The sequence below is a fragment of the Psychromonas arctica DSM 14288 genome, assembly GCF_000482725.1.
GTDB lineage: Bacteria > Pseudomonadota > Gammaproteobacteria > Enterobacterales > Psychromonadaceae > Psychromonas > Psychromonas arctica.
Map to the genome: position 1 here is coordinate 1 of NZ_KI519482.1, position 115,343 is coordinate 115,343.

Genomic DNA, 115,343 nt, shown 5'->3' on the forward strand with positions numbered 1-115,343 from the left:
TGGTAATAAGGGGTATCAGCAAGCGATACTTGAGATTGTCGAGATTGAGTCATAATAAACTACCTCCGAGCATGTAAAACTGCATCACTGAAAGATAGGTTGATTATGAATATTGGTCAAAGCTTATGGCCATTGGTTTTCACATTGGTTTTCACTTGTTTGTTCCGCGTCATAGTTTATGGCTATTTACTAATTTACTAGTTTCCTTCCTAATTTATCTACACTAATTTCATGTGTCGAAATGAGATCCTCTGACAATGTAAACCATTTTTAAAAGATATGGAGATGCCATTATTTTGCTTCATCGAATGTTAATAATTAGAAAACTACAATTATCTTCATTCTTAATTCGCTTGGTGAATTAATTAAAATGTCTCGTAAAAATAAATTAAATCATGGTAAATAGCTTTATTTTAGTGGTATGTCACGTTTATTTTAAAGTTCACGTCTTGTTGTCAGAGGTTTGAGTGATATTATATTTTTGTTTTAAAAGATAATTCACGGTGCGAAATAATAGAAATTTTGAAGGTCCCATTATAGGAAGGTAATAGATATGAAAAAAAATATAATTGCTATAGCGCTAACAGGTGCATTAGCTTTATCGATGTCTCCAGTTGTATTCGCCAAGCAAGAGGTTGCTGTACAAGCCCAAGTTTCTCCTGCTGATTTTATGACGAAGCGGCAGGTTGTTGATCAGTTGTTAGGAGAAGCTTTAAAAGTCTTTGAATCTCCTGCCCGTATCTCACATGCTGGCTTCACCGCGAAAATGCCGAGTAATATGGCAACTATTACTGAACGATTATTATCTGCTTATGCACTAGAACCATATAGAACTGATCTGCTGATTTCTGCTGCTAATGCACAGGTCTACAATAAAAATATAGATTATGCTATAGAGCTCTTTGAGCAAGCCCTTTCTGTTGCACCAGATGATGTGGATTTGAATTCTTATCTTGCGGTATGGCAAAAATTCAAGGGTAATGAAGCTGTTTCACAAAAATATATGGCTAGAATAGCAGAGTTAGATTCCGGTCAAGAAGCGGATCTTAAGCGTATATTTAAAACAATAGACCGTGTAGTAGAGACCCCATTAAAAGATAAACCAGGGAAACCACTCGCAGGAAATACCGCTATTGTTACTCTAGGTTATGCATTGAATCCCGACGGTTCAATGGATGAGATATTAATTAAGCGTTTACAAACAACACTTGAAATGGCAAAAAAACAGCCTGAATCTCTTATCGTTCTTACTGGTGGTGTACCAAAAAATCATAAAACCGAAGGCAAGCTTATGGCTGACTGGTTGATTAATAAAGGTGTTGATAAAAGTAGAATCATTGAAGAAAACTATGCGACAAGTACCGTTGATAACGCGTTACTTAGTAGTTATGCTCTTGCTCGACATAACATTGACCATGCAACAATTATTAGCTCAGCTAGTCATGTAAGGCGTGGACAATCTTTATTTGAAATTGCTAGTTGGCAAACGGGCCCTAAAGGGATTACTTTTGATACTGTAGCTTTCCCTGATAAGCCCCTTTCTAATCTAAAAGTTCCTAGCGATAAAGAACTTTTAGGCATTTACCGAGATGCTTTACGCACCTATGGTATGTGGAGCTACCGTTCTAAACCACTACTTGCACGATAGTGGAAATGGAAAAAATCAGGAAAGATAACAAAGTACTGGGCACCCATTACTTTGACTGATGATTGTTCACAAACTGCCTTTTAAAGGTGCATACTTTGCACTTGGAGGTAGTTTGTTATGACCCAATCTTGCGAATCAATCGTTCCCCTGTTACAGAATGACCATACCGAAAACACTCAAGGCTAAAAATTTAATTAGATAATTTGAAAAGTATATTATCAGGATTGAGATCGCTAAAGTTAATTTAAGACAATGTTAATAGTTAATTGAATTATTGTTTTCCTGTAAAGGTTAAATATAATGACTCACCTAATCAATTCAAATTGAAGCGAATAATATGATACCCATGGGAAGTGTTGTTACTGCGTGTATGCTCGCAGGTTTAATTGTGGCCGTACCGCCAATGGCAAAAGGTTGTCCTCGACCTATTCGCCTTAGTGTTGGTGTTATTTTACTCGCCGCGGGGTTGTGGAATATCTTTTGGTACGCGAGCCAACACTTTAGAGAGTTTTGGGGGCTGGCAGCCTTTTGTTCCGGTGTATTAATGGTACTGACTTCAATCTACATTATTAAATCAAGCTGGCTACCATTGTTTTTGCGTCGTGCAAAACCTGTTGTGTTATTAATGTTATTAGGCTTTGCTGCACTCTATGCAATAACAATATACCGGCTGTAAGCTATTGTTTTTAAATTAGTTAAATCTAGGGTGAAAACAATGAATCTCTGGGACAAAGTCCTGCGTTTTGCATCAAAAATACAAAGTGCTGTTATATGAACGCCATAATATTAATTCGCGAACGATTAAACCGAATTTCAATATGGCTACATCAACTTCCCATTTTTCTGAATTAATCACCGTCGTTAGCAAGCCTTTAGGTCGAGAGCTATTTATGCGAGAGCTAAGCTCTGTACTGGGATGTGGCATATAAACGGTGCGTCTAAGAAGGCTGTTATTTATTCAGATGAAGAAACGATATGGGCTATTTTTTAGTGATGTTGCTTGGGCTTATTGTGTTGAGTTATTGTTATAGATTGTTGGTTTGGGTTATCGGTATCCGTTGTTGATATTCGTTGTTGGTATTCGTTATTGGTATAATGCAGTTCAATACATATAAAAAAGTGGATGTCCTATTTTTATCGTTGTTGGCATATTCTTCTGAACACATGTTGTGGGTATTTTGTACATGGTACCGTCCATATTTCTAGACTCTTTGCCTTGGTAAGATACACTGCGTTTAATTCGTGAAAACATACATTAATGAGATGTTATTAAATAGGTAGACTCAATGAGCTCAGCGTTAAAAGAACAGCAAGATATAATTTTACAATACTTAGATACCACCCATTATATCGATACTAATGCGCCAACAGCGCAAGATAAACAAGAAGCAAAGTATAAAATCGGTAAAGCCTGTAACAAGGTAAGAGAAATTCTCTGTAGTGATGAAGTTTTTCTTGATTGGGTTTGGGCAAACGTTATCGATGAATGTCCAATTGATATTGAAGAGGTGACGCCTAATACGCTGAACGCTTGGCGCATGCTGCCTAAATTCGGCACTTTAGAGCAATGTGAAATCGTGGGGTTCACACATATTGCTAAGTTATTACTTGAAAAAAATGCAACCATGAAAGCAGAAGTATTAACGATTATTGAGAATAATGATCCGGATACTGCGAAGAAATTGATCAAAGCGGTATTGAAACCCGTCGTTGACTTCACGCCTATTGTTGCTAATAAAAAGGATCTGGCTGAGACCGTTGCTAAAGCTGATAAGTTATCAAAAGAAGCACTGGTTGCCTTAGTAAAAGCCATGCATCAAAAAATGATTAAGTAGCTGCTAGGTAAACAATTTCAAGTAAATAATTGCTTGGCAAACATTTACTTGATAAATAAGCCACACTAAGTTGCAGATACACATTTTTAATCTTAACCATCTCAATGCGTGAAGCATTAAACTTCACTCAGTGTGTCTGCAATTTTCTCCGCCTTGAACTTTCCTCATTGATGAATTGGAGCAGATAGTTCAACGGTGTTAGTCTTTTTCCTTTCTCAGAATATCTGGGTTCTTCTACCTAAGAAAAAGGGAAGTCGCGGATAGGTGAAATCCCCGTATTAAATAATCAGCAATGACTGTAGGAGCCCATCTCAAAAAGCAGCCTCAAACAAGCTTAGCTCTAAACTCTAAGTCCTAAACCCTAAATCCTAAACTCATGCATTGGTATTAATACAAAAGACTACTTGGGTAAGTTATCTAATGCATTCGCCATTGTAATCAATCGACTGAGAATTTTTTCACCTTCAACCCCAATACCATTGTGTTCATATTCATTCGTGATCCAAACGTTAGACATCGGAATGTTGGCCAAAGTCTCGCGTGTATAATCAAACTCAACAAACATATCATCCGCATACGCTACACATGCTAGTGGTACTTTGTTTTGGCTTAATACATTCGTGTCGTACAACTTACTCCAATCGTATTTTTCCGCTAACAAGTTTGCAGCTTCAGATAATGGCTTTAAGGTTGCTAACTGCTCAAACATCCACGGGTAAACCATCTCTCCAGTAAACATAAAGGCCTTACCAGTTTGATAATTAAACTGTGGATATTGTTCACGTACACGATGTGCAGACCAATTTGAAGCAGTGCCTTGGCAATAAATAGATTCATGTAAAATGGCATACAGGGGGTTAGTGAGATAGCCTTGCTCTTGCTGCATCTGATTCAAGAAATTGTAACTCAGTTGTTTGCATCCATTAACGGTTATAAATGCACTTTCTAGTTGATAATAAAGAGCTAAATTTGCATTACAGCGACCCAAATTAATGCCGATTAATTGAAGTTGTTCAACGGTAAATGGCTGCCCGTTAGGTAAAAATACCTCATTATTTGATAGATATTCTGCGATATCACAGCACATCTGTTGTGCCGCTGGAAACTGTGCAAAGAACGCATTATTTTTATCTGTTGTACGCTTATAGGTCGCCTGATAAACATCATCAGCAGGTCGAGTAGTCGACGGGATCCCTCCTGTTACATAGCAACGTGATAGGCTTTGTGGGAATAATGACAGGTAAGTTAATATACAAAAACCACCAAAGCTCTGCCCGAAGGTTGCCCATTGTATGATATTTAATTTAACGCGAATCGCTTCAGCATCACGCACAATACTATCTGCTCTAAAGTGTGCCAGATACGCCGCTTGTTCAGTTGCAGAGAGGTGCGCTAAGGTGTCTTGGCTGATTTCTGTGCTTTGACCTGTACCACGTTGGTCTAAGAGCAATACACGATACTCTTGTAGTAAACGCTTTAACCATCCAGATTCACCGCTTACACGTGGTGATTGGAAACCTGGACCACCTTGAAAGAATACCAACCAGGGTAAGTCATGTTTATCTTTTGTTACATCTACCAATTCACGCGCAAAAACAGCAATTTTCTGTCCATTAGGGTTGTTATGATCGAGCGGTAATTTAAAGTGGTGTTGACGATATAAGGTTGTTCCATCAATAAAACTTGTTTGCAAAGTACGATCCTTTTTATGAATTTTTTATTCACGGTGCCTAACAATAGCCATTTGCTATTAATACATGTATCAACACCCGCCATCAATCTTTCGCTAGCCATGATACTTCAAGATCAAAAAGTCGCAAACAGTCGTTATTTGCTTTTGATGTGAATTTAAGCCAGATGGTAGATGCAAAATTTAACAATGATAGATGTTATTTGCTGGCCTTACTTACCTTACGGTCTTCGGGAAAACCTTCAGTTTAAGTGGTCTAGCTTATACTTTAAAAAGCATCTTGAAATAACATGGAAAAGTTACCTTGAGTAAGGTTGTTTGCTTTACATTTTTATTATACTTTACAGATCAAATGGGTAGTAAATAATTAGTCGTCATTGACATTAGGAGGCGTAAGTTAAATGTTAAATTTAGAGAACCTAGGCGTGTTGAATTATGCGACCTATTTTGTGGGGACGTTATTTATTGTGCTATTACCTGGCCCTAATTCACTTTATGTTCTGGCACTTTCTGCTCGACAAGGAGCACGCCTAGGTTGGTCTGCATTATTGGGCATTTTAGTTGGTGACTCATTACTGATGCTAGCAACCGCACTTGGTGCTGTATCTATTCTGGTGACTTATCCGGCTTTATTTATGGTCATTAAATACGCCGGAGCAGCTTACCTTATCTATATCGGCTATAACTTAATTAAAGATGCCATTACAACGTGGCGCAAAGTCGATACCAGTGATTTACAAAGTTCAATCACTGAGAAGCGGACTACGGGAGCAAAAGCGTTTAAAAAGTCGTTATTAGTGAGTTTATTAAACCCTAAAGCTATTTTGTTTTTCCTATCATTCTTTGCACAGTTTGTTGACCCTAGCTACCCACAACCCGCAATCCCATTTTTGATATTAGCGCTGACTCTGCAAACATTGAGCCTCACTTATTTAGTGATTTTAGTTTATGCAGGTCAAAAATTGGCAGAAGGGTTTAGAAAACGTCAAAAAGTAAGTTCAATTTCTGCTGGTGGTGTTGGTGTTGGTTTTGTTGGCTTTGCAATTAAGTTGGCATTAGCGAGTGCGAGTTAGTTATATAAAGTTAATTTGAGCTTATTAATTTGGAATAGACAATTGTGAGGTTATTGATTCTTTAATTTTTCAATATGTTAGCTAGCTTGAATTTTGCTAGTTTGTGAATTAGTTATTTATGGCTGCTTCCCCTTGATATAAATCTTTAAATGAAGTCTGTTAATGAATGTTGAGTTACATTAACAGACTTTTAATATTGCATTAATAGGCGTAATTACAAGCCATTAGTATCATTACTTGAATGCAAGGTATAGTTACTGAAGTTACTTAGCATAATTAATTACAATAGCTACTTAGCGTAATACTTATTAATTAACAAAGAAGATGCAGTATTTGATTGCTCTACAATGTTACTGGTTGTTATTTTTTTACTTTCATTAGTATTTATTAATGATCTCGTTGATCGCATAGAAATCGACGATAGTTGAGCAGTTGGTGCTTGCTGTAAACTATTTTCATCATTAGATTCAAACTCTTCTTCAAACTCTTCTTCAAACTCTTCTTCATCATCTGTTTCTTCAGGCGCGGTGTTTGACCATTCATTAACTGTTGTAACTGTTTTTGTGCCATCTTCAAATACTTCAACTTCGAAAACATGCCACCAACGTTTAGCTTCGCCTGCAGGTGGAACAAAAAGAGTTCTTTGCTCATCAAGAATAAGTTCTACTCGTGTTTCTGATGGCTTAATTGCTGTTTCGTTTGAGAAATTATAAATAGCATATTTATATATCCCGGGTAAGCTGTATTGAGGTACGGTAATTATTTCTGGTCCGTAACTATCGGTATCATCTACATCGAGATAAATATTTGATCCATTCACTACTACTGTTTGATTATAATAAGCAATATGAAAACGACTATTTTCATCGCTTGGACCGAAGAAATGACTATCTAGATCATCAGGGTTTAAACCCCATTTAAGCTCTATTTTAGAGGTCGCGTTATCTAGTATTAAACACTCATCGATCGTGGTATTTTGATCCTCAGTGTTAATCGTCAGTGTTCTACTTTGTTGACCTGTATTTGCAGATACAAATACTTGGCTATCCATTTTTGCTGGAATTGAAAAGTAACCATCGGCATCTGAATAAGCAGATGAACGACCATTATAATCTTGCCCTTCGGTGCTAATACGTGCACTACTTATAGCTTCACCTTCCGTGTCAACAACACAACCTCCAATCATAATTGTTTCGTATACTCTATCGGCATTCCAAGTTGTAAAGTGTGATACGGTACCAACATAATAATAAACTGAGTCCATGTCCGTTAATGTCGCTACTCCTTCCTCTACCCAGATCCCATTAATATTATCGTAATAATACAAAGGCATTGTTTCCGGAAGTGGCGAGCCTGAAGCTGGAATGCGTACTTCCGCTGTTTTTCCGTCTGCTAATCTTACTGCTTCACCTGAATCATCGGTGAAGGTTGCTGTGATTGCGCCAAATGATTCAATTGGCACTTCTGCTGAAGGATCTGTTGCACTGGCTGTGACCATTTCACCTGGCATTAAATCGATATCATTGGTTGGGTCTATAATAAATAGTTCGGATGTAATATTGCCGGTAACAGTCTCACCATTAGCATTAACAAAACTGTCTGCCTCGATCTTCACTAAAGTATTACCATCCACTTGAAGTTCACTGCTTTCAGAAGCTGAAAATACTACTTGAGCATGTATTGGGGGTAAATATAGATTGTTTTCTAAATCAATTTCTGTGCTAGCCACTCTTTTTGATACTTCCGTATAACCCTCTGCATCGGAAGAAAGGATGGCATTATCAAAGATTAAGGTATCTAAAAATTGTAGCTCGAATGAGCCATCATCATTACTCATTGTGCTATCAACTACGACTCCGTTAATAGAAAGTTGTACTGATTTTTGAGCGATAGCTGCATTCGTATAGTAATCTTTTAAATTACCGGTCACGGATGATTTTCCCTCTTCCTGCTGCACTATCTCTTGATTATTAGATGTATCATTACAGGCAACTAAAGTACTAGATAGTGCCAACAACATAGCGACTTTTGAGTATTTAAACTTCATGTATTTTAAATTCCTTTTTTAATTTATTGTTGTATTTTAATGAAGGTACTATTTTTTGATTTGGCATTATATTGTAAATTAAATGTATTTAATATATTGAGGGTCATGTTTTTGTCATGCTTTTTGATTCTAAGTGCATTATTTAGAAAGAAAAAAAATTATTGTATAAATACTTTTTTTTGACTGTAATGTGTCGTATGTTTTTACATATAAAAATATAAGTAAAGAATATGTAAAATTAGTGAATGTAATTATTGCTGTTAGCTTTATATTAAGTGATGCAATGCCAACGCTATATTTTCAGTTTAAAATAAACTTCTGGTAACAAAAAAGGTATAACTTCAATTTTCTAGCTGTGATCCAGCAAAGATCAATATTGAGGTGTGATATTATTTGGTTTGATTTAATCATTTATCTCAGACCGCAAAAACTAATATCATATGGGGAACAAATATGGATGTCATTGCACCTTCAAGTTGGAATTCTGAGGTTAAAAAACATTGTAAAAAACATCCTTATTTAACCTTAATTCTCATTACCTCTATTATCTTTATTACCTTGATGATATTGAATTCGGTCTACTCGGATCAGCAAGTATTTATTAAGTATGCCTTAATAGGCGGAACTGCTGGTTTTTTAGCGACGGCAATAGGTACTTTACCTGCTTTGTTTATCAAAGAGATCCCAAGAAAACTATCAGACGCTATGTTAGGTTTTGCAGCGGGGATGATGTTAGCTGCTGCTGCTTTTTCATTATTATTACCGGGTATTGAAGCAGCCATTGATATTTCTGGAAGTGCTTTCTTGGGAGGAATGATTGTGCTGTTTGGCATGATCATGGGTGTTGCTTTGATGATTGGTTTAGATGAATTTGTACCTCATGAACATATGGATTCAGGTCCATGTGGTGCAGGACATGAAGCCTATAGTCGAGCATGGCTTTTTGTCTTTGCGATTGCATTACATAATTTTCCTGAAGGCATGGCGATTGGTGTTGGTTATGCGCAAGGTGATTTATCGGTTGGTATCCCATTAACGACCGCTATTGCTTTACAAGATATTCCAGAAGGTTTAGCGGTGGCGGTGACACTTCGTGCAACGGGATTTCAACCGGGATTTTCGGTATTAATTGCAGCAGCAACCGGGTTACTTGAGCCACTGGGTGCATTACTGGGAGTGAGTCTGGCTGGCGGTTATCTTGTTGCTTATCCGATCGGTTTAGGTTTAGCCGGTGCAGCGATGTTATTTGTAGTGTCTCATGAAGTGATCCCTGAAACCCATAGTAATGGTAATAAGACGGTAGCCACCATTGGTTTGATGATTGGCTTTGCTCTGATGATGTTATTGGATACGACTCTAGGATAAATACTAACGGTGCTTATTGACGGTTTATAACTAATAAGGCTTTGTATTCGTTTTACACTTTATAGGAAACCAGACCATTGGTGATCCAAGTGTAGTTGTAGTGGTACAAGTGACTATCTATGCGGGCTAGCGAGCAGGTTAGGGGATCACAGAGCAGGAAAGATGATGAATACTGACTGAATGGTTGTGCTAAAAAGCGTTCTTAATACTATTCAGAACGCTTTTAGTTTAAACAAAAAATAACGCTGTAATTATAAGCTTTCAGTGAAAGTACGCGTTAATACATCTTGTTGTTGTTCTGGTGTTAATGAGTTAAAACGTACTGCATATCCTGATACTCGAATGGTTAATTGCGGGTATTTTTCAGGGTGTTTAACTGCATCTTCTAATGTTTCACGACGTAGCACATTTACATTTAAGTGCTGTCCGCCTTCCTGTGCAGCAGGTGCTTGAACAGGGATTTCTTTATATTCAATATCACCCAACTCAGCTAAAGAAATCACTTGATCTTCAGCGTATGCATTGTCCTTTACACATAAACAACGTGCTTGAGCGTTTTTTTGATCTAATAACCAGAAAGAATTTAATAATGCTGCGTTATCTGATTTAGTAATCTGGATGCCTAAAGCCATGATATTTCCTTAATATTGGTTGAAATACTTAATGTTAATTAAAACGATTAATAGTTATCTTATTTCGTAATAAAATTACGATACTGTATATAAACTATATTTAATATAACGTTTTAATGAATCTACGTCAGATTATATGACTGGATTAGATTGATGTAAATCAATATTCACTTAATTTTTGTATGGTTTAATTGTGTTAAAATTGATCGATATCAAGGTGATTTTATAACTTGCTGTTTTTAATGAGATCTTAAATGAAATATTATTGGTGTTTCTTTTCAATCTTAATTGTTAAATAAATGTGATTTAAAAGTTAATATTTAACAATTACTTATGTGTTATTGTGTATTGAAAGTCTTAAAGGGAGGATGCCATGTGCTGGCAAATGTTTATAAAGCAAGAGCAACAAAAAGCGTATTTTAAGAAACTGCAACAATTTATCGATAATGAAGCTGCATTGGGTAAAAGTATCTACCCAGCAGAAAAAGATCGTTTTAATGCTTTTTCATTAACTGATTTAAAAAATACGAAAGTGGTTATTTTAGGTCAAGATCCTTACCACGGAGAAGGGCAAGCTCATGGCTTAAGTTTTTCTGTGCCCAAAGGTATTAAATTACCTCCTTCCTTACGCAATATATATAAAGAATTAGCTGATGATTTATCGTGGTCCACTGTGCCTGAAAATGGTGATTTGACTAACTGGGCGAAACAAGGTGTATTATTGATTAATGCCGTTTTAACCGTTGAAAAGAGTAACGCGGGCAGCCATGCAAAACAAGGTTGGGAACAATTTACGAATAATGTAATTCAATATATTAATGACAATAAAGAAGGGGTTGTATTTCTATTGTGGGGCAGTTATGCAATTAAAAAATCGACTTTGATAGATTCAAATAAACATCATATTTTAAGTGCCGTACATCCTTCTCCATTATCCGCTTATCGAGGATTTTTTGGCTGCCAGCACTTTTCTAAAGCGAATAATTTATTGATTGCGCAAAATAAAACACCGATAGATTGGAAAGTGGAATAATCATGGGAACTTATAGATATTAAGTGGTTTCTTGATTTACTACAGGTATTTAAATTGTCACTTTGATTATAATTTGACCTTGTTATGAGTGATTAAATACCATCCATATGTTGTTCTATTACATTCGAGGCTTAACAAATGATTGCAAAAATTCAACAAGATCACCGCAATATGATGCAGTTATTGCAGGTTCTAGAGGCTAAAGTCAATTTGTTAAAAGAAGACAAAGAAATTGACTATCGACTTATTAAATCCATTATCAGTTATCTGAAAAATTATGCGGACAAGTACCATCATCCGATGGAAGATCTTATTTATGCTTACTATTTAAAATATCGCGTAGTAAAAGACCAAGTTGCTAATCGTTTAGCTGATGATCATCAATATTTAAAAGTGCTGACATGTGAGTTAGATGATATGTTAGATATGATTTTGTTAGATGCAATTATTCCTAAAGCGCTTTTCACTGAAAAGTTGGCTCAATTCGTCAGTAATCAAAAGTCGCATTTGAATTATGAAGAGCAAGATATTCTACCTGCTATCAAAAAAAGTTTAACGACCGATGATTGGATCCACCTCAGTTTAGAATGGAAGCACAAAGAATATGTTGATCCACTATTCGGGGCTAATATTAGCGATGAGTTTAAATCCTTAGCGACACGTATTAACTTGGCTTAACTTAGAGGGACCATTCTTTTAAGGCTAATTCTTTTAAACCGCTATCTGTAACACTACAATCTTAAGCTAATGGCTAAACATAGATATAAATGTTAGCTTAGATTTAAATGGTAAGTGCTTAGATAACGGTTTTTTACCTCAATTTTATATTTTTCCAATTTCCATCTTAGATGCGCATAATAAAGCTTTTCTTCTGATATAAAACTGGCACTATGCGCTCCCGTTACAAGTGGTTAAAGGGCAGTCAATAATTGCCTAATTGCCTAATAGCTTCATGGAAAAGGTGATTTATCGCCCCATTTAATGGGGTAAATGCCCTACAACTTATATATTCGTTACTTTTTAGTTAATTTATTATCCATTCATATTTATATTAAGGCCACTACTTTGCTAGCAGCAAAAAAGATTAGAGAAATCGGCGGAAATAAAATAATTGATGAATCTTTATTTGCATTGATTGCAAAAGATATTCATCAACAAGGTTACAGTATTAGGCCAACAGCTTTGCCTGAACACTTAACTGAAACCCTATTTATGCATCAACAAGCAATGGAAGCCGATAAGTTTAAAAATGCTGGTATTGGTAGGGGTAAAGAATATTTGAAAAATGAGTTTGTTAGAACCGATGCCATTAGTTGGATAACGGGTGAAAGCCAAGCTGGAAAGGAATGGCTTGAATGGACGGCTAGCTTTCAACGTTATTTAAATCGACGTTTATTCTTAGGATTATTTTCATTCGAAAGTCATTTTGCTCATTACGGCCCTGGCGATTATTACAAACGTCATTACGATGCTTTTAAAGGTGAATCGAATCGTATATTGTCGCTAGTGGTTTATTTTAATAGTCATTGGTTACCAACGGATGGTGGTGAATTAGTATTATATAAAAATGATCATGATAGAGAAGGCATTAAGGTTGTGCCATTAATGGGCACTGTAGTGGCTTTTTTGAGTGAAGAGTTTCCACATGAAGTATTAGCAGCAAACCGAGATCGTTATTCTATTGCAGGATGGTTTAGGGTTAATACATCCGTCACTGATCGCGTTGACCCACCACGCTAACGTTTATTATTCAACGACGTACTGATAACGCTACTTATTCTTAATATTTAACAGCTTAAGTGAGTTAAGGTGTTGTTTTATTTGTTCTCATTTTTGTCTGAATAATATATTTATCTCACTAACTTTGACTCATTGAGGCAGTGAGATAAATAAAGAACATGAACAAAACATAACCTTAAAATGGCGCATAATTATCGATTGCTGATGTTGGTTGTGTCCAACGTTGCTGTGCATCAATCTGCGTCGATTTAATGTCTTGCGGTGGCAATTGTCCTTGATTACCAAACAACCAAAATACAAAGTTAGTACGTTGGCCACTGGTGATCGGTTGCGCAGCATGTATCACGTTACCACGATGCAGCATTGCGCTACCTGGTTTAAAAGTAAGTCCTTTCATTTTTCCTGTACCCGAGTTTAAAAAATCAACTGTTGAACCGGTAAATTCCTCACCGGGCAAGTTTAAATTGATATTCAAGGTGACTGCCGATGCATCCGTGTGTGGGCGGATTGAATTGTCTGTATTTGCTTGGTAATGAATTGAAAAAGCAAATGATTGCGTATCGTACCCCATGACTTCTGGGAAAACGAGACGAGCGATAGGGCGCATATAAGCATTAATTAATTCTTTGTAAAAAGCTTGGAAGCTGGCGCTGCAAGGTATCCCTCAGAACGACTATCTAACATTGCTCCTCGACGATTAAGTACGATTCCGTAGGGTGGGCGCAATGGGATTTTTGCATTCCAAGCACCTTCTAAGTAATCACGTAAAACTGATAAACGCTCTGGATTGAAAAACTGTAACTGGTAAACACCTGGTCCCACTTCTTCTAACAAATCATGGATTGCTAACTCTTTTGTTGGATCTTGCCATGCTTCCATTATCGCTTTGTGTAAACGTTTATCCAGTAATGAACTGTCCAGAGGAGACGTATTAGCTTGCACGTTATTATCCCACTCTTGCCATGCATTACTCAGTAAGTCGATATTGTTGTTCCAAAATTGTTGTACCGATGGACTACGGTAAAGCATTGCCTCTCGCGAAGGGAGCGTTAAGGCTTGTGCTTGTTGTAATTGATTAAGTGCCATTGTGTTATTTACTCCAAATATATTACTAAATAATCGCACTTACCTTGGCGAAAAATGCATTCTATTACACCTGTTTTACTAAATAAACGGCACTAATAAGGAAACAGAATCAAGTTTTTGTAGATAATCAATAACGGTTAATTATTCATTCGTCATCTCAGGTTTTATAATGTAAATAACATTGCTTGCTATAATGGCACTACCGGCGCTAATGGCATTATTAACGTTAATAATCAAACGGGAAAAATACTTAAGAGAGCGGTGGCACTTATCATTACTCAAATAATGTCACGGCTGATCATACTTCTAGTAACTCTGTTGTTTTAAATTGGTATAAAAAATAAACAAATCATTGATAATTTACTTATTTATTCATCTACTGCTTGTCATTGCTGGCTTTTCGATAAAAGCCCCTCTACAATTCGCGCCAATTTCTGTCCTTATTGATCGGCTTTGTTAGCTATTACCAAGGCTTTCACGATTTGAGCAACGATCAACAATCATAAGTAGATAATTCATGACCAATATATCGACCCTATCTAAAAAACGCATTCGCCATGCAAAAGGCCCTTTTGCTATGACCGTTGTTTATGGCTTTACCGGTGCCTCTATATTGGCATCAATCATCTTTTCCTTATTATTGTTTTTATCAATTGATAATGGATTGTGGATGCAGTTTTTATTTGGCTTATTGGCAGTCATCTTTGAACTAGGAAAGTTTTTTGCTTGGTATGAGTTTGGGGAACGTTTAGCAAGGCATAATATTAGTGGCGCATTTTCAGCGTTTATTTTTTACAGTATTTTAGCCATTATTTCCGTTGGTGGCAGTATCGGTGGTATTAATAGTGCAACCAACACCGCACAGAGCCATCTTGATCTACAAAATAATAAAAAAGCTGCATTTGATTTTCAAATCGCCGCCATTGATAAACAGATTGCACTTAATAATGTTGCCGCAGAAAAGTATATAGAATTGAATCGTATTGTTACGGGTGTCGCACGTCTTCAAAAAGAGAACACTGAATTACGTCAACAACAGTTAGCGCTTGCGATTGAACGCGATAAACAACCTGTTGCAAGTCAAGGTTCGGTATTAGGGTTAATCGGCAGTGTAGCGACAGCATTGAATATAGAAACTAAGACGGCACAATTATCATTGGTCATTTTTCTGTCGGTATTATTAGATTTATTTGCAGCTTTCTTTGTGGGATTAATTGGCGAAGAGTTACGTTTTACTCGCACCTTAAAATTACAGCAAGTTGAGCAAGATAAGCACTCGTCACCTGCTCCCCATTTACTTGATAATGGTCCTAACCAGAAAGCGAGCAACTTGTCCCGCAGTGAAGAGTTATTACAACAAGCCATTCCATTATTAAGTTCTGGTAGTATCCGCTGTTCTAAAAAGGCATTATCCGACAAGCTAACATTGAATGTTGAAGATACGGATCAAGTGTTTAGTGTTCTATTAGCAAAGGGATTGATTAGACAAAAACCGAATCGTCATTTCATTTGGCAAGGTGAAGGTGAGCAAAATAATAATAAACCAAGCGTATCTGACAAACTGTCATCGATGCTTGAGCAGGCAGCCTAATCGATAGCGTGGTTTTAAATAAAAGCCGGTGAGGCTTGCTCAATGATGCATAAAGTTAGGTTGATCCTTGGCTCGAATACTTTCTTTGCTGGTGGTAAGCAATACCACTAGTGAATTTGAGTGGTATTTTGCATGACTAAAAGGCCTGCGTACTCTAAGACTAATGAGATGGTTTGGTTTGTTTTGTTTATGTTTAAAAGAAAACTTCCTTTCTGCGCCTAAACGAATTAATGCAATCGCAGCGTTCTTCTTTAAGTCTTTTTCTGCATCATTATGTCAAGTCATCCCTTCGCTGCCAACGTGATGTAATACCAATCTAAGTAATTATCTAGTCATTTGTGCTTGTTAAAATGAATCCTAGCTGCGTTGTTTATTTTGTAATGAGAATACTCTTTTTGCAAAATGTTTAACGCGGAAATAGTTCCTTTTAACCAGTAAGACTGTTCGGTTAGTTATCGGAGTTGGTATTATTACTCATTTTGATGATAGCGATATTAGATCACCTTTATCCTATTTAATTTAGAATAAAGGTTTTTTTATTTTGCTTAATTGTTTAGCCTATATCTTTTGCAATGCTGCAATAATATCTGCAGGCTCAGAACGAATGCGGTAATCAACATCCACAAATCGCCATGTCACTTCACCGTCACTGTTAAGGATAAAAGTGGCGGGAATTGGAATGATATTAGTATTGCCATTATTAATGGCCTCTAGGTCTAGTTGGCGGTCAGTACGCATATGATCCAGCAAAAACTCTGGCACCTGCCATGCTACGCCATATTGAGCTGCCACTTGTGCATCTTGATCCGACAACACAGTAAAGTCCATATTATGTATTTCATCGGCAGTTAACGACCCATCGGGTACCTGTGGGCTAATTGCGACTAAGGTTGCCCCTAATGCTTGAATATCTGCTAATCGTGCCTGCAATGCTTTTAGTTGTAAATTACAGTAAGGGCACCAACTGCCTCGATAAAAAGTGATCACGACAGGCCCTTTTGTTAGTAAATCTGCTAGTGAAGTGGACTTACCCTGTGCATCAGGAAGTTCAAAATGAGGCGCATTTTTACCCACTTCGAGTGCATCGTTACCTTGTTGAAAAGATTTTGCTTGAGCAATAACCTGATCGACACCTGCCATAAAATCAGGATTTCCTTTACGTCCAGCTTCTACCTTTGCTTCGGTTTGTTGTTTTAAAGTTGTCATATTTGATTCCTGAGTAGTAGATATTTGGCTGTGGTATTATCAATTACATTAAGGTTGTTGTATAGAGATCTTAAGGTAATAGGCTGTAAGTGATCATGAATAACTGGTTAGTATTTGGATAGATTTTTTGGATTAAATCTTTAAGCGGTTGTAATTCCATGGCTTCTTGTTGAGCATGAAATTCATTAATATCCTCAAACTTTAATGGTGTCACTGATTCAATTTGTATATTACATACCTTTTGATCTGTTTCTAAGGTAAAAACTTCTACTTCAGAGCCAACGATATAGTGACTCTCAGATTTGTCTCGAATGGTAATAGTTTTTTCACCCGATGCGACAGATGGCGTTAAAAACTCAAAAAACGTAATTTTATTTGTTATCGGGATTGTCATTATATATATCCAGTTTTGCTACGCCTATTGTAAGGGCTGACATTGGTTGTTTTAATTAGCGTGTAAACAGTTTTCTTATTTGCGACCAACGGCTAATGAGCATTGCCATAAAAATGAGGAAACACCCAAAAATTTGCCCTAATGTCATCACTTCTCCAAACCATAACACAGCAAAAATAGCAGCCCATACTGGCTCTAAATTCATGATCACTGCCGCATGACTAACGGGCGTTAAACTCATGGCGTACATCTGAAGTAGGTAGCGCAAACTGGTTGCGATTAAAGTACTGGCTAGAAACCAAAGGGTAATACTAAAGGTAATGCCCTGAGGCATTGCTTCAGTGAATAATGACATGATTAATAATAAGATACCTGCACTAGTTAATTGAATACTGGTGATCACTAAAGCATGCATACGCATTAAAAAACGAGATAGTAGATTCAGTTGGAATGCCACACCGATGGCAGTTCCTAAGAAATATAAGTGTGCAATTTCAAAACTCATACCATTACTCAGAGCTAAAAAAATTAAACCTGTTACAGCAATGGGGAGCGCAACCCAAATGCTGGTGGCGGGCCTATCACCAAACATAAAGCGCCCAATAATAGGAACAAATACAACTCCAAGGCAGGTAATGAATGCGCCAACACCAAGATTAGAGGCTTGATCTAATCCTAATACCCAGCACATCATCGCTAACCCCATAACGCCACCAATTAATATAATGGGTTTAACATCACCCCATTTTAGGTTTCGAAAATAGCGGGGGCCAATTAAAAATAATACAACGCCACCCACTAGAAAACGCATGGAAACAAAAAATAAAGGTGTCATTCCAGCTAAGGACTCTTTAGAAAAAATCCAGCCAAGGCCCGCTAAAATAGTCACCAGTATTAAAATTAGTTCTGCTCTGAATGCAAATTTTTGTTGCAAAATATACCCTTACTTTTAAGGTTAGACAGTGTTTGAGTATTGATAAGGAAGCACAGTAGAGTAAACTATTTTTTGCAATAATTCAGTAATAAAAACACGGTTTTATTTTTTTAATTTAATAATGTTAATTATGGTAATGGAAGGTCTGTTGCCAATTAAATCATTTCGTTAATTGAGCCCATAACCACTCAATATGCATTATTCAGTCATTAACTGGATTTCAAAGCAAGGTGTAAGATAACCATCATCGACCCTGCTTACCTCACTGCTTGCTGATTTTATCTATTGAATAATAGGAGTTATATGCCACATCAATCGCATCAATTCAGTTGAGTAATAACCAGCATAATAAAGAAAGTAATAACAGAGTGAGGCATTGCAGAGGCTTTGATGAGTTGGTCGTTACAGGTGCAAGTAAGGAAATAAAGGGTTGTCACATTAAAAATGAAAACCCTTTACATTTTAAATGAAGTTATTTTTCTAATAACAATTTTACGGCTAATCCAATTAACACCACACCAGTTAAACGTTCCATTATTACTTGTGTTTTACCACCATCAAATCGTTTTTGTGCGGTGACAATCATGCGGCTGATGAATGCTTGCCAACACATTGCAATTGCGAAGTGAATGGTTGCCATCAACAATGATTGCATAAATGCAGAATATTCAGGATTGATGAATTGTGGTAAAAAAGCCAGATAAAAGATAGCCGTTTTAGGGTTTAAAACATTTGAGAGTAAACCTTCTCTAAAACTTTTTGTGAATTTAAAATTACCTTGTGCTGATAGCTTGGCTGGGCCTTTAGTTGAAGCGAAGAAACTGTGTCTTAGCCCTTGAACCCCTAAATATAAAATATACAGTGCACCAATCATTTTGACTGCTTGGAACAACTGCGGTGATTGTGACAACAACAGAGAGATACCTACTGCAGATAAAGAGGCATGGAAAAACAACCCTGTACATATGCCCAGGCTAGTAATGAAACCATCTTTTTCGCCGCCACGACTAGTATTTCGAATCACTAAGGTAGTATCTAAGCCTGGTGTCATGGTTAAAATAGTAATCGCAATCAAAAATGCTTCAATGTGTAAAATAGGCATCAGTAGTCCGTTAATTGTTGTTGGTTATAAAGGCTTACATCTAATGTGACTTGATGTGTTTCAGCAAGCTCATTAAGTTTATTTTCAAGATGAGTTAAGTGATTTATGGTTAGTGTATTATTGTCTAATTGCCAAAGCTGGCGAGAACCTGCGTAACTGAAATGTAAAATTTGCATCGCAATGGGCTCGCCTTGCTGCGCAGCTGATTCTATTTTTTTCATGCGTCGATTAATTTTATTTAAGGCTTGCTTTAAATTCCAAACATAACTGACTTCGTGGAAATAGGCATGGCTTTTAAGTTTATTTAATATAAATAGAAGTGTCGCAGCGATAACAATGACACCCAATAAATTCCAGTGGAAATGACTACCATCGGGTGAAGGCATTAGTAAAATAAGCAATTGACTAATGCCTAAACTGCCAACAGTAAGTATACCAATGCAAGCAAAAATAACTTTGTTTAAGCGTTTACGATAGCGCTCTGGATCTATTTCAATAAGTTGCATTCTGGTTATTTATTCCTTTAACAAAATGGGCAAACATGGCTATCGAATGTTAATCCTAATGTGATGAGGGGATTGACATCGATTATCGACATAGATTACTAGCATAGGTTATTCATAGTGTGAATAATCGCTCATAGATTATGTAATGTAAATAATTGATAGTCTTTTATCGACAACGACTTATAAGTAATTATTAATTGTTAGCCAGTGATTGCGTTTTATTTATTGCTATTTATTGATTGTTATTTATTCATTCATTGCTATTTATTAATAGTAGCTTTCCATCCAGCTCTCTAAAATAAGGGCAGCAGAAACACTATCCACTTTTCCTTTTTCAAGTGCTTTAAATCCACCGCGTTCAAAAATAAATTCTTTCGCACTTGCTGTTGTTAAGCGTTCGTCTTGAAAAGCTACTTTTACGCCAAAACGGCCGTTTAAACGATTACCAAATTTTTTCGCTCTTTGTGTGATGGCTTGCTCAGTGCCATCCATATTTAATGGCAATCCTACGACGACTAAATCCGGGGCCCACTCTTTAATGACAGCGGCAACCGTATCCCAATTAGGAATACCATCATTTGCTTTAATAGCTGCTAATGGCTGCGCAGTCGCGGTGATCATTTGCCCTGTTGCAACACCAATACTTTTTGTACCAAAGTCAAAACCTAATAAAGTACTTGGCGCTTTAGACTCGTTTGATGAAGTCTTCTTTTCTTGTTCTGAATCGTTTTCTGATGTCATTATGCGTGGCCTACGTCGCTACTTAATTGTGATGGGTCGACGCCTAAGCGTTGTAATGAAGTATTCCAACGTTGTTCGACCGGTGTGTTAAAAATAATGTCATTTTCACAATGAATGATTAACCATTGATTCTGGTTTATCTCTTCTTCTAACTGCCCAGAATCCCAACTTGAATAGCCCAAGGCAACCATATAGTGCTCAGGTGCATTATCTGTCCCTAAGCTGGATAGGATTTTATTCGAGTTAGACATCATTAGCTGTTCATTAAGCATGGTACTTTGTGAAATGTCAGGGGTGGGGCTGTGTAATACAAACCCTCTGTCCATGTCTAATGGGCCACCTAAAAAGACGGGGTCAATCAAAGGTGGACTAGGTTCATGGTCAATGCTTTCTGCATTTTCTAATAACTCTTGTAGTGTTAACTTAACTGGGTAGTTAATAATAAAGCCCATCGCACCTTGATCATCGTGCTCACATAAATAAACAACAGATTTTTTAAAGTATGGGTCTGTTAATGAAGGCATCGCGATTAAAAAATGATTCTTTAATGAACTCACTACTTCAGCTTGAGTATTCATTTCCGATGCTTTTTCTTGAACTGTTGATAGAGGAACTGAACGTTCATCGCTAATATCAGAATCAGCAAAAGGGTTTTTAGTTTTATCTATTGTCATTTGATTCTCCATTAGGAATGAATATGTAACGTCACTATTTAAGAGGCAAAAACAGTAAGCCAAGAAGTGAATAGACTTTAGGTATTAAGACTTGTATTTACACCTACCGATACAGGATTAACCTATTAAACCGCTCAAAAGGTCATCATGTTAAATCTTATCTTGATTCGTCAGGTTTATATTACCCGCGATGATTGCGGGTAATATATTCAATCAAATAGCATTCAGTTTTGTTGCTCTTAAATACAATATCTTTTAAGCGCCTTTGATACGTTTTTCAATTGCATCCATTAATTTTCCGCTGATATTAGTACCATAAGCATTATCAATTTCTTGGATGCAAGTTGGGCTAGTCACATTGATTTCTGTAACCTTGTCACCAATAACATCTAAGCCAACAAAAATCAGGCCCTTTTCTTTTAACTTTGGACCTATGGTATTAGCAATATGCCAATCAGACTCAGAAAGAGGTTGAGCAACACCTGTGCCGCCAGCCGCTAGATTACCACGTGTTTCACCTTTTGCAGGAATACGGGCTAATGCATAAGGCATTGGCTCTCCATCCACAATCAGAATACGCTTATCACCGTCTTTAATTTCTGGGATAAAAGCTTGTGCCATGCAGTAACGTTGCTGATGCTCTGTTAATGTTTCAATGATCACACCAACATTGCTGTCATTTTCTTTAATACGGAAGATAGATGCGCCGCCCATGCCGTCTAATGGTTTTAAAATCACATCTTTATGTTGTTGATGGAAAGCACGAATTTTTTCTGCGCTTCTTGTTACTAAGGTGATAGGAGTGAATTCACTAAACCAAGCTGTGAATAGTTTTTCATTTGCATCACGTAAACTTTGTGGTTTATTAACGATTAAACAACCTTCGTCTTCAGCCCGCTCTAATAGATAAGTGGCGTAGATATATTCTGTGTCAAAAGGGGGATCTTTACGCATTAATACCGCATCAAGGTCTGAAAGAGGGTGATCAACTGCATCTTCTAATTGATAAAAATTGCCTGCTTCGCGTTGTACGGTTAATTTTTTGCTGGTTGCAAAACAACGACCATTTTCTAGATATAAATCTTTCATTTCTAAATAATAAAGTTCCCAACCACGAGATTGAGCTTCTAATAACATTGCAAAGCTTGAGTCTTTTTTAATGTTGATGTCTGCGATGGGATCCATCACGATGCCAATTTTTATGGTCATATCTATTCCTGTCATTAATCTATTAAGTAATAAAAGTTATGCTAAATCGCCAAAGCGACATTGCAATGCAGTGATTGCAGTTAATGCTGCTGTTTCTGTGCGTAATACGCGAGGGCCTAATAATGTTTCAGTAAAGTCCAAGTTTTCAGTGAGGCTGATTTCATCATCGCTTAAGCCTCCTTCCGGACCAATTAATAAACGCACATGCTTGATATCGTTGGGTAATGTATTAATTGAATATTTTGCGCGAGGATGCAAGGTTAATTTACAGCAATCAACCTCATATTCACACCATTGTGTTAAAGCTTGTGTTGTATGTATTGTTGGTACAATATTTCTACCCGATTGCTCACAGGCTGCAATGGCTATTTTTTGCCACTGTTGTTGCTTTTTTGCCATCCGTTCAGCATTTAGTTTTACACCACAACGCTCACTGATCAAGGGAGTAATTTCATTCACACCTAATTCGACTGCTTTTTGGATCACAAATTCCATGCGATCACCACGTGAAATAACTTGCCCTAAATGTAAATGAAGCGGGCTTTCATTGTCCGTTTCTTGGAATGAAAGAATATTCGCTTGGCAAGTTCTTTTTTGAACTTCATTCAATTGTGCTAAATACTGCCCACCTTGACCATTAAATAAGGTAATACTATCGCCTACATTTAAACGTAACACGCGAATATGCTGAGTAGCGTCGTCTGATAACGTGATACAGGTGTTTTCGGTCAATAATTGCGGTTCATAAAAACGAGGATTACGCATAAGGTTACTTTTGATTGAAAATAAAAGCTTAGTATAACGCGAAAATTTTTAATATCACTATTGCTAAAGATTGAATTATTACACTGAGTTAGCATAACTTATGTTAATCCGTGAACATTGATAGCCTTGAAGGGTAACGGGTATAAAGTATCGCTAAAGGATATATTGAATTATTGCTTCCTTAATACCAATTAAGCCCAACATATGGGATAATTGTTGCTTTTATTTTTTGTGTGATGTTTCAGGAATTTAATATGTACAGTTCTAAGTTAAAAAGTATAACTACCGACGCTAAGCGTGGCGTTTATTTCATTGGTACCACGCCTCCAAAACATGACACCGATCTTGAACTTGTTTCCGGTATTGCCGATAAATTAGTAGGGCGATTAGAAGAAATTGATTATGACGGTTTTATCGTTTATGACATTCAAGATGAAACCTCTCGTATTGATAAGCCGCGTCCTTTTCCATTTAGATATACTCATGATTCACGCTTATACTCAAAAATATTACACGATAAAGTCGGTAAGCCGGTGATCACTTATAAAAGTGTTTCACAACGGGATGAAGCTGATTTTTCTCGTTGGTTGTCTGATGCTTGGCATCAGTTTTCAGTACGAGATATAGTGTTGGTAGGCTCGCCATCATCGGAAGGTGAAATTAAACTCTCACTCTCTGACGCTTATAAAAGCTTAGCGGCACACCCTCAAGATTTTTATCTAGGCGGAGTGACAATTGCAGAGCGGCATGTTGCTAAGGGGGATGAACATATCCGTTTACGTGCTAAGCAGGATCAGGGCTGTGAATATTTTATTACGCAAGCTGTTTATAATGCACAGGCCACTATTGATTTATTAACTCGCTATGCCAGTGAATGTCGACAACAGGGTATACAACCTAAGCGGGTGATTTTAACTTTTTCTCCATGTGGTAGTGCGAAAACATTAGAATTTATTGAGTGGTTGGGGATTTCTGTTCCGGAAGCGACATCGTTGCGTATTCTTGAGTCTGAAAACCCACTGAAAGAGTCTTTGCAAATTAGTCGAAATAACTTCGAACAGATTTTGCTAGCTGTATTACCGCTAAATATTCCATTAGGTTTAAATATAGAAAGTTTAACCAATCGCAAAGAAGAGATAGATGCTGCTATATTATTATTTAAACTCCTTAAAGCCACGTTGGATTTAAAACTGGCTGAATCACAACTATAAGTCGATGAAATAATGATCTTGTCAAAGGAACAACAAACAGAAATTACACGGATAGCAGTATTTGCTGGGCAAATTTTACATCAACATGGTGCTGAAAGTCGTTTAGTAGAGCAAACAACACAGCGTTTAGGGATTGCACTAGGGGCTGACAACATAGAACTAGCAATCAGCCCCGATGCGATGGTGATCACCAGTTTAGTGAACGGTCACTGTGTTACCACTACTAGACGTTGTCATGACCGCGGCATTAATATGCAAATGGTCTGCGAAGTGCAGCGTATCTGTGTGATGTTGGAAAAAAAACTACTTGACGCTAAAGATGTTAAAAAGCGCTTACAGCGATTAAAACCCTATAAATATAACCGTTGGTTGGTGGTGCTAATGATTGGTTTTGCCTGTGCCAGTTTCAGTCACTTTTTTGGCGGCGATAGAGCGGTGTATTGGACGACTTTTGTTGCTTCTAGTTTAACCATGATCGTACGACAAGAATTAGGGCATCGTCAGCACAATCCGTTTGTGAATTTTGCCATCGCTGCTTTTGTCGCTACAACTATAACCAGTATCGGCGCAATTCTTGAGATTGGGGAAAACCCACAAATAGCAATGGCGGCCAGTGTGTTGTTACTGGTACCGGGTTTTCCGTTAATTAATGCGGTGTCAGATATGCTTAAAGGATACGTCAATATGGGGATCGCACGTTGGGTATTTGCAACGTTACTTGCGGTCAGTGTGTCAATTGGGATTGTAGCAGCCATTAAGGTCACTGGCGTATCAGGGTGGGCAATCTAATGAGCGCATTTTTTGATTTATTAGGCTTGTTAATTATCGATGCATGGTTTGCGTGGATACCAGCAGTTGGTTTTGCCATGGTATTTAATGTGCCGCGTAAAATGTTGATTTATTGTGCTGCGGGCGGTGCATTTGCTCACAGCTTACGATTTTTGCTAATGCATTTTGATTTACCCATTGAATGGGCAACCTTAATTGCTTCAGCAAGTATGGGTTTTTTAGGTTTATATTGGTCTCGTAAACATTTGATTCCGCGTCCTGTTTTTACCGTCGCATCAGTAATACCTATGATCCCTGGTAGTTATGCCTTTTCTGCAATGATTGGATTGGTTGAGATTAATACGACAGGTTATAGCTTAGCGTTAATGCAGGTGGTCATGGAAAATGGTTTGCGCACTTTATTTATTTTAACGGCATTAAGTTTTGGATTAGCGATACCGTCAATTTTAATTTATCGTGGCCGTCCGATTGTTTGATCGTAATTTAATACTAACAGTGAGCATATAATTAGATAGATTAGTTTAATCACACTGTGTAGGTAAGTGGAACAGCGAATATTACGCTAGATTGGTCTAAGGAATACTGTACACTGTGCGAAAAATGCTAAGTACAATAAGTGTGCAGAACAAAGTGTGTGGAATAAAAAAGGTCCAATATGTCAGATAAATTTTTCTTTAAAGGTAAAAAAGAGAAAAAACCAAAACATTCAAGTTATGGTTTTAATACAAAGCGTGCAGTAAAAATTGGTACTGAAGAGCTACCTTTACAGGTTGTTGTTAATACCGATGCCCGTGCTGAAGCAGTACAAACATTAGCTGAAGAACATAACTTAGTTATCGCTATTACCGTTGATGCTGAACAAGCTGAGAATACTACCGAATTAGATGTGTTGATTAATAAACCAGTCACTACTCGTTTTGAAAAAATGCCTGCTCGTAACGAACCTTGTGTTTGTGGTAGTGGTAAAAAATATAAAAAGTGCTGTGGTTAATTCGTACTATTAATTTTTAATAGAACAAGAGTAGAGCACACATTAAAAAGCCCCGAAAATAAATATTTATCGGGGCTTTTTTGTGCCTGATATTTTTGTATTGTTTATTTTAATAAGCGTAACCTTACTCAATCATCACTTATTTTAACCTTGTTCTAATAAACGCCTTAAATCAATCAGGGCTGCATTGGCTCGAGAAACGTAGTTTGCCATCACCAAGGAATGGTTTGCTAAGAAACCAAAGCCATTACCATTTAATACCATTGGGCTCCATACTGCTTGTTGTGTTGCTTCTAAATCACGAATAATTTGTTTTAAACTAACTTGTGCATTTTTCTTTTCGAGCACATCTTGAAAGTCAATTTCTACTGCTTTTAAAAAATGTAGAATAGCCCATGTTGAACCACGGCTTTGATAAAAAACATCATCAATCTTAAACCAATTTGTTTTGATCTCAATTTCGTCAGCGCTGGCCGTTGATTGTTTTGCTGAAGTATCACCTGCTAGGTTCGTATCAAATATATCATTACCGACACTGGCGCTTAAGTTTTGTGAAATAGAGCCTAATCGTTTTTCAATCTCACGTAACCAATCACTTAGATTATCCGCACGCGTATAAAATTGTGCTTCTGTTTGGTCTGTTGCAGAGAGACGAGCACGATAGCGTTTGAATGCTTTAATTGCATCTTTATATTCACTTTCTGCACTAGGCAAAACCCAGTTAGTATGCGAAATATTCATTTTATTCTGTGCTATTTCTAAGTCTTTATCACCCGTCGATTGTGATTGTGAACGGCTGAAGTCTAAACGCATCACTAAAGCTAAATCTCTTACTTGCTCTAATACACCGTATTCAAAGGCAGGCATATTATCCATAAAAAATCCTGGTGGAGTGACATCGTTAGATAAGAAGCCCCCGCGTTTATCTACTAACCAACTAGTTACGTCAATAAGCGTTGTTGTGGTTGCATAACCAGGTACTATTTCACTATTGGATGCAGTTGCTGCTTCTTGTGTTTTTGCTTTCACATCAAATGTTGATGGCATCCAGCCAGACCAAATTGACATTATCCATAATAAGAAAACAATGATCAGCAGTATGGGGATGATGCTTTTTTTAGGTAAAGTAGCCATGATCTGTTCCTTAATATCATGTTGAATGGGTATCAACTTTACCATAACCCTGTTTATTATTTCACCTCAATTGTCGTTAATGGAGGTGTAAAATCATAAAGTTATAAATATTATTCTATTTCACTATATTTCATGGTGGTAGGTGCGTTTAGTTGTGTAAATTGTAAAGAAAATATTGTCGTTACTGCTCGACTACAAATAACGAACACTTATTACGTGGTTAAGATTAAGCGTTAACGGGTTAAAGGTTTAAAAAACGTCATTACAAAATCTACAAATATAGCGCTATCTACTTGATTGCCCATCAATAGGGGCATTTCAGGAGAAGGTAGTAATTAAATAGATGAATTTTAAAACGTAATTGATAAACTTATGCTCATTATATAAAAATTTGGAAAATAAATGAAAATTTCAATGATAGTAGCCATGGCAAATCATCGTGTAATTGGTTTAGAAAACAAAATGCCATGGCATTTGCCAGCAGATTTGCAATATTTTAAAAAGACAACACTAGGTAAACCAGTGATCATGGGCCGTAAAACCTATGACTCAATTGGTAGAGCATTACCAGGACGTTTAAATATTGTAGTTTCTCGCGATCCTAATTTAAACATGGCAGGTGTTACTTGTGTGACCTCCGTTGAGCAAGCATTACAAGCTGCTGCGGGGGTTGAGGAAGTGATGATTATCGGCGGAGCCACTATTTATGAACATTTTTTACCTGTTGCTAATCGCCTGTATTTAACATTCATTGATTTGGAAACTAAAGGCGATACGCACTTTCCTGATTATCTTACTCAAGGAAAATGGGAAAAAGTAAGTAGTGAGCATTATTTAGCAGATGAAAAAAATGTGCACAATTTAGAGTTTTTGACCTTAGATAGAGTGAGTTAAGCGCTAGTTATACCAATCTAAATAATTATCTAGCCATTTATGTTTGTTAAAATGAGTCCTAGCTTCGTTGTTGATTTTGTAATGAAAATAACTAGTTACTGCAATCAACGCCTTGCTACCATGCATTTTCCCTAACGTCTAAATAGACCATTTATTTATCCAGATTGGTTTTAACCGTATGCGGGGCAAGATAATGAAAATAGTTTCTTATCTTGCCAACGTATCATGGTAAGACTGTTTCCCCAGACGCAGCCCGTATCTAATGCATATAAGTTTGGTTGATTTGTTTGGCCTAATAATGCAGCCCAGTGACCAAATAAGATAGGTTGAGTATGATCTCTTGGCGTTATTTCGAACCAAGGTTTTAATACATTGCTATCTGTTTCTGCTGGCGATAGTTTGTTATAAAACTCCAACTCGCCATTTAAAGTGCAATAACGCATACGTGTGAACACATTGATAATGTAGCGTATTCGTTCAATGCCTGAAAGTGAAGGGTGCCATTTAGTCGGGTGGTTACCGTACATGTTTTTAAGCAGTGATTGGTAATCTTCCCCATGCAATTGTTGTTCAACTTCTTTGGCGAATTGTTTTGCTTGTGGAATTGTCCAAGAAGGTAATATACCTGCATGCACCATAATAAACTTATGTTCAGGATGCTCTAATAACAAAGGCTGATTACGTAACCATGTTAGAAGCTGCTGACTGTCATCCGCTTCTAAAATAGGGGATATTTTGTCTTTTTCTTTGGGTTTATGAATGCCCAAAGCCGTCGCTAATAAGTGCAAATCATGATTACCTAGAATCACTTTTGCCTTTAACTTTTTAAGGTAGCGTAATGTTTGCAATGATTTAGGGCCACGAGCGACTAAATCGCCAGCAACCCATAACTCATCATTTTTTGGATCAAAATTGGCCAAAGATAGAAGCTGTATCAATTCGTCATAACAACCTTGAATGTCACCAACTATATAAGTTGCCATCGTTATTTGATCCTATTAAAAATTGTTATTGAGCTCTAAACTTCTTTTTGTAGGCGGTCATAAACATAGTTTGCAACACGCACATACTCTTCAACAGAGATGTTTTCTGCGCGGTGGCCAATATTAATACCAAGGTCAGTTAATTCTTCAGCAGTTAATAGATCTCTCCAACCATTACGAACTGTTTTACGGCGTTGGTTAAAGGCCATCGAACAAACTTGGTTTAATACTTTCATGCTCTTAGCAACAAAAGGTGGTGTATCGTAAGGCTCTAACCTTACTACTGCAGAATCAACTTTAGGTGCGGGTTTAAAAGCCGTAGGCGGCACTTCTAATACAGGAATAACATTACAGTAGTATTGTGCCATTACACTTAAACGTCCGTAAGCTTTACAATCTGGACCTGCACATAAACGGTTAACTACTTCTTTTTGCAGCATGAAGTGCATGTCAGAAATTTTGTCTGCAAACTCAAATAGGTGGAACATTAAAGGCGTTGATATGTTGTACGGTAAGTTACCAAACACTCGTAATTGTTTGTCACCTTGCACTAATTGTCCAAAGTCAAAACGCATGGCATCAGCTTGGGTTATTTTTAATTTATCACGTAACGTAGGGTGCTGTTCTAAACGCGCTGCTAAATCACGGTCTAATTCCACTACATTTAAGCAGTTTACTTTACGTGCCACAGGCTCTGTTAATGCGCCTAAACCGGGACCAATTTCTACAATGTTATCGTCAGGTTGTGGCGCTATTGCTGCCACAATTGAATCGATAATGTAATCGTCGTGTAAGAAATTTTGTCCAAATCGTTTACGAGCGGTATGGCCTAGGTGGGTTTTATCATTCATTTTATTCATTAACCTTGTTGATGTTACTTTGGACCATGGTAATAGCTTCGTTGACTGCACATAATAAACTACCTGAGTCAGCTTTGCCTGTTCCTGCTAGATCTAATGCGGTGCCATGGTCAACCGATGTGCGTATAAATGGTAAGCCTAATGTGATATTAACGGAGCGACCAAAACCTTTATATTTTAAAACAGGTAGACCTTGGTCGTGATACATGGCTAATACCGCATCGGCATGTTGTAAGTATTTATCTTGAAATAAAGTGTCAGCAGGCAGTGGGCCCACTAACTGAATACCTTGTGCGCGAAGGTTGTCTAGTGCAGGTTCAATGGTATCTATTTCTTCTCTGCCCATATGACCTCCTTCCCCTGCGTGTGGGTTTAAGCCACACACATAGATAGTCGGCTGTTTAATACCGTATTTTTCTTTTAATTCAGCATTTAAAATTGTAATAATATTCGCTAATAAGGGTTCTGTTATTGCGCTGGGCACGGCAGAAAGTGGTAAATGCGTGGTTGCTAAGGCAACACGTAAACCCGTTGTTGCAAGCATCATTACTACTAAATCAACGTTAGCTTGCTCAGCAAAAAATTCAGTATGGCCGCTAAAGGTAACACCGGCGTCATTGATAATGCCTTTATGTACTGGTGCTGTAACCACCGCAGAAAACTCACCATTTAAACAACCTTGGCTTGCAAAACGTAAGGTTTCTAAAACGTATTCACCATTGCGAGCATCAAGTTGTCCCATTTTCACGGGGACGTCAGTCGCAATATGAGCTACGGTTAATTGACCTAAGAGCGGTTCCGCTTGAGGCTTTTCGACATCATATTCAATAAAAGTAATATTTTTATTTAAATGCTGTGCTCGCTCTTTTAATAGTATTAAGTCTGCACAAATAACCAGTTCAGCGGGCCAAGTCTGTTCCGCTAATTGTAAAACTAAATCAGGACCAATTCCGCTCGGTTCACCAGCGGTGACAATAATACGAGGTAACATTATTCTTCCTCAATAATATAAGCAGGGTTATTAATCTTGATATACGCTTCTTGGCGTATCTCATTTAACCAAGCGTAAGCCTCAGCAGGAAAGCGTTGTCTAAATAACATACTGTAAGCTTTTTGCTTAGTGGCATTTTCAGTCGTATCAGATTCGCGTTTATCAAGTACTTGAAGAATATGCCAGCCATGCATTGTATGGAAGGGTTGACTGATTTCACCGATTGCTTGTTCTTGTGCTAAATCACGAAATTCAGGCACATACATGTTTGGATCAGCCCAACCTAGTTCACCACCTTTTACGGCAGAACCAGGATCTTGAGAATACTCTTTGGCTAATTCATCAAAGGTTTTTGTGCCTGATAATATTTGCTGACGTAAAGTTGTTAACAATAACTTGGCTTTTTCATCACTCAAAATGATAGTGGGTTTAACCAGAATATGACGTGCATTCACTTCTTCTGTGATCACGTTATCATTCCCTTTTTTATCTAGCACTTGAATGATATGTACTCCCATTCTGGTATTGAAAGGGCCAATGATATCGCCTTTTTTATTGCTCTCTTGTAAATTTTCTACAAATAAACTTGGAATTGAATCTAGCTTACGCCATCCCCAATCGCCGCCTTCTAAGGCCTTTGGGCCTTCAGAATTGGCAATCGCTAGCTGTTTGATATCAGCACCATTCTCTATTTTTTGTACTAACGAGTTCGCTTCATTGGTTACCGCAGTTCGTTTCTCTTCAGACGCTTCCGGTGATAACTTAAGTAAAATATGTGCAAAATGAAACTCAGTCGTTTGCTCACCTTGCTCTTTAATACGATCAACAACTTGTTGAACTTCTTGATCAGAGATATTGATACGGCGGCGAACCTGCACTTGACGCACTTCATTAATAGTCAATTCATCACGAATGTTAGCAACGAATGCCTTATAATTGATGCCCGATGCCTCTATATCGGCACGTAATTCGTTTAATGTTTTATTTTGCTTTTTCGCCATTTCGGTAATGGTTTGATCAAGTTGTGCATCACTGATGCGCAAGCCTATACGTTCTGCAATTTGTAACTGTAATTTATCACTGATTAATTTATCAAGAATTTGCTTATCAATATTTTTTGGATCCGGCAGCGTTTGACCACTCTCTTGATAGCGAGTAATTAAGTCACGCTTAAGGTTACTCATATCACTGCTTAAGATTAGTTCTTTGTTTACTACTGCTTCAATCTTATCTAGTTGTACTTCCGCAGCCGTTGCCAATTGAGGTAAAGTACTCGCTAAGATTAATACACTTAAAAATTGTTTTGTTAATTTCATTTTTTACCCATTACTTTAAATAAAATGGACGACCGTAGTCGAATAAACCATCTTCACTATCTGAATAACCGACACCACCTAACCCCATTAATTCAATCGTTAAGTTAATGCTATTTTCTGTTTCCATATCATCGTTAAAATCAGACTCTGTTCCATAATAAGACTGCATATGTTTATCGTAACTTAAACCAAGAGCCCAACAACAAGACTGGTATTTAATACCGATGATACTTTCATAACTATTTTCAAATTCAAGGTCATAATAATAACTCGCATAGGCTGACCATTGCGTGTTGATTGACCAGTTTACTTTACTACCAAGTTGGTTAACAATTTCATCCCATTCTGCATCTTCATCTTCTTTATAATAACGGTAGCTTAACTGCATAAATGTATTGTAAGCCCAACGTTTCTCAAACGTAGTATTCGCACGTTTAAGGAGGTTTTCATCACTGTCCCACTCTACACCTGCATGCAGGAAATAATCATTTTCAAAGTTAACATCAAACTCAGCAATAATTGAAGAACGGCTGACAGATTGACTGTCATCATCGTCATCGGTTGGTAATACGGTACGAGATTTCGATAAATAATAATTTTGCCCAATAGCAAAACGTAATTTTTCTTCACCTTGTTCATTTAAGAAGCTACTTGAAACCCCCACTGTGATTTGATTCGCTTCGGCAATGCGGTCATACCCAGAATAACGATTATCTCGAAATAAGCCGTAATAATCTTGTTGTAATGTTGTTGTATCGTATAAACCAATATCTGATTGATTTTGGTATGGCACATATAAATACTGCATTTGCGGTACTAATGTTTGTCGGTAATCATTACCAAATACTGAAAAATCGCGTTCTAAGTTGATACCTGAATGTATTTTAAATGACGGAAGGTATCGCACAACAGACTCATCTAACTCATCATACCAACTGTACTTTGTTGCGTTTTCTAGATCCTGTTGATAGACGCTAAGCATGTATTTTAGTTCAGTATTGATAAATAGAGAATCGTAATAAAGGGGTAAAGATAGCTTTGGTTCAGCATGGATACGCGTACCGGTATACACCTCACTATCACTGTGTTCAAAACGCGTGACTTCTGAATACCAATCAAACTGTAGACTTTTCCAGTTAAGCGGCTGGTATGCATTTATGGCTAATTTAGGTAATACAATATGTGGGGTATCGTCATCGCCTAATATTTGAAAGTCGCGTACTTCCAGCTCACTATTCCAATTACTTTTTGTATAACTTAATTTAGCGGTTTGTAATAATTGGTTATCTGTACTGGTACCGTATTCGGTATCAATATCGGTGAAATAATAATCATCACTGACTTTGTTGTAATCTGCCTCAAAAGCCCAGTCTTGTGAAAAATTAACTTGATGTTCAAAATGAAATAAATAGCGTTTTCCAATTAAATCGCCATCATCGTCTTCGCGTATTCGATCATCCGCAAGATATTCAGTTTGAATTTGACCTGAACCAATATCAAACAAATAACGATATTCAGTCGCTACTAATAGACCCCGGTTTTCCATATAAGTCGGTGTGATGGTTGCATCTTGATTGGATGTTAAATTTAGGTACAGAGGTTGGCTGTAAGAAAATCCATTCACTGATGAAAACTCATATTTTGGAAATAAAAGTCCGGTTTTTCGCGTGTCGGATAAAGGGTAGCTGATATAAGGGAAGTAAAATACTGGCACATCCTTTATTCTTAATACTGCATTGTAAGCTGTCCCCATATCATTTTCTTTGTCAATGTATAAGGTCGAAGAATCGATGCTCCAAGTAATATCACCCGGTGGGCACGCCGTGTAACTAGAAGAATTTAACTCATAAAAACCTTGACCATTATCATACACGCGATCTGCATTACCACGACCAGACTGACCGTGAAACTGATACTGCGTCTGTAACAACGATGCTTCATCGGTTTTTAAATTAGTATCTATTTGGTCGGCTAAAAGGGTGATTTGTCCATCAACATAGCGCGCATTGCCGATTGCATTTGCTTGTTCAGTATTGCGGTTATAAATTAATCGGTCTGCATCGAGGCTCTTTTCACCTTGAACCACATTGACATCACCTTGATAAATTATCTCGCCATTAACACCGCGTAATGAATTGGCATTGATGCTGATTGGAATTTGGTTTTTATCTAGATTATTATTACGTGTCGTGACGGGAGGGACTTGGCTATAGCACTGCCTAAAGAACACTTGTACGTCACGTGGCGCTGATTTTTCTTCTAAGCTGGCAATCTTAGTTATTGCATCGCTCTTGGTGCTAGCACTACTATCAGTATTACTTTGCGTTGCAGAGGTGTTTTTATTTTCAATTTCCTGTGCAACGGCACTAGCAACTGGAGATAAGACAAATAATAAGGGGATTAGTTTTAACATTAATAACTCACTACAAGGGCTTAGAAAGAAAAAGGAAACGCTAAGCAGAAACAACAATATAACCCCTTATAATAAAGTAATCTTTTGCTGTCTCCAATCTTTGATTGGCTAATACACGAGTATTTTGGCTATTTATTACAAATAATTGGTAAATCTTCACATAGTTAGTCAAAATAATAGAAAAATTCAATATTTTCTTAATTTAAAGGTAATGATTAATTATGCGCATATGGGGCAAGTTATTAGGTGGTTTTTTTGGATTTATGTTTGGTCACTTCTTTGGCCTGCTGTTAGGCGTTTGGTTAGGGCATCGTTTTGATGTGGCCGTCGGACGTAACTTTAATATGCGCGATGGCATGTTAGGTGGACGAACCAACAGTGCGGATAAACAAAAAGCGTTTTTTGAAACCGCTTTTTCGGTGATGGGACACGTTGCCAAAGCAAAGGGACAAGTCACTCAAACCGATATTCAAGTCGCCAATGCATATATGGACCAAATGAATTTGCACGGTGATGCAAGATCGCAAGCTCAGCATGCCTTCACCAGTGGTAAAAGTGCTGACTTTGCACTAGTAGAAACATTGCAAGAATTTGTACGTAAATTGCACGGTGAACGTAACGTCCTGCAAATGTTTTTAGCGATTCAAGTACAAGTTGCTTATTCAGATGGTGTGATTGATGATAACGAAAAAGCCTTGTTGTACACCATTGCCGAAAATCTAAATTTTTCACGTTTCGAATTAGACCGTTTGATTCAAATGATTCAAGGGCAGCAACACTTCCATCAGGGTAAGCAGGGTGGTCAGCAATATAATAAAGCTGAAGTTGAAGATGATGCTTATCAAGTACTAGGGGTTGAAAGTACAGCCACGGACAAAGAAGTGAAACGAGCCTATCGCAAGTTAATGAGTCAAAACCATCCTGATAAACTAGCTTCCAAGGGGCTACCGGAAGAGATGATGGAATTAGCTAAAGAGAAAACGCAAGATATTCAAAAAGCCTATGAAGTACTGCGAAGCAGCCGAGGTTTTAAATAACATGCTATCGGTAATAAAACGTTATAGTTTACAGCTAGTATTTACTATTAGCTTACTATTAGGTTTACAGTTACCGAACTTTTTACAACAATATGAATTGCGTTTGCAGGGGCATTTTGTTGAAGCGCAACAGCATTTAGCTGAATTTCAATCGCTTGCAGATAAATATTTTGCTGGTGATTTGAACGCACTCATTACAAAACATAAAAGTAGTAAAGATAGCTTGTACCGTGAAGAAGCATTGGTTATAGAAAATACTTATTCACGAGTGCAATTTTTACAACAAAAAATAGATAATTTAAATCAGCCTATTTGGTATCGATTAGGGGAATTAACGCAACAAATCAAAGACCCTATTGTTAACGAAACGTGGACAGGTTACCAAGCTAATGTGTTACTTAATCAACAGGCTATTTTAGTAGGGGTTGTTGCTGCGGTGTCAATGATGTTGTTATTAGAAATATTATTATCCTTCAGTAAATATGGTTGTTATCGTGCTTTTTCTTATTGTAAAAGAAAGCGTAAAAAACAAACCAGAAAAATAGGTTTATAAACTTTTCTTTTCATTTAATGGCTTTTTTGCTTTATGTCATGAAAGCTAATGAATGAAAAGGCACTCGGCTATTTGATTTTAGAAGTCGTCGTTATAAAGGTATAAATGGTGATGAAAATGATCACTCTCATAACCGATAAACAACACAACCCTTCTTTTTAGCGAATATTATACTTTGAATGGATTAATGAATCTTGAAAAAGCAACCTATGTATACCCGTTACCATTCAAGATGCAAAGTTCAGCAAGTTGTGAGGTGAGTAGCTTCTAGGCAGGAAGTTGAAGATCTAACTAGTTCAATCAATACTTTCTAACAACGAAGATGCTTGCCTCACAACTTGCCCTGTGGGTCGTTAGCTCGAAAAGCAATTCAGCGTTGCAACATTCGATAAGGACTAGGCATTGTCATCATGTTACGCCTTGCCTTGCTGTCCAAGCTAACGACTGAATAAAGCATCTCGATTGATAACGGGTATAGATATAACTTCGTTTCTCTATCGTGACTAGACTAATTAATTCGCTCTTATAACATTTTAGTTTTGCATCTATCGTAGTGCTTCTCTATTATTGGCTATTTATCATTTTAGTAATCAATTACGGTGTTTCACCGAATAGACCTTAAATCGGAGCTTAATACATGTCTACATTTTCACTTGCGTTTGGTACAGCGACTAAAAACCGTGACCAAAAAATCATCGAAGCATTTTTTCCAAACCCAATTTTAAATCCAAACGAAGATCTAGTTGCAACTATTGGTGCAATTGCTGGATATGAAGGTGGCAATCAAGTTATCGAAATTAAACCCGCTATTGCAGAACAACTGGCTGCGGCTTTTAATGGTGAAGACGATGCAGATAATGCAGATTTTGCAGTTGCAGCAGCTAAATCAAAACAAACATTAGTGTTAGTTATTTTAGCCACTGACGAAGCACCACAGAGTGTCGCTGAAGGTTATTTGAAACTGCAACTTATCTCTCATCGTTTAGTTAAACCACACGGCGTAGTGTTAGACGGTATCTTTGGTTTATTGCACAATATCGCATGGACAAACAAGGGTGCTATCGACTTACCTGAGCTTAAAGATCGTCAAATGAAAGCACGTTTAAAAGGGAAAACTATCATTGTAGATTGTGTTGATAAATTCCCTAAAATGGTTGATTACGTAGTTCCAGCTGGTGTGCGTATTGCTGACACTTCACGCGTACGTTTAGGCGCTCACGTTGGTGAAGGTACAACAGTGATGCATGAAGGTTTCATTAACTTTAATGCAGGTACAGCGGGTGTTAGCATGGTTGAAGGTCGTATTTCAGCGGGTGTTATGGTTGGTGAAGGAAGTGATATCGGTGGTGGCGCTTCTATTATGGGTACACTGTCTGGCGGTGGTAAAATGGTTGTCGCTATTGGCGAAAATAGCTTATTAGGTGCTAATGCTGGTTTAGGCTTCCCACTGGGTAACCGTTGTACTATTGAGTCTGGTTTATACGTTACAGCGGGTTCTAAAGTTAAAATGTTAGATAACGAAGGTAATGACGCTGGATTTGTTAAAGCACGAGATTTAGCTAATAAAGATGACTTATTATTCCGTCGTAATTCAACGACAGGTCAAATTGAATGTCTCGTTAATAAAAGCGCTGTAGAATTAAACAGCATGTTACATTCTAACTAATATTCTCATTATTGTTCTGAGCAATATTTTTATTATGCATTGAGTAATCGAGGCTACTATTGAGTAGCCTTTTTTATGTTCGTCTATTTTTTACCCATCTATTTTTTACCCATCTATTTTTAAATTGCTGTATTCCTTTTTATAAAATTTTTCCACTTTCATATACATAGCCTTTTCTCGCGTTAGCATCTTAAAACGTCACATGATTGTCATGCGAGATCTATATCATACTTGCTAAGCAAAGCGCGAGGGGAAGCGTAAATGTCAGCCAATAATAAAACATCATTAACATTGAATGTGGACTTCAAAAATAAACTGATCAAACTCAAGGCAACATTGAGTCGAGCCTTTGATATTCAGTTGCCGATCGATAAATTAGTACATGACACTGTGTATAGGCTAAACGTTTTTGATGAGTTACTGAGCTTAGGTCATGAACAAGTTACCGCACAAGTGAAATCATTGCAGCAAACTTCTGTGTATATCGATATTCAGCCGGTAAGTGGCAATGTAAGTAAGCAAGATGCAACCGTTGAACGTAATAAGCAGCGTATTAAACATGCTATTGCGATAAAAGAGCATACGCTTAATAAATCTTCTTTTGTTATTTTACTGCTGGCGAGTATCATATTTATCTTTATCGTTTTATTGCAGACAAATATATTGCAAGTCACTGTTTTGTCAGGGCCTGTTTCAACTCAACACTCTTCCCCAAATATTTTAGATAGCTTATTAGCTGAAGCCGCTCCTGCTGTTCATTTAGCACCAACTATTCAATTACCTGTTGATAATGCAAAGCTTACTATGCGCTTACATGGTTCAAATACAATAGGGGAGCATCTTGCACCTGCTCTATTAACTGCATATTTAAAAACATTGGGGGTGTCTGAAATGCGCTGGATAAAAGGGGATTCAGAGGTAGATCGCCAATTACAATATATTCATAACAACCAAGCCTATGAAATTGAACTGCAAGCTCACGGATCATCAACTGCATTTAAAGACTTAGCAAATGGGGTTGCTGATTTGGCCATTTCATCTCGGAAAATTAAAGACGACGAAGTGGCGTTATTAAAGGCGCAGTATGGCAACCTTGGTTTAGCTGGTAGCGAAGTGATCATCAGTCTGGATGGCGTTGCTATCATTGTAAATAAGAAGAACTCACTGAATTCACTCACCTTATTACAGCTAGCAGACATTTTTTCAGGTGAGATTAATAATTGGGAACAACTAGGTGGCGAGGACCTAAGCATTAATGTTTATGCGCGAGATCTGAACTCAGGCACCTGGGATAGTTTTAAAAGTATAGTTTTTAGTGAAGGCGATAGCATCTTATCACCGAATGCGAGTCGTTATCAGTCTAGTAGTAAACTGTCCGACTTAATTGCACAGGATCAGGCTGGTATTGGTTTTATAGGCTTACCCTATATTAATAACAGTAAGGCGTTATCGATAGCGGCATCCATTACTTCTCCTCCTATTTACCCAACACAATTTACGGTGAGTACAGAGGATTATCCTTTAAGTAGACGTTTGTACCTGTATGTACCTGCTGCTAGTAGTGAATTTATTGAACGTTTTACACATTTTGTGACCTCGGCAGCGGGGCAAAAAATTGTTGAGCAGGTAGGCCTAGTTTCTCAAAATATTCAATTACAAGGTATTTACCCTAATAAGCAAGCCCCACAAATTTATAATGATTACGGTGAGATAGCTCAACGCCTTTCCTTGAATTTTCGCTTTCAACAGGACAGTAATCAATTAGATAGTAAAGGCAAAGATGATTTACTGAGGGTCGTTGAATACATAAGACAACATGCTGGTCTTAGAGTGGTATTGATGGGGTTCTCTGATCTATCAGAAGAACAAGACAAGCAATCTTTATTATCGCTAAAGCGTGCCCAAATAGTAGAGCGAGAGCTACAAACTCGCGGTTTAAATATTACTGCGGTGGAAGGGTTTGGTTCACAATTACCTATTGCTTCAACAAAAACGGCAATCGGTCGCAGTAAAAATAGGCGTGTCGAGGTGTGGGTTTTTTAAGCCCATTTTTATAATAGGTATGCGATGAGTATTTTATTAAAAAAATCACAATACTTGATGACATTATTCAGTGATTTAAGTTGCCATGATAATGCCATCATTAATAAAAATATTGATGACACGCTTTATCTTTTAAAAGTCGTCTCTACCAAAACTCGGCAATTAATGGCGGAGCAAAATGTGCCCATTGAGGATTTATTAGCAGATAAGTGCTTACCATTAACACGTTTTTATTTGTCAGATGAACACTCGCAATTAGCTTATTTTTTAAATAGTGAGCGATTAGCTTTATTTTTTAGTGCGTTACCAATGGCAGAAGCCACTATCTTTCAACAATATGTAATACGTGCAAAAAAATCTTTAATCTTACCTGAGCGACAGCCATCTTCAGGAGTAGAAGATCTTACATATTTTTCGACAAGTTTCGAAGAAGATAATGAAGGTTATCATCAACTAACTTATTTACAGTCTTTGCAAAATTTAGTAAAGGTGGTGAGTGTTAATTCAGAAGTTGATTATAAGGCGCTGTTTTATGATTTACAGAGCTTTAAAAAGTCTAATGGAAAAATTGATACAAGACTGCTTGTGTACCCTGAATATCAATATAACTTATTATTCTACTGTGAATTGTCGCCATTATGGCAATTAAAAGCGCAGCAGTTATTCACAGAGCAAACGACTATGTGATGATTCAGTCATATTAATTTCATTAGCTCTGAGAATAAATATTGGGCTGTTGTAAATAAAATAAGACAAAAATAATGTCAAATAGGTATTACCAGTTCCATTAATTAGCGGAGTTGGTATTACTCCCATTGCAATGTTTCTAAGGCAGATAGGATGTGTTTTTACTCTCAACAAAGGGCTGTTATTTATCGGAATTGTTACCAAGAAAAAGCCCGTTGTGTAGTGCTATACAACGGGCTTTTTGTTGACACTCGAAAGTGTTAAAAACGTTTTTATTCCGCTTCTTTTTTAGCGTCGACTTTTTTCTTCTTATCTTCACTAGGCAGGTATTTATAAATATACAAACCACTTAATAAGGTAAAGACTAAAGTTGCTCCTAACAATCCAAACACTTTAAAGTTAACCCAAACTTCTTGTTCTAGGCTAAATGCAACATAGATATTAATTAACCCTAGCGCTAAGAAAAAGACTGCCCAAGCGATGTTTAATGTTGACCATACTTTTTCCGGCAAAGTTATTTCTTTACCTAGCATCTGTTTAAGAATTGGTTTTTTAAAGATAAATTGGCTAGCTAATAATGCAATGGTAAACAACACATATACCACGGTGACTTTCCATTTGATGAATACATCATCATGCAAAATTAGCGTTAATGTGCCAAACACCAACACCATTAAGAAAGTGATGATATGCATTTTTTCAGCTTTGCCGTGCTTAAAGTAATTGTAAGCTAACAATAAGCCTGTTGTTACAATTAATGATCCCGTTGCGGCATAAATGTCGACCATTTTATACACGGCAAAAAAGATAATTAAAGGAATAAACTCAAAAAATTGTTTCATGACACTCTCTTCTTTAAAAAATTAAATAATGATAGTCCGTTATTTGAAGGTTGCGGCCTTCATTGCACTAATAAATTCAAACATTTCTGTTTTCATTGTAGCGGGATCATCAAGGTTACGTTGGATTATTTTCACTACCGCTGAGCCAGAAATTGCACCTGCCGCGCCTGCTTTAATCGCGTTAGCGACCTGTTCAGGTTGTGAAATACCAAACCCTAACAGCGATGGTGGTGCATCATACTCGCCTAATGTTTCAAGCATATGTTCAACGGGCATGCCCGCTTTTGCATCAGCCCCTGTTACACCAGCACGACTTAATAGGTAAGTGTAGCCTTGGCCATACTCTGCTACTTGTTGCAACGTTGTTTTATCACCATTAGGTGGCGCAATAAATATTTGCTGTAAGCCAAATTTCTCTGCAGCTGCACGGTATGGTGCACTTTCATGTAATGGCACGTCTGCAATTAATATTGAGTCAACACCAGCTTCTTTACAGCGCTGATAGAAATTCTCTATACCGTTACAATAGACTAAGTTCACATACAGTAATAATCCAATAGGTATCTGTGGATGTTGAGTACGGATCTCTTTAATTATTTCAAAACAAACCTGTGGTGTGGTGCCTGCCTCTAACGCTCGAATTGAAGCATCTTGAATGACGATACCATCAGCAACGGGATCTGAAAATGGAATGCCTAATTCTAGTGCATCTGCACCAGCGTCTATTAGTGTATTAATAATACTTAATGATTGCTCACGGTTTGGATCACCGACAGTGACGAAGGGAACAAATGCACCTTGGTTCGCACCTGCTAGGCGATCAAATAATTGTGCGTATCTTTGCGTCATTAAATCGTGCGTCATTAGATTATCCCTCTTTTTTCAAAAATATCAGCAACGGTAAAGATATCTTTATCACCACGGCCTGATAAGTTAACAATAATAATTTGCTCTTTATCATCCTGTTCAATAATTTTTAATGCATGTGCTAGCGCGTGAGCAGATTCTAATGCGGGGATAATGCCTTCCTGTTCAGCTAATGCTTTAAACGCCATTAATGCTTCATCATCGGTTGCATTCACATACTGTGCTCGACCTGTTTTGGCCAAATGTGCATGTTGTGGCCCTACAGATGGAAAATCTAATCCAGCTGAAATTGAGTAAGACTCTTCAATTTGCCCGTTATCATCCTGCATCATTAACGACTTCATACCAAAGAAGATGCCCTTAGTACCACAGGCGATCGGACAACCATGTTCACCGGTCTCGATGCCATGACCACCAGGTTCAACACCAATTAACTCGACGTTTTTATCGTCAATAAAGTCTGAAAAAATACCAATAGCATTTGATCCCCCACCAACACAAGCTATCACTTTATTTGGTAGAATACCTTCTTTACGAAGACATTGTTGCTTTGCTTCTTCACCAATCACTTTTTGGTACTCACGTACAATTGTTGGGAATGGATGTGGTCCAGCTGCAGTGCCTAATAAATAATGTGAATTTTCGTAACTACCAGCCCAGTCTCGTAAAGCTTCGTTACAGGCATCTTTTAAGGTAGCTGAGCCGGAGGTTACTGGAATGACTTCTGCACCCATTAGGCGCATTCTGAACATGTTTGGTTTTTGGCGTTCACAATCTACCGCTCCCATATAAACACGACACTTAAGCCCTAGTAGCGCACAGGCTAAAGCCGTTGCAACACCGTGTTGTCCGGCGCCAGTTTCTGCGATGATCTCAGTTTTACCCATACGTTTAGCCAGTAAAGCTTGACCTAATACCTGATTCGTTTTGTGTGCACCACCGTGTAATAAATCTTCACGTTTTAGGTATAATTTAGTTTTTTTACCTTTGGTTAAATTACGGCATAAAGTTAATGGTGTCGGGCGTCCTGCATATTCAGTCAATAACTCTTCTAGTTCTGCTTTAAATCCATCATCCTGCTGTGCTTTTAAAAACTCTGTTTCAAGCTGTTTTAATGCAGGAACCAATATTTGTGGTACGTACATACCACCAAAATCACCAAAATAAGCGTCTAACGTTTTCATTTTATTACCTTCTAAAGCGTTTATCGTTGCATGTAACGACGAATTGCAGCAAAGCTACGATTTAATTTGTCAGCGTCTTTTTTACCGGGTTCAGATTCAACACCTGAATTAAAATCTAATCCTGCACAACCTATTAAAGCGGCTTGTTGCGCATTGTCTGGATTAAGCCCACCGGCTAATATCAGCTTGCTTTTATCTATCTTGTTCGGTTCGCTTTCATCATGGGTTAACAGAGACCAATCAAAAGCTTGTCCTGTGCCGCCACTTTGCTTACCAACACGTGTATCGACGATGTGTTTACTAACATTGTATTTTTCAAATGCAGGCAAGCTATCACTAATGCCGTGTGCTTTCCATATTTCACAGCTTTTTGGTAATACCGCCAATAGTGCTTTAACATATTTAGGTGTTTCATCACCGTGTAATTGCACTGCGCTCAAACCTAAACTTTTTGCGGTGTAAGCAACTAGTTCGATCTCTTCATCTTGGAATACACCCACATACTTTAAAGGTGCACCTAGCATCACTAAACGTGCTTGTTCAAGAGCGATGAAGCGCGGCGATTTCTCAACAAAAATTAAACCACCATAAACCGCACCGGCTTTGTGTGCATCAGCAGCATCTCTGGCATGTGTTAAACCACAGACTTTATTTTCACCTAGAATCAGCTCTCTACACGCTCGATCAATATTGTTTTTTGACATGATTGAACTGCCAACTAAAAAACCATTCGCGAATTTGCTTAATTCTTTTACTTGCTGGTGGTTATAAATACCTGACTCAGAAATAATAATTCTGTCTTTTGGAATTTTAACTGCGAGTTCTTTAGTACGATTTAAGTCAATAGTAAGATCACGTAAGTCTCTATTATTAATGCCAATTACTTTTGCATTTAAGGCGATTGCACGTACCAACTCTTGTTCATTACTAACCTCGGTTAACACTCCCATATTTAAGCTATGTGCGGTATCGCGGTATGCTTGGTAAGCATCATCATCTAATACAGAGAGCATTAATAGAATAGCATCGGCTTGGTAATAACGAGCTAGGTAGATTTGGTATGGGTCGACAATGAAGTCTTTACAGATAACAGGCTGTGTTACTTGCTCACGTACTTTATTGATATATTCTAAATCACCTTGAAAGTACTTCTCCTCAGTGAGTACTGAAATAGCAGATGCATAATTTTTATAAACGTTAGCAATTAACTCTAAATCAAAATCTTCACGGATCAGGCCCTTTGATGGTGATGCCTTTTTACATTCTAGAATAAATACACTGTGCTCTTGATCTAATGCTTGGTAAAAGTGACGGTCACTTTCCACCAAATCATCTTTAAAGGTAATTAAAGGCTGTTTCACTTTACGTGCTGCAACTGAGATTATTTTGTCATCAACAATTTTGCCTAAAATAGTATCTTGTAAACTTTGGTCGTTAAGCATTGCTTTGCTCCGCAAGTTGTTTGAGTAATGTAAGAGGTAAACCTGATTGCATGCTAGCTAATGCTATTTGCGTTCCTTGTTTAAAATTATCTGCTTTGCCATTTAAGACTAACAGGGCTGAGACATTAATCGCTACAGCGACTTGCTGTGCCTCAGTGCCTTTACCTTGTAATATTTGTTCAATAATGACTTTATTCTCTTCGGGTGTGCCACCAAAAATACTTTCAATAGGATAAGGTTCAACACCAAAATCCTGTGGCGTTAATGTGTATTCTTTTATTTCACCATTATGTAACTCGGCAACCTGTGTACTGCCATGTAAGGCAACTTCATCTAAGCCACTGCCATACACAACCATTACGCGTTTCATGCCCAATTGTTGATGGACTTTCGCAATCGGTAATAATAGCTCTGGCGCATAAACACCCATTAATTCAAAGTCAGGGCGAGCCGGGTTAACTAAGGGACCTAACACATTAAATATCGAGCGTGTTTTTAAAGTTGCTCTAACCGGTCCCGCAAAACGCATGCCTGCGTGGTAACTAGGTGCAAAAATAAAGCAAACATTTAAATCATCCAAGCATTGGCGCGCCGTTTGTGGTGGCATTTCGAGGTTAATACCAAACGCAGCCAATAGGTCCGATGAGCCTGATTTGCTAGAAACGCTACGACTGCCATGCTTACATACTTTCACTCCGCAAGCGGCTGCAACAAAAGCACTGGCAGTCGAGATGTTGATGGTACCTAAACCATCACCACCGGTACCAACGATATCGGTAAAAGGGTAATCAGGACGAGGAAATACTTTAGCCTGTGCTAATAACGCTTTCGCTGCGCCGGTAATTTCAGTGGGTGTTTCACCTTTAATTTTTAATGCGGTGATCACTGACGATAATACGATTGGGTCAACCTGCCCTGATACAACTTGCTCAAAAAAGGTTTGGCTTTGTTGTTCGCTCAGTGACTGCCCTAAATAAAGTTGTTCTAAAATCGGGTGTACATCATATTGGCTCATTTAATTTTTCTCCGATTCAGTCAGTAAGTTAAGACTGTTTTCTAAAAGCTGTGCACCTTCGCAGGTTAAAATAGATTCTGGGTGAAATTGAAAACCGATCATCTTATCTTGTTGGTGATAAATAGACATACACATACCATTATATTTTGCCACAGTTTGCAAATTATCAGGCACGGTTGTACCCACTAGTGAATGGTAACGAGCAACGGATAAGGGTTGAGATAAACCTTGAAACATTTTATCTCCACAGTGCTGAATGAGAGACGACTTACCATGTTGTATTTCATCCGCTTGTCCAACGACACCACCATACTGCTCTATTAATGCTTGATGGCCTAAACATATACCTAAAATAGGCACTTGACCTTTACATAATGTGATTAAATCTATCATACAACCCGCTGCACTTGGCGTGCCAGGACCTGGTGATAAGACTAGGACCACTTCACCTACGCAGGCATCAATATGCGCTTTAATGTTCTCCGCACTTTGGTTATTGCGATAAATTTTAACCGGATAACCCGCTGCCTTGAACTGATCCACTAGGTTATAAGTAAAGGAGTCAAAGTTATCAAGAAAAAATAAGGTTGCTTTGGTTGCATTTTGATTGCTTTGAATAGTCATGGCCTTATTCTCCTTGCTCGTTGGCATCGTTTGCTGCGGAGGTTACCGCTGCGAGTGTTGTTCCGTGTGCGAGCGCTATCGCATTTAATACTGCGGCTGCTTTACTGCGTGTTTCATCGGCCTCTAATTGCGGCACTGAATCGTAAACAACACCTGCACCTGCTTGTGCTTGTGCAATACCATCTTTTACAAAGGCAGAACGGATCACGATACAACTATCCATATCACCGTTACCATTAATATAACCGACTGCTCCGCCATAACTTCCACGACGTTTTTTCTCTACTTTTCGCACCAGATTAGAGGCACTAATTTTTGGTGCACCTACTAGGGTACCCATATTCATGCAAGCTTGGTAAGCATGTAAAGCATCTAAATCTTTTCGCAATTTTCCAATAACACGTGACACTAAATGCATCACATGGCTGTAACGATCGACCTGTAAGAGTTCCGCTACATGGCGTGTCCCAGGTTCACTGATACGTGCAACATCATTACGCGCTAAGTCGACCAACATTAAATGCTCAGAAGTTTCTTTTTTATCTAAGCGAAGCTCTAATTCTAAGCGGCCATCTAGGTCTTTATTGATACTACCGTCGGGGTTAAATCCGCGTCGGCGTGTACCAGCAATAGGATAGATTTCGACATCTTGAGAGCTTTGAGTGAACTTAATTGCACTCTCTGGTGAAGCACCGAATAGAATAAAGTCGCTGTCTTTTAAATAAAACATATACGGGCTTGGATTCGTTTCTTTTAGTTTTTGATACGCTGAAATAGGATCTGGACAAGGTAGTGAAAAGCTACGAGAAGGCACTACCTGAAAAATATCGCCTTTAACAATGTTGGTTTTTAATTGTTCAACAATTGCGCAATATTGGGCATCGGAAACATCGACGCTCACTTTTGCATCAATGGTTATTTGTTGATTGATTGGCGCAATAAAGTTATCGCAAAATCCTTGTAATTGAGCAATACGTTTGTTTATTCGCAACTTACTTTCGTCTGAATATAAGCCACCAAAAATACTGCCTAAAATTTCACCCTGTTTGCTTTGATGATCGTGGATCATTAATGTTTCGGCGACATAGAATACATAGTCAGGGGTCGTGTTTTCGCTGTCTTCAACTTCCAACAATTGTTCAAACGTTGCAATAAAATCATAAGCAAAAACCCCACCTAAAAATAACGCCTCAGAATGTGAAGACTGTTTTTTGATGCGGTCAATTAAGCAGCGAATGGCATCCATTGGCGAGGCTGATTTTAAACGTTGATCTTCATCACCGCTGGTATCTGATTGTGGAAAAGTGAGTTGTAATTGGCTAGGACTTTGTGCGCTGATCAATTGTGTTGAGAATTTAGGAGTGATGAAAGTCAGTAAATCTTTGCCATTATCAGTTAGTGTGTCAAGTGTCACGACTAAACCTTGGCAGGTAATCTTCAAACAGGCATCAACCAGTATCAGACTTTTCAAATGCGCTTTACTTTCTATTTCAGCAGAGTCGAACAATAAATGGTTATCGCTATTAGCGCTGATTTGTTGAAATAATCCTAATGAATCTTGAATGTAACTACAGGGTGCTTCAATGGTTTTTAATACGCCGATTGGGTGTTGAGTATTCATGTTTAAATCCTTAATAATGAGTGAGCAAATATTGAAATAGTTGTTATTTAATTTGCCATCGCCAATTAAGGACTGTGTTTAAAATTGTCATTGAATTTACCTGTTTTACTTTTGTTGGTTCCAAATATGAAAAAAGCCCGCAATATGCGAGCTTTAGAATTGGTTTTGCTGGGAAAATTAAATATACAAAAACCTCATTGCTCGCTTATGAGAATGAGTGCCACCAAGAATCTTTAAGAGTAATTGTAGAAAAAATCATATATTATGCGTCCCGTAATAATTAGAAGCTATTTTTTTGCATTCTGCTTTTAATGTCAAGGTGTTTTTAGGATATTCATGTTAATTGATCTTCACTCTCATACGAAAGCTTCAGATGGACAGCTCACCCCTAGTGAATTAGTACAGCGTGCTGAAAATAGGCAAGTTCACTTTTTAGCCATTACTGATCACGATACAGTAGATGGCTTGGTTGAAGCAAGCCAATACATTAAAGATAATAATTTAAAGTTGCAATTGATCAATGGTATTGAAGTGACAACTAATTGGTTGAATCATGAAATACATGTTGTGGGTGTCAATATTGACCCTGAACATCCTGAATTATTTAAATTAATTGAAATACAAAAAGAAAAGCGCGAACAGCGTGCCATGGAAATGGGCCGTCGTTTAGCGAAAGCTAATATAGAAAATGTGTATGAAGGAGCAAAAGCCTTAGCCGGTGATGGTGCTATCACTCGCGCACATTTTGCTCGTTATTTAGTTGAGATTGGCGTAGCACCAACTTTTCCTAAAGTATTCGATAAATATTTAAGCCGCGGTAATACCGGTTATGTCCCCCATGATTGGGTTGATTTAGCGCATGCAATTGAGATAATTCAAGCATCAGGGGGACAAGCAATACTTGCCCATCCTGATGCTTATAGCCTATCGAATAAATGGTTAAGAAAATTATTGATTACATTTAAAGCGGCTGGAGGTGATGCAATGGAAGTGGCTATCGGCCAGCAATCACCACAAATGCGATTGCAATTAGGATTGTGGAGCAAAGAGTACGATTTATTAGCTTCTCAAGGCAGTGACTTTCACTTTGTTGGACGTTGGCGTGATTTAGGAAAAAGTTTATTTTTACCTGAAATTTGTCAGCCAATTTGGCATAATTGGACGGCTTGTCAGAGTGTTGAATAAAAGGCATTTTTTGTGCCATTTTTAGCGTAATATGAACAATATTGAGATACAAGAGTAGTAGAGACTTATGAGTCAGTTTTTTTATGTACATCCTGAAAATCCCCAAAAACGATTGATGAAACAGGCTGCTGAAATAATAGAGCAAGGTGGGGTGGTTATTTATCCTACCGACTCTGGTTATGCGTTAGGTTGTAGCATTGATAATAAACGCGCCCTAGAGCGTATTTGTCATATTAGAAAAATAGATAAAAAGCATAACTTTACCTTAGTGTGTAAAGATTTAGCTGAGATTGCCATTTATGCACGTGTAGATAATGCGGCTTATCGTATGCTTAAAAGTAATACACCGGGTCCTTACACGTTTATTTTTAAATCTACCAAGGATTTGCCTAAACGTTTAATGAATCCAAGCAAGCGTACTATTGGTATTCGCATTCCAGATAATGCTATCGCACTAGCGTTACTGGAGGAGTTGAGTACTCCATTGATGACAACCAGTCTGATTCTACCCGGTAAAACCAGTACTGAATTTGACCCGGAAGATATTCGCGATCATTTAGAACAACAGGTTGATTTGATTATTAATGGCGGTTACTTAGGTGAATCACCCACTACTGTGATTGATTTGTCCGATGATGACGTTACTATTGTCAGAGAAGGCGCTGGAGATTTAACGCCGTTTATTTAAATCTGTTTATTTCGGCTCTTTTGTTTGATTAAAGAAGCAAGTTGTGAATACGTTAATATGAATAATAAGTATTAATGTTTTTACATTAAGAATGTAAAGAAAACCCGCTTGCAGTGTGTTGCTGTTGGCTTTTAATGAAGATATTAATGGTTAGCGATTGAAGCTTAATAGAAGTGTAAATAGCTAACATTATTTATTGGCATAATGTGAATTACCCAAAGGAAAAGAACATGAGTGAAAAATTACAAAAAGTATTAGCCCGCGCAGGATTAGGTTCTCGTCGTAAAATGGAAACGGTTATTGCAGAAGGCCGCGTTAGCCTTGATGGAAAAATTGTTGAGCTAGGCGAACGTGTTACACAAGAGCAAGTGATCCGTGTAGACGGACATGTTGTTAAATACCAAGCGGCGGAAAGTGTTGTTTGTCGTATTCTAGCGTATAACAAACCCGAAGGTGAAGTGTGTACGCGTAGCGATGAAGAAGGCCGTAAAACTGTTTTTGATCGCCTACCACAGTTGAAAGGCGCTCGTTGGATTTCTATCGGACGTTTGGATATTAATACATCAGGTTTATTACTGTTTACCACAGATGGTGAATTTGCTAATAAAATGATGCACCCGAGCCAACAAATTGAACGTGAATATGCAGTACGTGTATTTGGTGATGTAACGGAAGCGATTTTAAACCGCTTACGTACTGGGGTTCAACTTGAAGACGGTGAAGCAAAATTCTTAGATATTAAAGAACATGGCGGTGAAGGTATTAACCGTTGGTTCCACGTTGTATTAACCGAAGGTCGTACACGCGAAGTGCGTCGTTTATGGGAAAGTCAAGGTTTGCAAGTTAGTCGTTTAATGCGTGTTCGTTACGGTAATATTATCCTAAACAATCAATTACCACAGGGTGGTTGGCAGGAGCTTTCTCTGAAAGAAGTGAACTACTTACGTAAATTAGTAAATCTACCACGTGAAACAGAAACGAAAGTTCGTGTTGACACCAATAAAGTCACTAATCCACAAGCAAGAATTCGTCGTGCCGTGAAGAAACATAATCAGCACCGTAAAGCCGGTGAACGCCGTCGAGTGACGCGTACAAGAAGCTAATTCATTAATATATAACACTATTATGGTGCGTGTTTTATCTATAAAATGATGATAAAGTAGATTTAGGTCAAGTAAATGTATTCATTAAGTGAGGGATTATGATTAAAAAATGTTTATTTCCAGCAGCAGGATATGGCACACGTTTTTTACCTGCTACTAAGTCAATGCCAAAAGAGATGATGCCACTGGTTAATAAACCTTTAATTGAATTTGGGGTTGATGAAGCAATTGAAGCGGGTATGACGGGCATGGGGATTGTGGTTGGCCGCGGTAAACACTCTATCTCAGACCATTTTGATCATAATTATGAATTAGAGAAAGAAATTAGTGGTACACCAAAAGAAGAAAAGTTAAAAGATATTCGTAAAATTATGGATACCGCGACTTTTTCTTTTATTCGCCAGCGCCAAATGAAAGGCTTAGGTCATGCCATTTTAGTGGGGCAAGAGCTGATCGGTGATCAACCGTTTGCCGTCGTATTAGCTGATGACTTATGCATCAACCAAGAAGGTGATGGTGTATTAAAGCAAATGGCAGCTTTATATGAACAGTTCCGTTGTTCAATCGTTGCGGTTGAAGAAGTGCCTGAAGATCAAATCCATAAATATGGTGTGATCAAAGGTTCGGTGATTAGAGACGATATTTATCGTGTTGATGACATGGTTGAAAAACCAGCGCCAGGCACTGCACCAAGTAACCTTGCGATTATCGGACGTTATATTTTAACGCCAGATATCTTTGAAATATTGAAAAATACTAAACCTGGTAAAGGCGGTGAAATTCAAATCACCGATGCTTTATTAGCACAAGCTAAGTCTGGTTGTGTATTAGCTTATAAATTCAAAGGTAAACGTTTTGACTGTGGTAGTGTACCCGGCTATATAGAAGCAACAAATTTCGTATATGAAAACATATACAAAGAATAAACGTTAAATTAACTTATTTAGTCATTATGCATAATGCCGTTCATCAACCTGAACGGCATTTTTTTGCTTTTTAAAAATAAAAATAGAAAGCAATTAACCACGAAGGCACGAAGAGTGGAGAAGGTTAGGTCAAAACCGGCATCATTAATTTTAGTCTACAAGTTTTAAGCCCCTCGTTTTTTAATATTTTCAGCTTGTTCTTTTCTTGGTGCCCTTTCTGCAGCGGCTTCGTGGTTGCTTTATGTTTTTAAAATCAAAGGCAAAAAGCAATTAACCACGAAGACACGAAGGGGGCAGAAGGTTAAGTCAAAACCGGCATCATTTTTTGCTTCTATTGCTTGGGCGCGGCTTATTTTTCTCAACGTCTACTTTATTAAGTGTGATGAACATTCTACTAAATACATTGACGTATAAAGCCTTGATGTTGTTGAAGACTCGCTGTTGCTTGTTCTACATTACTGTCAGTTAAGATCATCACTATTGCTGTTTTACAGTGATGGCCTGATTCGGTTAGCGCCATTTCGGCGATCTCTCTGCTACAGTCTGTCGCTTCCATTATTATCTTTTTTTGACGCTCAATCAGTTTGGCATTGGTTGCTTGTACATCCACCATTAAATTACCAAATACTTTACCACTTTTAATCATGGCTCCTGTGGTGAGCATATTAAGCACCATTTTTTGTGCTGTACCAGCCTTCATTCTTGAAGAGCCAGTGACTACCTCTGGTCCAACAATAACATCTAAAGCAATATCAGCAATTTCAGCCATTTTACTGCCTTCGTTACAACATAAACTGATCACCTTACAACCTTGTTGTTTAGCATATTGCATTGCACCGAGTACATAGGGGGTGCGCCCGCTTGCTGCAATACCAACAACAATATCGTTATCTTGTAAATTGATGGTCTGTAAATCTTGTTGTCCTGCCAGAATATTATCCTCTGCATTTTCAACCGCTTTTAAAATAGCGGGTTTACCTCCTGCGATTAAACCTACCACTTGTTCAGCGGGGCTACCAAAAGTTGGTGGGCATTCACTAGCATCTAAAATACCTAAGCGGCCAGAAGTACCTGCCCCGCAATAAAGTAAACGACCTCCTGCAGCAAAAGCTGATTGAATTGTATCTACTGCTTGTGCAATAGCTGGTAAAATATCGGCCACTGCAAGTGCGACTTTTTGATCCTCTTTGTTAATAATGGTGAGCATCTCTAAGCTCGATAAGGTATCGATATTAGCACTGGCTTGATTACGACTTTCGGTAGTAAAGTGTTGTAAAGATAAACTCATAATAGGGATTTCACTATAATTGATTGTCACATTAGGTGCGTAAGTTGTTATAATAACAGCTCACTGAAATGAGTTGAATTGATATCATGACCAAGCCCTCGAAGACACCTTTAACGCAACATAAAATAAATACAGCTCAAACAGAGCAAATAGATAGCTCTGAAAATAATGTGCCTAGTAAAAAAAATAAAAATGTTGAATTATTATTTAACCTATTAACCTTGCTGTTAGGTTGTTTTATCATTTTACTTTTTCTAAGTTTAGCAAAAGCGATCACTACTTACTTTCAAATTACTTTTCCGGCCTCTATCCTGGGTATGTTGCTATTATTTTTAGCGTTGTCTTTAGGCTTAGTTAAATTAAGTTGGATAGAGTTTACTGGTAATCTGGTGCTTAAATATTTGGCTTTATTATTTATTCCGATCGGCGTTGGCTTGGTCAACTATTTTGAATTAATTGCAACACATTGGTTGGTAATTGTTTTTTCATTGTTTTTCACAACATTACTTACATTGTTGATGGTTGGTCATTGTTATCAATGGTTAGTCAAGGAGGGGAAATAATGTTTATTTATATTGCAGCTCCGCTGACATTGTTTTTTTTCTTAGCTTTTAAAAAGTTGTATCAACTAAAACCAACTGCGTTATTAAACCCTGTGCTTGTCACCATATTTTCTCTGATTGCCACGTTATTGATATTTGAGATTCCTTTTGCGGAATATAAGCAGGGGACCTCTATTATCACAGCATTATTAGAGCCTGCTATTGTTGCGCTTGCAGTGCCATTATATTTGCAGCTTAAACTGATCAAAGCTCGCCTTAAGTTTATTTTGATCAGTTGTTTATTGGCTGTTTTTGTTGCGTTTTTCTGTGCATTTTATATTATGCCGCTATTGGGTGCTGATTTAGTTACCGCTGCTTCTTTTGCCGGACAATCGGTTACCACGCCTATTGCTATGGAAATTAGTGAGCATCTTAACGGTATTGTTTCTTTGACTGCTGCGATGGTGATCTTTGCGGGCATTATTGGAGCCAGTATAGGCCTTCCATTCTTAAAGCTGTGCAAAATTAAACATCCACAGGCGATTGGTGTTGCAATCGGTTGTGCATCGCATGCTATTGGTACTTCTAAAGCCTTAGAGGAAGGTGAGGAAGTCGGTGCATTTTCTTCCATTGCATTGATTGTTTGTGCGATCCTTTCTGCCTTGATCATGCCGGTTTTATATCATTGGTTAATTGAATAATTTTATTATACTAACTTCAGCAACTTCATTAAGTATGTGTTCAAATATTGGGCTGGGAAAATGAACCGATTTAAGGTGGAAATTGCAGCAAATAGCTGTTTCCTTTGTACAATATCAAACGCAGAAGTGATGTATTTAAGTAGTAAAATGGCTTAGCTATTTAATAGGATTGATATTCACGAATCTTGCATTCCTTTGCTTATACCGAGTTGAGCTTATGTCGAGATCGCTCTGATGTTATATAGCGACTTGATAAAAGAGGCGTTTAGCAGTTAAATTCTAGCTATTTTATCTCACTCTTATTTATTTCTACTTGTCTTCCTTTTCTACAAAATCCATTAAAAATTGACCTAATCGATAAAATGTTACGTTAATGATTCTATTTCCTAGAAAATAAACTGCGTTATGGTAGCTTATTTGTCTTACTTTTAGGTGTTCAATAGGAATTAGCCACGTATTAGTGGTTTAAATAAGCAATATTTAATACCTAATAAGTCCTTTATCTATCAATAATTAGGAGTTGAATGACATGGAAAGGCTTAAAAATAAAATTACCCAAGCTGTTTTATTAAGTGTTGGCTTAACGTTGGCAAGTACTTCTTTTTCAACTTTTGCTGCGGATGTACCTGCCGGTACTCAGTTGGCTAAAGTACAGGAACTAGTACGTGGCAATGGCGCCGAAGTGGCTTCATTGGATCCACATAAAACTGAAGGTGTGCCTGAGTCACATGTTATTCGCGATCTGTTAGAAGGGCTTGTCAATCAAGATTCAGAGGGAAATACTATTCCTGGTGTCGCCACGTCATGGGAAACGACCGATAACAAATTATTTACGTTTCATTTACGCAAAGATGCTAAATGGTCAAATGGTGACCCTGTGACTGCTGAAGATTTTGTATATAGCTTTAAACGTGTCGTTGATCCTGTTACCGCTTCACCTTATGCATGGTATTTAGAAATGACCAATATGGTCAATGCCAAAGAAATTATCGAAGGGACAGCAGATAAAGAAACACTCGGTATAAAAGCGATTGACCCTTATACCTTGCAAGTGACGTTAACTACAGCGGTGCCTTATTTTGTTAAAATGATGGGGCATACTACGGTTAAGCCCGTACATAAAGCAAGCATTGAAAAATTTGGGGATAAATGGACTAAGCCGGAAAACTTTGTTGGTAATGGGGCATTCACTGTTGCCAATTGGGTTGTTAATGAACGTATTGAATTAGTACCAAATAACTACTATTGGGATAATGCGCATACGGTGTTAACTAAAGTGACATTTTTACCGATCGAAAACCAAGTAGCTGAAATGAATCGCTTTCTATCTGGTGAGATTGATATCACCTATGAGTTACCTAATGAACATTATAAACGTCTTGCAAAAGATCATGCGGAATCAGTATCGATTCCTGGTAATTTGTGTTCTTACTATTATGGTTTTAATAATGCTAAAGCTCCTTTTAATGATGTGCGTGTTCGTAAAGCGCTTTCCTATGCGATTGATCGTAATGTGATCACCAAATTTTTACTTGGGCAGGGGCAAAAACCAGCTTATTTCTTAACGCCTGAAATTGTTGCTGGATTTCATCCGCAAATGCCTGCTTATGGAAAACTTACTCAAAAGCAACGTGTTCAAGAAGCAAAAGATCTGTTATCAGAAGCGGGATTTAACAAACAAAACCCACTTAAATTCACACTGCTATACAACACATCTGAAAACCATAAAAAAATTGCTGCTGCGATTCAATCAATGTGGAAAAAATCATTGGGTGTAGATGTGCAGTTAGAAAATCAAGAATGGAAAACGTACCTTGATACTCGCCGCCAAGGTGATTTTGATGTGACTCGCGCTGGGTGGTGTGGTGATTACAATGAAGCATCATCATTTCTTTCTTTAATGCAGAGTAATAACAGCTCAAATGATCCTAAATACAATAGTGCGGAGTACGATCAAATCATGAACAAAGCGCTATTATCTACAAATGACCAAGAACGTAATGCTTTATATGCTGAGGCGGAAGTTGTTTTAGCCAAAGATATGCCGATTGCACCTATTTATCAATATGTAAAAGCACGTTTAGTTAACCCTCATGTTGGTGGTTTCCCTACTAATAACGCTGAAGATAAGATCTTTTCGAAAGACCTTTATATCAAACAGTAAATTCATTAATTGCTAATACACATCAGTCGATATCACAGTACAGCATATCGTCTGATGTATTTATTAACCGTCATTTAATACACAGAAAAGAGTGCGTTTATGTTTAAATTCATCGCTAAAAGAATTTTAGAAGCGATCCCTACACTGTTGGTGTTGATCACTATCTCTTTTTTCTTAATGCGCTTTGCACCGGGTAACCCTTTTTCTACGGAACGCCCATTACCTCCTGAAGTGATGGAAAACATTAATGCTAAATATGGATTAGATAAATCTGTATTTGAGCAATATACGACCTACTTAACCAATGTGTTGCAAGGTGATTTCGGTCCTTCTTTTAAATATAAAGACTTTACTGTCAACGAATTAGTAGCCAGTGCGCTACCTGTTTCAGCAAAAGTTGGTGCGGCTGCTTTTGTTTTTACATTAATTATGGGGGTCGGAGTTGGGACGATAGCAGCGTTGAAGCAAAATACCTGGATAGATTATACGATCATGTCAACGGCCATGATCGGTGTTGTGATGCCCTCATTTGTACTCGCACCTGCGCTAATTTATGTTTTTTCTATCTATCTTGGTTGGTTTCCGGCGGGTGGTTGGTTAGATGGTTCTTTTCAATATATGTTTTTACCGGTGATCGGTATGTCCTTACTTTACGTGGCCACATTTGCTCGGATAACACGCGGCAGTATGATAGAAACCTTAAATAGTAACTTCATTCGCACCGCTAGAGCCAAAGGTTTGAGTTACACCTATATCGTACTTAAACATGCATTAAAACCTGCTATGTTACCTGTAGTTTCTTATATGGGACCTGCTTTTGTTGGCATTATTACCGGGTCAGTGGTGATAGAAACCATCTTTGGTTTACCGGGTATTGGTAAATTATTTGTTAATGCCGCGTTTAATCGTGATTACTCGTTAGTGATGGGCGTGACCATTTTAATTGGCTTTTTATTCATTATATTCAATACCGTTGTTGATATTTTACTCGCGGCGATTGATCCTAAAATTCGCTATTGATTGGGGAATAGATGATGTTAACAAAAAAAGAAAATCTAGACGCGATCGAAAAATTCTCAGAAAACTTAGAGATTGAAGGGCGTAGTTTATGGAAAGATGCGCAAATTCGCTTTATGCGCAACAAAGCGGCCATGATCAGTTTAGTAATATTAACAATAATGGTGTTAGCCGTTATCTTTTTACCTATGTTTGCGGAGTTTACTTACGACGACACCGATTGGTATGCCTTACATCAAGCTCCATCTGCCCTGCACCTTTTTGGTACCGATAGTTTAGGGCGAGACCTTTATGTCCGCACCTTAATCGGTGGTCGTATATCGCTAATGGTGGGAGTGTTAGGTGCCTTAGTTGCGGTTTTGATTGGGACGCTTTACGGTGCTACATCGGGTTATATCGGTGGCAGAACGGACCGCATTATGATGCGCATACTAGAGATTTTATATGCCGTACCATTTATGTTTTTAGTGATTGTGTTGGTCACTTTTTTTGGCCGAAATATTGTCTTAATATTTGTCGCTATTGGTGCGATTGCTTGGTTGGATATGGCGCGCATTGTACGTGGACAAACATTAAGTTTGCGCAGTAAAGAGTTCATTGAAGCGGCGCATGTTAGTGGGGTTAGTAATTGGAAAATTATCACCCGTCATATTGTGCCTAATGTATTAGGGATTGTGGCGGTGTACTCAACATTATTAATTCCTAGCATGATCTTAACGGAATCGTTTTTATCTTTTCTAGGTCTTGGCGTGCAAGAACCGATGACCAGTTGGGGCGCTTTGTTGCAAGAGGGGTCACAAACGATGGAAGTTGCAATTTGGCAGTTGATTTTCCCAGCCTGTTTTATGATCGTAACCTTATTTTGCTTTAATTATGTGGGTGATGGTTTACGTGATGCTTTAGACCCTAAAGACAGATAGCGTTAAGTAATAACAAATAGGTACATGGACGGATAGTAGTAAATGTTATCGGTTCACTCTACAAATAACTATTAGTGGACATAAAAATGAGTTTATTAGATGTCAAAGACTTACGTGTTGAGTTTAGCACTCAAGATGGCATGGTCACTGCGGTAAACGATTTAAACTTCTCACTTGAACCTGGTGAAACCTTAGGTATTGTGGGCGAATCAGGTTCGGGCAAGTCGCAAACAGTATTTGCAATTATGGGACTACTGGCGAAAAACGGGCTAATTAAAGGCAGTGCACAGTTTGAAGGTAAGGAGATTCTTAATTTACCTGAAGTGGCATTAAATAAAATCAGAGCAGAGCAAATTGCGATGATTTTCCAAGATCCAATGACTTCACTTAATCCTTATATGAGAGTCAGTGAGCAACTGATGGAGGTATTGATTCTGCATAAAGGCATGAGTAAAAGTGATGCCTTTGAAGAATCAGTACGTATGTTAGAAGCGGTTAAAATCCCCGAAGCGAGAGCACGTATTAATATGTATCCTCATGAGTTTTCAGGTGGAATGCGGCAGCGCGTCATGATTGCAATGGCATTATTATGTCGTCCCAAATTATTAATTGCCGATGAGCCCACGACTGCGCTGGATGTAACGGTACAGGCGCAAATAATGGATTTACTCAATGAGCTAAAAAAAGAGTTCAATACCGCTATCATTATGATCACACATGACCTTGGCGTTGTGGCTGGTAGTTGCGATAAAGTTTTGGTGATGTACGCGGGCCGCACCATGGAATATGGTGCTGTTGATGATATTTTTTATCGACCAAGCCATCCTTATACAGAAGGATTGTTGAAAGCAATCCCGCGTTTAGACGCAGAGGATGGGGTGTTACCCACTATTCCAGGCAATCCACCTAATTTATTACGTTTACCTGTGGGGTGCCCGTATCAAGAGCGTTGCCACCGCGTGACTCAAGAGTGCATGCAGAAAGCACCGCCATTAATGACATTTGCAGGCGATCGACAACGTGCTTGCTTTTCTGATTGGGAGAGTTGGGCGAAATGAGCGAGCAAATAAAAATGGAAAAAAAACTGTTACTGGACGTTAATAACCTAAAAGTGCATTTCGATATTGCATCTAAATCCTTATGGCCTTGGGCTAATCCCGATAAATTAAAAGCCGTTGATGGTATTAATGTGCGTTTATTTGAAGGTGAAACCCTCGGCGTTGTAGGTGAGTCCGGTTGTGGAAAGTCAACATTTGCTCGTGCCATTATTGGTTTAGTCGAGGTGACCGAAGGGGAGGTGATGTGGTTAGGTCAAGATTTAACTAAAATGCAAGCAGTCCAGCGCCGTGAAACACGCAAAGACATTCAAATGATTTTCCAAGATCCATTAGCATCACTTAATCCGCGTATGAATATTGGTGATATTATTGCTGAACCATTGCAAACCTTTTATCCCAAGCTAAGTAAGCAAGAGGTAAAATTACAAGTTAAAGAGATGATGGATAAGGTAGGACTTCTGCCGAATTTGGTAAATCGCTATCCACATGAATTTTCTGGCGGTCAATGTCAACGAATTGGTATAGCACGGGCACTTATACTCAAACCTAAAATGATTATTTGTGATGAGCCCGTCTCAGCATTGGATGTTTCCATTCAAGCACAAGTAGTGAATTTATTAAAAGAGTTACAACAAGAGTTAAGCTTGAGCTTAGTGTTTATTGCACATGATCTCTCAGTGGTAAAACATATTTCCGACCGAGTATTGGTGATGTATCTTGGTAATGAAGTAGAGTTGGCTGAATCTTCTGCTATATTTAAAAATCCTCAGCATCCTTATACTAAAGCATTGATGTCTGCTGTGCCCATTCCAGATCCTAAAATAGAACGCACTAAGGTGATCCAAATGTTAGAAGGGGATTTACCGTCGCCTATATCACCGCCTTCAGGATGTGTATTTCGAACGCGATGTCCGATTGCAACAGCGGCATGCAGTCTCGAGAAGCCTTTACTTAAAGGCTCCGCAATTCATTCCGTTGCTTGTATTCATGTCTAATAATAAAAAACCGAAGCAAGCTTCGGTTTTTTTATAGATGGCAGGGGTATTAACGATTGCCACTATTAAAGTGATTAACTATCTATTTACTTAATCAGCAGCGTAACCAAATTGCTGTAGTTGTTTACCATCTAAATAAGCAAATTGATCTTGCATTTTTAAACGATCACCAACAAACCAAGAAGCAGCAAGTGCATATATTTGATGCTCTTGGGTCAATACGCGATCTGCTAGGTCCTGTGCAGTATCTTCAGCAAAAATAGGTACTTTTGCCTGTAATACAGTAGGGCCACTGTCTAACTCTGGAGTCACAAAGTGTACCGTTGCGCCATGAGCTTCATCTCCTGCATCAATAGCACGTTGATGTGTATTGACACCTGGATATTTTGGCAACAAAGAAGGATGAATATTGAGCATCTTGCCCTGATATTGAATAACAAAATCAGACGTTAAAATACGCATAAATCCAGCAAGCAAAATAAGATCAGGTTGTAATTGTTCTAATTCAGCTGCTAGTAGTGCGTCGTATTGCTCTCGCGATGCGACACCTTTACTAGCAACTAAGATAGCTGGAATGTTCGCTTCTCGAGCTCGCTCTAAACCATAAGCATCTGCTTTATTGCTGATCACAGCAACAATTTCGACTTGTTGATCGTTTATTTGCTGTTTATGTAACTTATCCATGAGAGCTTGCAAGTTACTGCCGCTACCTGAAATAAGTACCACTATCTTTTTAGTCGCCATTGTATTATTTAATCTCTACTTGAGATTCACCTTCAGCTGCATCTTCGATATGACCCAATACCCAAGCGTTTTCACCCTGTGCATTTAAGATCTCAACTGCTTTCTCTTTTTCTGCGTCAGGAACAACAATCATTAGGCCAACACCACAGTTGAACGTGCGGTACATCTCTTCTGTCTCAACGTTGCCATTTTCTTGTAACCAGTTGAAGATAGCAGGCCATTCCCAACTTTTACCGTCAACAACAGCTTTACTACCAGCTGGTAACACGCGTGGGATATTTTCCCAAAAACCACCACCTGTAATATGCGAGATAGCATGAACAGGGCAGTTCTTGATCAACTCTAAGGTTGATTTCACGTAAATTTTAGTGGGTGTTAATAACGTATCGCCTAAAGTTGAGTCGCCAAATGGTGCACTGGTATCCGCTTTTGATACTTCTAAAATTTTACGTACTAATGAATAACCATTTGAGTGAGGACCACTTGATGCTACAGCAATAAGTGCATCACCAGCAGCAACTTTAGTTCCGTCAATCACTTCTGACTTTTCAACCACACCAACACAGAAACCAGCGATATCGTAGTCATCACCTTCATACATACCAGGCATTTCAGCAGTTTCACCACCGATTAATGAACAGTTAGATTGTAAACAACCTTCGCCGATACCTGTTACAACGTCCGCTGCTACATCAACATCTAACTTGCCTGTTGCATAGTAGTCTAAGAAAAATAGTGGCTCAGCACCTTGAACGATTAAGTCATTTACACACATTGCAACAAGGTCAATACCGACAGTGTCATGTTTTTTAAGATCAATTGCTAAGCGCAATTTAGTGCCCACACCATCAGTACCTGCAACTAATAATGGCTCTTTATAACCCGTTGGTAGATGACATAAAGCGCCAAAACCACCTAGTCCGCCCATTACTTCAGGACGTTTAGTGCGTTTTGCTACACCTTTAATACGTTCAACTAATGCTGTGCCTGCGTCAATATCGACACCAGCGTCTTTATAGCTTAAAGAGTTTTTTTGGTTGCTCACTTGTATTCCCCACAAAATAGAAGTTAAAAGCGATAATCGCTTTAGAAAGTTAAGGTAAAAAATTGTCGGCATTTTAACATCTATATGACACGGGTCGAATTATTTCTGAAAAGAATTGTCTGTTTTGATGAAAGTTAGGCGGAAGTGCCCCTAAATTAAGGAAATATTGTTTAATATTTCTTCCTTTTTACATATTTACTACCGGATACTTGCATTAGTAGAAGATCTGCTTATGATCCGTTACATAGTAATAAATGAAATGGTTGTATAAGTAGATGAAAATGAATGTCTTGGTACGTTTCTGCGCAATAATAAGTATGCTGTTCTCAATGCCTAGTATGGCGTTACCTGAAATAAGCCCATACCAAGGTGTCGTCCCAGCACAAGATGCAACGGAAACACAATTAAGTGAACTAGCACTTAAGCAAGTATTAATAAAAGTGTCAGGTAATGTAAACATTAATAAGTTAGATGATAGTAAATTACTGACTAAGCAGTTAGATGCTTTACTAGCCCAATTTGGTTATCAAGAGCTAAATAATAAACGTTTCTACTATGCCCTGTTTGATAAGCGAAAAATTAATAGTGCGTTGATAGCAATGCAACAACCTATCTGGGGGGATACTCGCCCTAAACCATTAATTTGGTTAGTAGATGAAAATAAACGTTTAACTTCTGAAGACATGATAAACAGTCAGCAAGATGAAGCAGTAGCTAGCGGACTGCAACAGGCCCAATTAGAACGTGGAATTGATACACAATTTCCATTAATCGATTTAGATGATGCATTAGTTATCTCAGCCTCAGATATCAGTGGCCGTTTTTATCAAACCGTGGCGGATGCTTCTCAACGTTATGGTGCCGAGTATTTTGTAGTTGCTAATTTGAACAAAGCAAACAATCAACAATGGCAATTAAGTTGGGAGTTAGTGCAGCATCTTGCTAAAAATAAGAATAATCAAGTCGTGATTAAGCAAACTAATAGTGGTGATAAGGCCGTTGTTATGCAGGCGATGCTCAATCAAATTGCAGATTATTACGCGCAACGATTTGCTATTTTAGAAAATGAAGGCCAGAAAGCAACACAGGTTTTAAGTATTAATAATATTCATTCATTAGCGCATTTAATGCGTTTAAACGCATTGCTTGAAGAATTAAATGCAGTGGATACTTTTGAAGTTATTAATATTAGTGAACAGCAAGTACAAATATCAGTGACATTAAAAGGTGGCTTAAGTAGTTTACAAAATGCCTTAAATGCACATTCACAGTTAGAGAGTAATGGTTCGACTGTTTCTCCATTTCACTATAATTGGCAACCGTAGAGTACTTAATGCCTCAAGATGAATTAAGATTTCAATATCCTTTATTAGCGTTAAAGTTTCCTGATGATGAAACCTTTGCAAGCTTTTATCCAGGACAAAATGCTGAGCTATTGACGCTCCTTAAGAATAATGTGGTAGGTATTGGTGAGCCGATACTCTATATGTGGGGAGAGTCCGGTAGTGGGCGCTCCCATTTGTTGCATGCATTATGTTCCGAGGTTGATGAAAGAGGTGATAGTGTCGCTTATATTCCATTACATCATCATCGCAGTATGACCTTAGATATTTTTGAGAATATGGAAAATATCACCTTAGTTTGTATTGATAATGTGGATGCAATTGCGGGTAATAAAGAATGGGAAAAAGCTTTATTCGATTTTTATAATCGCTGGTTAGATAATAAAGATAACCGCACTCCCGGTGCTAATTTAGTGATTGCTGCCAGTGATTTACCGAAACAAATTGGCATTGAATTGGTAGACTTAGTTTCTCGCTTAGAATGGGGGGCTTGTCATCATTTACAGTCACTTAATGATGAGGAAAAGTTAGGTGCTTTACAATTACGAGCGCAGTTAAAAGGCATGCGTTTGCCGATTGATGTTGGACGCTTTTTGTTGAACCGACTTTCTCGTGAAATGTGTATGTTACTGAATACTTTAGATCAGTTGGACAATGCTTCCCTAGAAGCAAAACGAAAATTGACTATCCCTTTTGTCAAAGAAGTGTTGCGCTTATAAGTGAATGCTTAAAAATGATTGTTTTTTTGTAAGCTCACTCATATAGATGAGTTTATTTTGATATAAATTAATGAAACTTAGTATAGAAAGGATTATAACTGTCTGAATTCAGTTCATAACTCGAAGTCATTTTCACTGATTGATTTCTCTGGTATGAATTTCTCATATTATATTGCAAGGAAACATAAACATGAAAAAATTCATTGTGTTGGTCTGTGGTGTGTTGATGACAGCTGGTACTTTTGCCACTGAAACTGATAGCTCAATAATAGTCATAGATAAAAAGACCGAAAAAGTAGTACGCAAAAATACTGAAAAGTTAAAAAACTTTAAAGGTAACTTTTCTACTGAAACGGACAAAGCGGGTAATAAAGTAGAGAATAGCTCAGAAAAATTGATAAAGTTTAAAGGTGACAAAGTTAAAGGTAACAAGGTTAAAGCTGCCTCCGCTGAACAAGTCTCTGCTAAAAATGAATTACTCTTCGATAAAATGGACTCTGATGCTGATGGTATGATTTCAAAGGCTGAGTATATGCATTTTAAAGCGCAGCAATTAACCATTCAAAACGCTAAAAAGAGCCAATAGTTGAATTAAGTCTTGAAATCAAGAGTTGAAATTAAAGTGTGAGTCGAAAAAGCCATTATTAATCTGTAATAATGGCTTTTTTAACCGCCGCCCAAATGTATTAGCAAAGTGCTAGTATATGGTAAGGAAAGGAGTAAAAAATAGGTTATTTTTTAGTTTTCTTTTTACGAATACTTAACCCTAACTCTTGTCCTTTATATTTAGCAAAATAGATATTCCCTGCCAAAAATAAACTCGCTAATACCAACTCAACTACCGCTAGCCATCGTTCTTGTTCATCGCTCATTATAATGACACATGCATGCATGATATAAATTAGGTCAATGAATCCACTCCAAGCATAAGTATAAGGATTACCTTGAACGATCCCTTTTAAAGGAAACAGCAATGGAATCAACCAGATCAGCATTACTAACCAAGGATTAATATCTAGTGCGGGAGGGGATAGATAAAGATGCCAAGTTGGAACCAAAATCAATAACCCAAAATACCCACACTGTGCAAGACGTTGAAAATGTATGGTGTTCATCTAAAGCCTTTTATTTTTTTGCTGTTAATAATATCACTATAAGATATCTAAAACAGATTCAGGTGGACGACCCAAAGCAGCTTTACCGTTAGCCACTACTATTGGTCGCTCAATTAATTTGGGATTGGCTTGCATCGCCGTTATTAATGCTGACTCATTGTCTTCATTTGCAAGATCTAACTCTTTATATAACGTTTCTGTAGTGCGCATTAATTGGCGAGCGGAATCAAAACCTAATTGCGTGATTAAGGTCTGAATTGTCTCTACAGAAGGTGGCGTTTCTAAATATTTTATTATTTCAATACTGTGTTGTTCGTTATCGACTAGCGCTAATGTTTCTCGGCTTTTTGAGCAACGTGGATTATGATAAAAAATGATATCTGTCATAGTAACCTCTTGTTATATAGTGAATTATTTTTAATGCAGGTGTTTAGTTGAGTATTTATTCTGCAGGCCAAATGGCGATATAGTCCTCTAAATTATCGAGATCAATTTGTGTTTCTGAAACAATTTTCCCTCGAATAGAGTGTCCGCCTTTATGCATTGCAGATTGACTACCTGTTAATAAAGGATGCCATACTGGCAATGGTTTTTCTTCTATTAATAGTTTATAGGCACAACTTGCTGGTAACCAGTGAAATTGTTCAACATCATCCAATGAAATTTTGACACAGTCAGGAACCAGTTTTAAACGCTTTTCATATTTTCTACATTGGCAGGTTTTAGTATGTAATAAATGACAAGCGACATTAGTAAAATGTAGCTCTTCTGTTTCATCATCGATTATTTTATTAAGACAACATTTACCACAACCATCACAAAGTGATTCCCATTCGTTTTGTGACATTTGCGATAGTGTTTTTGTTTCCCAAAATTTTTCCATTTTTTCTACTTACCTTGTAATCGACTATTATTTTTTGCGATGGGTAATGTTTATTACCCATTTTATTATTTATGTCACTTATTATTAGAACACGATTAAAATGCTGTTCGACTATTAGTTAAATGCAATTCAACTTAAATGCTATTCAACGACTATGCGTGGCGAAAGAATACGCTCTGATAAATAACTGACCGCAGTGGCAAAGTAATAAGAACGGTTCCAATGCATTAGCACTTTGTAGTTATTATAAGCTAAGTAAACACGTCCGTTTTGATCATCAGGTATAACAATTGATGCCTGTAAGTCAACATTTGGTAAATCAGTTCCCTCGTAACGGCGCACTCCTAAAGCCTGCCATTGTGCTAATGATTTTGTTTGTTTAATGCCTGCTAATTCAGTATCGAAATCAGCTGGTAACTTAACTTGTCGTCCCCATGTCTGCTGGTTATTCCAACCTTCTGTTTTTAAATAATTTGCTGCAGAAGCAAAAACATCGCCAGGTGTATTCCATATGTCTTTTTTACCATCACCATCGTAATCAACAGCATAATTTAAATACGAGGTAGGCATAAATTGAACTTGTCCCATTGCACCTGCCCATGAACCAATAAATTTATCCTGGCTAATATGGCCTTGCTCTAAAATCGTTAAGGCTGCAAATAGTTGTTTTTTGAATAATGCTTCACGACGGCCTTCATAAGCCATTGTCGTTAATGAAGAGATAACGTAATGACGTCCAGTCAAACGTCCGAAATTGGTTTCAATGCCCCATAACGCAACAATAAAACGAGGCTGAACGCCATACTCTTTACCAATCTTTTGTAAAAGATGATAGTTATCAGCGTAGGCTTGTCGTGCTTGATTTATTTTCCAATCAGGGACAGCACGTGGAATATAAGTATCCAAGGTCATCTTAAATTCAGGTTGTTGTTTGTCAGATGACACACTGCGTTGTAAAAATTCTACTTTTTCAAAAGCACTGTCAATGATCTTTTGATCGATACCTAACTCGGCAGCTTCTGCTTTGATATTTTCAACATATTTAATAAAGGAAATGTCATCTTTTGCAGCGGCGAAACTACTTATTGAGAAACTGCATAGCGTAAAAACAGATATCGTTTTAAGTAAGTGCCCCATTTTATTTGAAAATTGCTTTATTGCATTCATTCCTCTGTTCCCCGTTTTTGTTGTTGGCGTTTTTTATGATCTTTTAAATGGTCAACAGGAGGTGGCGGAAGTTGCAAATAAAAACCTGATCTAGTCACTTCTTTGATCACCTTAGGTGCTTCGGCCATCGCCATTTTGGTGGTTTCAGTGATATTTAACATGCTCACTAATTTTGGTGGACCAAATTGTTCTAACAAAGCAGTCGGGACTTGTGAAAAGTCATCTCGTTTTGCTACAAAAATGTAGGTTTGTGGTTTACGGATACTTTTATATACAGCACATAACATAATACTTATCTAGCCCTTTACTTGCCTAATGTTGATGCAAACTATAACATGCATAAGCGTTTATTTTTTATAGAAATCCGCTGAATTTTATGTCAAATAATAAAGATTTAATAAGAAAGGACAATTATGACGTTAAAATCGTTAAATTTTACCTTGTTAGTCGTCAATCTTGATAATGAAACACTTTCAGACCTTGCCGAAGAATTAAATAGAAAACGGTTAATGGCACCTGAATTTTTTGCTCTGACCCCAATGGTGGTCAATATTGCTGAAACATCGTTAAATATCGATTTTCTACAACTACGAAATATCGTAGAAGAGCATGGTTTTATCTTGACAGGTATAACTGGCAAAGTGTCAGAACAGCAAAAACAACAAGCGAGTGAACATTCAATTGCGGTGTTACATGGTTCTAAGAGACAGGTTGTAAATACTTCTCCTGTGCCTGAGCCCATGGAGGAGAATAAAGAAGTTGCTGATGTCTTACCTACCGAGCAAGACTATACCGTCAGCGAAGTAAAAACAAAAATACATACTGGCCGCGTTCGGTCAGGACAGCAAATTTATGCAAAAGAATGTGATTTAGTTATTCGTGGTGATGTGGGAGCCGGTGCAGAAGTTATTGCCGATGGCAATATTCATATCTACGGTACCTTAAGAGGTAAAGCATTAGCAGGTGCGATGGGAGATACCGATGCGGTTGTTTTCTGTACGGTTTTACAACCTGAGTTAGTGTCAATTGCAGGTGTTTACAAATTAAGTGATACCTTGCCTGAAGATATGTGGTCAACCTCGTGCTCAATCTCTTTAGAAGATCAAAACATGGTTTTTTCAAGTTTAAATAAAATTTAAAATTAGGAAGGAAAGTTATATGGCAAAGGTAATTGTTGTCACTTCAGGTAAAGGTGGCGTTGGCAAAACAACGAGTAGTGCCGCTATCGGCACCGGTTTAGCTAAAACAGGTGCTAAAACGGTGGTTATCGATTTTGATATTGGTCTAAGAAATTTAGACTTGATCATGGGATGTGAGCGACGTGTAGTTTATGATCTTATCAATGTGATTAATGGCGAAGCTAATCTACAGCAAGCATTAGTAAAAGATAAACGTGTTGATACCTTATTCATTTTACCTGCATCGCAAACACGTAATAAAGACGCGTTAACCCAAGAAGGGGTTGCACTGGTTATTGAAGCATTAAAAGCAGATGGTTTTGAATACATTATTTGTGATTCACCGGCTGGTATCGAGCAGGGGGCAATGATGGCTTTATACTTTGCAGATGAAGCAATAGTCACGACTAATCCTGAAGTATCATCGGTGCGCGATTCTGACCGAATTACGGGCATGTTATCCAGTAAATCATACCGTTCAGAAAAACAAATGGAGCCAGTTAAAGTCCATTTGCTAATTACGCGTTATTCTCCAGAGCGTGTTGAACGTGAAGAGATGCTCAGTATCGAAGACATTGATGACATATTAGGTATAGATTTACTAGGCGTTATTCCAGAGTCTCAGGATGTGTTAAGTGCATCTAACTTAGGTGAACCAGTGATCTTAAATCAAGAAAGTGATGCAGGCAAAGCTTATCAAGATGCTGTTGATCGTCTTTTAGGTACGCCACGTGATTTACGCTTTGTAACAATTGAGAAAAAAGGCTTTTTAAGCCGTATATTTGGGGGTTAAGATGGGATTATTACAATATTTTAGAAAAGATAAACCTAAAAAGGGAACTGCGAAATTAGCAAAAGATCGCTTGCAGATAATTGTAGCCCATGAGCATTCAAGTTTTGACGTGCCTTCATACATGCCTGAATTACAAAAAGAATTAGTTGCAGTGATCCGCAAGTACATGGATATTTCATCGCATGATGTTAAATGTGAATTTAATGATAGAGCGGATGATGATATGTCGGTATTAGAAGTTAATGTGACATTGCCAAAAAATAAATAAACAATCCAGTAAATAAAATGCGACTTAATAGTGGTCGCATTTTATCACTTTTTGCTAAGCACGGTATGAAGCCTGTCATTCAGTATTAGTCATTTGCGTTGCTTTAACTTACCCTAACTTAGCTTAGTAAACTCAGCTTAAATTTAACAAAAGCTTTACTCTTTAGTTGCTGGTTTAACTAATGTGATGCTATTAATAATAACCGTTTGTACGGGTTTATCTGCCGCCGCGGTTTGCACTGATGCGATGGCATCGACAACATCTAAGCCTTTGCTCACTTTACCAAATACTGCATAGCCCCACTGACTACCCCGCATATCCAAAAAAGTATTATCTTTGTGATTAATGAAGAATTGACGTGTTGCCGAATGAGGTGCATTTGTTCTTGCCATTGCAATAGTTCCTCGTTCATTGCTTAAACCATTACCTGATTCATTCCTAATCGCAGGCAGTGTCTGTAAGCGAGTGCCATCTTTTAAAAATCCACCACCTTGGATCATAAAATCTTTTATAACGCGATGAAAAGTGGTGCCTTTAAAGCCATCCTGTTGTACATAACTTAAAAAGTTAGCAACACTAAGGGGAGCTTGCTCAGGGTATAACTCGACGCTAATTTGACCTTTGTTAGTATCAATAATGACGACTGGGTTTTCGGCCGCTAACGCGAAGTGGCTACTCACTAATAAAATCAGTGCGGTGATGTACTTCATATCATTTCCTTTATTATATTTTATCGACTATAAATAAAATTAATTACTGTATTTACAATGTTGCTAACGAGTTGATTATACCAACTCTGCTAACTAACTGATCAATCTTGCTGGTTAAAAGAACTATTTTTACGTTAAAAGTTTTGTAAAGGGAGCAATCATTTACGGCAACTTTTGCCTTAAGCTAGCTCCTTTTTCCTGCGTAATATTTGATCATTAAATTAACGTAATTGGAATTAAAACTGTTGTAATTTACTATTTAGTTCTGGGTCCTGAATAATTTGATTTAATAATTGTGATATCTGTACATTAAGTTGCTCTGTGATGCCTGCTGCACTGGTAGAAAAAGCGGCATCCCACTGTTTGTTGCTGCGGAATAATTTAACGAAGTTCTTGCCTTGGTAGTTAAGTTCTACTTTTATTACCATTTGTGAATCTACATCATAGCTTAATGTTGATTCAGTCACCGTAGCCAGAGCTTTGATTAATTTAATATTAACTTGGTGCTCACTGCTTTTATTCACTTTTAATTTATTGTTTATCCAAGCTTGGGTTAAACTTTTTTCAACTAGCAAACGTAATGATTGTTGCTCATTGATAAGTTGTGCGACATTGTCCCCATCAATAATCTCAATTAAATGGCGTGCAACTCGTAAGTCTTGGCTACCTATTTTCCAAGTATCCGATTTGTTAAAAGTATAAGCATTTTTTTCAAGGTCAAGCTCAGGGTTAATATTAATATCGGTCGGTAAAGACGCACAGCTGGCTAATGTAAGTAAGAGGGTAAGCATGGCAACTAATTTGCTATAAGTATTAAGCATTCAAAGGTCCTTAGAAGAAAAATAATAATGCATCATATCAAACCTATTATTGAATCGTATTAATAAATATTCTATTTGGTTTAATTTTGAACAGGATTGGTTTTATTGAATCAGTTAAGTTAACAAAGTGTTACATTTTTTGCTATATACCATCATTTTAGGCACGACTTGCCGCAACACCTTATTTTTTTATAAATGTACTTTTTTGTATAAAATATGATCGAACTAGCTAAATTATTTGCTAATGAGATCTCTGTCATATTATCTTAATCTTTCTGTAACACTGATAAACTCTAGGCTAGCGATGGTTATCCACTTTTTCTGTGGATAACTCTGTGGGAAGTTAATGAAGATCGTGCTGAAGGCCTTGCTATACCTTGGGTTTGATTAGATCGAAGTATTTTTGAGCATGAAATTTAAGTTATATTTATCAATGAGTTGTAATCGTCAAGTGGTTTTTTTATGGTTTTGTCACTTGTCTATAAGCTCGCTTTTGATTTATGCCTTGTCAATCATTTTCTGTGCATTATTTGTTAAAAAATATATTTATTTTAATTGACAAAAATACGGATCACAGAATTTATATTGCCTATTTATTGAGCGGGTGCTGCGCCTTGTATTTATTATAAAGCGTGCTTTTGATGCGCATGAATATTGAACTGTTGAAAAATTAGTAATGACTTAAAATGCCAAATAAGGTCTTTTATTGTTATTTTACTCTTGTAAATATTATGTTTGTCAAATAATTTAATCGTAACCTCTATTTTCAGCTATTACTGATATTTGTGTTTTTATCGGTTGTTAAAAAATGTTCATTTTAGTGGTGATCGTTATAATGATAAGATGAACTTTTGAATTAAAATCAATAACGAGGATTTATGAGTAAAGTATTTGAGTTAGTTTGTCCATTTTCTCCCGCAGGAGATCAACCACAAGCGATTGCTAAGTTAGTTGATGGCATTGAGTCAGGATTGGCATATCAAACCTTATTAGGGGTGACTGGCTCAGGTAAAACCTTTACTTTGGCAAATACCATCGCTCAATTAAATAAACCGACTCTTATTTTAGCGCCTAATAAAACGCTTGCCGCGCAATTGTACGGTGAAATGAAAGCTTTCTTTCCAAACAACGCTGTTGAATATTTTGTTTCATATTATGATTACTACCAGCCAGAAGCTTATGTCCCAAGTTCAGATTCCTTCATAGAAAAAGATGCTGCTGTTAATGCGCATATTGAACAGATGCGTTTATCGGCAACAAAAGCCTTATTAGAGCGTGATGATGTTGTCTTAGTCGCTTCCGTTTCTGCTATTTACGGTTTGGGTGACCCACAATTGTATCTTAAAATGATGTTGCATATTAGTGTCGGTGAAATGATTTCTAGCAGAGATATTTTACAACGTTTAGTCGATATTCAATATACACGCAATGAAACAGAGTTAAGCCGAGGCACCTTTCGTGTCCGTGGTGAAGTCATTGATATTTTCCCAGCGGACTCTGAAAAACAAGCTGTTCGTGTGGAATTATTTGATGACGAAGTCGAAGCGATTAGCATTTTCGACCCATTGACGGGTCAACAAATAGAAAAACTCTCACGTACCACTATCTTCCCTAAAACACACTATGTAACACCCAAAGAGCAAATCCTAAAGGCGATAGATGGTATTAAAGAAGAGTTACAGGATAGAAAGAAAACGTTTTTAGCTGAAAATAAACTCATTGAAGAGCAACGGATTTCGCAACGTACTTTATATGATTTAGAGATGATGAATGAACTCGGTTATTGTTCGGGTATTGAAAATTATTCTCGTTATTTATCCAGTCGTGGAGTAGGAGAAGCTCCACCTACTTTGTTTGATTACCTACCTAATGATGGGTTATTGATAATTGATGAAAGCCACGTTACGGTTCCACAAATTGGTGCTATGTATAAAGGTGATCGGTCACGTAAAGAAAATTTGGTAAATTATGGTTTTCGTTTACCTTCTGCGTTAGATAATCGTCCATTAATGTTTGAAGAGTTTGAGAAGTTAGCACCACAAACTATTTATGTGTCGGCGACTCCAAGTGATTATGAGATTAATAAATCACAGGGAGATATTATTAGGCAGGTGATACGCCCCACGGGATTATTAGATCCAATCATCGAAGTTCGTCCGGTAACTACACAGGTAGATGACCTGTTATCTGAAATTAATATTCGCGTTGCAAAAAGTGAACGTGTATTAGTTACTACCTTAACAAAACGTATGGCAGAGGACTTAACTGAATATCTGAATGAACATGGCATTAAAGTGCGTTATTTGCATTCAGATGTTGATACGGTGGAACGAGTTGAGATCATACGCGATTTACGTTTAGGTATATTCGACGTATTAATTGGTATCAACTTATTGCGCGAAGGTTTGGATATTCCTGAAGTTTCTTTAGTGGCTATTTTAGATGCGGATAAAGAAGGATTTTTACGTTCGGAGCGCTCGTTAATTCAAACTATGGGTAGGGCTGCACGTAATTTAGAGGGGCGAGCTATTTTATATGCGGATAGAATTACTGATTCTATGCGTAAAGCCATTAAAGTCACAGAAGATAGACGAATATTGCAGGATGATTTTAATAAAGCCAATGGTATTGAGCCTAAAGGTCTGTCAAAAGAAGTCAATGATGTGATGCAGTTAGGGCAAAAACCACAACCTAGAAGTAATATTACACCGCTTAATGTAGCTGAGAATGGGGTTTTGTATCAATCCAAGAAACCACTTCGTACAGAGCAAGATATCTTAAAAGAGATTGCCAAGCTTGAGAAAGAAATGTTCGCTTTTGCCAAAGCATTAGAGTTTGAAAAGGCGGCACAGTTGCGCGATCAAGTGTCCAAATTACATGAGCAACTTCTATCTGTAGGGTAAACACTGATAGCTGTTTATATTTATAGCCAGAATCTAGTCGCTCATGTCTTGCAGATTTTGTTTCTTCAATGGTAACGAGTATCAATTATCTAGTTCCACATAATTAATGCTCAATTCTTTTTTCTAATTGGTACTAATAAAATGTGATACACCTCATTAATATAGATGAAGGTGAACAAGCAGGCAGTGCATGACCTCTCATTAGCATAAAAGTAGACTGCAACAGTAAAAATGACCATTATACTTAAAATAATAAGTCATACTTATAAGTGATCAAAATGGACTGACATTTTTTAGTTGAATCCAAGAATGGTAAATTAATGATAGAAACTGAAGAATATGGATATCGCCGCACTACACTGCGGGTTTTACTCGTTGTAACCATTTTTGCAGCAAGTTTTTTTGCTGTGACTAATTGGCTCGCAGGGTTTCATCTTTTTTCAATTATCGAAGCAATTATTGCGAGCTTTTGGAGTTGGATATTAGTTATTAGTAAGACAACACAATATTTACAGAGATGGTCTTTTGTCTATTTATGTACTTTTTACTTCCTAGTCATATATGGAATTATGATCACTAATTTTAAGGCCGGGCTATTCTCATGGCTGTTTATTTTCCCCATTCTCTCTTATCTACTGTTAGGGCTCAAAGCAGGAACAGTGATCACCTTTGTTAGTGTTTCTGGCGGCTTAGCAGCGCTAGGTCAATTAGTGTGGGCAAGTGATACCGAAGCACACTGGATTGTTATAGGTAATGTTGGGTTTACGCTTGCTGCAATTTGGTCAATGGTTTATGTATACGAAGCTAAACGTGAAGAGGTTGTTAAATACTTGAAGGAGCAAGCAAGGAAAGATCCTTTAACTGGTTTACTCAATGTACGGGACTTGAATGGTATTCTCACCAGCACATTACAAATAGCGGAGCGGCATTCACAACCTGTGACCTTGGTATACATTGATATTAATGATTTTAAGCAGATTAATGATGCGCAAGGGCATCAAAAAGGCAATGAAATTTTGCTTGCAGTGGCAAAAGCTATAAAAAAAATGACGCGTGTAGAGGATCAAGCATTTAGATACGGTGGAGATGAATTTTGCATTATTTTCCCTAATTGTGTTGAACAACAAGTAGAGCAAACCTTTGGAATACGACTAGCTAATGAAGTACATGAAAATTTAGATAAATTGACCATGAGCATTGGTTATGCTCAGACGGGCCCTACTAATTTTTGTTCTCCTGATTCCCTTATCCATAAAGCAGATAAAAACATGTATTTAGTTAAGTCAACTTCCAAAATAAATATTTAACTTGGAAGCTGGCTGAATAAATACGCGGATATATTGTTAAGTAATTATTTTGCAATTACTTTATGTCGCATACTTGAATGAGCGATGACAACAATCATTATTGCGATATAAAATTAATGATGTCACTAGATTCATATAACCATTGTGTTTCACCGCTGGCATGCTCGATGCGTAAACATGGTACTTGTTTTTTACCGCCACCTTGAATTAAATCATTACGATGTTGAGTTTGCTGTTGGATATTTCTGTGCTCTATATCCAACCCTAATTTTTGTATCGCTTTACGTGTCATTGCACAATATGGGCAAGCATCGTAATGATAAAGAGACAGAGATTTTACTGGTGTTTTTGATAATGTCATTTTGCTTCCTTAAAGTGGAACTGGTTGTTATAAAACTTAATTTTACTGATTCATTTTGCTGATTGATATTTGTAAATTGAAGTGAATTATAAACAATGAATTAGTGTTGGTAGCGACCGATCGTCTAAATATCCCCCCCATTAGTCCATATCGTTGATTTACAGATAAATGTTCACAAAGCCAATTCCTTGGTTTTGAATTCACTATCAATCTGCTTATCAGACTGCTTTTGACATTTCCTTACCGTGCAAGGAAGTTAGTTTTTTTAATAACATATCACCAGCAATATAAATAACGATAGCCCCTACAGGCGGATTAATGGTTGTGAATAACCACCAGTTCGAATGCCAATACCAGGTGCCAAGCTGCGTACCGACAATTTCTAGATATAAGACCAATAGACTCATTATTAGATATAAAATAGCGTAGTTTTTGCGCTGCAGCAGATAAAAAAACAATAGCGCTAAACAGGCGCTTAGGGTGTCGCTGAGCACTATCGATACGGTCAAAAATAATAGAATGAAAAAGGGCACTAAGACCATTTTAATTTTGTGTTCATTTTTCTGGATTAATTTTACGTTACTGATTAATAAACCAGTGATATAGATTACAGCATGGCCAAAGGGTACGTATAGGGGAATGCCATCATTCCTATAATTATACATATCAAGCCATAGACAACAGATCAGCTCACCAAGCCATGATAAAGGCACCATGATGATCATTAGTTTTTTTAGTGATGTATTGACTTTAATAAAAAGAAAAGCCCATAAGCTCATAATTATGATTGATGTAAAGAGCTTATTATCAAAGTTAGTACCTTGTATCAATGTAGAATCTAACATCAATGCAGGGATCCATATCAAGATAAGTAATGAGTAGGTAGCATATTTATTTAGTAGCATTAATTAATACTTTTAATGAAGAAGTTTTTTAGGTTGATCAATTAAACAGCATTTTGACAAAGACATTATCATTTGCAAGATTTCTCTATATTATACTGCTATGTAAATCCTATGTAGAGTTCATAACATTTCTAAGCAGGGTAACTATCACACTGTTTCAATACTAAGCTAATGGTGTTAGTTGATGCTGTTTGGCAATGGCATTTGCAACCTGTATTAATCGATTTTTTATTGCTTGTTCAATACCTTCATTTATTTTTACTAAGTCTGCAATTGTAATCAAGGCTTGCGTATTTAGGTTATTACCTTGGTGTTGATAAGCAATGCCAGTATCGACCACCCAATGTTCTGTAGTCAGCTGTTTTTCTTCTATTGTCTTTACTAGCATAAAATTAATGGACAAAATAATCCTTTCATCTTCATACCAATTTGCCTTTAAAGCTTGAAAGTTGATCCACATTTCTAATTTCTTTATTAAAGGTGTTAGCGCACTAGAAAATGTCTGGTCGGCGACGACTGTGATAGGAAGTGAATTATACATTATGTAGATCATCTATTATTAGGGGCAGGAGTTGGCCTATTAACCTGATCCTGCCTAACGTTATTAGAATCTTGCTGCGGTACTTTTACAGTACTACACGATGCTGTTAGCGACTGCAGTATACGTATCAACACTTTGCTTAAAGCACGGAAAACCCTTCTTTTTCTAATAGCTCAATCAAAGAGATAAGTGGAAGCCCAATTAAACTATTTGGATCTTTCCCTTCAAATCGACTAAATAAGCTAATACCAAAACCTTCACTTTTGAAACTTCCTGCACAATTATAAGGTTGCTCTTTGTTAAGGTAATTAGTGATCATTGCATCTGATAAATCACGAAAATAGACGTCGAAAGGTTCAACTAAAGAGTGTACTTGTCCCGTTTTGCTATTAACTACCGCTAATCCAGTATAAAAAGTAACGTGTTGACCACTGGCTGCTTTTAATTGTTTAAATGCATTTTCAAAGTTACCGGGTTTACCTAAGATTTTACCGTCGTTTAAACACACTTGATCTGAACCTATGATTAAGGCGTCTGGAAATTCGCTAACAACTGCTTGAGCCTTTGCTATCGCCAATCTTTCTACTAATTGGATTGCCGTTTCTCCAGGTAATTCCTCTTCGTTTACGTGTGGGTTAGCTGTTGAAAAGTCTAGATGTAGCTTTGTTAATAGCTCTTTTCTAAACGGTGAAGTCGATGCTAACACTAGCTTCTGTGGCATAATAAACCTTACTTAAGTGGAAAAATGAGTTTATTTTAAGGACTGTGAAAGAATAAAGCGATAGCTGAATAAAAACTTAAGAAAAATAACGCTTTTTCTTTGACTATATTGAACTCTATCTATATTATTCGCGACCATGCAAAAGGTTAAACTACCGATTAGCGTTGATTCTGTTCGCGCTGCTAATAATAGACTGGAGCTAGTTGCTAGCCTCGATAAGTCTTTATTAAGCAGATTAGGAGAGTCAACAAACAGTATTCACTCTGATATCGATACTGCTTTTTCGTTTGATGTGGACCAGCAAAAGCTGAGAATATTCAAAGGTAAAGCAAGTGTCGCAGTAGAACTCACTTGTCAACGGTGCAATGAGCCTATGACTTATCAGTGTGAAGCTGAATTTACGTATTGTCCCGTTCTTAATAAAGAACAGGAAAATAATTTACCAGACGTTTATGAACCCATTTATTACGATGAAAATGGGGAGGTAAACCTTCATCAAATAGTTGAAGATGAGCTGTTATTAACACTTCCGCAAATTGCAAAACATGCAATAGCAGAATGTAAATATGGCAACTACGAAAGTAGCTTTGGCGAAATTGAGGAAGAGCAAGAACGTCCTAACCCATTTGATGCTCTAGCGAAGCTAAAGCTCAAGTAACTAGCAGGAATTTTTAAAATGGCAGTACAAAAAAGTCGTAAGACTCCTTCAAAACGCGGTATGCGTCGTTCACATGATGCACTAAGTGCACCTACTTTAACTGTTGATAGTACTTCTGGTGAAACTCACCGTCGTCATCACGTTACTGCTGACGGCTTCTACAAAGGCAAAAAAGTAATCGAAAAGTAAGTTATTACTTTGCGTAACTTTACCATTGCGCTTGATGCCATGGGGGGTGATTTTGGCCCCCATATTTCTTTATCTGCAAGTTCAAAATCCCTACAGTTACACCCAAATTTGTTCATTACTATCATTGGTGATGCCCAACAAATAACTCCTCTATTAAAAAAATATCAGCTACTTAATCACAAGAGAATAAAGTTTGTACACGCACCAGAAACCATATCAATGGAAGATGATCCTGTTTCTGTTTTACGTCATCGTTCTCAATCTTCAATGCTCGTTGCGTTACAATTAGTGGCTAAGGGAGAGGCAGATGCTTGTGTCAGCGCAGGTAATACTGGCGCATTAATGTTACTAGCTAAGCATACCTTAAAAACATTAGAGGGTATTTCAAGACCCGCTTTAGTCTCTGCACTACCAAATAATCGTGGTGGTCACAGTTACTTAATGGATTTAGGTGCAAATTTGCAATGTGGGTGTGATACTCTGTTTAATTTTGCATTGATGGGCAGCGTACTTTGTGAACAAGTTGAGCAATTAAATGCTCCATCGGTTTCATTACTAAATGTTGGACGCGAAAGCAATAAAGGTAATGAAACGATTAAACAATGTGCAGAGATGTTGTCTGCTACTGAGTTTATTAATTACATCGGTTATATCGAAGCCAATGAACTATTCGACGGACGTGCAGATGTCGTTGTGACGGATGGGTTCAGTGGTAATATCGCGCTTAAAAGTTATGAAGGCATGGGACGTGTTTTTTTTGCACGATTACAGCAAGCGATAAATTCAACTTGGTATAGCCGTTTATTGGGTAAAGTATTGAATCCAATAATAAAAAACCAATTAAAAAATTTGCATCCAGATCTGTATAATGGAGCAAGTTTAATCGGATTACGTGGCATTGTTGTAAAAAGTCATGGAAGTGCAAATGAAAGTGCATTTTTCTATGCAATAGAACAAGCCATTAAAGAAATTCAATGGCAGATACCTGCTTGTATTAGCGCAAGGTTGGAATCTGTCCTAGCAGAGCGAGATTGTTTATCACATGAATAGCAAAATTATAGGTACGGGTAGTTATTTACCAACAGCAGTGCGCACCAACCAGGATTTAGAAAAAATGGTTGATACCAGTGATGAATGGATCACTGTACGTACTGGCATTAAAGAACGTCGCATTGCTAATGAGCAAGAAACAATCGCTTTCATGGGCAAGAAAGCTAGTGATCTAGCGTTAGAGGCGGCTGGTATGAGTGCGTCGGATTTAGATTTAATTATTGTGGCAACCACAAGTAACCATAATGCATTCCCTTCAGCAGCTTGTGAAGTGCAAAATTTATTAGGTATCTATGATATACCTGCCTTTGACGTTGCAGCTGCCTGTGCTGGATTTACTTATGCCTTAAGCGTTGCAGATAATTTCATTAAAGCCGGCGGAGCCAAAAACGTACTCGTGATTGGTGCAGATACATTGGCGAGTACTTGTGATCCAGAAGATCGCAGTACTATTATTCTATTTGGTGATGGTGCCGGTGCAGCCGTGCTAACAGCAACGGAAGAACCTGGTATTTTATCGACTCATATCAATGCCGATGGTCGTTTTGGTGATTTACTCAAACTGCCAAATGTTGGCCGCGATAAAAATGCATTATTAAGTAATTCATATTTAACGATGGCGGGCAATGAAGTATTTAAAGTAGCAGTTAAAAAACTAAGCCAAGTGGTTGTTGATACTTTAGCCGCTAATAATATTGAAAAAGAAAAACTAGACTGGTTAGTACCGCATCAAGCGAACCTTCGTATTATCGCAGCAACGGCAAAAAAATTAGAGATGTCTATGGATCAAGTTATTTTAGCACTTGATAAGCAAGGCAACACTTCTGCAGCATCTGTACCACTTGCTTTGGATGAAGGGGTAAGAAGTGGCAAAATTAAACCAGGCCATTTAGTGTTATTAGAAGCATTTGGTGGTGGTTTTACTTGGGGTAGTGCATTGGTTGTTATGTAATTAACTTTACTAGTTACTAACACTATTAACTTCCAAGTTTCATTTTAAAAATTGTTAATACAAAATTTAGGAATAAAGATGACAAACTTTACATTCGCCTTTCCTGGTCAAGGCTCACAAAGTGTGGGCATGTTGGCTGATTTAGCGGCAACCTATCCTGTTGTTGTTGATACGTTTAAAGAAGCAAGTGCAACGTTGGGTTATGACCTGTGGGCATTAACCCAAGAAGGTCCTGCTGAGTTGTTAAACCAAACAGATAAAACACAACCAGCATTATTGGCTGCATCTGTAGCAATTTGGCGTGTATGGGCAGAAGTTGGCGGTGAGTTACCAACAACAATTGCTGGCCATAGTTTAGGTGAATATTCTGCATTAGTGTGTGCTGGTGTGATTGATTTTAATGATGCCCTTAAATTAGTTGAGTTACGTGGTCAATTAATGCAACAAGCTGTACCAGCTGGTGTTGGTGCAATGTATGCGATCATCGGTTTAGGTGATGCAGAAATAAAAGCGGCTTGTGAACAAGCTGCGCAAGGCGAAGTTGTTTCTCCTGTCAATTTTAACTCACCAGGACAAGTTGTTATCGCTGGTAACAAAGATGCAGTAGAGCGTGCCGGTATATTGTGTAAGGAAGCAGGTGCTAAACGCGCATTACCATTACCTGTTTCTGTACCCTCTCATTGTGCATTGATGAAACCTGCTGCCGATGAATTAGCCGTTGCACTGCGTTCTATTACATTTAATACACCGAAAATTTCAGTGATTAATAATGTTGATGTCGCGATTGAAACTGAAGCTAACAAAATCAAAGATGCGTTAGTGCGCCAACTATATTGTCCTGTACGCTGGACTGATATTGTAGTGAAAATGGCCGCCCAAGGCATTAATCTACAAGTGGAAGCTGGCCCTGGCAAAGTGTTAAGTGGTTTGGTTCGTCGTATTGAAAAAGGTGTTGCTGCGCAAGCTATCAATGATTCAGCAAGTTTAGACGCTGCATTAGCTGCAGTTAAAGGAGAATAAGAATGAGTATGCAAGATCAAGTTGTTTTAGTCACTGGTGCAAGCCGTGGTATCGGTCGTGCTATTGCCGAAAGCTTTGTTGCATTAGGTGCAACTGTATTAGGAACCGCGACGAGTGAAAGTGGCGCAGCTGCAATCAGTGAATATTTAGGTGATGCGGGTAAAGGTTTTGTCTTGAACGTCACAGAAAACGAGTCTATTGAAGCATTATTTGCTGACATTAAGAAAGAGTTTGGTACTGTTGATGTGTTAGTGAACAATGCTGGTATCACTCGTGACAACCTATTGATGCGTATGAAAGATGCAGAGTGGGATGACATCATTGGTACTAACTTAACGCCTATCTTTAAATTGAGCAAAGCGGCGCTTCGTCCCATGATGAAAAAGCGTGCTGGTCGCATTATTAATGTAGGCTCTGTAGTCGGTACGATGGGTAATGCTGGTCAAACTAACTATGCAGCAGCGAAAGCGGGCGTAATTGGCTTTACTAAATCATTAGCTCGTGAAGTGGCAAGCCGTGGTATTACTGTTAATACAGTAGCACCTGGTTTCATTGAAACTGATATGACTAAAGCATTAAACGAAGAGCAACGTGCCAATACTTTAGCAAACGTACCAGCTGGTCGTTTAGGTGATCCGAAAGAGATTGCTGCAACTGTTGTATTTTTAGCCTCTGAAGGTGCGGCTTACATTAATGGTGAAACAATTCACGTTAATGGCGGCATGTACATGGTCTAATTTTTGACTTGTTGAGTTATCAAATTAACCTGAAAAAGATAGATATTCTATAATTTATTGATTAAAGTCGTAAAATACTGGTCTAACCAGTGATAGAATACTTGAATATTAAACGCGATAGAATAAACTACCGCAACTTAACGCAAAAGCGTAATTACAAAGGAAGATAAAAAATGAGCAATATCGAAGAACGCGTAAAAAACATCATCGTTGAACAATTAGGTGTTCAACTTGACGAAGTTAAAAACGAAGCTTCTTTCGTTGACGATCTTGGTGCTGATTCACTAGACACAGTTGAGCTTGTAATGGCTCTTGAAGAAGAATTCGATACAGAGATCCCAGATGACGAAGCAGAGAAAATCACGACTGTTCAATCTGCTATTGATTACGTTGTTAACAACGGTTAATTCTTCACTTTAAAGTGTAGTTAATTTCTAAAGGCGGTCTTCTGACCGCCTTTTGTTTTTTATAGTTTGAATCCAATCATTTTCTTTAGCAATACCTAAGTATTTTATTTAAAGTTTTTAGTTATTGTTTTTAAAGCCTCATTTAGGAGAGTCTAGTGTCAAAGCGTCGAGTTGTAGTAACCGGTTTAGGTATGATATCGCCAGTAGGTAATACAGTAGAGCAATCGTGGCAGGCCATTCAAGCTGGTCAAAGTGGGATCTCAAATATTGAGCACTTTGATACAGAGAAGTTTTCTACTAAATTCGCTGGTTTAATTCGAGACTTTAATGTCGAAGAATACATGCCAAAGAAAGAAGCACGTAAGATGGACCTATTTATTCAATACGGTGTAGCAGCTGCTGATCAAGCAATCAAGGATTCAGGTTTAATCATTAATGATGATAACGCTGAACGCATTGGTGTTGCTATTGGTTCTGGTATTGGTGGTCTTGGTATCATTGAACAAAACAAAGATAATTTTGCAAAAAGTGGCCCTCGTAAAATTAGTCCATTTTTTGTCCCAGCGACAATTATTAATATGATTTCAGGTCATGTTTCTATTAATAATGGACTGAAAGGTCCGAACATTGCGGTGACAACGGCCTGCACAACGGGTACGCATAGTATCGGTTTAGGTGCTCGCATGATCCAATACGGTGATGCAGATGTAATGATTGTAGGCGGCGCTGAAAAAGCATCGACTGAAATGGGCATGGGTGGTTTTGGTGCCGCACGTGCATTATCGACACGTAACGATTCGCCAGAAACTGCAAGTCGCCCGTGGGATGAGTCTCGTGACGGTTTTGTATTAGGTGACGGCGCTGGTGTGTTAGTGATTGAAGAATACGAACACGCAAAAGCACGCGGTGCAAAAATTTATGCTGAGTTTGTTGGTTTTGGTATGAGTGGTGATGCTTATCACATGACTTCACCACCAGAAAGTGGTGCAGGCGCTGCGTTAGCAATGAAAAATGCGATTAAAGACGCGGGTATTAACGCTGCAGATATTCAATATATTAATGCACATGGCACTTCAACACCTGCTGGTGATATTGCTGAAACACAAGCTGTTAAAGGTATATGGGGAGAAGATGCAAAATCAGTAATGATGAGCTCTACTAAATCCATGACTGGGCATTTATTAGGCGCTGCTGGTGCAATTGAAGCTATTTTCAGTGTACTTGCAATTAAAGATCAAGTCGCTCCACCTACTATCAATCTTAAAAACCCAAGTGAAGGTTGTGATTTAGATTACGTAACAGATGGTAAAGCGCGTCCTTCGAATATAGAGTATGCACTATCGAATTCATTTGGATTTGGTGGAACAAATGGTACGTTAATCTTTAAACGTATCTAGTTTTACGCATTACCTATAAAATGAAAACCCGATATTGACTCGGGTTTTTTTATGTCTAAATTTTACATCGCTAAAGTCGCTTATTTTCAGTACAAGTGACTTGTATTGAGCACAAGTGCTTTCTTATTAGCTTTGTTTAACCCTGTATTAGCAATTACTTTAAAATAGGTGGCAGTAAGCTGATGTTTATTAACGGTGAACAACATAACTCAATCGATGCAAGTGATCGCGGTTTAGGCTATGGGGACGGTTTGTTTTCCACCATAAAAGTCGAATATGGCAAGGTTGTTGATTGGCAACTTCATCTACAACGTTTACAGCTAGGCGCCTCGCGTTTATTTTTTCCTGCTATCGATTGGTTGCAACTTCAAAGTGAGGTGCTTAGCTGTGCAACTACGGTGAAAGCAGAAGCAAATTATGTGTTAAAAATCATATTAACTCGCGGTAGTGGTGGTCGGGGCTATAGTGCTGAAGGTTGTGAGCAACCGATGCGCATCATTAGCTTATCACCATTCCCAGTGCATTATTTTGAATGGCAAACACAGGGAATTGACATTGTGCAATGCCAAAGTCAATTGGGGCGAAATAAACAATTAGCTGGGTTAAAATCATTAGCGAGATTAGAACAAGTCTTTATCAAACAAGAACTAAGCTCATTAAATGCAGTAGAAGGCTTAGTATGTGATGAGTTTGGGCATGTTATTGAGGCCTGCAGTGCGAATCTTTTTATTCACCTAAATGGGCAGTGGTTGACGCCTAAATTAGATTATTGTGGCGTAGCTGGAGTGATGCGTCAGCGTATTATGCAACATATCGATATTGATGTGACTGAAGCTGAATTGACCGTCGAACAAGTTAAACAAGCCTCCTGTATGCTATTAACTAATGCGTTGATGGGGATCGTACCCGTTAAGCAATACCAAGATATAACATATTCTCAACAACAGTTGCAGCAAGTAACTGACTTACAAATTAAGCTTAAGCAAGGAAGTGGTTACTAATGGTCAAAAAAATTATCTTAGCCTTACTATTTATCGGTATTTGTCTGAGCATCGCTTTTTTATGGGCACAGCAACAGGTAGATAAATATTTACATGTGCCAAGAGTACAACAAACACAGTTGTTTACCTTATCCGAAGGGCGTTATTTTGCACACCTTGCACCGCAGCTAATTGAACAAGATTTATTGGATACTGATCGATGGTGGAAAGTTGTTTCTAAATTGAAACCTGAGTTAACTAAAATAAAATCAGGCACCTATGAGTTACCTAAAGGTGCATCATTAGCAGATATCTTAACCATTTTAACCACAGGACGTGAGTTTCAATTTAAATTGACATTTGTTGAAGGTAGTACCTATAAAGACTGGTTAGTGATATTGCAAAATGCACAACATATTCAACCATTACAAGAGTCTGAGCAAACTTTGTTAGCTAAACTAGGCAGTAAAGCAACAAAGTTAGAGGGGTTATTATTCCCTGAAACTTATCATTACACTGCTAATATGAGTGCTTTTAGTATTGTTAAAAAAGCCTATTTGCATCAACAAATGGTATTAGATAAATTATGGCCTGAAAGAGACAAAAATTTACCTTATAAAACACCTTATGAAGCGCTGATCATGGCCTCTATTATTGAGAAAGAGAGTGGGCTTGCAAATGATAGAGATAAAATAGCATCAGTGTTTGTTAACCGTTTACGTATTGGCATGCGGTTACAAACCGATCCGACGGTTATTTATGGCATGGGAGAGCGCTACGACGGGCGTATTCGTAAGAAGGATTTGCAGGAGAAAACAGCTTACAATACGTATACTATTAATGGTTTACCACCGACACCAATCGCGATGCCGAGTGAGGAAGCAATGTATGCGGCTCTACATCCAGCGAAAACACGCTACTTATATTTTGTCAGTAAAGGGGATGGGACCTCTTATTTTTCTAAAAATTTGAGAGAGCATAATAATGCCGTTAATAAATATATCCGAGGAAGGTAACATGTCAGTATTAGAAAAATTAGCGGGTAAATTTATTGTTATTGAAGGGTTAGAAGGGGCAGGAAAAACGACTGCCATTCAGTATATTAAAAACTGGCTAATATCAAAAGGGCTTGCTGAACGACAACTTGCCTTTACTCGAGAACCTGGTGGTACTGTATTAGCTGAAAAAATGCGTGATATAGTTAAAATGGACGTGACAGACGAACAATTAGCTGACAAAGCGGAGTTACTGATCATGTACGCAGCACGAGTACAATTGGTTGAGCATAAAATCAAACCAGCTTTAGCGGCGGGCCATGTGGTGATTGGTGACCGACATAATTGGTCTTCACTTGCTTATCAAGGTGGTGGTCGTGGCATAGATCTAAACCTAATCAATGAAATTAAGCAGGTTTCCTTAGGTGACTTTAAAGCGGACTTCACCCTATTTTTAGATATTGAACCTGAGTTGGGACTTGCAAGAGCACGTGGCCGGGGAGAGTTAGATCGCATTGAGCGTTTAGCCATTGATTTTTTTAATCGTTCTCGTGCTGTTTTTCAGCAGCTGGTTAGCGAAGAAAAAAATGCGGTCTGTATTGATGCAAGTCAAACATTTTCGCAGGTTGAAATTGATATTAATCGACAGCTTGACGCATGGTTAGCGAGTTTATAAAAATGCCCGAAAGTAATATTTTTGAAAATGTGAGTACCCCTTGGTTAACCCCTTTCTATACGCATTTACAGGATGCATATCATCAAGGGCGTTTTGCGCACGGTCTATTGTTTACTGGCAGTAGTGGTATTGGTAAATATAAATTAGCGCGACAATTAGCCCAGTATTTATTGTGCAGTAATAAACAACATAACGATGCCTGTTTTGAATGTCACTCCTGTCAGCTGTTTAGTGCTAATAATCATCTTGATTTTAATCTATTGGAAGCTGAAAAAAATAAATCAATTGGCATTGATCAAATTCGTTTATTAACAGATAAATTGAATGAACGCCCGCAACTTGGTAATAATAAAGTTGTGTTGATTAAAGGTGCAGACCAATTAACCGAGGCTGCTGCTAATGCATTGTTGAAAACCCTTGAAGAGCCTCAAGGTGATAGTTATTTAATTTTATTAACTCGAACACATCATCAATTGATGCCGACCTTACTAAGCCGTCTGCAACAAACACATCTACACAGTCCCGACGATCAAACCTTAATTGATTGGTTATATCAATTTGGTTTTCAAGTCAGTGACGTTGGTGTATTACGTTGGTTTCAAAATAGTCCTTTAGCCTTGCTCAACCATTTAAAAGCGTTACAAGAAGATGCGTCGCTTGATACTCGTCGGCAATGCATCGAAGGGTTGTTCTCTCTTTTATATGAGCCTATTAATTTATTTTCCTTTGCACAATTATTAGTGAAGGACGTTGAACAAAATCTATTATTATTATTTCATTTATTACATGACCTGCATAAATTAAAATTGAATGGTAACCAGCTTGATCCTGATGCTATTTATTACTTCGCTTTACCGCAATTGAAAATCTGGCAAACACAGTTGTCGTTAAAAAGTTTACGTCTATTAAGCGACGAAATACTAAAAACTCGCAGCCTATTAATGGGGCATTCGGCGCTTAAAAAAGAATTATTGGTTAATGCGTTATTAATAAAAATTAAAAATGAATTTAAGGAAATTACAGTATGTTAGTAGACTCTCATTGTCATCTCGACCGATTAAAATATGGGGAAAAACATACCGATATTACTGAGGTCATTGAAAAAGCCCAAGCAAAGGGCATTACTCATTTATTGAGTGTTTGCGTGACGTTACAGGATTACCCTGCAATGGCTGCAATGATTGCACCTTTTAAACAAGTCTCTAGCACCTGTGGCGTACATCCGTTATATGAAAAAGCGGTGATGGATGAAGCCTTATTACTAGAATATGCAAGTGCAGAAAAGGTGGTTGCAGTAGGAGAAACAGGTTTAGACTTTTTCTATTCTCCAGAAACAAAAGAATGGCAAATCGATGCATTTCGTAAACAAATTAGAGTGGCTAAACAACTCAATAAACCTTTAATTATTCATACTCGAGGTGCTCGCCAAGAAACCTTAGATATTCTTCGTGAAGAAGGCGCTGAGCAAGTCGGTGGGGTTTTACATTGTTTTACTGAATCAATTGAAATGGCAGAAGCAGCGATGGAAATGGGTTTTTATATTTCTGTCTCGGGCATTGTAACCTTTAAGAATGCAAAAGAATTACAAGCAGTAATTAAAGCGGTGCCTTTGGAACGCTTATTGGTAGAAACGGATTCCCCTTATTTAGCACCAGTCCCTCATCGAGGGGAAGAAAATGAACCTGCTTATACCTACGATGTTGCACAATTTGTTGCTGAATTAAAAGGGGTGACATTTGAAGAGCTTGCCAAGGTCACCACTGAAAACTACTTTACGCTATTTAAAGGTGCGCAAAGGTAACCTATAGTCATTAAACCTAGCTCAATTGGGAATGCTCAGTTTGGCAATGAAATTCGTTTTATATATAAGGACCTCTCATGCAATCAATATTATTAAATGGAAAAATAATTACCCCGTCGAAAGTAGTTTGTATTGGCCGTAATTATGTAGAGCATATTGCTGAACTGAACAATGAAGTCCCTACTGAGCCGGTTATTTTTGTCAAACCTAACTCTGCTATCGCTGCTGAAATCAAAACACATGCCGTTGACGCGATTCATTATGAAGCTGAAATTTCTTTTGTTGTTGAGAATAATCAGTTTATAGGTGTTGGCATTGGATTGGATCTAACTAAGCGTGAAGTGCAAAGTGTCTTAAAGGCTAAAGCATTACCTTGGGAACGTGCAAAAGCATTTGATGGGTCTGCTGTTTTTTCAGATTTTATTACGCTCGATTATGATACTAATATTGAATCGATACGCTTAGTTTTATTGATTAATGAGCAGGTCACTCAGCAAGCGACGTTTGATTTGATGATCTATAAACCAATGCAAATTGTTGATGCAGTAAAGGCATTTATGTCCTTTGAAGATAACGATATTTTAATGACAGGCACACCTAAAGGTGTCGGGAAAGTGAATCAAGGTGATTGCTTTACTGGACAATTATTTGCAGAGGATAAGTTGTTGTTAAGCAAAACGTGGACGGTATTATAAGTCCTTATTTCATCTGTTTTAGTTCAATGCTGGAGTGAAGACTTTAATATCGTTAATTAATTCTTCATTTCCAGCGTTTTATAGTCTGCAAAACGCCCTCAGCACTAGCCATATCAATTTGAACTGCGTAAAATTACATCCATATTTTTTATCACTTGTCTAAAGTAGAGTAATCAAATGCAGCATCTAGATGAAATCGTTGCTAATGCGCAACAACAGATCGAAAACGCCGCTGATACCAATGAATTAGAAGAAATTCGTTTACAGTATCTTGGCAAAAAAGGCTTAATGACTGAACAAATGAAAGGCTTAGGCAAATTACCGCCTGCTGAAAAACCAGCCGCTGGACAAATGATCAATCAAGCGAAACAAGCAATTCAAGCTGTTTTAGTTGAACGTAAAAAAGGCATGGAAGAAGCTATTCTAAATGAAAAATTAGCGTCTGAAACTATCGATGTCACTTTACCTGGTCGCGGTTCAAAGCAAGGTAATATTCACCCTGTAACACGTACAACAGAGCGTATCGTTGAGTTTTTTAGTGAATTAGGTTTTGAAGTTAAAGACGGACCTGAAGTTGAAGATGGTTACCATAACTTTGATGCGTTAAACATTCCGCCTCATCATCCAGCACGTGCTGATCACGATACTTTCTACTTTAATCCTGACTTAGTATTACGTACACAAACCTCAGGTGTACAGATTCGTACCATGGAAAAGCAAGAGCCTCCGGTACGTATTATCTCTCCTGGACGTGTTTATCGTAACGACTACGATCAAACACACACACCAATGTTCCATCAGGTTGAAGGCTTGATGATTGCTGAAAACGTAAGTTTTGCGCAGCTTAAAGGTATTTTGAACGATTTCTTACATAATTTCTTTGAAGAAGATTTAGAAATCCGTTTCCGTCCATCTTACTTCCCATTTACTGAACCTTCTGCTGAAGTAGATGTAAAAGGTAAAAATGGTTGGTTAGAAGTGTTAGGTTGCGGCATGGTACATCCAACTGTATTAAAATCGATGGGAGTTGATCCTGAAAAATATTCAGGCTTTGCCTTTGGTATGGGTATCGAGCGTTTAACAATGCTGCGTTACGGCGTAAATGATTTACGTTCATTCTTTGAAAACGATCTTCGTTTCCTCAAGCAATTCAAATAAGGGTTAATAATAATGAAATTTAGTGAAGCTTGGTTACGCGAGTGGGTTAACCCAGAAATTACACGTGATGAATTAACACATCAAGTGACAATGGCCGGCCTTGAAGTTGACGATGTTGATCCTGTTGCTGGTGAGTTTAGTAAAGTACTTGTTGGTGAAGTCGTTGAATGTGGACCACATCCTGATGCAGATAAATTACAAGTCACTAAAATCAATATCGGTGAAGATGAATTAATCGATATCGTTTGTGGTGCTAAAAACTGTCGTTTAGGTTTAAAAGTGGCTGTTGCCGTTGTTGGTGCAGTATTACCGGGCGATTTTAAAATTAAAAAAGCAAAATTACGTGGCCAGCCATCATTTGGTATGTTGTGTAGTGAATCAGAGTTAGGTATGGCTGACAGTGCTGAAGGTATTATTGAATTACCTTTAGACGCACCTATCGGACAATGTGTTCGTGAATATTTACAACTTGATGATGTGATCATTGATGTTGACTTAACAGCCAACCGTGCTGATTGTTTAGGTATCGCCGGTCTTGCTCGTGAAGTGGCCGTATTAAATGGCATCGAAGCAACACCGGTAACTTGGAATAATGTTGATGTAACGATTGATGACCAAGTCGCTATTAATCTACAAGCGCCTGAAGCATGTCCTCGCTATCTTGGTCGTGTCATTAAAGGCATTAATCAAAATGCAACAACACCACTTTGGATGGTTGAAAAACTACGTCGTTGTGGTGTGCGGAGTGTCGATGCCGTGGTTGATATTACTCAATACGTATTACTTGAGTTTGGTCATCCAATGCATGCATTTGATTTAACTAAACTAGAAGGTGGTATTGAAGTTCGCCTTGCTGAACAAAATGAAAAACTAACGCTTTTAGACGGTAAAGAAGTTAAATTAAACGCTGATACATTAGTGATTGCCGACCAATCTAAAGCACTTGCAATGGCGGGTATCTTTGGTGGTCAAGATTCTGGTGTTCAAGAAGGCTCAACAGATATTTTCTTAGAAAGTGCATTCTTTGCTCCTTTAGCGATTGCGGGTCGTGCACGTAGTTACGGTTTACATACTGACGCTTCACATCGTTATGAACGTGGTGTGGATCCTGTATTACAAGCAACTGCAATGGAACGTGCTACACAGCTGTTAGTTGAAATCTGTGGTGGTCAAGTTGGCCCAATTACAGAAGCTGTAAGTGAAGCCCATTTACCTAAGCAAGCTAAAATTGAACTACGTCGTAATAAATTAGATCGTTTAATCGGTATTTCAATTGATTCAGATCGCGTTCAGAAAATATTAACGCAATTAGGTTGTGTTGTATCTGAAACGGCAGAAGGGTGGTCAGCTGTTGCACCTACTTATCGTTTTGATATGGAAATTGAAGAAGATTTAATCGAAGAAGTTGCTCGTGTATTTGGTTATAATAATATTCCAAACATTGCTCCTCAAGCAGCGTTAACAATGCCTGCGCATAATGAATCTCGTTTAAAATTATCTAAAATTCGCGATGTGCTAGTAAATCGTGAATATCAAGAAGCGATCACCTACAGTTTTGTTGACCCAGATAAGCAACTTAAACTACATCCTGAAGCGGATGCTCTGATTTTGCCACATCCTATCTCTAAAGATATGTCGGCAATGCGTGTTAGTTTATGGACTGGTTTGTTAGAGAGCGTGTCTAAAAACCAAAAGCGCCAACAAAATCGTGTGCGTTTATTTGAAACGGGTTTGCGTTTTATTAAAGATGAACAAGCTGAAAATGGTATTCGCCAACAAGCAATGCTTTCAGGTGTGATAATCGGTAATGTCAATGACGAGCACTGGGCGATTGAAACTCGTGCTGCTGATTTCTTTGATCTTAAAGCAGATTTGGAAGCCGTATTGGATTTAGCTGTTGATGATGCAAGTTTTGAATTTAAAGCAGAGAAACACAGTGCTTTACATCCTGGTCAATCTGCAACTATTTACCGTAATGGCATTAAAGTCGGATATATTGGTACTTTGCACCCAAGTTTGAAAAAAACTTTTGCTTTAAACGGCCAAGCAATTGTATTTGAAATAGAAGTTGATGCTATTTTAACCCGTCAATTACCTCAAGCTGGCGACATTTCTAAGTTCCCTGCAAACAACCGAGATCTCGCTTTTGTAGTCGATGATCAAGTAAATGCAGGTAAGGTCCTCAAATTTATAGAAAAAATTGGCGGATCTCAGCTAGTTAGCATAAACTTGTTTGACGTATACAAAGGATTGGGTGTTGAAGACGGTAAGAAAAGCTTAGCAATAGGCTTAATATTACAAGACGCGACACGTACTTTGGAAGAACAGGAGATTGCTGATAGTGTTAATTCAATAGTTGAAGCGGTTTCTACGGAATTTCATGCATCGTTGAGAGATTAATTTATGGCACTGACAAAAGCTGAGATAGCGGCACATTTATCGGAAGAAATCGGATTAAGCAAACGAGAAGCTAAAGAGTTTGTGGAATCTTTTTTCGAAGAAATTAAATCAACTCTTGAAGCAGGTTCACCAGTTAAAATATCTGGCTTTGGTGGATTTGAGCTAAAAGATAAAGGAGAACGGCCAGGTCGTAATCCTAAAACTGGTGAGGATATACCTATAGAGGCCCGACGAGTTGTTACTTTTAAAGCGGGTCAGAAATTGAAAGAGTTAGTAGAAACGAGTCTTTCAGATAAGCCTAAAAAATAATTTATTCCCTTTTAAAGAAAGTCGCTTTGCGGCTTTTTTTTTGCCTCAAATTCGGTTGGAATATGAACTGAACCACAAACTTTTTCTGATATAACATTACAATCAATAATGACATTTTTGATACTTTATTGCCGCTTATCAAAAGTCAGGTTGTGAACAGTCAGATTGCATTGGGGCGTTAGTAAATAAGGCATTAATAAATAGAGCTCAGCTTTATGCTGTTGGGATTATGTTTTTGATTGAGGTTTAAAGTAGTGAGTAAATATAAAAAAATAGTAGTGTTAACAGGAGCGGGTATTTCTGCAGAATCAGGTATTGAAACGTTTCGTGCAAAAGATGGTTTGTGGGAAAAATATAAACTTGAAGACGTCGCGACTTTGGATGGTTATCAACGTGATCCTGAATTAGTATTAGATTTTTATAATAAACGACGTCAGAGTTTTTGTTTAGGAGAAAATAAACCTAATGCTGCACATTATGCGTTAGCAGAATTGGAACAAAAATTTGATGGGGACTTTTTACTTGTTACTCAAAATATAGATGATTTGCATGAACAGGCTGGATCAAAGAGCGTTATTCATATGCATGGCGAATTATTAAAAGTACGCTGTGCTAAAACTAATCAAGTCATTCCTTGGGCAGTGGATTTAACCAGCGATGATTTTTGTACCTGTTGTCAATACCCGTTACCTTTAAGGCCACATATTGTTTGGTTTGGTGAAATGCCTATAGGCTTAGATATTATTTATCATCACCTTGCACAAGCTGATTTATTTATAGCCATTGGCACTTCCGGCACTGTTTATCCTGCAGCGGGGTTTGTTGAAGAAGCTAAAAGTGCAGGAGCCGATTCTATTGAGGTTAATCTAGAGCGCAATGAGCACAGTCATTTCGATACCATACTAGAAGGTAAGGCGACGCAATTAGTCCCTGAATTAGTTAAAAACCTACTAGCATAAGATAAATAACAGGTTTTATAGTGACCAAAAGCTAAATAACCTGAATGTTTGAAATTTTGAAGGGTAGATAAGGGCGAGTCAACATTCTTAACTCGTTAATAAGCAATCAAAGATTAATGTTTATATTGCTCGATCCGGTTTTTTTAAGTGCAAATTCAAAAGCAATTAACCACGAAGACACGAAGGGTGGAGAAGGATCAATCAAACGATGATTCCCTTACCCTGTAACAAGCGATTAAAATTTACTTTTTAGCTTGATCCTCATTTTTAATCTTTTCTTCGTGTTCTCTGTGCAGCGGAGCGGCTTCGTGGTTAATTGTTTTAAAATCAAAAGCTGATTAACCACGAAGAGTGCAGACGGATGAATCAAACCATAACCCTTTAACTCGTTTACAAGTGATTAAAATTTACTTTTTAGCTTGATCCTCATTTTTAACCTTTCCTTCGTGTTCTCTGTGCAGCGGAACGGCTTTGTGGTTAATTACTTTAAAATAAAAAGCGAGTTAACCACGAAGGCTCGAACTGAAATCAAAAAACTGAAACAAAAAAACTTAAAAAATGATAATAAAATAGCTTAGTTTTTCCTTAGTAAGCTCTGTGTCGTGTTTTGATTTTGTCGTTAATTACTTTTTAAAATCAAAACTGACTAAGCACCAAGCATAGTAAAGAAGGCGTGTTTAAAAACTTACTAAGTAATCAATTCTAATTAATCTTGTTTAGTCTTGAATGTACTTGAAAAGCTAACAGAACTCCCTACAATGATCCGCTGTTAAGCAGCTGTTATTCAATTTAGGGAAGTTAGTGTGTTATGAATTCAAAATATTTTGTATTAGGTGGTGATATTAAAAAATCGCTGACCGAAGGGTATCGATTTGATCTGAAAAAATTGTTGCTAGATGCCCTTAAAATTACGCGTAAACATTTCTTTCCTTTGCTGACTGCTTGTTTATTTATCATGTTGGTTTCATTTGCTTTACTCAGCGTATTTCTTGATCAAACAACATCACTTGATGATCCTAAAACCATGATCCTTTTCTTTATTTTTGCCTTAATTGTCGTGCCTCCTTTGATGACCGGTATGCTGATGATGGGAGTACACCATTCAGTTGGATTAAAAACGAAATCTTTCCACTTGTTTAATTATTTTAATATCATCTTTAAACTATCATTAGCGGCGATGATCATCAATTTAATGACCAACGGGGCCAGTATGTTCCTAGGGCAAGTCTTTGGTAGTGTTGGTTTTGTGTTATCCGTTATTGTACTGCTGTATTTAAAAATGTCTTTCTGCTTGGTTTACCCTTTGATCGCCGAGAAAAAAGTATCGCCTGTGATCGCCTTAAAACTCTCATTTAAATTGGTTCATAAAAATATTGCTCAGTTTACTCAACTTTTAATTATATTTTGTGTTCTTTTTATGATTGGTATTTTGACATCAGGCATTGGCTTATTATTCGTTATTCCATTTGCTATCAACGTGATGGGAATTGTTTATCGTCAAGTATGCGGTGTTAGCATATCGGTAACAGAAGCAACGGAAGGTCCAAAAGACAACGACAATAATGACGATGATAACCATCACTCAGGACCTAAAAACGGCGGCTTTGAAGCTTAACTCCCAATACAGAGAAGGAAGGTATAATGCGACGTTTAGTGCTCGCCATTTTATTATCTAGCTTGACTTCATTGAGTCAAGCTTCAACTATTAAGCTTAATTATTCAGTGTTTTTTAGCTACATGAAAACCATGTATAAGCTTGACTATCCCTATGTCACTACCGCCTTTTATCTAATCGATAGAGAGGATAAAACGCTATGTACGATTACTAATGCAGAGATGGTGGTTGAGAATATTCGAGAGCCTATTTTGTTTGAATCAGCAGGTCGTTTGTTGCCTTTTTACTCTGATAAACATCGCAAAGACGGTGGCATGTTAGAAGTTGATATCGATGATAATAAAACATTATCTAGTTGTGACTTACAAGTAACAGTGATGGCAAAAGAGAGTGAATTATTTAATTTAAACGAACAAAAACTCGCTGCTATTAATGAACAATTAGAAGGGGTGATAAAGAAAAATGCAGGCATGATAGGAAAGCATTTTTTACCAACGTTTGCTGGTTTACGCCTGCAGTTTTTAGACCCAATTTCCGCATCCATGAATACTTCACTAAGTAGCAATATTGAAAGTAGCGATGTTAAATTTGCAGCTAATGGTGATCTATTACTTAACAAAGATGATTTTGCAAAAATTAAAGAAATAAATGAACTTAAACTTTCAGTGGTGCGTATAACCCCATGGATGTTAAACGACTGACTTTGTTAGCTTATCGGCATTGACGGGTTAATTGTGGCAGCCCAATTTAATTACTCTACTTATTGATCTAGATATAGTTTAATTAACTAATGGTCATGTTTGAAATGATGATTTTGAAGCGGGTAATTAATTACAAGTTAATACCGCTAAAACACGCTGCAAAACCACATTGCAAAACCAAGTACAATAAAAAATAAAATAGTAGCACTTAGGAGTGACTCTTGAAATTTACAGGTAAAAAAGCAATTCTTTTTGATTTAGATGGTACGTTAATTGACAGCGCACCGGATCTCGCATTAGCTATCAATCATATGTTAACAAGTATTGGTCGTGAACCTATCTCTGCAACTATTATTCGTTCTTGGGTAGGCAATGGAGCAAGTGTGCTAGTGCAAAGAGGTCTTTCTGGACAAGCACAGATAGCCGATGATCTTGACCCTGATTTATTAGCAAAAGCTTTAGCTATTTTTCTTGAGTTTTATGCTCAAAACTTATGTATAGATACGGTTACTTACCCACATGTACGTTCAACATTAAAAATATTAAAAGCGAAGGACTATCAGCTTGCTATTGTAACCAACAAACCTTTTGATTTTATACAACCTATCCTTGATGGTTTAGAATTAAATGGTTTATTTGAGCTTTTAATTGGTGGCGATACACTAGAAAAGCGTAAACCTGATCCACTGCCTTTGCATTACAGTTGCGAAAAATTAGGTGTTACTGTTGATCAGTGTGTGATGATTGGTGATTCTAAAAATGATATTTTAGCAGCCAATGCAGCCAACATGCAGAGTATTGGTTTAAGTTATGGTTATAACTATGGCGAAGATATCAACGAACACAATCCAGATATCAGTTTTGATGATTTTGCGGACATCATTGCTACTTTTTCAGATGTTAATCAATATGAATTAACAGAGTAAATAGAGCTTCAGTTAATTTTTGATAAAATCTAACCATATTATTTTATATATGGCATGACTTAACGTAAATATAAACGGTTTTAAAATGACTAAGAACGAAATGTCAGATAAAAAAATTGCCATTATCGGTGGTGGTATTGCTGGAGCTTCAATTGCACTTTATTTAAGTGAAATAGGTTTACAAGTTGATTTATTTGAAAAAGGGACGAGTTTAGTAAATGGACCTCCTATTTGTCATCTTCATGCTGGTGGCAATTTATATAGAGAAATTTCAGAAGATCAATGTGTGACGTTATTAAAAGAGTCTATAGAAGCACTGCGCTTGTATCCTGACTCGGTCGATTATCGCCCAACAGTGATTGCGATTCCTGAGCAAGATCCAGGACAACCATCAGAACTTTTACCTCGTCTAAAGCGGTTGCAAAGTGAATACCAAAATCTAATTGATGAAGATACTGATAATCAAGTATTGGGCAAAGCCAGTGACTATTATCAACTATTTGAGTTGGAAGAATTACAACAGTTAGCGTTACTCGATGAGCATCAAGTACCTAGTACTGCACAACAATGGATGATTCCATTTGCTAAGCATGTTGACCTGTCTTTATTAAAGTTTCCTGTCGTTTTAGTCCAAGAATTTGGTTGGAATGTGTTTCGCTTAGGCGCAACAGCTGCGCTTTCTTTAGAAAAGAATACACACTGTCAGGTCCACCTAAATGCTAAAATTACAAAAATTGAACAAACTGTTGATAAGAAATGGCAGCTAAGTTGTGATGAGAGTGGTCAAAATACCCAACAGAAGTTTGATTATTTAATTAATGCAGCTGGCTTCAAAACCGGTGAAATTGATGATTTAGCAGGTTTTCATCGTCAACGTTTAGTCGAGTTCAAAGCTGCCTATGTCACCAAATGGCAGGGTACAGGAGGGCTATGGCCTGAGGTTGTTTTTCATGGTCAACGTGGTACGCCTGAGGGGATGGCACAGTTTACACCCTATGCTGAAAATTTAGTGCAATTACATGGTATGACAGAACAAATTACATTATTTGATAATGGCCTGGTTGCTAGCGCTGGAAATAGTTCTCAACCTCAGCTAGATGAGCAGTTTCTTCGCAAAATAGATAAAGGTTGGTTAGCCCAAGAGGTTGCAGAACGTGGGCAACGCGCAATAGCACACTTGGCTCGTTATATTCCTGCTTTTAAAGAAGCGAGCGTAGAGGGTAAACCACTATTTGGAGCACAACAAATACCCGGTGAGGACGCTTCCCTGCGCGCCGCTGGTGTATCTTTTGAAGATGATAATTATGCACGTTGTGAAATAGTCAAAGCCTCATCTGTATTAACTAGTGCCGATGCGTTAACTGAAAAATTGGCGGAATTGGGTTTTGTTGATAAAAGCTTAGTGGGAGCACGTTCGTTTCCAGTGACGCGTTCTATCACTGATCAACAAGTAACCGAACGTTCTGAGTGTTACACGCAGCAACGCGGTTATCCGCTGGCTTTAGCGCATAGAACAGTCAAACAGCCATGATTGATCCATTTTACCTAACGCTTAAATAGACCATTTATTTATCCAGGTTGGTATTACGAGTAGTGATTATAAATAGGGGGATTATCCCCCTATTTATCATTAAATAATAAACGCAGTCTCTTTGTGCTGTAAATTTGAAACACACGATTCATTTACCTTGTGGTCTCATTTGGTCTAAACTTCAAAATCCAATTCGCAGCACTTATCAATAGTCTGCCACGTTTACCAACGCCTCATTAAAAAGCATGTTCACCCATCATCGGAGCGGTTTGATTACTACTAAACAAGCTAGCATGTAAGCGCAACGCATGATTATCCGTTAAGCTAGAAATATAATCTGCAATGACTCGTTGCTCTCGAGACTCATCTCCATTTTGAGCTTTCCATAATTGCTTAGCACCCTCTGGTAGAAAACGTAAGGGGCCTGCTTTAAAGGCCTCAAATAACTCCATCACGATTTGCTGCCCACGGTACTCTAATATTTGCAAATCAGGGCTTTTAATCACGTAGTTTAAAACAAAGCCTTTCAGTATTTCTAACGCTTTAAACATCGCTGGATCTAAGTAGGCATTATAAGCTAATAGAGGATCGATAAATTGCTTATTAACACGTTGAATACTGATTGATGTGATCAGTGAATTTACTAGGGCACCAATCGCATCTTTGCGTTTAAAGTGCTGTAAGGAGAATAGGTTATCCGTGATCTCTTGTAGGTTATCGCTTAGGCAAAAGTGCTCAATTGATGCTAACTGACTCAATACTTTTTCTTGCCATAGTGCTTTATTAATAATGCCCATTGCAATTGCATCTTCAAGGTCATGCACACCATATGCAATATCATCTGCTATTTCCATTATTGAACAATCTAAGGATTTATATTTAGATTTAAGATGCAATTTTGAGTCTACCACCGGCGTTCTTTTACTGCCAAATAACAGTCGGTCACTTGCACATAAAGGAGAAAGAACCGCTTCTAATAGTGCTTTATCGTGATCATAAATACCTTTTGCTGGCATCCATTCTTCAGTTTTTAATTGACGAAAGTTACGACTATTATCTACTGGGTATGACGTACTAATTTCACTCAAGCAAACGGGATACTTTAATAGACCTAATAAACTGCGGCGAGTCAAATTCATGCCATTATGCTCAGTGTATTGTTCAAGTTGCGTTAATATTCTAAAAGTTTGACCGTTACCTTCAAATCCACCGTGTTTAATCATCATATAATTAAGCGCGGTTTCTCCGCCATGCCCAAAGGGAGGGTGTCCAATATCATGACTTAAACAGATAGTTTCGATTAAGTTATTACCAGGCAAAATATATTCAAACTGCGGTTGAATAATTTTTAAATTAGCAACAATACCTGTGCCTATTTGTGCCACTTCCAAGGAGTGCGTTAAGCGAGTACGATAAAAGTCGCTGAGACCATTATTATGAATTTGGGTTTTAGATTGTAAGCGACGAAAAGCAGCTGAATGCAACACTCGTGCTTTATCTCGTTGGAAAGGAGTACGTTGATCTAAACGTCTTTTTTTATTAGGTTCTTCCACTAAACGTTCAAGCCATTGTTCGGCGACGGTTAATGTTGAATTCGAATGGTCAGTCATAGCATCAAGTTTATTTGAAATGTTATTGTTAACTATTGTTGTATTTTTTTCTAAACTCATATTCCCACCATTGTTTGCTAAGCACACAAAAAGTGTAACGTGTTTTTATGCTGAAAAATACCATTAAGTTAGTAGGCTGTAACAGAAAATCTAAAAGCACTGGCTAGGCTTATGGTCAGTTTAGATGGTCAAATTATCTCGTGAAATGCTATTGAGCAGTCAATATATTTTTGATCGGAATAGAAAGTGACTATAAAAAGCAATATAAAAAAGAGCAACGAAATTTTCTGTTGCTCTTCTTAATGTTTTAATAAGCTAAGTGTCTGAATTTATGGCTATATTACTGGCGAATACCTTCTAAAACGATATCTAAATCAACGTAAGTTGATGCGCCTTTCACATTCATACCAAAATCAGCTAACTCTAAGCGTGTTGTACCTTCTAAACCCGCACGGTAATTACCCCATGGATCATCGCCTTGCCCGATCACTTTAGCATCAACAACAACCGGTTTAGTCACTCCATGGAATGTCATATCTCCAGTAATTGCTAGGCCGCCATCGGCTGTTTCAGCAACGCTTGTACTAACAAATTTTGCCGTAGAGAATTTACCCGCGTTAATGTAGTCATCACTTTTAAGATGCTTATCACGCTCAGCATGATTTGTATCTAAGCTAGTTGTATCAAGGTTAATAGAGACTTTAGACGCAGCTACATTTTTGTCATCGTAGCTGAACTGTCCTTCAAATTTATTAAAGCGTCCTTGAATAAAGCTGTAACCTAAATGACTAACTTTAAAGTTAACGAAAGCATGGGTTGTATCTACTTTATAATCTGCTGCGATTGCGCTCATTGGTAAAGCCATTGCTGCGCTTAAAACTGACGCGATGAGTACTTTTTTCATGGTGTTTTCCTTGTTGAGTAAATTTAACGTAGAACTGGGTTGAAATAACTAAAGCATTTTTTTCAGTGTATTATCTTTATCAATGAAATGGTGTTTCAAAGCAGCAAGAGCATGTAAGCCTGATAAACCGATTAATATATAAGCTGCATATTCATGGACTTGCCCTGCAAGATCTTCTTGGTTTTCAATAAATGAGCCTAATCCAGGTACTTCGATCCAATTAAAAATAGCAATACCACGTCCATCTGCTGTCGATATTAAATAGCCAGATAAAAACATGGTGAATAACAAAATATAAATAAGGTAATGTGCGTAGGTTGCTGCTTTTTTTTCAAAAGCTGAGCCTTCAATGCTAGGGCCATTCGATACTAGCTTCCATATCAATCTCCCTAAGGTGATCACCACAAAACATAAACCAAATGATTTATGCCAATGTGGTGCCGTTTGATACCATTCACTATAATAGCTAAGGTCGACCATCCAGTAACCTGCTGCAAATAATCCAATGACCATAATGGCTGAAAACCAATGTAATAGCTTGGCTAGTTTATTGTATGTTACGAGTGAGCTGCTCATTTTAAAACCTTGTCTATAAAATTAATTATTGAGAGTAGTTAACCTTGGGTTAAGAAAAGGTTAAGAATAATACTATCTCCGGCAATCATTTGCCTTCCTTATTACTAAAGAACTGATTTTTGACTTATAAATTTCATTAATAAAACAATTAGTTATTTTAATCTATACGGTGATTTTGTCGCGACACAATATTTGTGTTAACTATGTGATCAATTTGAGTTAAATAATGGTTAAGGAAATTTAATTGCTTTGCCTGATTCTAACCACGTAGGGTATTTTTTCATGCAAGCATTGAATAAATCACTATCCATTAAACCTGCTAACCATTTTTTGACTTGCGGATATGGACTTTGTTCAAACCAAGTTTTATCAACACTAGCAAATTGCCTAATAAAAGGAAAAATAGCCATATCGGCAAGCGTGATATGTTCAGCAAATAGATATGATTGTCGGTTTAAGCGCTGCTCTAATTCCATGATAAAATCTTCTGCTTGCTCGCGGTAATAAGCTTCGCTTTGCTCTGGGTGCCTATCGGCATATTTATATTTATCTAACCATGGTTTAAATTCATAATCGCTGCTATCGATTAACGTTAGCATCTTCGGTAATTGATCCGTTAACCAATGTTCAGGGTCATGCTTAGAGAGTGCCCAGACCATGATCTCCAAACTTTCAATTAAAATTTGTTGCTCATTGAGCTGTAAAACTGGGATAGTTTTATTTGGAGAAATAGCCAGTAGGGCTGGTGGCTTATGTTTTAATACTATTTCTCTTAATTGTACTTTTTGCTCACTGACTGCAATCGCTAATCGTGCCCGCATTGCATAAGGACAGCGACGAAATGAATATAAAATTGGGACCATAAGTGCTCTTTTCAAAAAAGTGATGATTGATTGTGGCAAATTACGATCATAAGTGCATGTTAAATATTTCTTAAATGAGGGTTAAATAGGTGTTGAAGTAGTTGATGTTTGTATTTTACTTTCGTTCTTAACAAGAAGGTGCAAATATCTGCACCCCAAGTTATGCTGTCAGTGATTTTATTATTAGTAAACCGCTAAAATTAATGATCGTGTTTGTGGCTATGTTGAGGACTTTGACTGATATCAGATTGATGAGTCTGCTGTTTAGCCTCGGCTTGTTGTTTTTTCTCACTATTCGCTTGTTGAATTATTTGTTTCGCTGAGCTTAAAAATAACGTTGCTAAAAAGGCTGCAACGATTAAGTCAGGTAATGCACTTTCCGTGACCCATACGCCAGAGGCAGCAACTAATACGACTAAATTACCAATCGCATCGTTGCGACTACATAACCAAACAGAGCGTATGTTGGCATCCCCATCTTTATATTTCATGAGTAATAAAACACTGACCACATTAGCGATAAAAGCGAGAATAGCGATGCTGCCCATAATGGTTGCATCGGGGGTTTCTATGAACCAAAATTTGTAAAGTGTGGATGATAATACCCAAATAGCCATGGCTAATAAGCTAACACCTTTTAACCATGCGACACGGCTACGTAAAGATAATGATTTACCGATCACCCATAAGCTAATACCGTAGGTAAGCGTATCACCTAAAAAATCCAAGGCATCGGCCTGTAATGCTTGAGAGTTTGATTTCACTCCCGCAAACATTTCCACAAAAAACATGATTGCATTGATCAGAATCACTGCCACTAATATTCGTTTATAGACAGGATCCATACCTGTAAAATCTGCCTTATGATTGCAACATCCTGCCATAAAATATACCTTATAGATTGTAAAATGATTATATGAATATAATATATAAGCTCTAGTAACTAGAGGTTCAAGCATTTTATTTAATTATTTTAAAATATATAGGCATCACATGATTTATACGATTGGACAATTAAGTAAAAAAACACAATGTAAAATACCTACCATTCGTTATTACGAAGAGATTGGGTTATTAGATAAAGCATTGCGCAGTGCTGGTAATCAACGGCAATATACAAGCTCACAATGCCAACGATTACATTTCATTCGCCACAGTCGTGCATTAGGCTTTAGTTTAGATGAAATTAGAGATCTACTGAACCTGAATGAATGTCATCAAGCTGATAAAGTAGCGATGAAACATTTAACAGATGTACGTAATAAAATAAAAAAATTACAGCATCTAGAACAAGAATTATTCATGATGATTAATGACTGCCAGAACTCGATATCAGAAGATTGTCTAGTGTTAAAAAAATTGAATAGTATCGCAATAGAGGATGACGCAGACTTATAACTAGAAATGATCTACTCAGCCATTTAAATATTTGCTAAGTAACTGCTAAAAATATAAATTCTTAATTCAATATAAATACAGAGAATACAAATGAAAAAACCGCAACGTGATATTACCCTTCGATTTTTAGCTGAGACACAAGATGTTAACTTTGGAGGCAAAGTTCACGGTGGTGCTGTTATGAAATGGATCGATTTAGCTGCTTATGCCTGTGCTGCAGGGTGGAGTGGACGTTATTGTGTTACTGCTTATGCTGGCGGCATTCGTTTTGTTGCGCCAATTCATGTGGGGAGTTTGGTTGAAGTACTTGCAAAAGTCATTTATACCGGTAAATCATCGATGCACATTGCCTTAGAAGTGAATGCTTGTGATCCAAAATCACTGAATAAACGCACCACTACACATTGTATCGTGATTATGGTGGCTGTTGATCAAAATGGTCAATCAGAGCAAGTGCCACAATGGATACCGGAAACAGAAGCTGATATTAAACAACATGATACAGCAATGAAACTAATGGATATGCGTAAACAAATTGGCGAAGAAATGCAAATTTTTGTTGAGTAATCAATTGCTTTAAAGGTAATGAGCCAATTAAAATCCTTAGGTTAAATTTAGTTGGCTTATTACTTATTGCAAGTTTTGGTGGTAAAGATACTGAAATGAGAATGGTTAACAAATATTCGTTGTTTATGTGTAAATGTCATTAATAATTACTGCCTGTTTTATCATCGATAAATAAGCTTAGATGGAATGAATAGGGTTTGTAAGACGAACTATAAAATGATGAGTATAAAAAATGAAATTAGTATTCAGTAATGAAAATCACCTTATTGTTAATAATGTCAAAAACTTAATTGAAGCGCAATCGATCCAAGTATTTATCAAAAATGAATTTGCACAGGGTGCCTTAGGTGAGACTGCTGTATTTGATTGTTGGCCGGAAATTTGGGTGTATGATGATGCCGATTTTGAACAAGCAGAAGCTATTGCAAATGACGCACAATCTGAAAAATCAGGTACTGATTGGATTTGTACAAAATGTAAAGAAACCAATGCGTCTTCTTTTGAAATTTGTTGGTATTGTCATTATGATAAAAGCCATTAAAGTAAATATTCAATGAATTTTTCAAGTGGCTGTTTTATAGATTATTTATTTGTAAATAATCGCTTTATAAGTCACCGCTCTACAAACAACTATTTCGAAAAATGACGATGCTAAATACAACCATTCCACAAGTTATCAAGCTAAACTGGCAACAAACAATCCCCGTTCGCCATCAGGTCCTTTGGCCTAACGAAGCACCTGAATTTTGTCAGGTAGAAAGTGATGCTGAAGCATTGCATTTCGGCGTGATCTTAAATGAGAAGATAATTTGTGTAGCCTCACTTTACCTTGAAAAAAATACAGCGCGATTGAGGAAATTTGCAACGCTTGAACATTACCAAGGGAGGGGGATCGGCTCATTAATGTTAAATTACCTGATTGATGCATTAAAAATGCTTGATATAAACTATTTATGGTTTGATGCAAGAGCCTCTGCATTACCCTTTTATCAGCGTTTTGGTTGTACCCAAAGTGGTGATATTTTCTATAAAAATACCGTTGCGTATTACAAAATGCATATTCATCTTTAAGATAAATTTTGCTCGTCAATTGTAAGCTCTCGCACGCATATCATGTGTAATTGACTTATATATCTATTTATTGTGCTAAAAATGTCATCAAGCTGCATGATGGCAATATCAATGAACTTAATCGTGCTTTTGTCTATTCACTTATTCTTTTTATATTAATGAGCATTCTTGCCTATGGAATCGCTGGGATTTCAAGATCACCACGTTGGGTCGAATATGGTGCATAAGTGCTAGCCATGGTGGTGGGGGAACTCAGTTGGGTTATTAGGTTTTAAACATCAATCTATGTCGCATTTATCAGGGACTGCTACTTTGTTAGGCTCTGGCATAATTAATTCAGTATTTTATGATTTTATATTCTGCAATTATTATTCTGAGTTTTATTGCTGGCTCGGCTATTTCTGGCTACTTTCTTACGTGGCCGTGCATTAATTTTAGGTCGACATTATAGTGGATTACCGGTGTTAAAAGCGGCTTTTCTTTTAGTCGGTGCAGTTTATAGTAGGTGCAGTTTATTTTTATGACTTGATTCATTGAATGGTCATTATTTAGCTTCGGCTGCATGTGGTTTGCAAAATGTGCAAGCGACAACCTATAGTGACGCCGTGATCTGTATAACACATGTCACGGGTATCTTTACCGATTTAGCGGTCATGATTGGTGCTAAGTTTAGAGTTGAACCGTTTGATAAAAGAAAAGGATTGTTAGTAAGCTTAATTATCGCTGGTTTTATTGTTGGTGGGTCATTGGGTGCGTAGCTATTTGAGTTATTTAAGTTTCAGGCCTTATATATTCCAGCTTTAATATGTGTATTACTTGCTCTTCCATATTCACTTTATAACGCAAAGCCAGCTAATTAAAAAATAATCACTTTTTGAAAAAAGCTAAGATTGTAGTCATATATTTATTTGAAATTTTTAGCGTTAAGAACGACTAAGCGTAGGTTCTTGACCAATCACTGAATGTAAACTAAATTTTTGTCGTTGTGATCAGCGAATGGAATTCACTGTCATGCTTTGATAATGTTATTTGATAGGATTCCAATATGTGTCGAAAGTATAAAGTCACTATCAAGCTCGTCCTAATTGGTTAACTAGGAATTTACTTACCTTAATGAAAAATAATGTTTCAATGAAAACGATTACCTTTAAACAGTTGCAACTCCGCTTGTTGCTGTTTCTATTTGTTTTATTTACTAGTGCAGTTTTTAGTTATCGCCATTTTATTGAATTACCGCATTTAAAACAGAGTATCAGTAAATTGTCTGAAAGAGAGCTAGATACTTTAACTTATGGAATTAAGAGTAAATTGGATTTACTCTTCCGCGTTAACTTTGATTATGCTGTTTGGACATCAACCTATGAATTTATTCGCACTCTAGATCAAGAATATATTGAAGAAAATACAGTTGATAATACATTTTTCAGCCTAGGGATAGATGGTATTTTTTATTTAGATGAAAATCTTAAACCTATTTTTACAAAGGGTTTCCATCACACTAAACGTATAGATCTTAAATTTTCATTCTATGAATTCGATAAATACCCTGTTAATGCAATGATCTTTCCTGAGCCGATTATTAGTAATGGAGCACCTAATAAACTTGGTTTTATTAATACTCAACATGGGCCGGCTATGTTTAGTACAACGCAAATTAGAGATTCGCACATGAATGGTGAAAATCGAGGTTATTTGGTCATGATACAATTGTTGGAGAAGCCTTTTATCACTGACTTATCACGAATCACTTTAACTGAAATTAACTATCAATCTCCAATAAACAACATACCTGATTCAGATTTAATTAGTTGGGGTGTAAAACCTGAACAAATAACAATATCACCGTTCAGTTATATTGTGTTAGAGGATGCTAAAGGTAAGGCCGTTTCTATATTAAAAATGAAGCATGCGATTGGTAAAATACCAAATTTAATTAATCAACAAAGTGTCTTCTTTACTGCACTTATTAGTGTGTTGATTTATTTGGTTTACCTTGTTTTAGTGATGACTATTATTGATCCTGTAAAAAAGCTAGCAAAGGAAATAAAAGAGCGAGAAGGTATCCAAAAATTCTGTCCATTAAATGAGTCATTTATTGTAGCTGAGCTAGCTTTAGTGTCTCAAAATGTCAATAAATTGATGTTGACAGTGCAGGAGCAAAATAAAATTTTATCGGAGCAAGCCAATACCGATCCTTTGACTAAAATATTAAATCGTCGTGGGTTGATCAATGCTTTAGAAATACACAAAAAACTCTGTATTCGTAACAATATTACTTTCACAGTTGTTATGGCAGATATCGACCATTTCAAAGCTTATAACGATGCATTAGGCCATATACAAGGTGATGTAGCTTTGAGCTCTGTAGCTGACATGCTTAATCAAGAATGTCATCGTAGCACTGATATTTGTGCGCGTTATGGCGGAGAAGAGTTTGTGCTGCTGCTGACGGGAATATCCAGCGAGGATTTGGATAAGAAGCTGAACCATATAATAAATAAAATACAGCAACTCGCTATACCACACCCAGACTCTCCAACCGCTGATTATATTACAGTCAGTATGGGAGCAGTTACTATTAAACCGACTGAGATCGTCGATTTTGATATCGCATTAAGTGCCGTATTTAAAATTGCAGATAATGCCATGTACCAAGCAAAACACTCGGGACGTAACTGCTTTGTGGTGAGGGAATGAGTAACAAATTTCACATTGAAGCTGCTTAATTAATATTCGCAGTCGTCAATGCTAAGTTATCTGATGTAAGGAAGTAAATGTTAACCATCACCAATGTTGCTTATGGCCAGTATTAATCACTAAATCCTTGATGAATGAACTGCTGTCTTAATTGCACAAAGTTCTCCTCTGTACATTGTAAAAATTGCATCGCAAAGTTATATCCCTCAGGTTTAAATTTATCAAGCTTTGCTAATTCATATTCATTCATAATGATATGCATCGCTTCTTGTACTAGCTCTGCTTCATCTTCACCAATCAAGGTTTCTGGTGGATCGAAGTGTGTCACCATCCAGTCTTGAAGTTGTGCATTATCAATTTCGCTTTGTTCCCATAAGGTCAGGGTATCAATCAGCTGTTGTTTTGTGACAATAGGTTGAGTCATTGGATATCTCTCTGCTGGTATTGAATAGTAGTGATTAATGTTGATCATAACTGATCATAGGCGGGATAACTAGTTGCTGATCATGACGATCCCATTTTACCAAGCCTGAAAAGGGGCAAAATGGGTGGTTGTGTAAGGTGTTGAATAGTTAATAATGCTTTAATACACTTATTTATGATTTATATCGTATTTAAATCTCTATTATCTAAGGAACTATTTTGCGCAAATGGGTTTTTTAGGCATAATTAATGACTATCTTTTACTGACACATCACTTTCACCTGAGTCTCTTCTGTAGAACAGACTTAATTTGTTCAGGATCGATAATAAGTGATTGAATAGAATGATTAATTGATGAAACAGTAACAATAAAAATGAAGGGATGCTAGTGGCAGAAATAGATAATAGGGAGTTTATCCGCTTGAACCAAGTGAATTGTGGGGAACTTGTACATTTACAAATTATTACCGCCACTAAACCGATACGTTTAAAAACACGTCTAATTGGTGTTGATCCTAATATGTCGGTTATTTTGGCATTTGGCAACGATGCTACTTGGGAAAAAGCGGCGCCTCATATTAAAGAATCAAAAGACGTTATCGTTCGCTTTATGAATAATGAAGATCAACAAGCTAGTGTGATTGCATTCCGATCTTCAATACAAAAAATAATGACTATTGCAGGGCGTTGGTTAGTTTTAGACTATCCTAAAGCGATTGAATCTGCTGAATTACGTCAACATCTTAGAGTCGCTGTAAAAATAGAAGCATCTTTACTAGATAGTGATGCTAACTCAGTTCTGGTAGCAGGTGTTTTAAGTGATATTTCTATTCAAGGTTGTGCTTTTATTACTCGTCAAAAAGAAGCATTAGACCTACATAACTTATACCGTCTGTCGATCACCTTTGAAGATGAAAGCGTTGGTAGTAGTGCTGATAAAAGTATTCAGCTATCTGTGGCTTTAAAAAATATTCAAACATCAATTGCTAATGGCCATACACAGTATGGGCTTGCTTTTATGACCCCAGAAAAAGAGACCAAACTAAGTATTCAAAAATTACTTTTACACCATTTACAAAAATAGCATTAGTTCTATCAATTACTATTTCTTGCTGTATCGCTATGCTGATACAGCTTAAATTAAAAATAGTTAAGCTGAAGTCACTCATTATTTTAATACAGGGAAGTTTATGACCTATTTTATTATATTAATCGTCAGCCTATTCACGATGCCGGCGATTGCTTCAAGCCAGGAACTTGATTATTTTGGTGGTAGCTTTGAAAACGATCTCTTTTTTGATGACGATGGAGGCTATAGTAATGGTTTGATGGTGAACTGGGGATATTATGATATCGATGCCCTAGACAGTGATAGCTTGCCTAATTGGATCGCATATTTAACGGATAGAACATATTTAAGCTCCCTAGCAAATAGACAATACGCAATTCATTACAATCTTGGTCACTTTATTCAAACACCTGTCGATATTAAACAAACCACGCTCATTGAAGAAGATGCTCCCTATGTTGGTCTTCTAGCTTGGGAAGTCAATATACTTGCTTATAATCAATCTATTATCGATGACCTCAGCTTAACAATTGGCATTGTAGGTCCTGCAGCTGGTGCCAAAGAGCTACAAAAGTCGGTCCATGAACAACTCAGTGCCAATCAGCCCATGGGCTGGGATAATCAAATAGATAATGAAGTTGTTGTAAGGTTACAACTAAAGCGCTTATGGCGTAATGCTAGCGTTGACCTTGGAAGTTCTGAGATTGATTTTATTTCTGGCCTTAGTGCAGGGGTTGGGAACTTATTATCCGATGCAAGTGTTGGTGTTGGAGTTCGTTGGGGACAGCAATTACAATCGAGCTTTGCTTCGAGCACGCCTTTTCCGATACAGCAATTAAAAGGGCAAACACCCAATGCAACTGGTTGGTATATATTTGCTAATTTATCAGGTTCTTATGTATTAAATGATATTTTCATCGATGGTAATACTTTTAACAGTAGCCATCATGTTAATTTAATTCATTTGCAAACTGCAGCAACAGTCGGTGCGGTGTTTAATATTTCTCATTGGAACTTGATGTATAGCCTGACCTATTCTTCCGACCAATATAAAGATCAGTCGGAAGATAGCCGTTTTGGTACACTTTCAGCGGCCTATCATTTCTAATAAATTAGTGGTTTTTGAGCTTTGCCGTTTAAATTTTATTCACCACAATGTTGTTTTGATCGAGGCGGATAAAGTGAAGCCTACTCATTCTAAGCAAATTTTATCCAACAAAGAGCATAACGCCTTGTGGTGAACCCGTAGAGCAACGTTTGCTGACTATTTCTACTGCATTTTCGCTTATTTGTGGGGATAACCACAAATAAGCTCAGTCTTGTATAAAAAGCCTGCAACGCGTTGCAAAAATAAGCTTGAAAGATAAACAGCCGCTAATAACCCATACTTAATGAAGAAGGAGTACGGGGATCGGAAGCACCGAATAATCCGCTGTCTTTCTTCATGATACTTTGTGTACTACCCATGGTAGATTGAAGTTTTAGTTTATGCCCTTTAGCTTCTAATAGTTTGATTGTATCCGCATTTAAACCTGATTCTATACGAATATAATCAGGTAACCATTGGTGGTGAATACGTGTTGCTGAAGTTGCTTCTGCGACATTCATACCATAATCGATAACATTAGAGATAACTTGTAATGTTGTTGTGATAATACGAGAACCGCCGGGTGTACCAGTCACCATAAATAACGCGTTATCTTTTAAAATAACCGTTGGACTCATTGAGCTAAGTGGGCGCTTACCGGGGGCAATTGCATTTGCTTCGCCACCAATTAAACCATAACCATTAGCATGGCCGGGTTTAGCTGAAAAATCATCCATTTCATTATTTAATAAAACACCTGTTCCTTGTGCAACAATACCCGACCCGTAACTATAATTTAAGGTATAAGTATTAGTCACCGCATTGCCCCATTTATCAACAATACTAAAATGTGTTGTTTGGTTACTTTCATAGGGTAAGTTAGCATCAGGTTGTACATCTTTGCTTAATGTTGCTTGATTTGGATTAATACCCGTGACTAATTGTTTAGCATACTTTTTGCTGATTAATGTTTTTACTGGTACTTTTACAAAATCACTATCACCTAAGTGTAAACTACGGTCTGCATAAGCGCGGCGCATACTTTCAACTAAAGTATGAATATGTTGTGCGCTATTGTGTCCCATTGTAGTGATATCGTAGTTTTCTAGCATATTAAGAATTTGTACAATATGTACACCGCCCGAAGAAGGTGGCGGCATAGAGAAAACTTGATAACCACGGTAAGTCCCTTTAATAGCTTCACGCTCTACTATGTTATAATTTGCTAGGTCCTCTTCATTGACCACGCCATCAGCTTCTTTAATACTGCTGGCTATAGCCTTTGCAACTGGCCCTTGATAAAAACCTTTTTCACCTTGCTCGCTGATTAAAGTTAACGTTTTTGCTAAATCAGTTTGTTTAAGTAGATCACCGGCTTGATAATTTGAGCCATCTTTTTTATAAAAGATACTGCGCGTGTTAGGCCATTGACTAAGACGCTGTTGCATTGCTGTCAACGAGTTAGCTAAGTCTGCAGTTACCTCAATGCCTTGTGCGGCTAGCTTAATCGAAGGTGCCATCAGTTGTTCACGAGATAAGCTTCCGTAAGTTTTACGGGCATGCTCTAAGCCCATCACTGTGCCCGGAGTACCAATCGCTAGACCATGAAATTTAGAAAGGTCAGGAACCACTTCACCTTCTGCATCAAGGTACATATCACGCGATGCGCTAGCAGGGGCTTTTTCTCGATAATCAATGGCGATCACTTGTTTTTTATCTGCAAGGTAGACCAACATAAAACCACCACCGCCTAGGTTACCTGCTCTTGGTAAGGTGACTGCTAATGTATAACCCACTGCAACGGCTGCATCTACTGCATTACCGCCTTGTTTTAAAATATCGAGACCAATTTGAGTAGCAACCGCCTCCTGCGTTGCGACCATACCACTTCTTGCCCACACAGGATGATGAATCGCCATCTGGCTATAAATAGCAGTTTGTGGAGCAGGAGTTGTAATGATTGGTGTTTCAGTCACCACCGAAGTGACCGCAAATACACTTTGGCTTACGGATAATAACAAACAGGATATGAATATATTGTTGAGAGGCTTGCTTACTGTCTTTTTAATCAGAGCTAACATAATGTTGTTCCTTATTTGGCAGTGGTGCGATAGGTTATTTATAACATTGTTGTTCTTTTATATAAGTGCATACAGATTGTGGAGTTAAAAAGTTAATACTTTTATTTGTTGCGAGTAAATCGCGTATTTCAGATGACGATATGGCCAACTGTGTTGTACTTTGAAAATAAATATGGCCCGACAAAGAACGATGTAATTGAGTAGGGTTGCTTATTTGATGTTTTCTTAATAATTCACTGATAACGCTATTGAATTGAGGGTCCCAGCCGGGTCGGTGGCTGACAACTAAATGACAATAGCTCAATATTTCTTGATATCGATACCAAGAGTCAAATTGAATCAGTGAATCCATGCCCATAATAAAGCACAAAGGTGTCTCAGGATACTGTTCTCTTAGCAGTTTTAAGGTGTCGATCGTATAACTGTGAGAAGGTCGTAAAAGTTCTTGTGTAGTGAGTTGCAAAGTTGGTGTATCTTGAATGGCTAATTGCACCATATCAATACGTTGTTGCGCACTGGCCATGCTTTTGGCTTTATGTGGAGCGATATAATTAGGCATTAAGTATAGCGCTTGTAAAGCCAAAGCTTGTTGGATTTCTAGTGCAGGGCGCAGGTGTCCAAAATGAATGGGGTCAAAGGTGCCCCCTAAAAAACCTATTGCTGTTTGATTGCTTTTATTCATAGCAAGGTATCCTTAAGGGCTAGCTCTATTTTAAAAATTGATAACAGATCGCATCTAACTGTAACCAAGTATCTGATTTATTTTCAACCTTAACCGAGACCTCTAATTGCGCACATTGAATCAGCATATTTTCTAATTGTTTGGTTTTTAGTCGGGTTAAAGCATTCGTTACTAAGGCTTGTTTCGCAGGCCACAGTTTTGGTTTTTGTTGTGCCAATAAAGCAGCTAATGGCTGTTTTTTGAGTTGATAGGCATAGGCAAGTAGCTTTTGTATTTCACTACTTATTGTTGCACTGAGTAACAATAATTCAGTGCCTTCAGCATGTAGTTGCTTGATGATACGTGAATTACGCGCTTTATCACCAGCCAAAAGGCTATCCACCCACTGGAATAGACTAAAGTGATTATGAGTGGTAATACTTTGTTCTACCTGAGTAAGGTGTAAATGTTGTTTAGGAAATAAAATAGAGAGCTTTTCTATTTCCTGTTTGGCGGCTAATAAATTACCTTCAAAATGTAACACCAGAAAATCGATAACTTCCGAATTAGCCGTTAAACCAACAAATTTAAGGCGCTGAAATAACCATTGTGGAAAGCGTTGTGGTAACAGGGCA

At 37.5% G+C, this 115,343-nt stretch carries 116 protein-coding genes and 1 pseudogene (1 of these 117 running past the window's edge); 68 read left to right on the forward strand and 49 right to left on the reverse strand.

What is annotated here, in order from left to right; genetic code table 11:
- The first annotated feature begins 553 nt into the window (after window positions 1-553).
- The 3 genes from H592_RS0117605 (at window position 554) to H592_RS0117615 (ending at window position 3,483) form a co-directional block, all read left to right on the forward strand.
- Window positions 554-1,648 carry a YdcF family protein gene (locus H592_RS0117605; RefSeq protein WP_028869930.1) on the forward strand — a complete coding sequence of 365 codons (1,095 nt, stop codon included), beginning with the start codon at window positions 554-556 and terminating at the stop codon, window positions 1,646-1,648.
- 337 nt (window positions 1,649-1,985) lie between these two features.
- A complete protein-coding gene (locus H592_RS0117610) occupies window positions 1,986-2,324 on the forward strand; it encodes a hypothetical protein (RefSeq protein ID WP_028869931.1) in 339 nt (112 codons plus the stop codon).
- Between the two features lie 610 nt (window positions 2,325-2,934).
- On the forward strand, window positions 2,935-3,483 hold the full coding sequence (locus H592_RS0117615; protein ID WP_028869932.1) for a hypothetical protein: 549 nt from the start codon (window positions 2,935-2,937) through the stop codon (window positions 3,481-3,483).
- 400 nt (window positions 3,484-3,883) lie between these two features.
- Here H592_RS0117615 and H592_RS0117620 read toward each other — a convergent pair whose 3' ends face one another.
- Window positions 3,884-5,176, reverse strand: coding sequence for an alpha/beta fold hydrolase (locus H592_RS0117620; RefSeq protein ID WP_028869933.1), 1,293 nt, complete (start codon window positions 5,174-5,176; stop codon window positions 3,884-3,886).
- Between the two features lie 398 nt (window positions 5,177-5,574).
- Between H592_RS0117620 and leuE the strand changes: the two genes are divergently transcribed.
- Window positions 5,575-6,246, forward strand: a complete 672-nt coding sequence (leuE, locus tag H592_RS0117625) for a leucine efflux protein LeuE (RefSeq protein ID WP_028869934.1) — start codon at window positions 5,575-5,577, stop codon at window positions 6,244-6,246.
- Between the two features lie 289 nt (window positions 6,247-6,535).
- Here leuE and H592_RS0117630 read toward each other — a convergent pair whose 3' ends face one another.
- The gene (locus tag H592_RS0117630; RefSeq protein ID WP_028869935.1) at window positions 6,536-8,293 is read right to left on the reverse strand and encodes a carboxypeptidase regulatory-like domain-containing protein; all 1,758 of its coding nucleotides are present in this window, start codon (window positions 8,291-8,293) and stop codon (window positions 6,536-6,538) included.
- A 453-nt stretch (window positions 8,294-8,746) separates the two neighbouring features.
- Between H592_RS0117630 and H592_RS0117635 the strand changes: the two genes are divergently transcribed.
- On the forward strand, window positions 8,747-9,658 hold the full coding sequence (locus H592_RS0117635) for a ZIP family metal transporter (RefSeq protein WP_028869936.1): 912 nt from the start codon (window positions 8,747-8,749) through the stop codon (window positions 9,656-9,658).
- Window positions 9,659-9,909: 251 nt separating this feature from the next.
- Here H592_RS0117635 and grcA read toward each other — a convergent pair whose 3' ends face one another.
- Window positions 9,910-10,290, reverse strand: a complete 381-nt coding sequence (gene grcA, locus H592_RS0117640) for an autonomous glycyl radical cofactor GrcA (RefSeq protein ID WP_028869937.1) — start codon at window positions 10,288-10,290, stop codon at window positions 9,910-9,912.
- Window positions 10,291-10,663: 373 nt separating this feature from the next.
- Between grcA and ung the strand changes: the two genes are divergently transcribed.
- The 3 genes from ung (at window position 10,664) to H592_RS0117655 (ending at window position 13,063) form a co-directional block, all read left to right on the forward strand.
- Entirely contained in the window at window positions 10,664-11,323 is a 660-nt protein-coding gene (ung, locus tag H592_RS0117645) for a uracil-DNA glycosylase (RefSeq protein WP_028869938.1), read from the forward strand.
- 138 nt (window positions 11,324-11,461) lie between these two features.
- On the forward strand, window positions 11,462-12,001 hold the full coding sequence (locus H592_RS0117650; RefSeq protein WP_028869939.1) for a hemerythrin domain-containing protein: 540 nt from the start codon (window positions 11,462-11,464) through the stop codon (window positions 11,999-12,001).
- 312 nt (window positions 12,002-12,313) lie between these two features.
- Window positions 12,314-13,063: a 2OG-Fe(II) oxygenase gene (locus H592_RS0117655; RefSeq protein ID WP_084296324.1), complete on the forward strand. Its 750-nt coding sequence runs from the start codon at window positions 12,314-12,316 to the stop codon at window positions 13,061-13,063.
- A 175-nt stretch (window positions 13,064-13,238) separates the two neighbouring features.
- Here the strand turns inward: H592_RS0117655 and H592_RS22725 are convergent.
- Window positions 13,239-14,149, reverse strand: a pseudogene (locus H592_RS22725) (2OG-Fe(II) oxygenase family protein).
- 517 nt (window positions 14,150-14,666) lie between these two features.
- Here H592_RS22725 and H592_RS22730 point away from each other — a divergent pair.
- Complete coding sequence (locus H592_RS22730; RefSeq protein ID WP_051369245.1) at window positions 14,667-15,740, forward strand: hypothetical protein; 1,074 nt, start codon at window positions 14,667-14,669, stop codon at window positions 15,738-15,740.
- Between the two features lie 558 nt (window positions 15,741-16,298).
- On the opposite strand, the gene H592_RS0117670 is transcribed toward H592_RS22730, so the two are convergent.
- The 9 genes from H592_RS0117670 to rsmE all read right to left on the reverse strand — a co-directional run bounded on the left by H592_RS0117670 (window position 16,299) and on the right by rsmE (window position 23,271).
- A complete protein-coding gene (locus H592_RS0117670; RefSeq protein ID WP_028869941.1) occupies window positions 16,299-16,946 on the reverse strand; it encodes a peroxiredoxin-like family protein in 648 nt (215 codons plus the stop codon).
- Window positions 16,947-17,016: 70 nt separating this feature from the next.
- Entirely contained in the window at window positions 17,017-17,340 is a 324-nt protein-coding gene (yqfB, locus tag H592_RS0117675; RefSeq protein WP_037072119.1) for a N(4)-acetylcytidine aminohydrolase, read from the reverse strand.
- Between the two features lie 55 nt (window positions 17,341-17,395).
- On the reverse strand, window positions 17,396-18,274 hold the full coding sequence (locus H592_RS0117680; protein ID WP_028869943.1) for a DMT family transporter: 879 nt from the start codon (window positions 18,272-18,274) through the stop codon (window positions 17,396-17,398).
- Window positions 18,275-18,746: 472 nt separating this feature from the next.
- Entirely contained in the window at window positions 18,747-19,376 is a 630-nt protein-coding gene (locus tag H592_RS0117685) for a LysE family translocator (protein WP_028869944.1), read from the reverse strand.
- On the reverse strand, window positions 19,376-19,882 hold the full coding sequence (locus tag H592_RS0117690; RefSeq protein ID WP_028869945.1) for a DUF3087 domain-containing protein: 507 nt from the start codon (window positions 19,880-19,882) through the stop codon (window positions 19,376-19,378). The genes H592_RS0117685 and H592_RS0117690 overlap by 1 nt, the downstream gene beginning before the upstream one ends.
- A gap of 267 nt (window positions 19,883-20,149) precedes the next feature.
- Window positions 20,150-20,623 carry a Holliday junction resolvase RuvX gene (gene ruvX / locus H592_RS0117695; protein WP_037072122.1) on the reverse strand — a complete coding sequence of 158 codons (474 nt, stop codon included), beginning with the start codon at window positions 20,621-20,623 and terminating at the stop codon, window positions 20,150-20,152.
- On the reverse strand, window positions 20,623-21,180 hold the full coding sequence (locus tag H592_RS0117700) for a YqgE/AlgH family protein (protein WP_028869947.1): 558 nt from the start codon (window positions 21,178-21,180) through the stop codon (window positions 20,623-20,625). Before H592_RS0117700 ends, ruvX begins: the two co-directional genes overlap by 1 nt.
- A 372-nt stretch (window positions 21,181-21,552) precedes the next feature.
- Window positions 21,553-22,506 carry a glutathione synthase gene (gene gshB / locus H592_RS0117705; RefSeq protein ID WP_028869948.1) on the reverse strand — a complete coding sequence of 318 codons (954 nt, stop codon included), beginning with the start codon at window positions 22,504-22,506 and terminating at the stop codon, window positions 21,553-21,555.
- A 36-nt stretch (window positions 22,507-22,542) separates the two neighbouring features.
- Window positions 22,543-23,271, reverse strand: coding sequence for a 16S rRNA (uracil(1498)-N(3))-methyltransferase (gene rsmE / locus H592_RS0117710; RefSeq protein WP_028869949.1), 729 nt, complete (start codon window positions 23,269-23,271; stop codon window positions 22,543-22,545).
- Window positions 23,272-23,525: 254 nt separating this feature from the next.
- On the opposite strand from rsmE, the gene H592_RS0117715 reads away from it, so the two are divergent.
- The 4 genes from H592_RS0117715 to H592_RS0117730 all read left to right on the forward strand — a co-directional run bounded on the left by H592_RS0117715 (window position 23,526) and on the right by H592_RS0117730 (window position 26,262).
- A complete protein-coding gene (locus tag H592_RS0117715; RefSeq protein ID WP_028869950.1) occupies window positions 23,526-24,482 on the forward strand; it encodes a methylenetetrahydrofolate reductase in 957 nt (318 codons plus the stop codon).
- 12 nt (window positions 24,483-24,494) lie between these two features.
- Window positions 24,495-25,271, forward strand: a complete 777-nt coding sequence (locus H592_RS0117720) for a threonine/serine exporter family protein (RefSeq protein WP_037072124.1) — start codon at window positions 24,495-24,497, stop codon at window positions 25,269-25,271.
- Window positions 25,271-25,747 carry a threonine/serine exporter family protein gene (locus tag H592_RS0117725; protein ID WP_028869952.1) on the forward strand — a complete coding sequence of 159 codons (477 nt, stop codon included), beginning with the start codon at window positions 25,271-25,273 and terminating at the stop codon, window positions 25,745-25,747. The genes H592_RS0117720 and H592_RS0117725 overlap by 1 nt, the downstream gene beginning before the upstream one ends.
- A 179-nt stretch (window positions 25,748-25,926) precedes the next feature.
- Entirely contained in the window at window positions 25,927-26,262 is a 336-nt protein-coding gene (locus H592_RS0117730) for a PBPRA1643 family SWIM/SEC-C metal-binding motif protein (RefSeq protein WP_028869953.1), read from the forward strand.
- Between the two features lie 144 nt (window positions 26,263-26,406).
- Here H592_RS0117730 and H592_RS0117735 read toward each other — a convergent pair whose 3' ends face one another.
- Window positions 26,407-27,396: a DUF2333 family protein gene (locus tag H592_RS0117735; RefSeq protein WP_028869954.1), complete on the reverse strand. Its 990-nt coding sequence runs from the start codon at window positions 27,394-27,396 to the stop codon at window positions 26,407-26,409.
- A 402-nt stretch (window positions 27,397-27,798) separates the two neighbouring features.
- Between H592_RS0117735 and folA the strand changes: the two genes are divergently transcribed.
- Window positions 27,799-28,290: a type 3 dihydrofolate reductase gene (folA, locus tag H592_RS0117740; RefSeq protein ID WP_028869955.1), complete on the forward strand. Its 492-nt coding sequence runs from the start codon at window positions 27,799-27,801 to the stop codon at window positions 28,288-28,290.
- A gap of 170 nt (window positions 28,291-28,460) precedes the next feature.
- Here the strand turns inward: folA and H592_RS0117745 are convergent, their stop codons facing one another.
- The 5 genes from H592_RS0117745 to lptD are packed head-to-tail and all read right to left on the reverse strand — an operon-like array spanning window position 28,461 to window position 34,853.
- Window positions 28,461-29,273, reverse strand: a complete 813-nt coding sequence (locus H592_RS0117745) for a symmetrical bis(5'-nucleosyl)-tetraphosphatase (protein ID WP_028869956.1) — start codon at window positions 29,271-29,273, stop codon at window positions 28,461-28,463.
- A 35-nt stretch (window positions 29,274-29,308) separates the two neighbouring features.
- Complete coding sequence (rsmA, locus tag H592_RS0117750; RefSeq protein ID WP_028869957.1) at window positions 29,309-30,124, reverse strand: 16S rRNA (adenine(1518)-N(6)/adenine(1519)-N(6))-dimethyltransferase RsmA; 816 nt, start codon at window positions 30,122-30,124, stop codon at window positions 29,309-29,311.
- 1 nt (window position 30,125) lies between these two features.
- A complete protein-coding gene (gene pdxA / locus H592_RS0117755) occupies window positions 30,126-31,124 on the reverse strand; it encodes a 4-hydroxythreonine-4-phosphate dehydrogenase PdxA (RefSeq protein ID WP_028869958.1) in 999 nt (332 codons plus the stop codon).
- Window positions 31,124-32,440, reverse strand: a complete 1,317-nt coding sequence (surA, locus tag H592_RS0117760) for a peptidylprolyl isomerase SurA (protein WP_028869959.1) — start codon at window positions 32,438-32,440, stop codon at window positions 31,124-31,126. The genes pdxA and surA overlap by 1 nt, the downstream gene beginning before the upstream one ends.
- A gap of 10 nt (window positions 32,441-32,450) precedes the next feature.
- Window positions 32,451-34,853 carry an LPS assembly protein LptD gene (gene lptD, locus H592_RS0117765; protein WP_028869960.1) on the reverse strand — a complete coding sequence of 801 codons (2,403 nt, stop codon included), beginning with the start codon at window positions 34,851-34,853 and terminating at the stop codon, window positions 32,451-32,453.
- 221 nt (window positions 34,854-35,074) lie between these two features.
- On the opposite strand from lptD, the gene djlA reads away from it, so the two are divergent.
- From djlA to H592_RS0117790, 5 genes are all read left to right on the forward strand, one after another.
- Window positions 35,075-35,890, forward strand: a complete 816-nt coding sequence (gene djlA / locus H592_RS0117770; protein WP_028869961.1) for a co-chaperone DjlA — start codon at window positions 35,075-35,077, stop codon at window positions 35,888-35,890.
- Between the two features lies 1 nt (window position 35,891).
- Window positions 35,892-36,443 carry a DUF2937 family protein gene (locus tag H592_RS23415; protein WP_051369246.1) on the forward strand — a complete coding sequence of 184 codons (552 nt, stop codon included), beginning with the start codon at window positions 35,892-35,894 and terminating at the stop codon, window positions 36,441-36,443.
- Between the two features lie 637 nt (window positions 36,444-37,080).
- Window positions 37,081-38,109: a 2,3,4,5-tetrahydropyridine-2,6-dicarboxylate N-succinyltransferase gene (dapD, locus tag H592_RS0117780; RefSeq protein WP_028869962.1), complete on the forward strand. Its 1,029-nt coding sequence runs from the start codon at window positions 37,081-37,083 to the stop codon at window positions 38,107-38,109.
- 261 nt (window positions 38,110-38,370) lie between these two features.
- Window positions 38,371-40,152: a substrate-binding domain-containing protein gene (locus H592_RS0117785; RefSeq protein WP_051369247.1), complete on the forward strand. Its 1,782-nt coding sequence runs from the start codon at window positions 38,371-38,373 to the stop codon at window positions 40,150-40,152.
- A gap of 24 nt (window positions 40,153-40,176) precedes the next feature.
- Window positions 40,177-40,839, forward strand: coding sequence for a hypothetical protein (locus H592_RS0117790; RefSeq protein WP_028869964.1), 663 nt, complete (start codon window positions 40,177-40,179; stop codon window positions 40,837-40,839).
- A 272-nt stretch (window positions 40,840-41,111) separates the two neighbouring features.
- Here the strand turns inward: H592_RS0117790 and H592_RS0117795 are convergent, their stop codons facing one another.
- The 7 genes from H592_RS0117795 to H592_RS0117825 are packed head-to-tail and all read right to left on the reverse strand — an operon-like array spanning window position 41,112 to window position 48,434.
- A complete protein-coding gene (locus H592_RS0117795; protein ID WP_028869965.1) occupies window positions 41,112-41,681 on the reverse strand; it encodes a septation protein A in 570 nt (189 codons plus the stop codon).
- Between the two features lie 39 nt (window positions 41,682-41,720).
- Window positions 41,721-42,530, reverse strand: coding sequence for a tryptophan synthase subunit alpha (gene trpA / locus H592_RS0117800; RefSeq protein ID WP_028869966.1), 810 nt, complete (start codon window positions 42,528-42,530; stop codon window positions 41,721-41,723).
- A gap of 14 nt (window positions 42,531-42,544) precedes the next feature.
- Window positions 42,545-43,732 (reverse strand): tryptophan synthase subunit beta, encoded by a 1,188-nt coding sequence (trpB, locus tag H592_RS0117805; protein ID WP_028869967.1) that lies wholly within the window; start codon window positions 43,730-43,732, stop codon window positions 42,545-42,547.
- A 20-nt stretch (window positions 43,733-43,752) separates the two neighbouring features.
- Window positions 43,753-45,174: a bifunctional indole-3-glycerol-phosphate synthase TrpC/phosphoribosylanthranilate isomerase TrpF gene (gene trpCF, locus H592_RS0117810; RefSeq protein ID WP_037072127.1), complete on the reverse strand. Its 1,422-nt coding sequence runs from the start codon at window positions 45,172-45,174 to the stop codon at window positions 43,753-43,755.
- Window positions 45,167-46,189: an anthranilate phosphoribosyltransferase gene (gene trpD, locus H592_RS0117815; RefSeq protein ID WP_028869969.1), complete on the reverse strand. Its 1,023-nt coding sequence runs from the start codon at window positions 46,187-46,189 to the stop codon at window positions 45,167-45,169. The genes trpCF and trpD overlap by 8 nt, the downstream gene beginning before the upstream one ends.
- Window positions 46,190-46,813, reverse strand: coding sequence for an anthranilate synthase component II (locus tag H592_RS0117820; protein ID WP_051369248.1), 624 nt, complete (start codon window positions 46,811-46,813; stop codon window positions 46,190-46,192).
- A gap of 4 nt (window positions 46,814-46,817) precedes the next feature.
- On the reverse strand, window positions 46,818-48,434 hold the full coding sequence (locus H592_RS0117825; RefSeq protein ID WP_028869971.1) for an anthranilate synthase component 1: 1,617 nt from the start codon (window positions 48,432-48,434) through the stop codon (window positions 46,818-46,820).
- 336 nt (window positions 48,435-48,770) lie between these two features.
- On the opposite strand from H592_RS0117825, the gene rnm reads away from it, so the two are divergent.
- The 4 genes from rnm to galU all read left to right on the forward strand — a co-directional run bounded on the left by rnm (window position 48,771) and on the right by galU (window position 52,336).
- Complete coding sequence (gene rnm, locus H592_RS0117830; RefSeq protein ID WP_028869972.1) at window positions 48,771-49,619, forward strand: RNase RNM; 849 nt, start codon at window positions 48,771-48,773, stop codon at window positions 49,617-49,619.
- 67 nt (window positions 49,620-49,686) lie between these two features.
- Window positions 49,687-50,307 (forward strand): L-threonylcarbamoyladenylate synthase, encoded by a 621-nt coding sequence (locus H592_RS0117835; RefSeq protein WP_028869973.1) that lies wholly within the window; start codon window positions 49,687-49,689, stop codon window positions 50,305-50,307.
- Window positions 50,308-50,537: 230 nt separating this feature from the next.
- On the forward strand, window positions 50,538-51,410 hold the full coding sequence (rluB, locus tag H592_RS0117840; protein ID WP_028869974.1) for a 23S rRNA pseudouridine(2605) synthase RluB: 873 nt from the start codon (window positions 50,538-50,540) through the stop codon (window positions 51,408-51,410).
- Between the two features lie 98 nt (window positions 51,411-51,508).
- Entirely contained in the window at window positions 51,509-52,336 is an 828-nt protein-coding gene (gene galU, locus H592_RS22740) for a UTP--glucose-1-phosphate uridylyltransferase GalU (protein WP_037072129.1), read from the forward strand.
- Window positions 52,337-52,730: 394 nt separating this feature from the next.
- Here galU and murQ read toward each other — a convergent pair whose 3' ends face one another.
- A complete protein-coding gene (gene murQ, locus H592_RS0117850; protein WP_028869975.1) occupies window positions 52,731-53,624 on the reverse strand; it encodes an N-acetylmuramic acid 6-phosphate etherase in 894 nt (297 codons plus the stop codon).
- A gap of 86 nt (window positions 53,625-53,710) precedes the next feature.
- Here murQ and H592_RS0117855 point away from each other — a divergent pair, with 86 nt between their 5' ends.
- The 7 genes from H592_RS0117855 to oppF all read left to right on the forward strand — a co-directional run bounded on the left by H592_RS0117855 (window position 53,711) and on the right by oppF (window position 61,021).
- Window positions 53,711-54,187: a CidA/LrgA family protein gene (locus tag H592_RS0117855; RefSeq protein WP_084296326.1), complete on the forward strand. Its 477-nt coding sequence runs from the start codon at window positions 53,711-53,713 to the stop codon at window positions 54,185-54,187.
- A complete protein-coding gene (locus tag H592_RS0117860) occupies window positions 54,187-54,867 on the forward strand; it encodes an LrgB family protein (RefSeq protein ID WP_028869977.1) in 681 nt (226 codons plus the stop codon). The genes H592_RS0117855 and H592_RS0117860 overlap by 1 nt, the downstream gene beginning before the upstream one ends.
- 529 nt (window positions 54,868-55,396) lie before the next feature.
- Window positions 55,397-57,031 (forward strand): ABC transporter substrate-binding protein, encoded by a 1,635-nt coding sequence (locus H592_RS0117865; RefSeq protein ID WP_028869978.1) that lies wholly within the window; start codon window positions 55,397-55,399, stop codon window positions 57,029-57,031.
- A 99-nt stretch (window positions 57,032-57,130) separates the two neighbouring features.
- Window positions 57,131-58,051 carry an oligopeptide ABC transporter permease OppB gene (oppB, locus tag H592_RS0117870; RefSeq protein ID WP_028869979.1) on the forward strand — a complete coding sequence of 307 codons (921 nt, stop codon included), beginning with the start codon at window positions 57,131-57,133 and terminating at the stop codon, window positions 58,049-58,051.
- Window positions 58,052-58,065: 14 nt separating this feature from the next.
- Window positions 58,066-58,968, forward strand: coding sequence for an oligopeptide ABC transporter permease OppC (oppC, locus tag H592_RS0117875; protein WP_028869980.1), 903 nt, complete (start codon window positions 58,066-58,068; stop codon window positions 58,966-58,968).
- An 86-nt stretch (window positions 58,969-59,054) separates the two neighbouring features.
- Window positions 59,055-60,026, forward strand: coding sequence for an ABC transporter ATP-binding protein (gene oppD / locus H592_RS0117880; protein WP_028869981.1), 972 nt, complete (start codon window positions 59,055-59,057; stop codon window positions 60,024-60,026).
- The gene (oppF, locus tag H592_RS0117885; protein WP_051369249.1) at window positions 60,023-61,021 is read left to right on the forward strand and encodes a murein tripeptide/oligopeptide ABC transporter ATP binding protein OppF; all 999 of its coding nucleotides are present in this window, start codon (window positions 60,023-60,025) and stop codon (window positions 61,019-61,021) included. The genes oppD and oppF overlap by 4 nt, the downstream gene beginning before the upstream one ends.
- Window positions 61,022-61,111: 90 nt before the next feature.
- Here oppF and purN read toward each other — a convergent pair whose 3' ends face one another.
- The gene (gene purN / locus H592_RS0117890) at window positions 61,112-61,765 is read right to left on the reverse strand and encodes a phosphoribosylglycinamide formyltransferase (RefSeq protein WP_028869983.1); all 654 of its coding nucleotides are present in this window, start codon (window positions 61,763-61,765) and stop codon (window positions 61,112-61,114) included.
- A 4-nt stretch (window positions 61,766-61,769) separates the two neighbouring features.
- Window positions 61,770-62,810, reverse strand: coding sequence for a phosphoribosylformylglycinamidine cyclo-ligase (purM, locus tag H592_RS0117895; RefSeq protein WP_028869984.1), 1,041 nt, complete (start codon window positions 62,808-62,810; stop codon window positions 61,770-61,772).
- A gap of 275 nt (window positions 62,811-63,085) precedes the next feature.
- On the opposite strand from purM, the gene H592_RS0117900 reads away from it, so the two are divergent.
- The 3 genes from H592_RS0117900 to H592_RS0117910 all read left to right on the forward strand — a co-directional run bounded on the left by H592_RS0117900 (window position 63,086) and on the right by H592_RS0117910 (window position 65,458).
- Window positions 63,086-64,135: a DUF2066 domain-containing protein gene (locus tag H592_RS0117900; RefSeq protein WP_028869985.1), complete on the forward strand. Its 1,050-nt coding sequence runs from the start codon at window positions 63,086-63,088 to the stop codon at window positions 64,133-64,135.
- An 8-nt stretch (window positions 64,136-64,143) separates the two neighbouring features.
- Window positions 64,144-64,872 (forward strand): DnaA inactivator Hda, encoded by a 729-nt coding sequence (hda, locus tag H592_RS0117905; protein WP_028869986.1) that lies wholly within the window; start codon window positions 64,144-64,146, stop codon window positions 64,870-64,872.
- 190 nt (window positions 64,873-65,062) lie between these two features.
- The gene (locus tag H592_RS0117910) at window positions 65,063-65,458 is read left to right on the forward strand and encodes a hypothetical protein (RefSeq protein ID WP_028869987.1); all 396 of its coding nucleotides are present in this window, start codon (window positions 65,063-65,065) and stop codon (window positions 65,456-65,458) included.
- Between the two features lie 145 nt (window positions 65,459-65,603).
- On the opposite strand, the gene H592_RS0117915 is transcribed toward H592_RS0117910, so the two are convergent.
- The 5 genes from H592_RS0117915 to H592_RS0117935 form a co-directional block, all read right to left on the reverse strand.
- Window positions 65,604-65,987, reverse strand: coding sequence for a DUF2069 domain-containing protein (locus H592_RS0117915; RefSeq protein WP_028869988.1), 384 nt, complete (start codon window positions 65,985-65,987; stop codon window positions 65,604-65,606).
- Window positions 65,988-66,023: 36 nt separating this feature from the next.
- The gene (gene arsC, locus H592_RS0117920) at window positions 66,024-66,374 is read right to left on the reverse strand and encodes an arsenate reductase (glutaredoxin) (protein ID WP_028869989.1); all 351 of its coding nucleotides are present in this window, start codon (window positions 66,372-66,374) and stop codon (window positions 66,024-66,026) included.
- Window positions 66,375-66,429: 55 nt separating this feature from the next.
- Complete coding sequence (locus H592_RS0117925; RefSeq protein ID WP_028869990.1) at window positions 66,430-66,870, reverse strand: YcgN family cysteine cluster protein; 441 nt, start codon at window positions 66,868-66,870, stop codon at window positions 66,430-66,432.
- Between the two features lie 141 nt (window positions 66,871-67,011).
- Window positions 67,012-68,037, reverse strand: a complete 1,026-nt coding sequence (locus tag H592_RS0117930) for a lytic murein transglycosylase (RefSeq protein ID WP_245600449.1) — start codon at window positions 68,035-68,037, stop codon at window positions 67,012-67,014.
- Window positions 68,034-68,324, reverse strand: coding sequence for a YcgL domain-containing protein (locus H592_RS0117935; protein WP_028869992.1), 291 nt, complete (start codon window positions 68,322-68,324; stop codon window positions 68,034-68,036). The genes H592_RS0117930 and H592_RS0117935 overlap by 4 nt, the downstream gene beginning before the upstream one ends.
- Before the next feature lie 126 nt (window positions 68,325-68,450).
- Here H592_RS0117935 and minC point away from each other — a divergent pair, with 126 nt between their 5' ends.
- The 3 genes from minC to minE are packed head-to-tail and all read left to right on the forward strand — an operon-like array spanning window position 68,451 to window position 70,276.
- Complete coding sequence (gene minC / locus H592_RS0117940; RefSeq protein ID WP_028869993.1) at window positions 68,451-69,176, forward strand: septum site-determining protein MinC; 726 nt, start codon at window positions 68,451-68,453, stop codon at window positions 69,174-69,176.
- A 19-nt stretch (window positions 69,177-69,195) separates the two neighbouring features.
- A complete protein-coding gene (minD, locus tag H592_RS0117945; protein WP_028869994.1) occupies window positions 69,196-70,008 on the forward strand; it encodes a septum site-determining protein MinD in 813 nt (270 codons plus the stop codon).
- 1 nt (window position 70,009) lies between these two features.
- Window positions 70,010-70,276: a cell division topological specificity factor MinE gene (minE, locus tag H592_RS0117950; protein ID WP_028869995.1), complete on the forward strand. Its 267-nt coding sequence runs from the start codon at window positions 70,010-70,012 to the stop codon at window positions 70,274-70,276.
- Between the two features lie 155 nt (window positions 70,277-70,431).
- Here minE and H592_RS0117955 read toward each other — a convergent pair whose 3' ends face one another.
- Together H592_RS0117955 and H592_RS0117960 are read right to left on the reverse strand one after the other, a co-directional pair.
- A complete protein-coding gene (locus H592_RS0117955) occupies window positions 70,432-70,986 on the reverse strand; it encodes a peptidylprolyl isomerase (protein ID WP_028869996.1) in 555 nt (184 codons plus the stop codon).
- A gap of 236 nt (window positions 70,987-71,222) precedes the next feature.
- Window positions 71,223-71,807, reverse strand: a complete 585-nt coding sequence (locus H592_RS0117960) for a YajG family lipoprotein (protein ID WP_028869997.1) — start codon at window positions 71,805-71,807, stop codon at window positions 71,223-71,225.
- Window positions 71,808-72,685: 878 nt separating this feature from the next.
- Here H592_RS0117960 and uvrB point away from each other — a divergent pair.
- Window positions 72,686-74,710 carry an excinuclease ABC subunit UvrB gene (gene uvrB, locus H592_RS0117965; RefSeq protein ID WP_028869998.1) on the forward strand — a complete coding sequence of 675 codons (2,025 nt, stop codon included), beginning with the start codon at window positions 72,686-72,688 and terminating at the stop codon, window positions 74,708-74,710.
- A 320-nt stretch (window positions 74,711-75,030) separates the two neighbouring features.
- On the forward strand, window positions 75,031-76,017 hold the full coding sequence (locus H592_RS23420) for a GGDEF domain-containing protein (RefSeq protein WP_051369251.1): 987 nt from the start codon (window positions 75,031-75,033) through the stop codon (window positions 76,015-76,017).
- A 97-nt stretch (window positions 76,018-76,114) separates the two neighbouring features.
- Here the strand turns inward: H592_RS23420 and H592_RS22750 are convergent, their stop codons facing one another.
- The 4 genes from H592_RS22750 to H592_RS0117990 form a co-directional block, all read right to left on the reverse strand.
- Window positions 76,115-76,378 carry a glutaredoxin family protein gene (locus tag H592_RS22750; RefSeq protein WP_051369252.1) on the reverse strand — a complete coding sequence of 88 codons (264 nt, stop codon included), beginning with the start codon at window positions 76,376-76,378 and terminating at the stop codon, window positions 76,115-76,117.
- A gap of 218 nt (window positions 76,379-76,596) precedes the next feature.
- The gene (locus H592_RS0117980; protein WP_028869999.1) at window positions 76,597-77,283 is read right to left on the reverse strand and encodes a hypothetical protein; all 687 of its coding nucleotides are present in this window, start codon (window positions 77,281-77,283) and stop codon (window positions 76,597-76,599) included.
- Window positions 77,284-77,446: 163 nt separating this feature from the next.
- Entirely contained in the window at window positions 77,447-77,824 is a 378-nt protein-coding gene (locus tag H592_RS0117985; protein WP_028870000.1) for a hypothetical protein, read from the reverse strand.
- Between the two features lie 139 nt (window positions 77,825-77,963).
- Entirely contained in the window at window positions 77,964-78,545 is a 582-nt protein-coding gene (locus tag H592_RS0117990) for a Maf family protein (RefSeq protein WP_028870001.1), read from the reverse strand.
- A gap of 136 nt (window positions 78,546-78,681) precedes the next feature.
- On the opposite strand from H592_RS0117990, the gene yceD reads away from it, so the two are divergent.
- The 22 genes from yceD to H592_RS0118100 all read left to right on the forward strand — a co-directional run bounded on the left by yceD (window position 78,682) and on the right by H592_RS0118100 (window position 99,701).
- The gene (gene yceD, locus H592_RS0117995) at window positions 78,682-79,203 is read left to right on the forward strand and encodes a 23S rRNA accumulation protein YceD (RefSeq protein WP_028870002.1); all 522 of its coding nucleotides are present in this window, start codon (window positions 78,682-78,684) and stop codon (window positions 79,201-79,203) included.
- A gap of 18 nt (window positions 79,204-79,221) precedes the next feature.
- Entirely contained in the window at window positions 79,222-79,392 is a 171-nt protein-coding gene (rpmF, locus tag H592_RS0118000) for a 50S ribosomal protein L32 (RefSeq protein ID WP_025562454.1), read from the forward strand.
- 9 nt (window positions 79,393-79,401) lie between these two features.
- Window positions 79,402-80,442, forward strand: a complete 1,041-nt coding sequence (gene plsX / locus H592_RS0118005; RefSeq protein ID WP_028870003.1) for a phosphate acyltransferase PlsX — start codon at window positions 79,402-79,404, stop codon at window positions 80,440-80,442.
- On the forward strand, window positions 80,435-81,394 hold the full coding sequence (locus H592_RS0118010) for a beta-ketoacyl-ACP synthase III (RefSeq protein WP_028870004.1): 960 nt from the start codon (window positions 80,435-80,437) through the stop codon (window positions 81,392-81,394). The genes plsX and H592_RS0118010 overlap by 8 nt, the downstream gene beginning before the upstream one ends.
- Before the next feature lie 78 nt (window positions 81,395-81,472).
- Window positions 81,473-82,414 carry an ACP S-malonyltransferase gene (gene fabD / locus H592_RS0118015; RefSeq protein WP_028870005.1) on the forward strand — a complete coding sequence of 314 codons (942 nt, stop codon included), beginning with the start codon at window positions 81,473-81,475 and terminating at the stop codon, window positions 82,412-82,414.
- A gap of 2 nt (window positions 82,415-82,416) precedes the next feature.
- Window positions 82,417-83,151, forward strand: a complete 735-nt coding sequence (fabG, locus tag H592_RS0118020) for a 3-oxoacyl-ACP reductase FabG (protein WP_028870006.1) — start codon at window positions 82,417-82,419, stop codon at window positions 83,149-83,151.
- 173 nt (window positions 83,152-83,324) lie between these two features.
- The gene (acpP, locus tag H592_RS0118025; protein WP_025562459.1) at window positions 83,325-83,558 is read left to right on the forward strand and encodes an acyl carrier protein; all 234 of its coding nucleotides are present in this window, start codon (window positions 83,325-83,327) and stop codon (window positions 83,556-83,558) included.
- Between the two features lie 155 nt (window positions 83,559-83,713).
- A complete protein-coding gene (fabF, locus tag H592_RS0118030; RefSeq protein WP_028870007.1) occupies window positions 83,714-84,955 on the forward strand; it encodes a beta-ketoacyl-ACP synthase II in 1,242 nt (413 codons plus the stop codon).
- A 182-nt stretch (window positions 84,956-85,137) separates the two neighbouring features.
- Entirely contained in the window at window positions 85,138-85,956 is an 819-nt protein-coding gene (gene pabC / locus H592_RS0118035) for an aminodeoxychorismate lyase (RefSeq protein ID WP_028870008.1), read from the forward strand.
- Window positions 85,956-86,951: an endolytic transglycosylase MltG gene (mltG, locus tag H592_RS0118040; RefSeq protein WP_028870009.1), complete on the forward strand. Its 996-nt coding sequence runs from the start codon at window positions 85,956-85,958 to the stop codon at window positions 86,949-86,951. The genes pabC and mltG overlap by 1 nt, the downstream gene beginning before the upstream one ends.
- A 1-nt stretch (window position 86,952) precedes the next feature.
- The gene (gene tmk / locus H592_RS0118045; RefSeq protein ID WP_028870010.1) at window positions 86,953-87,606 is read left to right on the forward strand and encodes a dTMP kinase; all 654 of its coding nucleotides are present in this window, start codon (window positions 86,953-86,955) and stop codon (window positions 87,604-87,606) included.
- Window positions 87,607-87,608: 2 nt separating this feature from the next.
- A complete protein-coding gene (gene holB / locus H592_RS0118050; RefSeq protein ID WP_028870011.1) occupies window positions 87,609-88,637 on the forward strand; it encodes a DNA polymerase III subunit delta' in 1,029 nt (342 codons plus the stop codon).
- Window positions 88,631-89,407 carry a TatD family hydrolase gene (locus H592_RS0118055; protein WP_028870012.1) on the forward strand — a complete coding sequence of 259 codons (777 nt, stop codon included), beginning with the start codon at window positions 88,631-88,633 and terminating at the stop codon, window positions 89,405-89,407. Before holB ends, H592_RS0118055 begins: the two co-directional genes overlap by 7 nt.
- 77 nt (window positions 89,408-89,484) lie before the next feature.
- Complete coding sequence (locus H592_RS0118060) at window positions 89,485-90,102, forward strand: fumarylacetoacetate hydrolase family protein (protein ID WP_028870013.1); 618 nt, start codon at window positions 89,485-89,487, stop codon at window positions 90,100-90,102.
- Between the two features lie 177 nt (window positions 90,103-90,279).
- Window positions 90,280-91,260 carry a phenylalanine--tRNA ligase subunit alpha gene (gene pheS / locus H592_RS0118065; RefSeq protein ID WP_028870014.1) on the forward strand — a complete coding sequence of 327 codons (981 nt, stop codon included), beginning with the start codon at window positions 90,280-90,282 and terminating at the stop codon, window positions 91,258-91,260.
- A 12-nt stretch (window positions 91,261-91,272) separates the two neighbouring features.
- Window positions 91,273-93,660: a phenylalanine--tRNA ligase subunit beta gene (gene pheT / locus H592_RS0118070; protein ID WP_028870015.1), complete on the forward strand. Its 2,388-nt coding sequence runs from the start codon at window positions 91,273-91,275 to the stop codon at window positions 93,658-93,660.
- Window positions 93,661-93,663: 3 nt separating this feature from the next.
- Window positions 93,664-93,969, forward strand: coding sequence for an integration host factor subunit alpha (locus tag H592_RS0118075; protein WP_028870016.1), 306 nt, complete (start codon window positions 93,664-93,666; stop codon window positions 93,967-93,969).
- A 254-nt stretch (window positions 93,970-94,223) separates the two neighbouring features.
- On the forward strand, window positions 94,224-94,928 hold the full coding sequence (cobB, locus tag H592_RS0118080; protein ID WP_037072137.1) for a Sir2 family NAD+-dependent deacetylase: 705 nt from the start codon (window positions 94,224-94,226) through the stop codon (window positions 94,926-94,928).
- An 808-nt stretch (window positions 94,929-95,736) separates the two neighbouring features.
- On the forward strand, window positions 95,737-96,543 hold the full coding sequence (locus H592_RS0118085; protein WP_028870018.1) for a DUF2189 domain-containing protein: 807 nt from the start codon (window positions 95,737-95,739) through the stop codon (window positions 96,541-96,543).
- Between the two features lie 26 nt (window positions 96,544-96,569).
- On the forward strand, window positions 96,570-97,244 hold the full coding sequence (locus H592_RS0118090) for a DUF2987 domain-containing protein (protein ID WP_028870019.1): 675 nt from the start codon (window positions 96,570-96,572) through the stop codon (window positions 97,242-97,244).
- A 221-nt stretch (window positions 97,245-97,465) separates the two neighbouring features.
- Window positions 97,466-98,170, forward strand: a complete 705-nt coding sequence (locus H592_RS0118095; RefSeq protein WP_028870020.1) for a phosphoglycolate phosphatase — start codon at window positions 97,466-97,468, stop codon at window positions 98,168-98,170.
- Window positions 98,171-98,255: 85 nt separating this feature from the next.
- Window positions 98,256-99,701 carry an FAD-dependent oxidoreductase gene (locus H592_RS0118100; protein WP_028870021.1) on the forward strand — a complete coding sequence of 482 codons (1,446 nt, stop codon included), beginning with the start codon at window positions 98,256-98,258 and terminating at the stop codon, window positions 99,699-99,701.
- Between the two features lie 236 nt (window positions 99,702-99,937).
- Here H592_RS0118100 and H592_RS0118105 read toward each other — a convergent pair whose 3' ends face one another.
- From H592_RS0118105 to H592_RS22755, 5 genes are all read right to left on the reverse strand, one after another.
- Window positions 99,938-101,311, reverse strand: coding sequence for an anti-phage deoxyguanosine triphosphatase (locus H592_RS0118105; protein ID WP_028870022.1), 1,374 nt, complete (start codon window positions 101,309-101,311; stop codon window positions 99,938-99,940).
- A gap of 340 nt (window positions 101,312-101,651) precedes the next feature.
- Window positions 101,652-102,215: a YceI family protein gene (locus H592_RS0118110; RefSeq protein WP_028870023.1), complete on the reverse strand. Its 564-nt coding sequence runs from the start codon at window positions 102,213-102,215 to the stop codon at window positions 101,652-101,654.
- Between the two features lie 48 nt (window positions 102,216-102,263).
- On the reverse strand, window positions 102,264-102,791 hold the full coding sequence (locus H592_RS0118115) for a cytochrome b (protein ID WP_028870024.1): 528 nt from the start codon (window positions 102,789-102,791) through the stop codon (window positions 102,264-102,266).
- A gap of 230 nt (window positions 102,792-103,021) precedes the next feature.
- A complete protein-coding gene (locus H592_RS0118120) occupies window positions 103,022-103,654 on the reverse strand; it encodes a glutathione S-transferase (protein WP_028870025.1) in 633 nt (210 codons plus the stop codon).
- Between the two features lie 200 nt (window positions 103,655-103,854).
- Window positions 103,855-104,538, reverse strand: coding sequence for a cation efflux transmembrane domain-containing protein (locus tag H592_RS22755; protein WP_051369253.1), 684 nt, complete (start codon window positions 104,536-104,538; stop codon window positions 103,855-103,857).
- A gap of 109 nt (window positions 104,539-104,647) precedes the next feature.
- Here H592_RS22755 and H592_RS0118130 point away from each other — a divergent pair, with 109 nt between their 5' ends.
- From H592_RS0118130 to H592_RS0118155, 6 genes are all read left to right on the forward strand, one after another.
- Window positions 104,648-105,052 carry a MerR family transcriptional regulator gene (locus H592_RS0118130; protein WP_051369254.1) on the forward strand — a complete coding sequence of 135 codons (405 nt, stop codon included), beginning with the start codon at window positions 104,648-104,650 and terminating at the stop codon, window positions 105,050-105,052.
- Between the two features lie 90 nt (window positions 105,053-105,142).
- The gene (locus tag H592_RS0118135) at window positions 105,143-105,619 is read left to right on the forward strand and encodes an acyl-CoA thioesterase (protein WP_028870027.1); all 477 of its coding nucleotides are present in this window, start codon (window positions 105,143-105,145) and stop codon (window positions 105,617-105,619) included.
- 232 nt (window positions 105,620-105,851) lie between these two features.
- Complete coding sequence (locus H592_RS0118140; RefSeq protein WP_028870028.1) at window positions 105,852-106,160, forward strand: putative signal transducing protein; 309 nt, start codon at window positions 105,852-105,854, stop codon at window positions 106,158-106,160.
- A 107-nt stretch (window positions 106,161-106,267) separates the two neighbouring features.
- Window positions 106,268-106,690 carry a GNAT family N-acetyltransferase gene (locus H592_RS0118145; RefSeq protein WP_037072140.1) on the forward strand — a complete coding sequence of 141 codons (423 nt, stop codon included), beginning with the start codon at window positions 106,268-106,270 and terminating at the stop codon, window positions 106,688-106,690.
- A 533-nt stretch (window positions 106,691-107,223) separates the two neighbouring features.
- Window positions 107,224-107,448: a DUF1275 family protein gene (locus H592_RS24840; RefSeq protein ID WP_028870030.1), complete on the forward strand. Its 225-nt coding sequence runs from the start codon at window positions 107,224-107,226 to the stop codon at window positions 107,446-107,448.
- Between the two features lie 355 nt (window positions 107,449-107,803).
- The gene (locus tag H592_RS0118155) at window positions 107,804-109,387 is read left to right on the forward strand and encodes a sensor domain-containing diguanylate cyclase (protein WP_028870031.1); all 1,584 of its coding nucleotides are present in this window, start codon (window positions 107,804-107,806) and stop codon (window positions 109,385-109,387) included.
- A 112-nt stretch (window positions 109,388-109,499) separates the two neighbouring features.
- Here H592_RS0118155 and H592_RS0118160 read toward each other — a convergent pair whose 3' ends face one another.
- Window positions 109,500-109,811 (reverse strand): hypothetical protein, encoded by a 312-nt coding sequence (locus tag H592_RS0118160; protein WP_028870032.1) that lies wholly within the window; start codon window positions 109,809-109,811, stop codon window positions 109,500-109,502.
- Window positions 109,812-110,198: 387 nt separating this feature from the next.
- Between H592_RS0118160 and H592_RS0118165 the strand changes: the two genes are divergently transcribed.
- Complete coding sequence (locus H592_RS0118165) at window positions 110,199-110,894, forward strand: PilZ domain-containing protein (RefSeq protein ID WP_028870033.1); 696 nt, start codon at window positions 110,199-110,201, stop codon at window positions 110,892-110,894.
- Between the two features lie 106 nt (window positions 110,895-111,000).
- Window positions 111,001-111,987, forward strand: a complete 987-nt coding sequence (locus H592_RS0118170) for a lipid A deacylase LpxR family protein (protein WP_028870034.1) — start codon at window positions 111,001-111,003, stop codon at window positions 111,985-111,987.
- Window positions 111,988-112,253: 266 nt separating this feature from the next.
- Here H592_RS0118170 and ggt read toward each other — a convergent pair whose 3' ends face one another.
- The 3 genes in view from ggt to holA are tightly spaced (at most 34 nt apart) and all read right to left on the reverse strand, a layout consistent with a single transcriptional unit that may run on beyond the window.
- Window positions 112,254-114,047: a gamma-glutamyltransferase gene (gene ggt, locus H592_RS0118175; protein ID WP_156916155.1), complete on the reverse strand. Its 1,794-nt coding sequence runs from the start codon at window positions 114,045-114,047 to the stop codon at window positions 112,254-112,256.
- 34 nt (window positions 114,048-114,081) lie between these two features.
- Window positions 114,082-114,729: a nicotinate-nucleotide adenylyltransferase gene (gene nadD, locus H592_RS0118180; RefSeq protein WP_028870036.1), complete on the reverse strand. Its 648-nt coding sequence runs from the start codon at window positions 114,727-114,729 to the stop codon at window positions 114,082-114,084.
- Between the two features lie 25 nt (window positions 114,730-114,754).
- Window positions 114,755-115,343: the 3' portion of a DNA polymerase III subunit delta gene (gene holA, locus H592_RS0118185; RefSeq protein WP_028870037.1), read on the reverse strand. The gene runs 410 nt beyond the window's last position; only the last 589 of its 999 coding nucleotides appear in the window; the start codon falls outside the window, past its right edge — the gene reads right to left on this strand; it ends in the stop codon at window positions 114,755-114,757.

Excerpts from the sequence above, each read along its gene's own strand:
- H592_RS0117745 (WP_028869956.1), bottom strand. The coding sequence starts at position 29,273 with ATGGCAACTTATATAGTTGGTGACATTCAAGGTTGTTATGACGAATTG.
- rluB (WP_028869974.1), top strand. The coding sequence starts at position 50,538 with ATGAGTGAAAAATTACAAAAAGTATTAGCCCGCGCAGGATTAGGTTCT.
- H592_RS0117960 (WP_028869997.1), bottom strand. The coding sequence starts at position 71,807 with ATGCTTAATACTTATAGCAAATTAGTTGCCATGCTTACCCTCTTACTT.
- trpCF (WP_037072127.1), bottom strand. The coding sequence starts at position 45,174 with ATGCTTAACGACCAAAGTTTACAAGATACTATTTTAGGCAAAATTGTT.
- H592_RS0117690 (WP_028869945.1), bottom strand. The coding sequence starts at position 19,882 with ATGCAACTTATTGAAATAGATCCAGAGCGCTATCGTAAACGCTTAAAC.
- H592_RS0117630 (WP_028869935.1), bottom strand. The coding sequence starts at position 8,293 with ATGAAGTTTAAATACTCAAAAGTCGCTATGTTGTTGGCACTATCTAGT.
- fabG (WP_028870006.1), top strand. The coding sequence starts at position 82,417 with ATGAGTATGCAAGATCAAGTTGTTTTAGTCACTGGTGCAAGCCGTGGT.
- H592_RS0117930 (WP_245600449.1), bottom strand. The coding sequence starts at position 68,037 with ATGAATGCAATAAAGCAATTTTCAAATAAAATGGGGCACTTACTTAAA.
- yceD (WP_028870002.1), top strand. The coding sequence starts at position 78,682 with ATGCAAAAGGTTAAACTACCGATTAGCGTTGATTCTGTTCGCGCTGCT.
- H592_RS0118160 (WP_028870032.1), bottom strand. The coding sequence starts at position 109,811 with ATGACTCAACCTATTGTCACAAAACAACAGCTGATTGATACCCTGACC.
- H592_RS0117925 (WP_028869990.1), bottom strand. The coding sequence starts at position 66,870 with ATGGAAAAATTTTGGGAAACAAAAACACTATCGCAAATGTCACAAAAC.
- H592_RS0117720 (WP_037072124.1), top strand. The coding sequence starts at position 24,495 with ATGATCTTGTCAAAGGAACAACAAACAGAAATTACACGGATAGCAGTA.
- hda (WP_028869986.1), top strand. The coding sequence starts at position 64,144 with ATGCCTCAAGATGAATTAAGATTTCAATATCCTTTATTAGCGTTAAAG.
- H592_RS23415 (WP_051369246.1), top strand. The coding sequence starts at position 35,892 with ATGCTATCGGTAATAAAACGTTATAGTTTACAGCTAGTATTTACTATT.
- H592_RS0118170 (WP_028870034.1), top strand. The coding sequence starts at position 111,001 with ATGACCTATTTTATTATATTAATCGTCAGCCTATTCACGATGCCGGCG.
- yqfB (WP_037072119.1), bottom strand. The coding sequence starts at position 17,340 with ATGACAATCCCGATAACAAATAAAATTACGTTTTTTGAGTTTTTAACG.
- H592_RS0118055 (WP_028870012.1), top strand. The coding sequence starts at position 88,631 with ATGTTAGTAGACTCTCATTGTCATCTCGACCGATTAAAATATGGGGAA.
- H592_RS0117910 (WP_028869987.1), top strand. The coding sequence starts at position 65,063 with ATGAAAAAATTCATTGTGTTGGTCTGTGGTGTGTTGATGACAGCTGGT.
- H592_RS0117990 (WP_028870001.1), bottom strand. The coding sequence starts at position 78,545 with ATGCCACAGAAGCTAGTGTTAGCATCGACTTCACCGTTTAGAAAAGAG.
- ggt (WP_156916155.1), bottom strand. The coding sequence starts at position 114,047 with ATGTTAGCTCTGATTAAAAAGACAGTAAGCAAGCCTCTCAACAATATA.
- H592_RS0118120 (WP_028870025.1), bottom strand. The coding sequence starts at position 103,654 with ATGGTCCCAATTTTATATTCATTTCGTCGCTGTCCTTATGCAATGCGG.
- H592_RS0117795 (WP_028869965.1), bottom strand. The coding sequence starts at position 41,681 with ATGAAACAATTTTTTGAGTTTATTCCTTTAATTATCTTTTTTGCCGTG.
- minC (WP_028869993.1), top strand. The coding sequence starts at position 68,451 with ATGACGTTAAAATCGTTAAATTTTACCTTGTTAGTCGTCAATCTTGAT.
- galU (WP_037072129.1), top strand. The coding sequence starts at position 51,509 with ATGATTAAAAAATGTTTATTTCCAGCAGCAGGATATGGCACACGTTTT.
- mltG (WP_028870009.1), top strand. The coding sequence starts at position 85,956 with ATGGTCAAAAAAATTATCTTAGCCTTACTATTTATCGGTATTTGTCTG.
- fabD (WP_028870005.1), top strand. The coding sequence starts at position 81,473 with ATGACAAACTTTACATTCGCCTTTCCTGGTCAAGGCTCACAAAGTGTG.
- murQ (WP_028869975.1), bottom strand. The coding sequence starts at position 53,624 with ATGAGTTTATCTTTACAACACTTTACTACCGAAAGTCGTAATCAAGCC.
- H592_RS0117900 (WP_028869985.1), top strand. The coding sequence starts at position 63,086 with ATGAAAATGAATGTCTTGGTACGTTTCTGCGCAATAATAAGTATGCTG.
- djlA (WP_028869961.1), top strand. The coding sequence starts at position 35,075 with ATGCGCATATGGGGCAAGTTATTAGGTGGTTTTTTTGGATTTATGTTT.
- acpP (WP_025562459.1), top strand. The coding sequence starts at position 83,325 with ATGAGCAATATCGAAGAACGCGTAAAAAACATCATCGTTGAACAATTA.
- leuE (WP_028869934.1), top strand. The coding sequence starts at position 5,575 with ATGTTAAATTTAGAGAACCTAGGCGTGTTGAATTATGCGACCTATTTT.
- H592_RS0118145 (WP_037072140.1), top strand. The coding sequence starts at position 106,268 with ATGCTAAATACAACCATTCCACAAGTTATCAAGCTAAACTGGCAACAA.
- H592_RS0117915 (WP_028869988.1), bottom strand. The coding sequence starts at position 65,987 with ATGAACACCATACATTTTCAACGTCTTGCACAGTGTGGGTATTTTGGG.
- H592_RS0117615 (WP_028869932.1), top strand. The coding sequence starts at position 2,935 with ATGAGCTCAGCGTTAAAAGAACAGCAAGATATAATTTTACAATACTTA.
- holB (WP_028870011.1), top strand. The coding sequence starts at position 87,609 with ATGCCCGAAAGTAATATTTTTGAAAATGTGAGTACCCCTTGGTTAACC.
- oppB (WP_028869979.1), top strand. The coding sequence starts at position 57,131 with ATGTTTAAATTCATCGCTAAAAGAATTTTAGAAGCGATCCCTACACTG.
- H592_RS0118060 (WP_028870013.1), top strand. The coding sequence starts at position 89,485 with ATGCAATCAATATTATTAAATGGAAAAATAATTACCCCGTCGAAAGTA.
- H592_RS0117715 (WP_028869950.1), top strand. The coding sequence starts at position 23,526 with ATGTACAGTTCTAAGTTAAAAAGTATAACTACCGACGCTAAGCGTGGC.
- trpD (WP_028869969.1), bottom strand. The coding sequence starts at position 46,189 with ATGAGCCAATATGATGTACACCCGATTTTAGAACAACTTTATTTAGGG.
- pheS (WP_028870014.1), top strand. The coding sequence starts at position 90,280 with ATGCAGCATCTAGATGAAATCGTTGCTAATGCGCAACAACAGATCGAA.
- H592_RS0118110 (WP_028870023.1), bottom strand. The coding sequence starts at position 102,215 with ATGAAAAAAGTACTCATCGCGTCAGTTTTAAGCGCAGCAATGGCTTTA.
- arsC (WP_028869989.1), bottom strand. The coding sequence starts at position 66,374 with ATGACAGATATCATTTTTTATCATAATCCACGTTGCTCAAAAAGCCGA.
- trpB (WP_028869967.1), bottom strand. The coding sequence starts at position 43,732 with ATGAAAACGTTAGACGCTTATTTTGGTGATTTTGGTGGTATGTACGTA.
- oppD (WP_028869981.1), top strand. The coding sequence starts at position 59,055 with ATGAGTTTATTAGATGTCAAAGACTTACGTGTTGAGTTTAGCACTCAA.
- H592_RS0117605 (WP_028869930.1), top strand. The coding sequence starts at position 554 with ATGAAAAAAAATATAATTGCTATAGCGCTAACAGGTGCATTAGCTTTA.
- rsmA (WP_028869957.1), bottom strand. The coding sequence starts at position 30,124 with ATGAATGATAAAACCCACCTAGGCCATACCGCTCGTAAACGATTTGGA.
- H592_RS0117790 (WP_028869964.1), top strand. The coding sequence starts at position 40,177 with ATGAGTATTTTATTAAAAAAATCACAATACTTGATGACATTATTCAGT.
- H592_RS0118100 (WP_028870021.1), top strand. The coding sequence starts at position 98,256 with ATGACTAAGAACGAAATGTCAGATAAAAAAATTGCCATTATCGGTGGT.
- H592_RS0117650 (WP_028869939.1), top strand. The coding sequence starts at position 11,462 with ATGATTGCAAAAATTCAACAAGATCACCGCAATATGATGCAGTTATTG.
- ung (WP_028869938.1), top strand. The coding sequence starts at position 10,664 with ATGTGCTGGCAAATGTTTATAAAGCAAGAGCAACAAAAAGCGTATTTT.
- H592_RS0117655 (WP_084296324.1), top strand. The coding sequence starts at position 12,314 with ATGCCCTACAACTTATATATTCGTTACTTTTTAGTTAATTTATTATCC.
- surA (WP_028869959.1), bottom strand. The coding sequence starts at position 32,440 with ATGAAATTAACAAAACAATTTTTAAGTGTATTAATCTTAGCGAGTACT.
- H592_RS0117860 (WP_028869977.1), top strand. The coding sequence starts at position 54,187 with ATGTTTATTTATATTGCAGCTCCGCTGACATTGTTTTTTTTCTTAGCT.
- H592_RS0118090 (WP_028870019.1), top strand. The coding sequence starts at position 96,570 with ATGCGACGTTTAGTGCTCGCCATTTTATTATCTAGCTTGACTTCATTG.
- pabC (WP_028870008.1), top strand. The coding sequence starts at position 85,138 with ATGTTTATTAACGGTGAACAACATAACTCAATCGATGCAAGTGATCGC.
- rpmF (WP_025562454.1), top strand. The coding sequence starts at position 79,222 with ATGGCAGTACAAAAAAGTCGTAAGACTCCTTCAAAACGCGGTATGCGT.
- minE (WP_028869995.1), top strand. The coding sequence starts at position 70,010 with ATGGGATTATTACAATATTTTAGAAAAGATAAACCTAAAAAGGGAACT.
- H592_RS0117935 (WP_028869992.1), bottom strand. The coding sequence starts at position 68,324 with ATGTTATGTGCTGTATATAAAAGTATCCGTAAACCACAAACCTACATT.
- oppC (WP_028869980.1), top strand. The coding sequence starts at position 58,066 with ATGTTAACAAAAAAAGAAAATCTAGACGCGATCGAAAAATTCTCAGAA.
- H592_RS0117980 (WP_028869999.1), bottom strand. The coding sequence starts at position 77,283 with ATGCTACTAAATAAATATGCTACCTACTCATTACTTATCTTGATATGG.
- nadD (WP_028870036.1), bottom strand. The coding sequence starts at position 114,729 with ATGAATAAAAGCAATCAAACAGCAATAGGTTTTTTAGGGGGCACCTTT.
- uvrB (WP_028869998.1), top strand. The coding sequence starts at position 72,686 with ATGAGTAAAGTATTTGAGTTAGTTTGTCCATTTTCTCCCGCAGGAGAT.
- H592_RS0117855 (WP_084296326.1), top strand. The coding sequence starts at position 53,711 with ATGACCAAGCCCTCGAAGACACCTTTAACGCAACATAAAATAAATACA.
- H592_RS0117985 (WP_028870000.1), bottom strand. The coding sequence starts at position 77,824 with ATGTATAATTCACTTCCTATCACAGTCGTCGCCGACCAGACATTTTCT.
- H592_RS0118075 (WP_028870016.1), top strand. The coding sequence starts at position 93,664 with ATGGCACTGACAAAAGCTGAGATAGCGGCACATTTATCGGAAGAAATC.
- H592_RS0117635 (WP_028869936.1), top strand. The coding sequence starts at position 8,747 with ATGGATGTCATTGCACCTTCAAGTTGGAATTCTGAGGTTAAAAAACAT.
- H592_RS0117685 (WP_028869944.1), bottom strand. The coding sequence starts at position 19,376 with ATGCCTATTTTACACATTGAAGCATTTTTGATTGCGATTACTATTTTA.
- oppF (WP_051369249.1), top strand. The coding sequence starts at position 60,023 with ATGAGCGAGCAAATAAAAATGGAAAAAAAACTGTTACTGGACGTTAAT.
- H592_RS0118135 (WP_028870027.1), top strand. The coding sequence starts at position 105,143 with ATGAAAAAACCGCAACGTGATATTACCCTTCGATTTTTAGCTGAGACA.
- minD (WP_028869994.1), top strand. The coding sequence starts at position 69,196 with ATGGCAAAGGTAATTGTTGTCACTTCAGGTAAAGGTGGCGTTGGCAAA.
- H592_RS0118155 (WP_028870031.1), top strand. The coding sequence starts at position 107,804 with ATGAAAAATAATGTTTCAATGAAAACGATTACCTTTAAACAGTTGCAA.
- trpA (WP_028869966.1), bottom strand. The coding sequence starts at position 42,530 with ATGACGCAAAGATACGCACAATTATTTGATCGCCTAGCAGGTGCGAAC.
- folA (WP_028869955.1), top strand. The coding sequence starts at position 27,799 with ATGAAAATTTCAATGATAGTAGCCATGGCAAATCATCGTGTAATTGGT.
- dapD (WP_028869962.1), top strand. The coding sequence starts at position 37,081 with ATGTCTACATTTTCACTTGCGTTTGGTACAGCGACTAAAAACCGTGAC.
- H592_RS0118130 (WP_051369254.1), top strand. The coding sequence starts at position 104,648 with ATGATTTATACGATTGGACAATTAAGTAAAAAAACACAATGTAAAATA.
- H592_RS22730 (WP_051369245.1), top strand. The coding sequence starts at position 14,667 with ATGACCAATATATCGACCCTATCTAAAAAACGCATTCGCCATGCAAAA.
- H592_RS0117610 (WP_028869931.1), top strand. The coding sequence starts at position 1,986 with ATGATACCCATGGGAAGTGTTGTTACTGCGTGTATGCTCGCAGGTTTA.
- H592_RS0118085 (WP_028870018.1), top strand. The coding sequence starts at position 95,737 with ATGAATTCAAAATATTTTGTATTAGGTGGTGATATTAAAAAATCGCTG.
- H592_RS0117955 (WP_028869996.1), bottom strand. The coding sequence starts at position 70,986 with ATGAAGTACATCACCGCACTGATTTTATTAGTGAGTAGCCACTTCGCG.
- grcA (WP_028869937.1), bottom strand. The coding sequence starts at position 10,290 with ATGGCTTTAGGCATCCAGATTACTAAATCAGATAACGCAGCATTATTA.
- H592_RS0117785 (WP_051369247.1), top strand. The coding sequence starts at position 38,371 with ATGTCAGCCAATAATAAAACATCATTAACATTGAATGTGGACTTCAAA.
- H592_RS0118115 (WP_028870024.1), bottom strand. The coding sequence starts at position 102,791 with ATGAGCAGCTCACTCGTAACATACAATAAACTAGCCAAGCTATTACAT.
- rsmE (WP_028869949.1), bottom strand. The coding sequence starts at position 23,271 with ATGCGTAATCCTCGTTTTTATGAACCGCAATTATTGACCGAAAACACC.
- lptD (WP_028869960.1), bottom strand. The coding sequence starts at position 34,853 with ATGTTAAAACTAATCCCCTTATTATTTGTCTTATCTCCAGTTGCTAGT.
- H592_RS0117820 (WP_051369248.1), bottom strand. The coding sequence starts at position 46,813 with ATGACTATTCAAAGCAATCAAAATGCAACCAAAGCAACCTTATTTTTT.
- pdxA (WP_028869958.1), bottom strand. The coding sequence starts at position 31,124 with ATGTTACCTCGTATTATTGTCACCGCTGGTGAACCGAGCGGAATTGGT.
- H592_RS0117730 (WP_028869953.1), top strand. The coding sequence starts at position 25,927 with ATGTCAGATAAATTTTTCTTTAAAGGTAAAAAAGAGAAAAAACCAAAA.
- purN (WP_028869983.1), bottom strand. The coding sequence starts at position 61,765 with ATGGCGACTAAAAAGATAGTGGTACTTATTTCAGGTAGCGGCAGTAAC.
- H592_RS0117735 (WP_028869954.1), bottom strand. The coding sequence starts at position 27,396 with ATGGCTACTTTACCTAAAAAAAGCATCATCCCCATACTGCTGATCATT.
- H592_RS22750 (WP_051369252.1), bottom strand. The coding sequence starts at position 76,378 with ATGACATTATCAAAAACACCAGTAAAATCTCTGTCTCTTTATCATTAC.
- H592_RS0117670 (WP_028869941.1), bottom strand. The coding sequence starts at position 16,946 with ATGACAACTTTAAAACAACAAACCGAAGCAAAGGTAGAAGCTGGACGT.
- H592_RS0117835 (WP_028869973.1), top strand. The coding sequence starts at position 49,687 with ATGAGTCAGTTTTTTTATGTACATCCTGAAAATCCCCAAAAACGATTG.
- gshB (WP_028869948.1), bottom strand. The coding sequence starts at position 22,506 with ATGACCATAAAAATTGGCATCGTGATGGATCCCATCGCAGACATCAAC.
- H592_RS0117725 (WP_028869952.1), top strand. The coding sequence starts at position 25,271 with ATGAGCGCATTTTTTGATTTATTAGGCTTGTTAATTATCGATGCATGG.
- H592_RS0118105 (WP_028870022.1), bottom strand. The coding sequence starts at position 101,311 with ATGACTGACCATTCGAATTCAACATTAACCGTCGCCGAACAATGGCTT.
- H592_RS0118010 (WP_028870004.1), top strand. The coding sequence starts at position 80,435 with ATGAATAGCAAAATTATAGGTACGGGTAGTTATTTACCAACAGCAGTG.
- H592_RS0117865 (WP_028869978.1), top strand. The coding sequence starts at position 55,397 with ATGGAAAGGCTTAAAAATAAAATTACCCAAGCTGTTTTATTAAGTGTT.
- H592_RS23420 (WP_051369251.1), top strand. The coding sequence starts at position 75,031 with ATGATAGAAACTGAAGAATATGGATATCGCCGCACTACACTGCGGGTT.
- rnm (WP_028869972.1), top strand. The coding sequence starts at position 48,771 with ATGTTAATTGATCTTCACTCTCATACGAAAGCTTCAGATGGACAGCTC.
- H592_RS22755 (WP_051369253.1), bottom strand. The coding sequence starts at position 104,538 with ATGGCAGGATGTTGCAATCATAAGGCAGATTTTACAGGTATGGATCCT.
- H592_RS0117825 (WP_028869971.1), bottom strand. The coding sequence starts at position 48,434 with ATGAATACTCAACACCCAATCGGCGTATTAAAAACCATTGAAGCACCC.
- ruvX (WP_037072122.1), bottom strand. The coding sequence starts at position 20,623 with ATGACATCAGAAAACGATTCAGAACAAGAAAAGAAGACTTCATCAAAC.
- H592_RS0118140 (WP_028870028.1), top strand. The coding sequence starts at position 105,852 with ATGAAATTAGTATTCAGTAATGAAAATCACCTTATTGTTAATAATGTC.
- pheT (WP_028870015.1), top strand. The coding sequence starts at position 91,273 with ATGAAATTTAGTGAAGCTTGGTTACGCGAGTGGGTTAACCCAGAAATT.
- tmk (WP_028870010.1), top strand. The coding sequence starts at position 86,953 with ATGTCAGTATTAGAAAAATTAGCGGGTAAATTTATTGTTATTGAAGGG.